96 protein-coding genes (1 of these 96 running past the window's edge) are annotated in these 115,343 nt (G+C 39.5%); 57 read left to right on the plus strand and 39 right to left on the minus strand.

Features of this window, described 5'->3' with window-relative positions:
* Nucleotides 1-104: 104 nt before the first annotated feature.
* Nucleotides 105-9,671, plus strand: coding sequence for a T9SS type B sorting domain-containing protein (locus tag G9H65_RS06735; protein ID WP_205753263.1), 9,567 nt, complete (start codon nt 105-107; stop codon nt 9,669-9,671).
* A 20-nt stretch (nt 9,672-9,691) separates the two neighbouring features.
* Here the strand turns inward: G9H65_RS06735 and G9H65_RS06740 are convergent, their stop codons facing one another.
* Together G9H65_RS06740 and hemA are read right to left on the minus strand one after the other, a co-directional pair.
* Nucleotides 9,692-10,141, minus strand: a complete 450-nt coding sequence (locus G9H65_RS06740; protein ID WP_166374589.1) for a regulatory protein RecX — start codon at nt 10,139-10,141, stop codon at nt 9,692-9,694.
* 6 nt (nt 10,142-10,147) lie between these two features.
* Nucleotides 10,148-11,434: a glutamyl-tRNA reductase gene (hemA, locus tag G9H65_RS06745; RefSeq protein ID WP_166374590.1), complete on the minus strand. Its 1,287-nt coding sequence runs from the start codon at nt 11,432-11,434 to the stop codon at nt 10,148-10,150.
* Nucleotides 11,435-11,538: 104 nt separating this feature from the next.
* Between hemA and G9H65_RS06750 the strand changes: the two genes are divergently transcribed.
* The 7 genes from G9H65_RS06750 to G9H65_RS06780 are packed head-to-tail and all read left to right on the plus strand — an operon-like array spanning nt 11,539 to nt 18,774.
* The gene (locus G9H65_RS06750; RefSeq protein WP_166374591.1) at nt 11,539-12,363 is read left to right on the plus strand and encodes an SDR family oxidoreductase; all 825 of its coding nucleotides are present in this window, start codon (nt 11,539-11,541) and stop codon (nt 12,361-12,363) included.
* A gap of 4 nt (nt 12,364-12,367) precedes the next feature.
* On the plus strand, nt 12,368-13,360 hold the full coding sequence (locus G9H65_RS06755) for a YheT family hydrolase (protein ID WP_166374592.1): 993 nt from the start codon (nt 12,368-12,370) through the stop codon (nt 13,358-13,360).
* On the plus strand, nt 13,353-15,263 hold the full coding sequence (serA, locus tag G9H65_RS06760; RefSeq protein ID WP_166374593.1) for a phosphoglycerate dehydrogenase: 1,911 nt from the start codon (nt 13,353-13,355) through the stop codon (nt 15,261-15,263). The genes G9H65_RS06755 and serA overlap by 8 nt, the downstream gene beginning before the upstream one ends.
* 8 nt (nt 15,264-15,271) lie before the next feature.
* The gene (locus G9H65_RS06765) at nt 15,272-16,354 is read left to right on the plus strand and encodes an aminotransferase class V-fold PLP-dependent enzyme (protein ID WP_166374799.1); all 1,083 of its coding nucleotides are present in this window, start codon (nt 15,272-15,274) and stop codon (nt 16,352-16,354) included.
* A gap of 10 nt (nt 16,355-16,364) precedes the next feature.
* Nucleotides 16,365-17,357, plus strand: coding sequence for a Gfo/Idh/MocA family protein (locus tag G9H65_RS06770; RefSeq protein ID WP_166374594.1), 993 nt, complete (start codon nt 16,365-16,367; stop codon nt 17,355-17,357).
* Nucleotides 17,358-17,359: 2 nt separating this feature from the next.
* On the plus strand, nt 17,360-18,016 hold the full coding sequence (locus tag G9H65_RS06775; RefSeq protein ID WP_166374595.1) for a GDSL-type esterase/lipase family protein: 657 nt from the start codon (nt 17,360-17,362) through the stop codon (nt 18,014-18,016).
* Between the two features lie 11 nt (nt 18,017-18,027).
* Nucleotides 18,028-18,774: an NUDIX hydrolase gene (locus G9H65_RS06780; protein ID WP_166374596.1), complete on the plus strand. Its 747-nt coding sequence runs from the start codon at nt 18,028-18,030 to the stop codon at nt 18,772-18,774.
* Nucleotides 18,775-18,791: 17 nt separating this feature from the next.
* Here G9H65_RS06780 and G9H65_RS06785 read toward each other — a convergent pair whose 3' ends face one another.
* Both G9H65_RS06785 and G9H65_RS06790 read right to left on the minus strand, forming a co-directional pair.
* Complete coding sequence (locus G9H65_RS06785) at nt 18,792-19,733, minus strand: hypothetical protein (RefSeq protein WP_166374597.1); 942 nt, start codon at nt 19,731-19,733, stop codon at nt 18,792-18,794.
* Complete coding sequence (locus G9H65_RS06790; RefSeq protein ID WP_166374800.1) at nt 19,711-20,427, minus strand: YebC/PmpR family DNA-binding transcriptional regulator; 717 nt, start codon at nt 20,425-20,427, stop codon at nt 19,711-19,713. The genes G9H65_RS06785 and G9H65_RS06790 overlap by 23 nt, the downstream gene beginning before the upstream one ends.
* A gap of 182 nt (nt 20,428-20,609) precedes the next feature.
* Between G9H65_RS06790 and G9H65_RS06795 the strand changes: the two genes are divergently transcribed.
* The 9 genes from G9H65_RS06795 (at nt 20,610) to accD (ending at nt 33,573) form a co-directional block, all read left to right on the plus strand.
* A complete protein-coding gene (locus tag G9H65_RS06795; RefSeq protein ID WP_166374598.1) occupies nt 20,610-22,853 on the plus strand; it encodes a DUF5916 domain-containing protein in 2,244 nt (747 codons plus the stop codon).
* 24 nt (nt 22,854-22,877) lie between these two features.
* Nucleotides 22,878-23,384, plus strand: a complete 507-nt coding sequence (locus tag G9H65_RS06800) for a DUF2911 domain-containing protein (RefSeq protein ID WP_166374599.1) — start codon at nt 22,878-22,880, stop codon at nt 23,382-23,384.
* A 139-nt stretch (nt 23,385-23,523) separates the two neighbouring features.
* On the plus strand, nt 23,524-23,889 hold the full coding sequence (locus G9H65_RS06805) for a response regulator (RefSeq protein ID WP_166374600.1): 366 nt from the start codon (nt 23,524-23,526) through the stop codon (nt 23,887-23,889).
* Nucleotides 23,890-23,902: 13 nt separating this feature from the next.
* The gene (locus tag G9H65_RS06810) at nt 23,903-24,664 is read left to right on the plus strand and encodes an MBL fold metallo-hydrolase (RefSeq protein ID WP_166374801.1); all 762 of its coding nucleotides are present in this window, start codon (nt 23,903-23,905) and stop codon (nt 24,662-24,664) included.
* Between the two features lie 2 nt (nt 24,665-24,666).
* The gene (locus G9H65_RS06815; RefSeq protein ID WP_166374601.1) at nt 24,667-25,314 is read left to right on the plus strand and encodes an HAD family hydrolase; all 648 of its coding nucleotides are present in this window, start codon (nt 24,667-24,669) and stop codon (nt 25,312-25,314) included.
* Between the two features lie 141 nt (nt 25,315-25,455).
* Nucleotides 25,456-28,488: a SusC/RagA family TonB-linked outer membrane protein gene (locus G9H65_RS06820; RefSeq protein ID WP_166374602.1), complete on the plus strand. Its 3,033-nt coding sequence runs from the start codon at nt 25,456-25,458 to the stop codon at nt 28,486-28,488.
* Nucleotides 28,489-28,505: 17 nt separating this feature from the next.
* Nucleotides 28,506-29,924, plus strand: coding sequence for a RagB/SusD family nutrient uptake outer membrane protein (locus tag G9H65_RS06825; protein ID WP_166374603.1), 1,419 nt, complete (start codon nt 28,506-28,508; stop codon nt 29,922-29,924).
* 101 nt (nt 29,925-30,025) lie between these two features.
* Nucleotides 30,026-32,653, plus strand: coding sequence for a T9SS type A sorting domain-containing protein (locus G9H65_RS06830; RefSeq protein WP_166374604.1), 2,628 nt, complete (start codon nt 30,026-30,028; stop codon nt 32,651-32,653).
* Nucleotides 32,654-32,727: 74 nt separating this feature from the next.
* Complete coding sequence (gene accD, locus G9H65_RS06835) at nt 32,728-33,573, plus strand: acetyl-CoA carboxylase, carboxyltransferase subunit beta (protein ID WP_166374605.1); 846 nt, start codon at nt 32,728-32,730, stop codon at nt 33,571-33,573.
* A 56-nt stretch (nt 33,574-33,629) separates the two neighbouring features.
* Here accD and G9H65_RS06840 read toward each other — a convergent pair whose 3' ends face one another.
* On the minus strand, nt 33,630-34,445 hold the full coding sequence (locus tag G9H65_RS06840) for a zinc ribbon domain-containing protein (RefSeq protein WP_166374606.1): 816 nt from the start codon (nt 34,443-34,445) through the stop codon (nt 33,630-33,632).
* Nucleotides 34,446-34,485: 40 nt separating this feature from the next.
* On the minus strand, nt 34,486-35,577 hold the full coding sequence (locus tag G9H65_RS06845; RefSeq protein ID WP_166374607.1) for a Nif3-like dinuclear metal center hexameric protein: 1,092 nt from the start codon (nt 35,575-35,577) through the stop codon (nt 34,486-34,488).
* 98 nt (nt 35,578-35,675) lie between these two features.
* Between G9H65_RS06845 and G9H65_RS06850 the strand changes: the two genes are divergently transcribed.
* Complete coding sequence (locus G9H65_RS06850; protein ID WP_166374608.1) at nt 35,676-36,116, plus strand: NUDIX domain-containing protein; 441 nt, start codon at nt 35,676-35,678, stop codon at nt 36,114-36,116.
* On the opposite strand, the gene G9H65_RS06855 is transcribed toward G9H65_RS06850, so the two are convergent.
* On the minus strand, nt 36,091-37,479 hold the full coding sequence (locus G9H65_RS06855) for a sodium:solute symporter family protein (protein WP_166374609.1): 1,389 nt from the start codon (nt 37,477-37,479) through the stop codon (nt 36,091-36,093). The genes G9H65_RS06850 and G9H65_RS06855 overlap by 26 nt on opposite strands.
* A gap of 69 nt (nt 37,480-37,548) precedes the next feature.
* Between G9H65_RS06855 and G9H65_RS06860 the strand changes: the two genes are divergently transcribed.
* Complete coding sequence (locus G9H65_RS06860) at nt 37,549-38,823, plus strand: D-alanyl-D-alanine carboxypeptidase (RefSeq protein ID WP_166374610.1); 1,275 nt, start codon at nt 37,549-37,551, stop codon at nt 38,821-38,823.
* A 29-nt stretch (nt 38,824-38,852) separates the two neighbouring features.
* Here the strand turns inward: G9H65_RS06860 and G9H65_RS06865 are convergent, their stop codons facing one another.
* Nucleotides 38,853-40,088 (minus strand): ROK family protein, encoded by a 1,236-nt coding sequence (locus G9H65_RS06865; protein WP_166374611.1) that lies wholly within the window; start codon nt 40,086-40,088, stop codon nt 38,853-38,855.
* Between the two features lie 594 nt (nt 40,089-40,682).
* Between G9H65_RS06865 and G9H65_RS06870 the strand changes: the two genes are divergently transcribed.
* From G9H65_RS06870 to G9H65_RS06890, 5 genes are all read left to right on the plus strand, one after another.
* Nucleotides 40,683-43,769: a SusC/RagA family TonB-linked outer membrane protein gene (locus tag G9H65_RS06870; RefSeq protein ID WP_166374612.1), complete on the plus strand. Its 3,087-nt coding sequence runs from the start codon at nt 40,683-40,685 to the stop codon at nt 43,767-43,769.
* Between the two features lie 17 nt (nt 43,770-43,786).
* The gene (locus G9H65_RS06875) at nt 43,787-45,391 is read left to right on the plus strand and encodes a SusD/RagB family nutrient-binding outer membrane lipoprotein (RefSeq protein ID WP_166374613.1); all 1,605 of its coding nucleotides are present in this window, start codon (nt 43,787-43,789) and stop codon (nt 45,389-45,391) included.
* Between the two features lie 145 nt (nt 45,392-45,536).
* The gene (locus tag G9H65_RS06880) at nt 45,537-48,857 is read left to right on the plus strand and encodes a VCBS repeat-containing protein (RefSeq protein WP_205753265.1); all 3,321 of its coding nucleotides are present in this window, start codon (nt 45,537-45,539) and stop codon (nt 48,855-48,857) included.
* Nucleotides 48,842-50,182: a vanadium-dependent haloperoxidase gene (locus G9H65_RS06885; protein ID WP_166374614.1), complete on the plus strand. Its 1,341-nt coding sequence runs from the start codon at nt 48,842-48,844 to the stop codon at nt 50,180-50,182. Before G9H65_RS06880 ends, G9H65_RS06885 begins: the two co-directional genes overlap by 16 nt.
* Nucleotides 50,183-50,215: 33 nt before the next feature.
* Nucleotides 50,216-51,664, plus strand: coding sequence for an alpha-L-fucosidase (locus tag G9H65_RS06890; protein WP_166374615.1), 1,449 nt, complete (start codon nt 50,216-50,218; stop codon nt 51,662-51,664).
* Nucleotides 51,665-51,726: 62 nt separating this feature from the next.
* Here G9H65_RS06890 and G9H65_RS06895 read toward each other — a convergent pair whose 3' ends face one another.
* On the minus strand, nt 51,727-53,055 hold the full coding sequence (locus G9H65_RS06895) for an APC family permease (RefSeq protein WP_166374616.1): 1,329 nt from the start codon (nt 53,053-53,055) through the stop codon (nt 51,727-51,729).
* A 53-nt stretch (nt 53,056-53,108) separates the two neighbouring features.
* Here G9H65_RS06895 and G9H65_RS06900 point away from each other — a divergent pair, with 53 nt between their 5' ends.
* Nucleotides 53,109-54,374: an aspartyl protease family protein gene (locus tag G9H65_RS06900; protein WP_166374617.1), complete on the plus strand. Its 1,266-nt coding sequence runs from the start codon at nt 53,109-53,111 to the stop codon at nt 54,372-54,374.
* Here the strand turns inward: G9H65_RS06900 and G9H65_RS06905 are convergent.
* A complete protein-coding gene (locus G9H65_RS06905) occupies nt 54,371-55,489 on the minus strand; it encodes an endonuclease/exonuclease/phosphatase family protein (RefSeq protein WP_166374618.1) in 1,119 nt (372 codons plus the stop codon). The two genes, G9H65_RS06900 and G9H65_RS06905, sit on opposite strands and share 4 nt — an antisense overlap.
* Nucleotides 55,490-55,639: 150 nt before the next feature.
* Here G9H65_RS06905 and rpmB point away from each other — a divergent pair, with 150 nt between their 5' ends.
* On the plus strand, nt 55,640-55,879 hold the full coding sequence (gene rpmB, locus G9H65_RS06910; RefSeq protein WP_109322213.1) for a 50S ribosomal protein L28: 240 nt from the start codon (nt 55,640-55,642) through the stop codon (nt 55,877-55,879).
* A gap of 62 nt (nt 55,880-55,941) precedes the next feature.
* Nucleotides 55,942-57,045 carry a HesA/MoeB/ThiF family protein gene (locus tag G9H65_RS06915; RefSeq protein ID WP_166374619.1) on the plus strand — a complete coding sequence of 368 codons (1,104 nt, stop codon included), beginning with the start codon at nt 55,942-55,944 and terminating at the stop codon, nt 57,043-57,045.
* Here G9H65_RS06915 and rimO read toward each other — a convergent pair.
* Nucleotides 57,042-58,367 carry a 30S ribosomal protein S12 methylthiotransferase RimO gene (gene rimO / locus G9H65_RS06920; protein ID WP_166374620.1) on the minus strand — a complete coding sequence of 442 codons (1,326 nt, stop codon included), beginning with the start codon at nt 58,365-58,367 and terminating at the stop codon, nt 57,042-57,044. The genes G9H65_RS06915 and rimO overlap by 4 nt on opposite strands.
* A gap of 143 nt (nt 58,368-58,510) precedes the next feature.
* On the opposite strand from rimO, the gene G9H65_RS06925 reads away from it, so the two are divergent.
* Both G9H65_RS06925 and G9H65_RS06930 read left to right on the plus strand, forming a co-directional pair.
* Entirely contained in the window at nt 58,511-59,215 is a 705-nt protein-coding gene (locus G9H65_RS06925) for a 3-keto-disaccharide hydrolase (RefSeq protein ID WP_166374621.1), read from the plus strand.
* Between the two features lie 167 nt (nt 59,216-59,382).
* On the plus strand, nt 59,383-60,276 hold the full coding sequence (locus tag G9H65_RS06930; RefSeq protein ID WP_166374622.1) for a carboxypeptidase-like regulatory domain-containing protein: 894 nt from the start codon (nt 59,383-59,385) through the stop codon (nt 60,274-60,276).
* A 554-nt stretch (nt 60,277-60,830) separates the two neighbouring features.
* Here G9H65_RS06930 and G9H65_RS06935 read toward each other — a convergent pair.
* The 7 genes from G9H65_RS06935 to G9H65_RS06965 all read right to left on the minus strand — a co-directional run bounded on the left by G9H65_RS06935 (nt 60,831) and on the right by G9H65_RS06965 (nt 69,498).
* Nucleotides 60,831-62,123: a type II toxin-antitoxin system HipA family toxin gene (locus tag G9H65_RS06935; protein WP_166374623.1), complete on the minus strand. Its 1,293-nt coding sequence runs from the start codon at nt 62,121-62,123 to the stop codon at nt 60,831-60,833.
* Nucleotides 62,117-62,464 carry a helix-turn-helix transcriptional regulator gene (locus tag G9H65_RS06940; RefSeq protein WP_166374624.1) on the minus strand — a complete coding sequence of 116 codons (348 nt, stop codon included), beginning with the start codon at nt 62,462-62,464 and terminating at the stop codon, nt 62,117-62,119. The genes G9H65_RS06935 and G9H65_RS06940 overlap by 7 nt, the downstream gene beginning before the upstream one ends.
* Before the next feature lie 500 nt (nt 62,465-62,964).
* The gene (locus G9H65_RS06945; protein ID WP_166374625.1) at nt 62,965-63,864 is read right to left on the minus strand and encodes an alpha/beta hydrolase family protein; all 900 of its coding nucleotides are present in this window, start codon (nt 63,862-63,864) and stop codon (nt 62,965-62,967) included.
* Between the two features lie 196 nt (nt 63,865-64,060).
* Nucleotides 64,061-64,981, minus strand: a complete 921-nt coding sequence (locus tag G9H65_RS06950; RefSeq protein WP_166374626.1) for a hypothetical protein — start codon at nt 64,979-64,981, stop codon at nt 64,061-64,063.
* Between the two features lie 1,129 nt (nt 64,982-66,110).
* A complete protein-coding gene (locus tag G9H65_RS06955; protein WP_166374627.1) occupies nt 66,111-67,133 on the minus strand; it encodes an SMP-30/gluconolactonase/LRE family protein in 1,023 nt (340 codons plus the stop codon).
* A 57-nt stretch (nt 67,134-67,190) separates the two neighbouring features.
* The gene (locus G9H65_RS06960) at nt 67,191-68,903 is read right to left on the minus strand and encodes a GMC oxidoreductase (RefSeq protein WP_166374628.1); all 1,713 of its coding nucleotides are present in this window, start codon (nt 68,901-68,903) and stop codon (nt 67,191-67,193) included.
* 25 nt (nt 68,904-68,928) lie between these two features.
* Nucleotides 68,929-69,498 carry a gluconate 2-dehydrogenase subunit 3 family protein gene (locus G9H65_RS06965; protein WP_166374803.1) on the minus strand — a complete coding sequence of 190 codons (570 nt, stop codon included), beginning with the start codon at nt 69,496-69,498 and terminating at the stop codon, nt 68,929-68,931.
* A gap of 166 nt (nt 69,499-69,664) precedes the next feature.
* On the opposite strand from G9H65_RS06965, the gene prmC reads away from it, so the two are divergent.
* The 5 genes from prmC (at nt 69,665) to lpcA (ending at nt 73,036) form a co-directional block, all read left to right on the plus strand.
* Nucleotides 69,665-70,519 (plus strand): peptide chain release factor N(5)-glutamine methyltransferase, encoded by an 855-nt coding sequence (prmC, locus tag G9H65_RS06970; protein WP_166374629.1) that lies wholly within the window; start codon nt 69,665-69,667, stop codon nt 70,517-70,519.
* Between the two features lie 130 nt (nt 70,520-70,649).
* Complete coding sequence (locus G9H65_RS06975) at nt 70,650-71,243, plus strand: LemA family protein (protein ID WP_166374630.1); 594 nt, start codon at nt 70,650-70,652, stop codon at nt 71,241-71,243.
* A gap of 2 nt (nt 71,244-71,245) precedes the next feature.
* Entirely contained in the window at nt 71,246-71,671 is a 426-nt protein-coding gene (locus tag G9H65_RS06980; protein WP_166374631.1) for a TPM domain-containing protein, read from the plus strand.
* A 46-nt stretch (nt 71,672-71,717) separates the two neighbouring features.
* Nucleotides 71,718-72,437 carry a TPM domain-containing protein gene (locus tag G9H65_RS06985; protein ID WP_235927475.1) on the plus strand — a complete coding sequence of 240 codons (720 nt, stop codon included), beginning with the start codon at nt 71,718-71,720 and terminating at the stop codon, nt 72,435-72,437.
* A 14-nt stretch (nt 72,438-72,451) separates the two neighbouring features.
* Nucleotides 72,452-73,036, plus strand: coding sequence for a D-sedoheptulose 7-phosphate isomerase (lpcA, locus tag G9H65_RS06990; RefSeq protein ID WP_166374633.1), 585 nt, complete (start codon nt 72,452-72,454; stop codon nt 73,034-73,036).
* A gap of 126 nt (nt 73,037-73,162) precedes the next feature.
* Here the strand turns inward: lpcA and ftsA are convergent, their stop codons facing one another.
* From ftsA to murD, 6 genes are all read right to left on the minus strand, one after another.
* Nucleotides 73,163-74,488 (minus strand): cell division protein FtsA, encoded by a 1,326-nt coding sequence (gene ftsA / locus G9H65_RS06995; RefSeq protein ID WP_166374634.1) that lies wholly within the window; start codon nt 74,486-74,488, stop codon nt 73,163-73,165.
* A 66-nt stretch (nt 74,489-74,554) separates the two neighbouring features.
* Nucleotides 74,555-75,346: a cell division protein FtsQ/DivIB gene (locus tag G9H65_RS07000; protein WP_166374635.1), complete on the minus strand. Its 792-nt coding sequence runs from the start codon at nt 75,344-75,346 to the stop codon at nt 74,555-74,557.
* A gap of 20 nt (nt 75,347-75,366) precedes the next feature.
* Nucleotides 75,367-76,743 carry a UDP-N-acetylmuramate--L-alanine ligase gene (murC, locus tag G9H65_RS07005; protein WP_166374636.1) on the minus strand — a complete coding sequence of 459 codons (1,377 nt, stop codon included), beginning with the start codon at nt 76,741-76,743 and terminating at the stop codon, nt 75,367-75,369.
* Nucleotides 76,733-77,845, minus strand: coding sequence for an undecaprenyldiphospho-muramoylpentapeptide beta-N-acetylglucosaminyltransferase (gene murG / locus G9H65_RS07010; RefSeq protein WP_166374637.1), 1,113 nt, complete (start codon nt 77,843-77,845; stop codon nt 76,733-76,735). The genes murC and murG overlap by 11 nt, the downstream gene beginning before the upstream one ends.
* Nucleotides 77,845-79,020: an FtsW/RodA/SpoVE family cell cycle protein gene (locus tag G9H65_RS07015; RefSeq protein WP_166374638.1), complete on the minus strand. Its 1,176-nt coding sequence runs from the start codon at nt 79,018-79,020 to the stop codon at nt 77,845-77,847. Before G9H65_RS07015 ends, murG begins: the two co-directional genes overlap by 1 nt.
* Complete coding sequence (gene murD, locus G9H65_RS07020; RefSeq protein WP_166374639.1) at nt 79,010-80,344, minus strand: UDP-N-acetylmuramoyl-L-alanine--D-glutamate ligase; 1,335 nt, start codon at nt 80,342-80,344, stop codon at nt 79,010-79,012. The genes G9H65_RS07015 and murD overlap by 11 nt, the downstream gene beginning before the upstream one ends.
* A gap of 198 nt (nt 80,345-80,542) precedes the next feature.
* Between murD and G9H65_RS07025 the strand changes: the two genes are divergently transcribed.
* Nucleotides 80,543-81,460 (plus strand): SDH family Clp fold serine proteinase, encoded by a 918-nt coding sequence (locus G9H65_RS07025; protein ID WP_205753269.1) that lies wholly within the window; start codon nt 80,543-80,545, stop codon nt 81,458-81,460.
* Between the two features lie 255 nt (nt 81,461-81,715).
* Here G9H65_RS07025 and tsf read toward each other — a convergent pair whose 3' ends face one another.
* From tsf to G9H65_RS07080, 11 genes are all read right to left on the minus strand, one after another.
* On the minus strand, nt 81,716-82,549 hold the full coding sequence (tsf, locus tag G9H65_RS07030; RefSeq protein WP_166374640.1) for a translation elongation factor Ts: 834 nt from the start codon (nt 82,547-82,549) through the stop codon (nt 81,716-81,718).
* 13 nt (nt 82,550-82,562) lie between these two features.
* Nucleotides 82,563-83,372 (minus strand): 30S ribosomal protein S2, encoded by an 810-nt coding sequence (gene rpsB / locus G9H65_RS07035; protein ID WP_166374641.1) that lies wholly within the window; start codon nt 83,370-83,372, stop codon nt 82,563-82,565.
* An 81-nt stretch (nt 83,373-83,453) separates the two neighbouring features.
* Nucleotides 83,454-83,843 carry a 30S ribosomal protein S9 gene (rpsI, locus tag G9H65_RS07040; protein ID WP_109322236.1) on the minus strand — a complete coding sequence of 130 codons (390 nt, stop codon included), beginning with the start codon at nt 83,841-83,843 and terminating at the stop codon, nt 83,454-83,456.
* A 39-nt stretch (nt 83,844-83,882) separates the two neighbouring features.
* Entirely contained in the window at nt 83,883-84,326 is a 444-nt protein-coding gene (gene rplM, locus G9H65_RS07045; RefSeq protein WP_109322237.1) for a 50S ribosomal protein L13, read from the minus strand.
* A gap of 227 nt (nt 84,327-84,553) precedes the next feature.
* Entirely contained in the window at nt 84,554-85,897 is a 1,344-nt protein-coding gene (gene accC / locus G9H65_RS07050; RefSeq protein ID WP_166374642.1) for an acetyl-CoA carboxylase biotin carboxylase subunit, read from the minus strand.
* A 48-nt stretch (nt 85,898-85,945) separates the two neighbouring features.
* Nucleotides 85,946-86,404: an acetyl-CoA carboxylase biotin carboxyl carrier protein gene (gene accB, locus G9H65_RS07055; RefSeq protein ID WP_166374643.1), complete on the minus strand. Its 459-nt coding sequence runs from the start codon at nt 86,402-86,404 to the stop codon at nt 85,946-85,948.
* A gap of 67 nt (nt 86,405-86,471) precedes the next feature.
* A complete protein-coding gene (efp, locus tag G9H65_RS07060; RefSeq protein WP_109322240.1) occupies nt 86,472-87,035 on the minus strand; it encodes an elongation factor P in 564 nt (187 codons plus the stop codon).
* 15 nt (nt 87,036-87,050) lie between these two features.
* Nucleotides 87,051-88,052 (minus strand): beta-ketoacyl-ACP synthase III, encoded by a 1,002-nt coding sequence (locus G9H65_RS07065; RefSeq protein ID WP_166374644.1) that lies wholly within the window; start codon nt 88,050-88,052, stop codon nt 87,051-87,053.
* Between the two features lie 23 nt (nt 88,053-88,075).
* A complete protein-coding gene (gene plsX, locus G9H65_RS07070; protein WP_166374645.1) occupies nt 88,076-89,020 on the minus strand; it encodes a phosphate acyltransferase PlsX in 945 nt (314 codons plus the stop codon).
* A 128-nt stretch (nt 89,021-89,148) separates the two neighbouring features.
* Entirely contained in the window at nt 89,149-89,337 is a 189-nt protein-coding gene (gene rpmF, locus G9H65_RS07075; RefSeq protein ID WP_109322243.1) for a 50S ribosomal protein L32, read from the minus strand.
* A 22-nt stretch (nt 89,338-89,359) separates the two neighbouring features.
* Nucleotides 89,360-89,935 (minus strand): YceD family protein, encoded by a 576-nt coding sequence (locus G9H65_RS07080; RefSeq protein WP_166374646.1) that lies wholly within the window; start codon nt 89,933-89,935, stop codon nt 89,360-89,362.
* Nucleotides 89,936-89,997: 62 nt separating this feature from the next.
* Between G9H65_RS07080 and G9H65_RS07085 the strand changes: the two genes are divergently transcribed.
* Both G9H65_RS07085 and G9H65_RS07090 read left to right on the plus strand, forming a co-directional pair.
* Complete coding sequence (locus tag G9H65_RS07085; RefSeq protein ID WP_166374647.1) at nt 89,998-90,633, plus strand: phosphatase PAP2 family protein; 636 nt, start codon at nt 89,998-90,000, stop codon at nt 90,631-90,633.
* Complete coding sequence (locus G9H65_RS07090) at nt 90,611-92,269, plus strand: ArnT family glycosyltransferase (protein ID WP_166374648.1); 1,659 nt, start codon at nt 90,611-90,613, stop codon at nt 92,267-92,269. Before G9H65_RS07085 ends, G9H65_RS07090 begins: the two co-directional genes overlap by 23 nt.
* Here G9H65_RS07090 and G9H65_RS07095 read toward each other — a convergent pair whose 3' ends face one another.
* The gene (locus G9H65_RS07095; protein ID WP_166374649.1) at nt 92,270-92,689 is read right to left on the minus strand and encodes a nucleoside-diphosphate kinase; all 420 of its coding nucleotides are present in this window, start codon (nt 92,687-92,689) and stop codon (nt 92,270-92,272) included.
* A 72-nt stretch (nt 92,690-92,761) separates the two neighbouring features.
* Between G9H65_RS07095 and G9H65_RS07100 the strand changes: the two genes are divergently transcribed.
* From G9H65_RS07100 to G9H65_RS07145, 10 genes are all read left to right on the plus strand, one after another.
* Nucleotides 92,762-93,790, plus strand: coding sequence for a DHH family phosphoesterase (locus G9H65_RS07100; protein WP_166374650.1), 1,029 nt, complete (start codon nt 92,762-92,764; stop codon nt 93,788-93,790).
* A 52-nt stretch (nt 93,791-93,842) separates the two neighbouring features.
* The gene (locus G9H65_RS07105; RefSeq protein ID WP_166374651.1) at nt 93,843-94,706 is read left to right on the plus strand and encodes an FKBP-type peptidyl-prolyl cis-trans isomerase; all 864 of its coding nucleotides are present in this window, start codon (nt 93,843-93,845) and stop codon (nt 94,704-94,706) included.
* A gap of 118 nt (nt 94,707-94,824) precedes the next feature.
* A complete protein-coding gene (locus G9H65_RS07110; protein ID WP_166374652.1) occupies nt 94,825-95,679 on the plus strand; it encodes an FKBP-type peptidyl-prolyl cis-trans isomerase in 855 nt (284 codons plus the stop codon).
* Nucleotides 95,680-95,684: 5 nt separating this feature from the next.
* Nucleotides 95,685-96,581, plus strand: coding sequence for an FKBP-type peptidyl-prolyl cis-trans isomerase (locus G9H65_RS07115; RefSeq protein WP_166374653.1), 897 nt, complete (start codon nt 95,685-95,687; stop codon nt 96,579-96,581).
* Nucleotides 96,582-96,585: 4 nt separating this feature from the next.
* A complete protein-coding gene (gene rdgB, locus G9H65_RS07120) occupies nt 96,586-97,185 on the plus strand; it encodes an RdgB/HAM1 family non-canonical purine NTP pyrophosphatase (RefSeq protein WP_166374654.1) in 600 nt (199 codons plus the stop codon).
* 73 nt (nt 97,186-97,258) lie between these two features.
* On the plus strand, nt 97,259-99,781 hold the full coding sequence (locus G9H65_RS07125; protein WP_166374655.1) for a DUF5686 and carboxypeptidase-like regulatory domain-containing protein: 2,523 nt from the start codon (nt 97,259-97,261) through the stop codon (nt 99,779-99,781).
* A gap of 132 nt (nt 99,782-99,913) precedes the next feature.
* The gene (gene plsY / locus G9H65_RS07130; RefSeq protein WP_166374656.1) at nt 99,914-100,558 is read left to right on the plus strand and encodes a glycerol-3-phosphate 1-O-acyltransferase PlsY; all 645 of its coding nucleotides are present in this window, start codon (nt 99,914-99,916) and stop codon (nt 100,556-100,558) included.
* 54 nt (nt 100,559-100,612) lie between these two features.
* Nucleotides 100,613-101,986: a dipeptidase gene (locus tag G9H65_RS07135; protein WP_166374657.1), complete on the plus strand. Its 1,374-nt coding sequence runs from the start codon at nt 100,613-100,615 to the stop codon at nt 101,984-101,986.
* Entirely contained in the window at nt 101,986-102,813 is an 828-nt protein-coding gene (gene murQ, locus G9H65_RS07140) for an N-acetylmuramic acid 6-phosphate etherase (RefSeq protein WP_166374658.1), read from the plus strand. The genes G9H65_RS07135 and murQ overlap by 1 nt, the downstream gene beginning before the upstream one ends.
* 85 nt (nt 102,814-102,898) lie before the next feature.
* Nucleotides 102,899-103,225: a c-type cytochrome gene (locus G9H65_RS07145; protein WP_166374659.1), complete on the plus strand. Its 327-nt coding sequence runs from the start codon at nt 102,899-102,901 to the stop codon at nt 103,223-103,225.
* A gap of 55 nt (nt 103,226-103,280) precedes the next feature.
* On the opposite strand, the gene G9H65_RS07150 is transcribed toward G9H65_RS07145, so the two are convergent.
* Together G9H65_RS07150 and yihA are read right to left on the minus strand one after the other, a co-directional pair.
* Nucleotides 103,281-103,811: a DUF5606 family protein gene (locus G9H65_RS07150; RefSeq protein WP_166374660.1), complete on the minus strand. Its 531-nt coding sequence runs from the start codon at nt 103,809-103,811 to the stop codon at nt 103,281-103,283.
* Nucleotides 103,812-103,840: 29 nt separating this feature from the next.
* Nucleotides 103,841-104,458 (minus strand): ribosome biogenesis GTP-binding protein YihA/YsxC, encoded by a 618-nt coding sequence (yihA, locus tag G9H65_RS07155; RefSeq protein ID WP_166374661.1) that lies wholly within the window; start codon nt 104,456-104,458, stop codon nt 103,841-103,843.
* A 204-nt stretch (nt 104,459-104,662) separates the two neighbouring features.
* Between yihA and hemE the strand changes: the two genes are divergently transcribed.
* Nucleotides 104,663-105,697: a uroporphyrinogen decarboxylase gene (gene hemE, locus G9H65_RS07160; protein WP_166374662.1), complete on the plus strand. Its 1,035-nt coding sequence runs from the start codon at nt 104,663-104,665 to the stop codon at nt 105,695-105,697.
* 151 nt (nt 105,698-105,848) lie between these two features.
* On the opposite strand, the gene guaB is transcribed toward hemE, so the two are convergent.
* Complete coding sequence (guaB, locus tag G9H65_RS07165; RefSeq protein WP_166374663.1) at nt 105,849-107,318, minus strand: IMP dehydrogenase; 1,470 nt, start codon at nt 107,316-107,318, stop codon at nt 105,849-105,851.
* Nucleotides 107,319-107,513: 195 nt separating this feature from the next.
* On the opposite strand from guaB, the gene G9H65_RS07170 reads away from it, so the two are divergent.
* The 9 genes from G9H65_RS07170 to nuoF all read left to right on the plus strand — a co-directional run.
* Entirely contained in the window at nt 107,514-108,419 is a 906-nt protein-coding gene (locus tag G9H65_RS07170) for an FAD:protein FMN transferase (RefSeq protein WP_166374664.1), read from the plus strand.
* Nucleotides 108,420-108,432: 13 nt separating this feature from the next.
* Nucleotides 108,433-109,395: a formylglycine-generating enzyme family protein gene (locus tag G9H65_RS07175; protein ID WP_166374665.1), complete on the plus strand. Its 963-nt coding sequence runs from the start codon at nt 108,433-108,435 to the stop codon at nt 109,393-109,395.
* A 25-nt stretch (nt 109,396-109,420) separates the two neighbouring features.
* On the plus strand, nt 109,421-110,770 hold the full coding sequence (locus G9H65_RS07180) for a Gfo/Idh/MocA family protein (RefSeq protein WP_166374666.1): 1,350 nt from the start codon (nt 109,421-109,423) through the stop codon (nt 110,768-110,770).
* Between the two features lie 65 nt (nt 110,771-110,835).
* Nucleotides 110,836-111,204, plus strand: coding sequence for an NADH-quinone oxidoreductase subunit A (locus G9H65_RS07185; protein ID WP_166374667.1), 369 nt, complete (start codon nt 110,836-110,838; stop codon nt 111,202-111,204).
* 49 nt (nt 111,205-111,253) lie between these two features.
* Nucleotides 111,254-111,802 (plus strand): NADH-quinone oxidoreductase subunit B, encoded by a 549-nt coding sequence (locus G9H65_RS07190; RefSeq protein ID WP_129026350.1) that lies wholly within the window; start codon nt 111,254-111,256, stop codon nt 111,800-111,802.
* 11 nt (nt 111,803-111,813) lie between these two features.
* Complete coding sequence (locus G9H65_RS07195; protein ID WP_166374668.1) at nt 111,814-112,323, plus strand: NADH-quinone oxidoreductase subunit C; 510 nt, start codon at nt 111,814-111,816, stop codon at nt 112,321-112,323.
* 21 nt (nt 112,324-112,344) lie between these two features.
* The gene (locus G9H65_RS07200) at nt 112,345-113,580 is read left to right on the plus strand and encodes an NADH-quinone oxidoreductase subunit D (protein ID WP_166374669.1); all 1,236 of its coding nucleotides are present in this window, start codon (nt 112,345-112,347) and stop codon (nt 113,578-113,580) included.
* A 3-nt stretch (nt 113,581-113,583) separates the two neighbouring features.
* Complete coding sequence (locus G9H65_RS07205; protein WP_166374670.1) at nt 113,584-114,078, plus strand: NADH-quinone oxidoreductase subunit NuoE family protein; 495 nt, start codon at nt 113,584-113,586, stop codon at nt 114,076-114,078.
* A gap of 6 nt (nt 114,079-114,084) precedes the next feature.
* Nucleotides 114,085-115,343: the 5' portion of an NADH-quinone oxidoreductase subunit NuoF gene (gene nuoF / locus G9H65_RS07210; protein WP_109322268.1), read on the plus strand. 82 nt of this gene lie beyond the right edge of the window; only the first 1,259 of its 1,341 coding nucleotides appear in the window; its start codon is at nt 114,085-114,087; the stop codon falls past the right edge of the window.

The raw sequence follows: 115,343 nt of genomic DNA on the forward strand, positions 1-115,343 counted from the left end.
GAGCAAGTACTACGACTAACCCAATTAGTAAACCGAGTGTCTCTGGAATCGATTTTGGACAGCCTGTTCAGGTTGTATTTACAAACGGAATAGCCCAAGTAGATTTGATTTTATACCAAGTGGAAACTGCGAATATCCAAGTAAGTGATGGTATTATATCAGCTAAATCAGCGTTTTCAATTCAGGTAAAATCTAATGCTGCTACTCATTTTGTTATAAGTGGTCAATCAAGTCAACAAGCTGGAAGCACCCAGACTTTGAGCATAAAAGCGGTAGATACTTATGGGAATGTGGATACAAAATTTCAGGGAGGTTTTTCGGATGTAAATCTTCTTTTCACAGGGGCCAATACTTCTTTAAATCCAGTATTGAATCCTTCAGTTCAAGGTCGATATATAAAAGGGACATTCAATCAAGGTTTAGTCGTTTTGTTTAATCAAGGAGTTGCATCGGTGGATTTGACTTTGTTTAGGGCAGAGCATGCATCCATTGTTGTATCGAGTGGAGTTTTAGTCAGTAGTCCATTAGGGATTCAAGTAAATGCTAGCTCAACTACTCATTTTGTGATTAGTGGAACTGCGACCCAACAAGCTGGAGCAACGCAGACTTTGGGTATAAAAGGTTTAGATGCCTATGGGAATGAGGCTATTGAATATTCAGGAACAAAAACACTGATTTTTTCTGGGGCAAGTACTACAACCAACCAAATAGGTAAACCGAGTGTTTCTGCGGTAGATTTTGGCCAGCCAGTTCAGGTGGTTTTCACGAACGGAATGGCTCAGGTTGATTTGATTTTATACCAAGTGGAAACGGCGAATATCCAGGTAAGTGATGGTAGCATATCAGCCAAATCAGCGTTTTCAATTCAGGTAAAATCTAATGCTGCTACTCATTTTGTTATAAGTGGTCAATCAAGTCAACAAGCTGGAAGCTCCCAGACTTTGAGCATAAAAGCGGTAGATACTTATGGGAATGTGGATACAAAATTTCAGGGAGGTTTTTCGGATGTAAATCTTGTTTTCACAGGGGCCAATACTTCTTTAAATCCAGTATTGAATCCCTTAGTCAAGGGTCGATATGCAATTGGGATATTCAATAAAGGTCTAGCTGTATTGTTTAATAAAGGAGTAGCATCGGTGGATTTGACTTTGTATAAGGCAGAGCAGGCATCCATTGTTGTTTCGAATGGAGTTTTAGTCAGTAGCCCATTAGGGATTCAGGTTAGTGCGGGGCCCCTTCAAAATTTCCGATTATCCTTGCAAAATCAGTTTCAAATAAATCAAGTTGTTGGAGAGAATAATCTATTAACGGCACTGGATGCTTATGGGAATGTAGCTACTAGTTTTGATCCCGCATTAGATCCTATTAAAGTAAGTACAGACCTTCCTGGGATCGTAGTAGGATTGGGGGGAAATTCCCCTTTTGTCATCCATCAAGCCACACAATTGGTCCAAGGGATTGCTAATCTGAAAACACTAGGATTTAACTATTTGGGAGAAGCAGGGGAAGGAAGCTTTACATTTTCAACGGCTTCAGGCATTAAAGTAAAAAGTGCTTTGGTCGTGATATACCCCAATAAACAAAGTAATTATCGCTTTAAAATATCAGGGGAATCTATTCAAGTGGCAGGAAGAAGTCAAGTACTAACTGTGGCTATTCAGGATACTTTAGGAAATGCTTTAAGCACATTTAATGGATTTATGAAAGTGGTATTTTCTGGAGCAAATGGTACTCTTACTCAAAATGCTAGTCCAATTGTCTATAATAATTTGAATTTACCTATTCCATTTGGAACACCAACATCCTTGTATTTTGAACAAGGTGTCGCTCGAGCGCAAGTGTCATTGTATCGGGCAGAATTGGCTAGTATTGGAGCTAGAGAATTAGGAACCAGTGAAATACCTTTGGATCAAGACAAATTAACTATTCAAGTTAAAGCATCGGATTTATATCAATTAGTCCCTGCATTAACGAGTCCCCAATATACCAGGCAAATATTTTCTGGAACAAATACCTTAACCGCTCAGGATGAATATGGCAATATTTGTTTGGAGTTTAATCCAGCGAATAATCCCATTATCCTTTCATTGACAAGCGAAGGCAGTGTTGGATTGAAGAGTTTGGGAGACACGAAAATCTTATCTCGCTCGACAGACTTTATTCAAGGTGTAGCGAATTTAAGTCAGCTGGGCTTTTATTACACAGGCTTAGAGGGGAATAGGAGCTTTGTTTTTACGGCTAAAACAGGAATTACAGCAACTAGTAATCCTGTTCAACTAGTTAAATCTCCCCAATCGGTATTTTTGCATATTTCAGGTAATTCAACCCAAATAGCGGGAGACTCACAATGGTTTCAAATTCAAGCTCTTAATGCCAACAATGAACTGGTAGCCGATTATCAAGGAAATAAATCACTCTTGTTTTTTGGCGCAGGAAATGCAATAGCGAATCAATATGTTCCAATTATTCAAGACACATTAAGTAATACGCAAGGATACTTTGGGAAGCCTATACTTGTCAATTTTACGGGTGGAAAAGCCCGTGTAAAAATAAACTTGTATTTGGCTGAAACCGCTCTTTTAACAACAAGAGAATCCATGAATACGGGCGCCATTGCTGGAGATTCATGGGCAATTCAAGTAAGAGCAAAAAAAGTAGCCCAGATAGTTTCCAACATTAGCGGTCCACAAACCAATGCTCGCCCATTTGTAGGTATAAATACGCTAACGGTTAAAGACGCTTATGGGAATATTTGCCTTGATTTTGATGCATCTAAAACTCCCGTTACGGTATCTAACACAGCCAATGCCCTAATCACCGGATTGGGCTTTGAAAAAGGAAATATATTAAATCAATCAACAGATTTTGTGCATGGAGTAGCCAATTTAACAGCTTTAGGACTGAGCTATTATAGTCCATCGATAGCCTCCAAAAGTGCCAAAAAATGGATCAATTCTGCTAAGCAAGCTCAGAAATTGCAAAATAGTCAAGCAGAACCCTATGCACCTAGTTTTATTTTTTCATTGACTTTTGAATCGAGTTTGATAAGTACCTCAACTAGCAGTATACAGATTGCTGGTCCAGAGGAACGTTTGGTCATTACCGGTTCAAATTTACATTTTTCAGGGAAAAGTCAATTTATCAAAATTCAAGCTAAAGATGCACAGGGTGTTTTAGTAAGAACTTACTCTGGAATCAAAACCTTACATTTTTTAGAATCAGCCGCCACAGGTATTTCAGGTACCATAGCCATTGCTCAGGGAATCCCTTTTGGTAATGATACTCCCATTGAGTTTTTTGAAGGTTCCGCAACCCTTGAAATGATTTTATACAATTTATCAGCAAAGGATACCATTCAGGTTCATGACGGATCCATAGGTAGCGACTTGCCTTCTGATAAATTAGTGACTCAAGTCGTTTTAGGGAATGTCAGTAACCCAAGCAACGGGAATCAATATGAAGTAACGGAAGATATCTATTTCTCATTTGATGCTCGACAAATCCCTGTTTGGACGATCCAAGGCAGATATGTTGTTTTACGAATTGATAAGAGCAAAATCTCGAATGAGCAGTTAGCCGATTCTCAGACCATGGCCAAATTAGTGGAAAGAACGGATGCGCTTTATGAATTTTACAAAAATACGCTAGGCTACGAACCTCCAGGAGGTAACCCCAATTTTGGCTATAAAACCAGTGTGTTTTTTGGCATTCCTTCTTGTGGTTCTGGTTGTGGATTGGTAGGAGCCAAAGGAATTGAAGTCAGTGGTTTTGATCATATATATTTCAATCTAAAAAATAATACCAATGTTAACCGTGATGTAATTTTAGCATATGAATTTGGGCGAAATTTCTTTGATTTTAGCAGTAAAGTTTTATTCCCTTTTACTCCAAATTCCAACGAGAAAAATGGAGGAATGGCGGAGGCCTTTGCCAGTTTATTTACCGCTTATGCCTTTGATCAAATTATTACTGATGCAGATCAAAGACGCTATAATGAGTCGCTCATCAATATTCAGTGGTTTAAGGAGAATTTCATTGGCTATATCAATGATTTGCAAGCTAATCCCTATAATGTTTGGGCAAAATGGGATCGTATCGGATACAATGATTACAATCGAGGAACGGGTACCAATACGGATGATGAACCTGCTTGGAAGTCGGTAGGGCTCCTGCAAGGTATTATTGACACCTTTGGTAAGTCGACCATTTTCCCCAAATTCTTTCTTGAATTAAGAAAAATGCCTCGTGTCAATAGTATTGAAGATGCGCTCAGTAATATCGCACTCGCTACGGCCTCTTGTACCCAAACCAATTTGTTGCCATTTTTTAAAAATGTAGTCAAATTTAACCTAAACGCTTCCGCCGAAGCTACCTTGAATGCTTTGCCCATTCATGCGGATCGACTAATTCGCTATGAAAACTTACTTTGGTTTTTATCTCCTTTTCATACGGTCCGCATTAATATTCGAAGTATCAACTACCTAAATAACCAAAATTGGTATGTGATTAAAAAAGGGAATGTCATCGTTTCATCAAGCCAACATGGGAATAACGAAATTCCTTATTCCATCCTAGGCAATCAAAATGAGGTGAATCTGACCATCGAAATGCAAGATGCCAATCATCAAGTATTGGATTCCTATACCATCACAGTTAAGAAAAGGCATCAAATTAATTTATTCGATTACCCAGAAGATTTACATGCCTTTTATCTAGCAAATCGATCCTCAAAAATTTACCAAGAGTCAGGAAAAGTAGTGATCGAAAACTTAAGTCCTACGCTCTTTGATCATGGGCTTTTGAGACGGGCTTTTAGAATCGTAAAAAATCGTACGATGCGCTTTACGAGCACCATGCAGAGGATAGGCCCCAATTTTAATGCAGGTGTGATTACCAATTATTCCACTTTGGTAACGGGAGGTACTTTTTATGGGACAGGTTCACTCCGACTAGGTTATGATATTGGACAGAATAATACCGCAAGCAATTTTACACTAAATCACTATGCCTATTCTCAAAATATGTTAAAATCGGGAGCAGAATTGAGCGTAGTCAATGTTGGAGTAGAATCCGTCGGTTTCAGTCAAAAGACTTATTTTTCCAATTTGATCTATCAAGATGTGACTGATACCGATGGGGATGGTTTAGTGGATTTTGAAGATAATTGCCCCAGTACCTATAATCCCAATCAATTAGATACGGATAACGATGGCTTAGGAAATGTTTGTGATGATGACCTAGATAATGATGGGAATCCCAATAGCACAGATCCCAATCCTTTGATTGCCTTGGCCAATGATGATGTCATCCAACAAGATTTTAATGCAGGTCCCATATCGCTTAATATTTTAAGTAATGATGATTTTATACCAAGTTCAAATCTAAGTATTACTAAGATTTCAGGTACGGCTTTGGGCAATGTTGCTTTTCAAGCTTCTACAGGCCTCATGACTTATACACCTACGCTGGCAGATGCCGATTCTGTTTCTTTGACTTATCAGGTTTGTTATCTTCCTACGGGAATTTGTGCTACGGCTAAAGTTAACATATTAAATACTTGGCAAGCTTCTAAATTTATTCTTAATGGAAGCGCTAGTCAGGTGGCAGGAACGATTCAAACGGTCACCATTCGCGCTACTACCAAAAATGGAACGATCGTTACGGATTATACAGGAAACAAGCCATTGGTATTTTCTGGAACTAATTCATCCTCTGCACCAACCTATAAATCACGGGTGAATGGAGTTGTTTTTGGAGAAAATACCCCTGTCGATTTTATCAATGGTATTGCCCAAGTGAATCTGTTGATTTACAAATCTGGTTTGGATTCTATTAGTGCTCAGGATGTATATATTCAGACCAAAGGTTCTGATAGATTGGGAGTACAGGTTTCGGCCAAAGCATTTCAAAAGTTGGCCGTACAATTACAAAGTCCACAAGTAAATCAAACACCATTTTACGGGTTCAATACGTTGATAGCCCAAGATGAATATGATAATCCTGTAAGCTCATTTAATGCATCCTTAAATCCGATCACCATCAGTTCTAATCAAGGGGGAGTGATTTCAGGCCTATCGGGAGGAAATCGATTAACGAGTTCCAGCGATTTTCAATTAGGGAGAGCTAATTTAACCCAACTGGGAATAACTTATACGGGTAATATAGGTTCAGATACTTTGATTTTTCAGCCTGTAACAGGTTTGGGAACCAAGGCCAGAATGGAAATTTTGTCGGAACTCATTAAGCCTTCTCAAATACATTTATCGGGCGATTCGATTCAAGTGGCGGGCAGCTCACAATTTCTTACCCTACAAGTTTTGAATGATTTGGGGGAGCTAGTTGATACCTATACTGGGACCAAAAGCTTACTTTTTAGTGGAGCTCAGAACTCGGTCAACCCTGTTCTTTTTCCGCAGGTTCTAGACAATCAATCACAAATCAGAAATTTTGGTTCGGTAACGAATGTGGATTTTGTAGAAGGAATAGCCCAAGTATCCATGAAATTATTCCATGCTTCCTTGGCTCAGATTCAAGTTCAAATTTTGGAAGATACGTTAATTTCGAGTATGCTGCCTGTCATGGTAAAAGCAGGACCTTTGGCCAAGTTTGATTTGCAAATGACTAGCCCTCAAACCACAGAAACGCCATTTGTGGGTGTAAATACATTGAGTGCCTTGGACGCTTATGGGAATCTTATTACTGATTTTAACGCAGCCTTACAGCCTATTCAAGTAACGAGTACTTTACCCGGATTTATCTTTGGCCTTTCCGGTGGAGATCAACTCACTAATTCCAGCGATTTTGTGCAGGGAATAGCGAATTTGAGTGCCTTGAAGATGCTATACTTAGGTGCTGAGGGGAAAGGATTTTTTACCTTCAAAAGCAGTTCGGGTATTCAAATTACCAGTAATCTGATTGAAATGTTGATGGCAGATTTTGATGGAGATGGAATCCCCAATTCTATGGAATGCTATCAAACATTTACGCTGCAAGGGAACTGTCAAGATTTTGATGGTGATGGCTTAGTGAACTCCAGAGATACTGATTCAGATGGTGATGGTATTCCCGATGAACGAGAAAAGAATCGAGATTCAGATGGAGATCGACATGCCGATTATTTAGACCTAGATTCGGATAATGATGGGATATTGGATTCCATTGAAGCAGAATTTGATCCTGATGGAGATGGAATTCCCAATTATTTGGATTTGGATTCAGACAATGATGGCATCATGGATGCATGGGAAGCCAGTAACAATGCCCGCGGGAATCTGGATGATAATTACGATGGCCGTGTGGATAAAAATGGACTATTGCCAGATAACAATGGAAATGGATTGGCGGATTTCTTAGAAACAGGCTTTGGCGGAAAACCAGCTCCTATACCCGATACAGACAATGATACTAAGCCGGATTATGTTGATCTTGATTCCGATAATGATCAAATTTTGGATGCCCAGGAGGGGACTAAGGATATAGATGGGGATAGTTTTCCCAATTACCGTGATTTAGATTCAGATGGGGATTGGTTAGGAGATCAAGATGAGCGAAATGTAGATCATGATTTGGATGGCATTCCAAATTACTTGGATTTGGATTCAGATGACGATGGTATACCAGATGCCTGGGAAGGTAAAAATAAGTGTGCCACGTGTCAACAAATGAAAGACGATTTAGATGATGGATGGGACGACCGTGGGCAATATGTTAGGGTCATAGATACTGATTCTGATGGTACATCGGATTTTTTAGATTTGGATTCAGATAATGATTGTATCCCAGATCGTTTCGAATTGGGAGCCGATGGGGATGGGGATGAAATTCCGAATTTTCGAGATTTGGATTCGGACAATGATGGCATGTTGGATACACAAGAAGCAGGAGATTGTCAACAACCTAGAGATAGTGATTCGGACGGATTATATGACTTTGAAGACCCTGATGCAGATAATGATACCATTCCGGATAGCGTAGAAGTTGGACCAATCCCGACTAATCCAGTGGATACGGATATGGATGGGAAGGCGGATTATTTGGATGTGGATTCGGATAATGATGGAATTCCAGATGCCGTGGAGGCAGGATTAAACCCTAGCAAACCAGTGGATTCGGATGGTGATGGCAAAGCGAATTATCGAGATCTTGACTCAGATAATGACACGATACCTGATTCGGTAGAGGCGGGCATAAACCTGAATAAACCTGTAGATACCGACTTAGACAGTAATGCTGATTATTTAGATTTGGATTCAGACCAAGATGGAATGTCGGATGAATTGGAGGCAGGATTGGACCCCACAAATCCTATCGATAGTGATTTAGATAGTCAAGAGGATTTTCGAGATTTGGATTCCGATAACGATGGCATCCCCGATGCAGTGGAAGCAGGTAATTTCTTGCAGCCTATAGACAGCGATGCTGATGGAAAACCCGATTACCGCGATGTTGACTCTGATAATGATGGTATTTTAGATGCCATAGAAGTTGGTCCTAATTCGAGTAAACCTTTGGATACTGATGGAGACGGACGAGTAGATTATCGAGATACAGATTCTGATAACGATGGTATGTTGGATGGTTTAGAAGCAGGGAAAGATTTAACCAAACCGGTGGATAGTGATGGCGATGGATCTTCGGATTACCGCGATACAGATTCGGATAACGATGGTATTCCTGATGCTCTTGAGGCTGGATCAGACCCCAAAAATCCTTTGGATACAGACAAGGATGGTCAAGAAGATTTTAGAGATTTGGATTCAGATAATGATACGATTCCTGATTCTATTGAAGCGGGGCTTGATGTTGTCATTCCTGTAGATACCGATCAAGATGGCTTAGCCAATTACCGTGATCTGGATTCTGACGGAGATAGTATTCCTGATCGGGTAGAGGCGGGTTCGAATCCATTAAATCCAGTAGATACGGACGGTGATAGTTACCCAGACTATGTAGATCTTGACTCTGATAATGATACGATTCCCGATATGTGGGAAGTTGGTCCAGATGTGAATCACCCTTGGGATACCGACTTAGATGGGAAAGAAGATTTTCGAGATGTGGATTCTGATAATGATGGCATCCCTGATCAAGTGGAAGTCGGGCCTAATGTCCTAATTCCATTAGATTCAGATCAAGATTTGCTTCCTGATTACCGAGATGTGGACTCTGACAACAATGGATTAACGGATACGGTAGAGGCCGGTCCTAATCCATTACAACCCTTGGATACGGATGTAGACGGAATTGCAGATTACCGAGATACAGATGATGACAATGATGATATAATTGACGCCTTAGAAAATGACATCAATTATGGAGGATTACCAGATTGTGACAAAGATGGAATTGATAATCGGGTGGATTCAGGCATTTGCGAGATTTTTGCACCACAGGCTATTTCACCCAATCAAGATGGGTTAAACGATGTGCTTGTCATCCCAGGGATATTTAGGATGCAACCCAATCGATTAGTAATTTATAACCGCTGGGGAGAGGTCGTTTATGAAATGGATAATTATCAGAATAATTGGGGAGGTTTAACGGATAAAACCATAGGAATTTTGACCAACGATGGGCGATTGCCTGATGGGACTTATTATTATATGGTTGATTTCTTTGGAAAGTATCCGAATATTAGAACTTTCGTGTACATCAATCGATTAGCGAAATAAAGAGAATGGATTTGAGTTTTTTAATTAAGCTGCTGAATGTACAGGGAAATTAAATCGGGCTCAAATCCTTTTCTTAGCGCATATTGGTAGCACTTTTGTTTCTTGGACCATTCGTTGGGGTCTTTTACTTGGTTGAATTTTTCAATCAACATGGATTCCAGCCTGGCATCATAAGAGAGTTCTTTTAGCTCTTCCAAGGCTTTTTGAATCAAAGGGGCTTTCACTTGTAATCGTTTAAGCTCAAATTTAATTTTATTTCTGCCCCAAGATTTTTGGTTGAATTTGGATCGAACAAAGAGCTTGGCAAAGCGCTCCTGATTGAGGTAATTGTTGTCTTCCAACCAATCCAAATACGTGGCTTGATCTTCAGGTAAGATAGCAAAGCTTCCCATTTTGACTTGTATTTCCCAAACACAGCGTTCCTGATAGGCACAGTAGCGAGCCAGTTTCTGTAAAACCTCCGATTTCATGGGAAATTATTGGATAGGAGAATTGGAATCAACCTCCTCGTAAGCCTCTAAATTGAACAAATCATTCAAGGCATCTACCATGCTATCTGATTCACCTCGTTTACAGGCAGCTTTCAAATGAATGATGGGTTGTTTGATGATTTTTTGAACCAAGCTAGCCGTAATTTTTTCCAATTTTTCAGCCTCTTGAGGATTAAGACCTTTCAAGTGACGATTGATTTCTTCTTTACGGATTTGCTCTAGCGCATTTTTCAATTTATGGATGGTCGGTGAAACTTCCATTTCTTTTGACCAATCATTGAAACTAATCACGGACTCATCGATGATTCTACGAACATCGGGCACAGATGCCATCCGAATACGCAAGGCTTCATCTGCCCGTTCTTTCAGCGTATCAATGTTATAAAGTAATACGCCTGATATTTTTTCAATACCTTCTTCAATACTTCTAGGAACCGAAAGGTCAATGAAATACTTGAAAGTCAATATAGATAATTTCTTTAATTCTGCTTGTGTGATGATGGGATCTTGATTGCGCACGGAAGAGATAATGATATCTGCCTGTGCAATTTCCTTCCACAAATCTTCGATAGGAGCCACACGGAAAGGTTTATCGTGGGCAATTTTTTCCGCCTTTTCCAAGGTACGGTTCATGATGGTGATTTCTGCGAAATCTTTATCCTCCATGTTTTTACACACATCCAAACCAATTTCCCCTAAACCTAAAATTAACACCTTCGGTTGAGCAATAGCTTGAGATAACTCTTCTGCCAAAGCTACTGTCGCATAAGAAACAGAAGCCGCTCCATCACGGAACGAAGTTTCTTGTGCTACACGTTTATTGGCATAAAAGATGGTATGCATCAAACGGTGCAAATACGGACCTGCTAAATTTAAATCGGCCGATTGCTGATATGCCTTTTTGATTTGATTGGGAATCTGTAAATCACCTACCACTTTGGATTGTAAACCCGTAGCCACCTCAAATAAATGCCTTAAAGATGCCTCCGCGTCAGCTTCATGATGGAAATAAGGCGTGTATTCTTGGGTTTGATGCAAGCCTTTTTCAATCAATAAACTCTTAACTAAATCACTGGAAATATCTTCTGGAGTATTGTAATACACCTCTGTACGATTGCAGGTAGATACAATCAACATTTCTTGTAATCCAAAAAGGTCTTTACATTTAATAGCAAAGGCTCTACTTTCTTCCTCATTTAATGCCACTTGCTCACGAATCGTGAGAGGAGCAGAGCGATGAGATATACTAATAGACTTAAACGGAATTGACATTCGGTGGTTTTGAAAAATAATTAACAAAAGTACAAACCAAAATTTATTTTATATACTGTCTTGACAAGAAAATAGTAAATTAGACAAAGTTTAAATAACACAAGATGGACTTCAGCAACAAGACAGTTTTTATTACCGGTGCGTCACGGGGTATCGGATTTGAGATTGCCAAAAAAATGGCTTCTGTGGGTGCAAACGTAGTTATTGCCGCCAAAACGGCTACACCTCATCCCAAATTACCAGGAACCGTTTTTTCTGCGGCCGAGGAAATTGAGCGTTTAGGTGGTCGAGCCTTGCCTTTGGTCTTAGATATTCGTGATGAAAATCATGTTTTTGAAGCCGTAGAAAAAGCCGTGGAGACCTTCGGAGGGATCGATATCTTAGTGAATAATGCCTCCGCTATCTCATTGACTGGGACCCTTTGGACCGACATGAAGAAGTATGATCTAATGCATCAAGTGAATGCCCGTGGTACCTTTTTGACTTCCAAAGCTTGCTTGCCCCATTTATTGAAGTCGAAAAATCCCCATGTATTAACGCTTTCGCCTCCTCTAAATATAGAAGCCCGTTGGTTTGAAAACCATGTGGCCTATTCCATGGCCAAATTTGGGATGTCGTTGTGTACGCTTGGTATGGCAGCTGAGTTTAAAAATAAAGTCGCTTTCAATTCTCTTTGGCCTAAAACCATCATAGCTACCGCAGCCATTGAATTTGCCGTGGGGAATTCAGATATGTTGGATCGGGCTAGAAAACCTAGTATTATGGCGGACGCCGCCTATGAGATATTTAAGCAAAATCACGTCAGCACCACGGGTCAGTTTTTTATTGATGAAGAGGTTTTACGTGCGGCCAATTACACGGACTTTGATGTCTATAAAGTCAATCCTAGTTTAGGGGACCATGAATTAATTCCTGACTTTTTTATTTAATGCCTTGCCTTTAATTCAATCAGATCCTAGCTACCAGCCTCCTTTTTGGTTACCCGAAGGACATACACAAAGTATGTATACGGCATTATTTCGCAAAATTACCCAACTGATTCCACATCGGGAAAGGTTGATTTTGTCCGATCAGGATTTTGTAGATCTAGATTGGTATGTCGACGGACCTTTGTCAGACAAGCCTTTACTCATTATTTCTCACGGTTTAGAAGGAAGCAGTCAAGCGCAATATGTGAGAGGACTGGTGAAAACCATGATCGCTCGGGGTTTCAATGCCTTGGCCTGGAACTTCCGATCTTGTTCTGGTGAGATGAATACGAAGCTGCGTTTTTACCACAGCGGTGCTACCGATGATTTAGAAGAAGTAATTCAAACCTGTGTTAACCGAGGTGCTACACAGATCTATTTGGCAGGTTTTAGTTTGGGAGGAAATCTCACCTTAAAATGGTTAGGTGAACAGGGGCAAAATCATCCAAATTTGATTCGAAAAGCTGTAGCATTTTCCGTACCTTTGCACCTTTCAAGTAGTAGCCGAAAGTTGGCACGACGAGAAAATGGACTCTACACTCATCGATTTTTACAAACTCTTCTATCTAAAGCAAAAGAAAAAGCCGTGCTATTTCCCACGGCTGTCGATGTGGCTATTCTGAAAAGAATCAAAACATTGAGGGAGTTTGATGATGTAATTACGGGTCCATTGCACGGTTTTAAAGATGCGGAAGACTATTACGAACAAAATAGCTCGCTGTATTTTTTAGATAAAATTCAGGTTCCTACCTTGGTAGTGAATGCCCAAAATGATCCATTTTTATCGCCCGAATGCCTTCCCGCATCTCAGGCATCAAATTGGGAAAATGTCTTTTTGGAATTACCCACTCAAGGTGGGCATTGTGGATTCTATCCTTCAGATTATCGAGGAACCTTGTGGTCGGAACAACGGGCAATGAATTGGTTTTTGAATAAAGAAACGATTAATTATGTCTAATAAACAGTTGGAGCCATTGCACATTGTGATTGATTTTGATAGCACTTTTACCCAAGTTGAAGGGCTAGATGAATTGGCGAATATCGCCTTACAAGGAAACCCGAAACAGAAGGAGATTGTCTCCAAAATTCGGGAAATTACTGAAAAAGGGATGACAGGTTCCTATTCTTTCGCTGATTCATTGCGGGATCGTGTTGCCCTTTTGTCGGCCAACCGTAGCCACGTAGATCAACTAATCACTTTCTTAAAAGGTAAAATTTCTGATTCTTTCAATCGAAATAAAGAGTTTATTCAAGAACATGCGGAGCAAATTCTAATTGTCTCTAGCGGTTTTAAGGATTTCATCGTACCTGTCGTTCAAGAATTAGGCATAGCGGCCGACAATGTTTTTGCCAATACCTTTAATTACGATGCTGAAGGCAATATAACGGGCTATGATCACGATAATTTATTATCGAAGGACCGCGGTAAAGTAAGCCTTTTGCAATCCTTGCAATTAGAAGGAGAAGTTTATGTGATTGGAGATGGGTATACCGACTATGAATTGCGTGAGGCGGGTTTAGCCAATAAGTTTTTTGCCTTTACGGAAAACGTATCTCGCAAAGTGGTGGTGGAGAAAGCTGACCACGTGGTGCCCTCATTAGATGAGTTTTTATATATCAATGGATTGAGCCGCGCTCAGTCTTATCCAAAATCTAGGATTAAAGTTCTCCTTTTGGAAAACGTGCATCCTCATGCAGTACAAGCATTTAAGAAAGAAGGATTCCAAGTAGAATTGCTAAAAGGAGCGTTAGATGAAGCGGAATTGATTGAAAAAATCAAAGACGTGTCTATTCTAGGTTTACGTTCCAAAACCAATTTGACTAAAAAAGTATTAGAACATCCCAATGCCGCTCGCTTAATGTGTGTTGGCGCTTTCTGTATTGGTACAAACCAAATTGATTTATCGGAATGTGAAAATCGGGGTATCGCTGTTTTCAATGCTCCTTATTCCAATACACGCTCTGTAGTGGAATTGTCCATTGGTTTAATGGTAATGCTGACGCGTAATATCTTCGAGAAATCCACACGTATGCATGCTGGTGTTTGGGATAAATCAGCGACAAATTCTTACGAGATTCGTGGAAAGAAATTAGGATTAGTAGGTTACGGAAATATTGGTACTCAAATTTCTGTGATCGCTGAGGCTTTAGGGATGGAAGTGTTTTTCTACGATACCGTAGATAAGTTGGCTTTAGGAAATGCCAAAAAATGTTCGAGTTTGAAAGAATTATTGAACTTGGCAGATTTTGTGAGTTTGCATGTGGATGGAAGAAAGGTGAATAGCAACATCATTGGTGAGCAAGAGTTTTCTTGGATGAAAGACAATGTGATTTTCTTGAATCTCTCAAGAGGTCATGTGGTTGAAATCCCTGCTTTGGTAGAAGCCATTAAGTCAGGTAAAGTATGGGGAGCTGCGATTGACGTGTTCCCTTATGAGCCAAAGACCAACGATGAGGAATTTGTGAATGAGCTACGAGGTTTACCCAATGTTATCCTGACTCCGCACATTGGAGGTTCTACAGAAGAAGCCCAAGCGAATATTGGCGAGTTTGTGCCGGCTAAATTGTTGCAGTTTATGAACAATGGTAGTACTTATGGGTCAGTGAACTTCCCTGAATTACAATTACCTCCATTGGAAAATGCACATCGATTATTGCATATACACCATAACATGCCAGGTATTTTGGCACAAATAAACAATGTGTTTGCTAAATATCAGGTTAATATCATTGGTCAATACCTGAAAACAACGGAAAAAACGGGTTATGTGATTACCGATGTAGCCAAAGAATATTCCGAAGAAATAGTCAATGAATTGAAATTGATTGAGAATACCATTAAGTTTAGAATGCTTTATTAAAATTTATGATGCAGCCCGTATTTTTTACCCCTGGCCCAGCGGCACTTTATCCTACTGTTCAAAAACATTATGAGGAGGCTTTTCGCTTGTCCATTGGTTCTATTTCGCATCGTTCAGCTCAGTTTAGGAAAATTTACCAACATGCCGATGAGCAATTGAGGACTTTATTTAATTTACCTAAGCAAAACAATGCCATACTTTTTACGGGATCAGCAACAGAAATTTGGGAGCGTATTATCATGAATACGGTGGAGCATGAGTGTTTTCACTTAGTGAATGGCTCATTTTCTAAAAAGTTTTTTGATTTTGCTCAAGAACTACATAAATATGCACATGCTGCCCACAAGCCATTTGGTGAAGGTTTTGATGCTTCTGATGTGCAAGTCTCCGAATACGCTGAGTTAATTTGTGCAACTGCCAATGAAACCAGCTCTGGCGTGCAAATGCGATCTCAAGAAATCCATAAACTGAAAAAAGCCAATAAGGATAAGTTCTTGGCGGTGGATATGGTATCTTCTGCACCTTATACCAATCTAGATTTTAATTTAGTGGATACGGCTTTCTTCTCGGTTCAAAAAGCTTTTGGTATGCCTGCTGGTTTAGGGGTATGGATAGCCAATGAGGCCATGTTGGAGAAAGCAGAGCGAATGAAAAAGCACGAAGGGGTGATAGGTACCTACCATTCATTACCCAGCCTTTGGGAAAATTATAAAAAATTTGAAACGCCAGAGACTCCCAATGTCATGAGTATCTATGTATTGGGTAAAGTGGCTGAAGATTTTAATCGTATCGGTGTAGACCAAATCCGCAAGGAAATCGATCGCAAAGCGAAGGCACTCTATGATTTTGCGAAGAAATCAGATCGTTTTGAAGCCTTTGTGGAAAACGAGTCGCATCGTTCTCAAACCGTTGTTGTATTGAATTGCCAAGAGGCAGCCGGGACTGTCATTCAGAAAGTGAAAGATGCCTCTGGAATGATCGTGGGTGCTGGATATGGCAAAATGAAAGAAACACAAATAAGAATTGCTAATTTCCCTGCTGTTTCTAGTGAACAAGTGGAGACATTGATACAAGCCTTGAACGCTATTTAATTAGAAGAAAATGATTAATCCTGGAAATTCCATCCGTTGGGGAATACTCGCCTGCGGAAAAATCGCACGCAAATTTGCTGATGATTTAGCTTTTGTGTCGGATGCCCAACTCACAGCTGTGGCCTCCAGAGATATACATCGTGCAGAAGAATTTGCTTCTCATTATCCTGGTTCAAAGGCCTTTGGCTCTTATGAAGAAATGCTGAGCAGTGGATTGATTGATGTGGTATATGTGGCATCTCCACACGGTTTACATCATGCTCATACCTTGTTGTGCTTAGAGGCTGGAATCCCCGTTTTATGCGAAAAAGCATTTGCGGTAAACGGCCGACAAGTCTCAGAAATGATACAAAAAGCTAAAGAAAAGAACTTGTTTTTAATGGAGGCATTATGGACCAGATTCCATCCATCAGTGGCTAAAGTATTGGAGATCATCGAGTCAGGTAAGATTGGTCAAATTCGCCATGTGGCGGCCGACTTTGGATTTAAAGCGGAATACGATGTAGAGAGTCGTTTATTCAACCCCGTTTTAACGGGTGGGTCTTTGATGGATATTGGAATTTACCCTTTATTTATTTCCAAATTACTCTTAGGACAGCCTAAAACCTTATTAGCTACTGGAACCATGGCACCTACGGGAGTGGATATGAATTGTTCCATCGCAACGAGTTATGAAAGTGGTGCAACGGCAACCTTATTTTCTACGCTAGCAGCACAGACGGACACCACATGCGCTATTTATGGGAGTCAAGGTAAAATATTGATGCATTCACGCTTCCACGAGACCTTTGGTATCACGTTGACTTTAGAAAATGGAGATGTAGAAGAATTTGCTTGTGAACGCAAGGGCTGGGGTTATTCCTATGAAGCCGAAGCAGTGCAGGCGGATTTACGTGCAGGTCGACTAGAAAACAAATGGATGACACATCAGTTTAGTCAAGAGTTAATGGGATTATTAGATAACATTAGAAAACAGATAGGTTTAGTCTATCCTAACGAATAAGCATGAAAAAACAACTTTTGCTGGCTTGCTTTTTACTTATTAGCACCAGCATTTTTGCACAAATCAACAAATTTGAAAAAGAAATAAAGGCCTATGAAGTTCAAGATTCATTGGCTATGCCAGCTAAAAACCTGCGTTTGTTTTTGGGAAGCTCCAGCTTTAGACTCTGGAAAAGTTTTGATCAAGACATGGCAGCCTATCCTTCCATCAACCGTGGTTTTGGTGGTTCTACCTTAGAAGAAGCCTTGTATTACTTCGACCGCATGGTAGTCAAGTACCAACCAGCTTGGGTATTTATGTACGAAGGCGATAATGATTTAGCCAAAGGTCAAAGTCCAGAATTTATCGCCCAAGAATTTGTTGATTTTTCTAGGAGGCTGAGAGAAAAATTGCCAAACACCCAATTGGTGTTTATTGCTGCTAGACCAAGTTTAGCCCGATTAAACATGTTGGAAAAGCAAAAAGAGTTGAATTCCCGAATTCAACAAATTGTTTCCAAAGAGAAAGGACGTTTTTATATCGATATGCAGAGCCCCTTTTTTCGTGCCGATGGCAGTTTAATGGATGATGTGTTTGTGGCAGATCGTTTGCATTTAAATGAAAAGGGATACCTACTATTCGTGAAGCAAATTCATGAGTTTATCCAAAAACATCCCTAAATTATACGTTTATGGCGAAGGAATATTCTGGAGTGAATTGGTTACCTCATATTTCAGTGGATTGTGTGATTTTCGGGTTTCATGAAAATCAACTAAAAGTGCTCCTTTTAAAATTCAAGAATACGGATGTTTGGTCTGTTTCAGGTGGATTTGTGAAATCCAATGAAGATATTGATCAAGCCGCAAGTAGAGTCTTGTTTGAAAGAACAGGTTTAAAAGATATCTACCTGGAGCAGTTTTATACGTTTGGGGATGTCAAAAGAAACCAAGGGGCTATCCAACAACATGCTAAAATTCAAGAGAAAATTGGGGAATCAGGCGTAGATACATCCTTTCTTTCTGATCGCTATATTTCTATTGGGTATTATGCTTTGGTTGATTTCTCTAAAGTCAATGTGAGTTTGGGCCAAATGTCTGATATGTTTTCTTGGAATGATATTCACGAAATTCCTACTATGTTTTTGGATCACCGCGCTATCATCGATAAAGCTTTAGAAAGATTACGCTGGTCTTTGGATCAAAAATTACTGGCCTTTAATCTTCTGGCGGAGACCTTTACTATGTCGGAATTACAACAGGTCTATGAAACTATTTTAGGTAAAAAATTGGTGCGTACTAATTTCCAAAGAAAGATTTTAAGCATGGATATTTTGGTCCGACTAGAGAAGCGTTATCTAGGAGGGGCTCATAAAGCACCGTATTTATACCGATTTGATGCGAAGAAAGCTAAAGCATATCTATCTGAAGTAGAACTATAATTTAGAAATTTAACTAATTATTTAAATCTCTCGTTCCACTTTTCTTGCTCTGAGGCATTGATGCCATGTTGCGTGCCTTCATCGTACATTTTCTGCATGCTGTTCATCCAGCGATAAGCATCTAAAAACCACCATTGTAATTCGCTTTCATACCAAAGTGGTCTTAATTTCTTTTGTTTGATTTGTTCTTTAAACTGATAGGCAGCTTGCTGTGTAATTTTAAAATGGGTAGACTCATGGTCCAATGCCCTATCAGGAAGATTTTCCTTTTTCCACGAATAGGAGCGAAGCATATATACTTTTATTTGTATCGGTAAGTAGAGTATTCCTTGTTCTATTCTGGGTACCGCATGGTACTCAAAGTTGCTAAAAATTTGTGCTGCAAAACGAGACCCCGGATAAGGCTTGGCAGTAAAATCGGTCCAATCTAATTTTTTTTGTCCAAAGAATACCGTGTCCTTATCCATGGCCTTTGGTACATAATCCGGTAAAAATTCCACCCTAACCTCTTGGATTAATTTGGGGTCTTTACCCCAATTGTTCTTCCACCAAATAGCAAATTGCGAACTTAGACTTTGCGAACTTAATTTTGCCATTTCTTCCCAATGCCCTGATTTTGTTTTAAAGCCTTGAGTTTTAAATTGGCTTTTATAAGTATACAATAATTGTGGACCTAAAATAGAATCACGGTTGACATAAATTTCGGCTTGGAACTTGAATGTATCCTTCGACTGGAAGTCGAATTCTTTGAGGAGTATTTGCAGATTAAAATCGGCATACCCTTTAGTTCCTACGAGTTGTTTTTTTAAATAGGACTGAGCGGCGGTGTTCACGCCGCTTAAAGATTGAAATTGATAAGTCGGGACTTGACCCAACAAGCTGCAAGAGGTTAAAAAATAAAAAGCACCTAATGCTAGGTGCTTTTTAAGGCTTGGTTTAGCCCATATTGTGGTAAACATTTTGAACATCATCATCTTCTTCCAAGCGTTCAATTAATTTTTCAACGTCCGCCACTTGTTCATCTGTTAATTCTTTTGTCTCATTCGGAATCCGCTCAAAATCAGCCCCTAACAATTCATACCCTTTTTCTTCAAGGTATTTTTGAATAGCACCAAAAGCCGTAAACTCGCCATATATATTGATTTGATTGGTTTCTGTATCTAAAAACACTTCATCTCCTCCTAAATCAATTAATTCAAACTCCAACTCTTCTAAGTCAATCTCGGGCTTGGAAGCAATTTTAAAAGCTGATTTGCGGGTAAAGATAAAATCCAACATTCCTTGGGTTCCTAAACTACCGCCACATTTGGTAAAAGAAGAGCGAATGTTCGCTACCGTACGATTGATATTATCCGTCGTGGTTTCTACCAAAATAGCAATGCCATGCAGCGCGTATCCTTCGTAAACAATCTCCTTATAATCTTCTTGATCTTTCGAAATAGCTCTTTTAATGGCACGTTCCACGTTGTCTTTCGGCATATTCACTGCCTTCGCATTCTGAATGATGGCTCTTAAGCGCGAATTTCCAGTGGGATCTGCTCCACCAGCTTTCACAGCTATAACAATGTCCTTACCAATTTTTGTAAACGTTTTGGCCATTTGACCCCAGCGTTTAAACTTTCTTGCCTTTCTAAATTCAAAAGCTCTTCCCATAATTCGTTGCGATAATGTAGTACTAGCTACAAAAATAAAACAAGCAAAAGGATTTTTGTCGATTGGATTAAAAAAAACTCTAGAATTATTTCCATGTTCCGCCAGACTTTGCCCCATAAGACCTACCTAGGCTTCCGTTTAATTTGGCTAAATTGCGCTTGATTGATTTACAAAAACCATATATGAAGCAACTTTTCCTCTTATTAGTTACGCTGACAACTTTTTCTTCTCTAGCTCAAACCGCCAAACGAAACGAAATATTTCAAATGCTCATCAAGCCAGCCAAAGGGTCCCTTAAAATGGATGGCAAGCTAGATGAAGCAGCTTGGTTAGAAGCCGCTAAAGTGAGTGATTTTGTGATGTGTAACCCGACAGATACCTTATGTTCTAATGTCCGTACCGACGTTCGCATGACCTATGACGATAAATACTTATACATCTCTGCCGAATGTTTTTTGAAAGATCAATCTCGCTATGTGGTAGAATCACTAAAGCGCGATTTTAGCTTTGGAATAAACGATAACTTTTTGGTCTTTATTGACACCTTTGATGATAAAACCACGGGTTTTTCCTTTGGGGCCAATGCCGCCGGTGCACAGTGGGACGGACAAATGTCGGAAGGAGCCAAAGTTAACTTGAACTGGGATAATAAATGGGAGTCTTCTACCTCCTACAATAAAGAATCTTGGATTTGGGAAGCAGCCATTCCTTTTAAGTCCATTCGTTACAAAAACAACAGTACTCGCTGGGGAATCAATTTCAGTCGATTGGATTTACAAGCCAAGGAGAAATCGGCATGGGCACCTGTACCTAGGCAATTCCCTACGGCCTCATTAGCTTATTCTGGGGTTTTATTATGGGAAACTCCTCCACCAGCTCCCAAGCAAAATATTTCAGTGATTCCTTATGTCTTATCCGGGTTAACTAATAATTATGAAACTCAAGACCCTACGAGCTTTAGAAAACAGATTGGAGGAGATATTAAAGTGGCATTAAGTTCCAGTATGAATATGGACTTAACCATCAATCCAGATTTTTCACAAGTGGATGTGGATCGACAGCAAACCAATTTGGATCGTTTCGAATTATTTTATCCAGAAAAACGCCAGTTCTTCATTGAAAATTCCGATTTGTTTGATGGCTTTGGAACGGAAACCATTCGACCATTTTTCTCTCGTCGGATTGGTTTGGCTTTAAACACCCGAACAGGGATTTATGAACAAACTCCTATTACTTATGGCGCTCGCGTGAGTGGTAAATTAACCAACGACTGGAGAATCGGATTATTGAATGTGCAATCTCAGCGGATCGACGATAAAGGGGTTCCTACACAAAACTATTCCATGGTGGCCTTGCAAAGAAAACTATTTGCTCGTTCCAATATCGGTATATTCATGATCAATAAACAATCCTTCATAGATACGGAATTGCAGCGTCAAAATGGATTCGCTGAATTCAATAGAAACATTGGAGTGGAGTATAATTTGGCCTCATCCAATAATTTTTGGACAGGTAAAATCTTTTATTACCAGTCGATTAGCCCAGATGCCAAAGCCAATAATTTTGCTCATGCTGCTTCTTTAGCATATAAAGACAATAACTGGATCATGAGTTGGAAACATCAATGGGTAGGCGAAAGCTATAATCCTGAAGTGGGCTATGTACCTCGTGTAAATTATACCAATATCAACCCAGAAATAGGGAAAATATATTACCCAAAAAGTAAAATAAGCCCCTTGTTTTATGCCCAAATTCGATTGAATAGCTTAAGTTTTTGGAATAATTCGGGAGGTTTGACAGATAATACAACCTATGTAGCCTTAGAAGGGAGAATGAAAGATCAGTCGAGCTTCTCTGCTTTCCATGGCTACGACTACGTTCGTTTATTATATGATTTCGATCCCACCCGTATGGGAAATGTTCCCATGAAAAAAGGGTCTGAGCACACTTGGAGATCGGTGGGTTTGGGATACATCTCTTCCCCTATTAAATTGTTTACCTACTCCATGACTTCTCGTTTTGGAGGTTATTATGGCAATGGATATAGAACAGGTATTACGGGTGAATTAGGATATCGTTTTCAGCCACATGTCGGGATTTCAGTAGCTTTGGATTACAATGATATTTGGGGAGTAGAAGTACCTGTATTACAAGCAGATGGTAGTACAAAAAAAATCATTTCAGCCTCGGAATTTTGGATTGTTAGACCTAAAGTGGACATTACCTTTACGAACAAGTTATTTTTAACCACCTTCTTTCAGTTGAACCAACAAACCAAGAATATGAACTTAAACGCTCGTTTACAATGGCGTTACAAACCAGCTTCAGACCTGTTTTTGGTATATACGGACAACTATTTACCTGAGAATTTTCATATTAGAAATCGTTCCATAGTATTAAAATTAAATTATTGGCTTAATTTGTAGGTCTAAAAATTAACAAACACTACCATGAAAAAAATTCTTGTTATTCTTTCTTGTATTATAAGTTTTGGAGCCTTGGCACAAAGCCCTGCTTCGCCACCAGCTGTAGCTTCTCAAAAAGTGGGAAATACCCAGGTGTTGATTAAGTACGCTAAACCATCAGTGAAAGGCCGTTTGGTATTTGGTACCAAAGAACAAAAAGCCTTAGTTCCTTACGGAGAGGTTTGGAGAACGGGTGCAAATGAAGCTACGACCATTGAATTTTCAAATGATGTATTAGTTCAAGGTAAGCCATTAGCTAAAGGTGTTTATTCTTTATTATCCATCCCTGGTCCTAGTGAGTGGACAATTATTTTCAATAAAGAGGCAAAAATGTGGGGAGCTTATACATACAAAGCAGACAAAGATGCCTTGCGCGTAACGGCTAAACCAAGTGAGCATGCTAAAACAGAGCAGTTCACCATTGGCGTTTCAGAAACGGGTCAGGTGACCTTGGATTGGGACAAAACATCAGTTTCTTTCTACGTAAAATAGAGAAATTGAATTAAAAAAAAGGCGAACCCAACAGGTTCGCTTTTTTTATGTCAAAAATTCATTTGAATTCCTCAATGCTTTGGTTATTTTTACCCCATTATGGGCATATGCCCCTAAGCCATTTTAACAAGATTGTGTTATGAAAAAAGTATTGATTGCAGAGGATAGTTCGGTCATTCAAAATTTAGCTAGAAAAATATTGGAGTTTCAAAACTTTGAAATTCATGCAGTGAAGAATGGACAACAAGTATTGGACGAATTAGCCAAAGCTGATTTCGATATCATTCTTTTGGATATTAACATGCCCGTAATGGATGGAATGGAATGCGCAAGAGCCGTACGTGCTTTGGGAGATTCTAAATCCAACATCCCGATGATTGCTATCACCGGTAATGCTAGAAATTACAGCATGGAAGATTTCAAAGAAGCAGGATTTAATGACTTTTTAGCTAAACCTTTGAATTTTGATGCACTTGTATCTCAAGTTAAAGCATTAACAGAATAACGGCATGTCGCCGATCTCGGTAGAATTTTTGGGTACGGGTACCTCCCAAGGGATACCTATGATTGCCTGTTCTTGTGAAGTATGTACTTCCTCAGATCAGCATGACCAGCGTTTGCGGGTTTCCATGCACATTCAAACCCAAGGAAAAAGTTTTATCATAGATACAGGCCCCGACTTTCGCCAGCAAATGCTGCGCGCACAGATTAAACATGTCGATGCCGTCATTTATACCCACGAACACAAAGATCATACCGCTGGCATGGATGATTTACGGGGATTCAATTATGTTCAAAAATCCAGTATTCCCTTGTATGCTCAGGTCAATGTCATTGATCAGCTGAAGAGAGAATTTGCCTACGCTTTTGGAGAGAATAAATACCCCGGAGTGCCAGAGATTGAAACTTTTCCTATCAACCAACACGCCTTTGAAATTCAGGGTGTCAAGATTCAACCTATTTTGGTTCGACATTATATGTTGGATGTGCTAGGTTTTCGTTTTGGAGATTTTACCTACATCACTGATGCCAATTATATCTCGGATGAGGAATTGGAAAAAGTGAAAGGTTCCAAGGTGTTCGTCATTAATGCCCTAAAAAAGACATCCCATATTTCCCATTTTACCTTGGATGAGGCTTTGGAAGTGATTGATAAAGTACAACCTGAGCGAGCCTATATCACGCATATTAGCCATCAAATGGGCTTGCATGCCGAAGTTCAAAAAGAATTACCTCCTCATGTATTTTTGGCTTATGACGGCCTACAACTAACAGTATAAAGATGCCTATTACAGCGGTTTTATTGGATATGGACGGAGTCGTGGTAGATAATTTACCCTACCATGTAGATGCCTGGTTACTATTTTGTGAACAACACGGTATTCCATTAACTCGAGAAGTGTTTTACCAAGAGCTGAATGGGATGAATTCCAAAGATACCTTTGAATGGCTATATGGCCGATCTATGTCTCGTGAGGAAATAGAGCATTTTGAAGAAAAAAAGGAAACTATTTACCGAGAGTTTTATGGCGCTCACCGAGTTGCCGCGCCAGGTTTAATCACCTTTTTGGAAGGTTTACAAGAGCAAGGAATACCTTGTGCTTTGGCCACTTCAGCAGGCCAAGGTAATATCGATTTCATTGTGGATGGTTTGGATATCCGTCACTTTTTTCAAGCCATCGTAGGTGGAGCCGAAGTGACAAAGGGAAAACCAGATCCAGAAATTTATTTAAAAGCCGCTGATTTATTGGGAGTACCTTATGCCCACTGCTGGGTGGTAGAAGATTCCCTTCAAGGTATTCAAGCGGGCTTATCGGCCGGCATGCAAGTCGTGGGCATGACCACCTCGCATACCGCTGCAGAATTATCTCATACACAGATTCAAGTTCCTAATTTCGAAGGACTGCTTAGCTTACTACAAGCCAAATAATACACTGTTTATTTTAGATTAATCTAAATTTTCTTTGGTAAGAAAAGGATATTTCCTAATTTTCAAAACCTTTACTTGAGTAAATGGTTATTGTTTACTGTTTCTTGTTTAAAATTTATTATTTCATCAAAAACATCCCTTATGAAAAGAAAATTATTGTTCAGCCTTGGACTGATGCTGTTCTGGATAGTTCCAGTACTAGCCCAAGACCAAGTAATTTCTGGAAAAGTAAGCTCCTCAGAAGATGGAGCAGGCTTGCCAGGTGTGAGTGTTGCTATCAAAGGAAGCTCACGTGGTATTACTACCGGTAGTGATGGTAGTTACCGCCTTTCCGTCCCAGGAAAGAACGCCGTTTTATCCTTCAGCTTTGTTGGCTTTGCCAAACAAGAAGTGGCTGTGGGTAATAAAACCGTCATCAATGTATCTCTTGTGCCAGAATCGTCGAGCCTAGACGAAGTAGTCGTTATCGGTTACGGTACTGCCAAAAAGCAAAATTTAACAGGTGCTCAGGTCAATGTTAGTTCCAAAGCTTTGGAAAACAAACCCGTGGCCAGCTTTGAAAATTTATTGCAAGGTAAAGCAGCCGGTGTTCAAGTAACAGCTCAAAATGGTCGCCCTGGCGCTCCTGCGTTTATACGTATCCGTGGGGAAGGAACCTTGACAGCTGGAGCTCAACCATTGGTGGTAATTGATGGTGTGCCAACAGCCAATAGCGAAGGTTCTATCGGAAGTGTCAATGTACTTAGTTCATTAAACCCAAATGACATTGAAGATATTTCCATTTTAAAGGATGCTTCATCTGCTGCCATTTATGGTTCTCGTGGTGCTAACGGTGTTATTTTGGTTACGACCAAAAAAGGCAAGAAAGGTAATGCTAAAGTGACTCTTTCTACCTCCTATGGTATCAATGAAAAGACTCCTGATAATTTCCAAATGATGAATATGCGTCAAAAATTGGAATATGAAAGAGACTTGGATTATGCCAATGAATACGTAGATGCGGCTGGAATTACCAGTCCAGCTAGTGTAACACAATCCGAATTGGATAAAGTGTGGGCTACCTTGGAATCTAAAAAAACAGATTGGTTCAATACCTTGTTGCGTCGTGGAATGAATCAAGTAACTCGTTTAGGTGTGAGTGGAGCAAGCGACACATTTACCTACAACTTGTCTTTAGAAAATCAGATTAATGAAGGTATCTTCAAATTAGCTTCTGATTTATGGAGAAAGCAAGGTCGTGTGAACGTGGAATTCAAACCAAACAGTTGGGCTAAAATTGGTACCAATGTGAATTTCTCTAACAACAAAACGAATGAGATTCGTGACCGTTACAATGCACAGAATCCAGCTTTTGCTATTTATGCATACAATCCTTATGAGCCTGAGCGTTTAGCTGATGGGACTTTTAACTTAACACACCAAGGTTTCCCTATTTCAGAAGCTTTGGAAAACAACCCTGAAATCCTAACAACTAATACAGGTATCTCTAGTGCTTATGTATCTTTAACTCCTGTGAAAAACTTTGAGTTTAGATCACAAGCTGGAGTAACTTGGGTAGATTATTACCGTGAGTCGTACATCAAGCCGAACTCCATCCTAGATCAATACGTAGGTGACCCGGCAGCACGTGGTTCTAAAACAGATAATGGATACCAGTCATTCAATTATGTGTTTTCAAATACCATCAATTACAATAACACCATCGCTGATAAACACAATGTTCGTGCTTTAGTGGGTGTGGAGTATACCAACGACAACTACCGTTCTTTCTCGTTTGGAACCAAAGGTTTCCCTAATGGAAAAGTTAGCACACAAGACAATGCATCCACTCCAGTATCAGCTACTTCTTTCAAGACGGATTGGTCATTGTTCTCTTTGTTTGGTCGTATTGGATATGATTTCAACCAACGTTATTTCTTAGACGCTTCGATTCGTCGTGATGGTTCTTCTCGCTTTGGAGTGGACAACCGCTATGGATTGTTTGGTTCAGTAAGTGCGGGTTGGGAAATCAGTAAAGAGGCTTTCATGGAAGACTTGACTTTCGTCAACCAATTGAAATTGCGTGCTAGTTATGGTACATCTGGTAATGACCGCATTGGTAACTATACTTCCCTAGGTTTGTATCGTTACTCAAGTTATGGTACTACTTCAGCCACTTTCCCTTCTCAATTGCCTAATTCTAGCTTAACTTGGGAAAAGTCAGCTTCGGCTAACATCGGGATCGACTTTGCTTTGTTGAAAAACAAGTTAACCGGTTCGGTGGATTACTACCAAAAGAAAACGTCCAACTTATTGTTTGATCGTCCAGTTTCTTCTACTACAGGTTTTTCTAGCCGTACTGAAAACGTTGGAGCCGTGGAAAATAGCGGTTTTGAGTTAACGTTGAACTACAAAGTTATTCAAACCAAAGATTTGTATTGGGATATCTCAGCCAACTTTACGAACAACAATAACAAGGTGGTGGAGTTGACAGAAGATAACTTAAACCGTTCAGGTGGAGTTTCTAAGTTGAAAATCGGAGAGCCTATTGACGTGTATTATTTAAACCGTTATGTAGGTGTAAACAAAGAAAACGGTAAGCCTATTTACCTTGATAAAAATGGATCTAATACAGAAACTTGGAGCGCAGGAGATGCCGTTATATTAAGCGGCAAATCTCGTCAAATCAAGTTTTTCGGAGGTTTAGGAACGACAGTAACTTACAAAGGAGTGACTTTGTCTGCGGATGCGGTGTATCAAGGAGGTCATTATGTGATGAACTACAGATGGCAAGACTTGACATCAGATGGAGAGAACGTATACCAAAACCAGGCAGAAGCTGCTTTGAATTATTGGAAAAAAGCAGGAGATGTTAATGTCTTGCCTGATCCACGTCAATTATATCAATCCTTTTCTTCTGATCGCTTCTTGCAAAAAGGAGATTATATCCGTTTACGTAACGTGACTGTGGCTTATAACTTACCAAGCAACTGGGTAAAGAAAGCCAAGATGCAGTCGGTGCGTGTGTATGCACAAGCACAAAACTGGTTCTATTGGACTCCAGAATTTAAAGGAGATCCAGAAGTTGGATTTGGCCAAGCGGAAAGTACAGGTGGTACTGTTCAAGGATTGTTTGCAGCTTATTCTTACCCGCAAACAAGAACAGTCAATGTAGGATTAGATATCACATTTTAATTAGTAGAGACATGAAAATGAAAAAATTCATTCTAGCGATATGCAGTGTTTGCCTAGTGGGACTAGGCTCTTGTGAAAAAGGATTGGAACTGGGACCATATAACTCAGCAACCATCGCACAAGCGTTTGAATCAGATTCTGATTTTGCTAATGCAGTCAGAGGTATGTATGGATCAGCTTTGGGAGGCACTTACTATGGTGGTTCCATGATAAGCTTACCCGATATTTTATCGGACAATGTTATAGTAGCTCGTACGGGTCGTTTATCTAACCTTTCTTTCCATGAGTGGCGTTATACTGCCGATGGAACTTGGGGATTATTCGCTACGGCCTATTCAGGTATTCGTCGTGCCAATGCTATTTTGGAAAACATCGAACGTTTACCAGCTGGAGCTTCCAAAGAAAATTACAAGGCAGAGGCTTTGGCCTTCCGTGCTATGGCTCATTTTGATTTGGTACGTTTGTATGGAAAAGCTTACACGCAAGCATCAGATACTGATTTAGGTGTTCCTTATGTAACGTCTACGGATGCTACCTTGAAGCCAAGTCGTGAATCTGTCAAAACCAATTTCAGTAAAATTGAGACTGATTTGAAAGCAGCGGAGGCAGCCATCGGATCTTCCAATGGTATCTATCGTTTCAATAAAGCGGCGGTTGCAGCCTTATTATCTCGCGTGTATTTATACGAAGGTAAGTGGCAAGAATCAGCGGATGCTGCCACTCGTTCTTTGGCTTTAAGTTCAAACCCTGGTGGTTTAGCTGATTATGCTAGAATTTGGACAGATGCGGTGAATACAGGGGTCTTGTTGAAATTGCAAATCGTTGATAAAGACCGTATTACTCCAGGTGTGGAATACAGTCAAAGCTCTGCTTCAGGCGTTCGTAATGAGTACGTTGTTGATCATTTATTCTTACAGTCATTCAAAGCGAATGATGTCAGAACAGCGGCGTCCTTTCGTTTGACTACCTTCAACGGTCAGCCCTACAATTCCATTGCAAAATGGTTTGGAAGAGCAACAGGAAATGCCAACGTAACGGATTCTAAAGTAATTCGTGTGGCAGAGGTTTGGTTGAACCTAGCAGAATCTTTAGCCAATTTGGGTAAAAATGCAGAAGCTTTAACGGCTTTGAATAATCTTCGTAAAAACCGTTATACTGATTTTGACGCGGGTAATTTTGCAGAAAGTGGAAATGCATTAAAAACAGCTATCGATTTAGAGCGCCGTCTAGAATTTGCATTTGAAGGCCATCGTTTGTTTGATTTGAAGCGTAAAGGAGCTGGGATTTCTCGTTCTTCCCGTGGAGATAAAGCAGACGGAACAGGTACTCCTGCTCGTTTCTTGACTTTAGCCGCTACGGATTATCGTTTGCAATTACCATTACCAAGCAATGAATTGCGCGTTAATTCCAATATTCAACAAAATCCGAATTATTAATCGACGTATTTTGTGTGTTAATCGAAAAAGTCCCCATTTGCGGGACTTTTTTGATTTATATATTAGCAGAACATCTTTATATTTAGGGATAATTACCACTCATGAAGAAAATTGTATACCTCATATTAGGAGTGCTGACTTGCTGGCATGTAAGTTATTCCCAAGATCATAAAATGGAAATGGTTCCAGGCAAAATGATTGAGGAATATACCCCTGAATTCACTAAAATAAAACGGGAGCTTCCAGAAGGCTATACCCAAGAGATGCAAGATTGGGTAAGACAGAAGAACATAGCAAGTAAAAGTACCCAAAATAGAACTTCTGCTAGTGCAGCTAAGTTTACCCTAAGTTTTGAAACGCCTCCTCCAGCAGATGTAAGAGCTATTTTTGAAAAAGCCGCTGAATCTTGGTCTGCCATCTTAAATTCTGATGTTGAAGTCAAGATACTATGTCGCTGGAGAAACTTGGCTTCCAACGTGTTAGGAAGTGCTGGAGCCACAGCTAATGTACGTAACTTCCCAGGTGCAGCTAAAGTAAATACTTTTTATCCGATTGCGCTGGCTGAAAAAATGGCTCATAAAAATCTCAATGGGACAGATTATGATATAGTCGCTAATTTTAATGCGGATTATGCCAACTGGTATAAAGGTTTAGATGGCGTGCCTACCATCAACCAAATCGATTTATATTCGGTTGTCTTGCACGAATTTGGTCACGGGCTTGGATTTATTGGTCAGGTATCGGTGGATAATTCGACAGCCTATTACATCTATCCCGGAATTTTTGATCAATTTATGGTGAATGGTGCAGGAAGCAGTTTGACCGACACACTTTCTTTTAAAAATGATTCTCCAGAGCTAAAAGCACAATTAACTTCAGGCAATTTATTTCTAAGTACCTCCAAGGTATTGGCGGTTAATAATAAAGAAAGAGCCAAGTTGTACGCCCCCACCAGCTACACACAAGGTTCATCCATCTACCACGTAGATGCCTCTAAATACCGCCCTAAGGATCCCAATGCTTTGATGACACCCAGTATTGCTAAAGGTGAAATTACGCGCGAACTAGGAACGATTGTGCCCGCTGCATTCAATGATTTTGGATGGTATTCATCCAGTATTGTTCCCACAGCTGATTTATTTACAGACGCAGAAGATGTAAACAAGGATTATGTATTCAGCGTCAAAGTATATTCGGATACGCTCGTAAAAGATAATTCGTTGAAATTGATGCTTTCTACCGATGGAAATATTCAAAATGCCACATCTCGGTCTTTGACTTTATCGGGGACCACTTATTCTTATACTTTACCTAAAGACACAAAATTAAGAACCATAGCCTATTATTGGGTGGCAGAAGAAGCTAGTGGGAAGAAATTCACTACACCTGCGCAAGCGCCTGTAATATCGGGTACCACTACCTCTAGTTTTTATAAGTTTACCATTGGACAAGATACCGTAAAACCTGTGGCGATCTATTCCAATCCACTTAAATACATATTTTCTAATCAGACTAAAATTACTTTGCCAACCTTACTGGCCAACGATAACATAGGTATCGATACAGTTTATATGGAATACAGCATCGGTTCTGGTGCTGTAGTAAAAATGGGATTTACGCGCTCTACGACAGAGTCTTTTAGTTTTAATGGAGCATTTAACTTTGCGGCTGGCCAGATCAAAGCAGGCGATATCATTAAATATCGGGTGGTGGTTAAAGACAAGGCAAAGCTTGCTAATTATGTTTATTTCCCTGCTACGGGTAATTATGAGTTTGTGGTCTTGACCTCCATGGCTGCGGTGAATAATTATAAAACGGATTTTGAGAGTAAACCTTCAGCAGATTTCTATTTGAAAGGATTTACCATCAATCAGCCAGCGAATTTTACGTCCTTAGGCTTAAATACAGAGCATCCTTATGCCAATGGTTCGGAAGAATCTTATGACAATTCAGGAGGCTCAGATAAGTTTACCAATTACGATGCCATTTTATTGAAGCCCATTATTGTGCGGGCAGATACCGCCAGAATCTTTTTTGATGAAGTCGTTTTGGTGGAACCAGCCGAGACCACTGGGACTTCCTTTTTAAGTACAGATGGTTCAGTCAATCGCTCGTTTTACGATTATGTCATTGTACAGGGTTCCAAAGACGGCGGATTAACTTGGAATAATTTACGGGATGGCTGGGATTCCAATGATTTTACTGAATGGCAAAATGGATGGACTGGTACCAATGTAGATAGAAATGGGAATTCTATTTTGAAGGGTTCAGCTACTCTATATCAAAAAAGAGAAATTGATATTTTGGGTTCAGGCAAATTTAACCCAGGAGATAAAGTATTGTTGCGTTTCCGATTGCATTCGGACGTAGGAGCCTACGGCTGGGGCTGGGCCATTGATAATTTAAATATCCAAGGAGCGCAGGCAGTTACTCCACCTAAATTGGTCTTGGCGGTAGAAAACGGAACGGAAACGAATGGCTTACTTATTCGTCCTAATCCTAGTCAGGGCTTATTCCGGGTGCAATTACCTTTGGAACAAATGGGTCAAACGGTGGAACTTAACATGATTGATCTGCAAGGAAGAGTGATATATCAAGAAAATATAACGGTGGGAGGCTCCATGTTGGATAAGGAAATACAGGCGGGTAATTGGCCAACAGGCACCTATTTATGTGTGGTTAAATCGGCTAAACAACAGTGGGTAAAACGAGTATTTTTGTTGAAATAAATATCAAATAGGGAATTAGTTTTCCATGCCACCTCTTTTTAATTATCTTTGCAGTCCTTTAGAAAAAAGAATATATGTCTTGGTTTACCAGAAAAGATAAGGGAATTCAAACTCCTACCGAATTCAAAAGAGAAGCTCCAGATGGTTTGTGGTATCAATGCCCTTCTTGCAAGAAGGCCATCCATACAAGAGAACATCGTTTATTTGCTTATACTTGTTCCAATTGCAATTACCATGAGAAAATAGGTTCTCAAGATTATTTTGAATTGCTTTTTGATCAAACTCGATATACCGAATTAGATGCCTTAATGAGTTCAGGTGATCCATTGAATTTTGTGGATACCAAAAATTATCCCGATCGAGTAAAAGCCACCGAATTAAAAACCGGACTTAAAGATGCGGTTCGTTCTGCTTATGGTGAGATGAATGGCTTACCTATTACGGTAGCAGCTATGGATTTCAGTTTTATTGGTGGTTCTATGGGTTCTGTGGTGGGAGAGAAGATAGCAAGAGCTATTGATTACTCCTTGGAGCACAAGCAGCCTTTCTTGATGATTTCCCGTTCTGGTGGAGCGCGTATGATGGAAGCGGGTTTTTCTCTGATGCAAATGGCCAAGACTTCGGCTCGTTTAGCTTTATTGGATGAAGCGAAGATTCCTTATATCTCTTTGTTGACAGATCCAACAACAGGTGGGGTAACAGCCTCATTTGCCATGTTAGGTGATTTTAACATTGCAGAACCAGGAGCATTAATTGGTTTTGCAGGACCACGTGTTATTCGTGAAACGATTGGTAAAGATTTACCGAAAGGATTCCAAAGTGCCGACTTCGTTTTGGAGCATGGATTTTTGGATTTTATCGTAGATCGTAAAGACCTAAAAGATAAATTGACTTCTTTGTTGGGCATGTTACAGAAATAACTCCCAATCAATCCTCATAAAAAAAGTCTCCCGAAATTTTTCGGGAGACTTTTTTATTATTCAGCAGCTGGAGCAGCAACAGGAGCGGCAACCGCTGCCTTGCTACGGCTTTTCTTTTCTTTCTCTGGAGGAGGAATAACGTCTTCCACTCCGGCAAAAACACGACCACAGTGCTCGCACACGATGATTTTCTTTTTGTCTTTGATGTCTGTTTGTCTTTGTGGAGGTACAGAACTGAAACATCCACCACAAGCACCACGCTTCACCATCACGACAGCTAAGCCGTTGCGGGCGTTGTCACGTAATTTCTCGTACGACTTAAACAAACGAGGGTCAACTAGTTTCAAAGCCTTTTCGCGATCTTTCATCGCTTTTTGCTCATCTTCTTCACTTTCGTTGATGATAACCTCTAATTCTTTTTGCTTTTGTTCTAAATCCTTTTTGCGTTCAAACAAAGTAGATTCTACGGAAGCGATTTCATCATTTTTATTCAAAACTTTGAAATCAATCTCCTTGATACGCTTATCAGCGATCTCCATTTCTAATCCTTGAAGTTCAATTTCTTTCGAAATAGCTTCAAATTCACGGTTGTTACGCACGTTCATTTGTTGCTCTTTGTACTTCACAATTAACTTGTCAGAATCCTTTTTAGAATTTTTGTAGTTAGAAATTTGCTCTTCAAAAGACGCGATTTCTTGTTGGAATTTTGACAAACGAGTCTCTAAACCCATAATCTCATCCTCTAAATCACGTACTTCTTCGGGTAAATCACCTCTAACTTTCTTGATATTATCTAAGGCTGAATCAATGGTCTGAAGCTTTAATAATGCTTCTAACTTTTGGGCAATCGTAGTTTCGGTAGCTGTAGCCATTATTATTGTTACGTTTGAAAGTGTCTAACTCTCTTTATTCTTATGCATACCTGACCGGATTGGTCAAGGTCTCGCTTTTCAGAACGGCAAAATTACTAAAAATATTTGATAAATAAGTATGGATGGCATCCTTTATCAAAACTTCGGATTCATAATGCCCTATATCACAAAGCATACAGCTATTTTCCCCATCAAAGAACTCGTGATATTTTAAATCACCTGTCAAGAATGCATCCGCTCCCTGACGTTTGGCCTCCGAAATTAAAAAACTTCCTGCTCCACCACATACCGCTACTTTTTTTATGGCTTTATCCAATATAGGAGTATGTCGTATGGCGGAAAGTCCTAGTGTTTTTTTGATATATTGGATAAAATCTTCACCCGACATTGCCTCGTCTAATTCACCTATAAAACCAGCCCCTACCTCATTCCAGCTATTACCTAAAGATTGAATGTAATAGGCAACCTCTTCATAGGGATGTACTTTCTTTAAAGTTTGAAGGATACTAGATTCCAAATAACTAGGGAAAATCATGTCCACTTTTACTTCTTGGACTTCGGTTGGAATGCCTTGTTGGCCTATTACCGGATTTGCCTCGACTGAAGGAGTAAATCTACCGATGCCCTCGGAGCTAAAACTACATCCAGAATATTCCCCGATATTTCCTGTTCCTGCTGCATGAAGCGCGATCCTCACGGCTTCTTGCTGGGCTATAGGAACAAAATAACTAATTTGTTTTAATGCATTTTCAGCCGCTAACAAGACTTTCCCATGGACACCCAATTGTTGGGCTAAATGATAGGAAACTCCTTTGGGTGCATGATCTAAATTGGTGTGAGAAGCATATAAGGCCACAGAATGTTGAATGGCTTTAATGACGGTTCTTTCCACATAATTTTTCCCTGTCAAAGATTTGAGACTTTTGAACACAATGGGATGGTGTGAAATAATCACATTACAGCCTTTTTGGATGGCTTCTTCAATCACTTCTTCAGTACAATCTAAACTGATTAATACCCCTTTTACCTCCATCAAAGGATCACCGACCAGCAATCCAGCATTATCATAGGATTCTTGCCAGGCCAAAGGCGCCCATTGTTCCATACTGCGGCAAACGTCTGCAAGCTTCATATTCTTTTTTTAGTGTAGCAAAGGTAAAATTCTTTCGGGAGCTTTGAAAAAAATGGCTATATTTAAGCAGATAAACCCTATCTATTTGATTTTAATATATGCGATGTAGACCCGCCATAGTGATTATGGAAAATGATCATGTGTTATTAATGCGCTACCAATTTGGTTCAGGAATGGTGTATAATTTTCCGGGAGGCAACCCCGATCCAGGAGAAATTTTCCCCGAAACCATTCGCCGCGAATGTCGTGAAGAATTAGCCGTTGAAGTAGAAGTTGGGAGCATGCTCTTGATGGGAGAAATACCCAGTCAAGAGGAAAGAAAAAGTGCCTTACACATTCTTTTTGAGGGTAAAATTATTTCAGGAATTCCTATGCTACAAGCGCAAGAAACCACAGCCCAAGAAGTTTGTTGGGTTCCCATAGCTCAGCTATCTAGCCTTCATTTATATCCAAACGTTGGGGAGGCATTGCAAGATTTGGTTTTCCTACAAAAGAAAGGAATTTACCTTGGGGCTATTCAACAACCTTGGGTGAGTTAGGCCAAACATAGGTTCCTAGTAATAAGCCTAGTAAACTGGCGGCTAGTCCTGGCCAAATGGAGGGGATTTCAGAGGGGGCAACAAACTGAAAATAGCCCCAAACTCCTAAACCCAATATCATGCTCAGGTGGCTGCCCATGGAACTGGCTTTTTTCCACCATAATCCAGCATTGAGAGGAATGAACAAGGAAACCAATCCAAAAGCGGAGGATTCTCCTACGAGCTCAAATATATTTTGTCGCTTAACGGCCATGTAAATGCAAGATAGGGTGACTAAAACCACAGATAAGCGGATGATGCGAAGCACTTTTTGATCTGATGGATTCCTCATCATGGGTTTAATCAAGTTTTCTCCCAATACCGATGCAGGAGCTAAAATGGCGCCACTAGTGGTGCTCAATAAGGCTGAAAGTAAAGCTCCCAAAAATAAAATTTGCACTCCTGTGGGTGTGAATTTCATGACCAAGTGTGGGATCAAGAGCATGTCGTCCGACAATAAACTAGGATATAAGCTCACCCCTAAAAAGGCAATCAGTAAAGGGAGCATGGCGACACTCAAATACATAATTCCTGCCGAAAAACTAGCTATTCCTGCCACATGGGCGGATTTGGCCGACATCACTCGTTGGAATATATCTTGTTGGGGAATGGAACCTAAACCGATGGTAATCCAAGCAGCTAGATAGCTTAGCCAAGATATGGCATCGTGTTTTTTAGGGGTGAATTTGAAAAAATCAGCTTCTTGATGTTGTATGATGGCTCCTAGGTCAGGCGTTTTTTGGTACAATAGTAATGCTAAAAATGCCAATCCAATAATGAGGATGATGTTGTGTAAAAAGTCGGTAATGGAAATGGACCACATACCGCCTAGCAAGGTATAGGTCATGACTAATAATGCTCCCATGACAATTCCCCATTCTGTACTGATAGGTAACAGCAAGTGCAAGGTTAATCCCAAGGCCACCAACTGGGCTGATATCCAACCAAAATAGGAGGGTACCATCACGATAGCAGAAAGCTTTTCAGAGAAATTGCCAAACCTTTGTCGGAAATAATCACTAAACGTTAAGACCTTGAGTGGATATAATTTACGGGCATAGACTGTACCTACGATGACTAAGCCCAAAGCAGCTCCGAAAGGCTCTTCAATGATGGATAATACACCTCCATGCACAAATTCACGGGGAGCACCTAAAATGGTCTCAGATCCAAACCAGGTAGCAAAGGTGACCATGGTAGCTAAGGCGAAGGGGAGATTTCTTCCTGCCAAAACAAAATCTTGGGTGGTATGTACTTTTTTACTCGCCCACCAGCCTACTGCCAGGTTCAATGCCAAATAAAAAAGAACAAATGCGATTAACATGATGAAAAGAATGAGCTTAAAAATACGTAATTTTCGTGTAAGCTTTCCAACTACCTTAGCCTTAAACCGATGTTTATCAAAAGTCCTGCCTACCTATTCCTTTTCTTGACCTGCCTGTTTTTTACTTCTTGCCAAACAGCCAAAATCAAAAAAGCATATGTACAATCCGGACTGAATCAATTACATACAGGCATTCTCATTCAGGATCAAAATGGAAAGGTGCTATTTTCCCAACAACTGGATCAGTATTTTATGCCAGCATCCAATGCTAAATTACTGACCTTTCTTTTAGCCAAAACTATACTGCCAGATTCAATTCCTGCTTTTGCTTATCAAGAGCATGGTGATAGTTTGTATTTTTGGGGAACGGGTGATCCATCTACCTTACATGTCAAATTAAAGAATAAGGCGATGTTAGATTTTTTACAAGCTTCACAAAAAAACTTGGTCTATGCAGATGATGCTAAACTGGCACTTCCTCAAGGGGCGGGCTGGGCTTGGGATGATTATCAAGATTATTATGCGGCTGAAATTTCTAGCTTGCCGCTGTATGGCAACTTGGTTCAATTTACGAACCAAGGAAATGCTTGGAAGGCCCATCCTTCCTATTTTCAATCGAGCATTCGGATTACTTCCGAGAAAGATGCATCACGAGATAGATTAAGTAATCAATTTTTTCTCCCTGCAACAGATGCCAAAAATGCCCCCAAAAGCATCACCATTCCTTACTTAACTTCGCCAGAACTGACCGCCAGATTGTTGGCTGATACTTTACATAAACCCGTACATTACCGTACGCTCAAACGCGATCCACTTCAGTCGAAATTGGTGTATGCTGGGAAATTGGACAGTTTATTGGTCCCTTTGCTTCATAACAGCGACAATACAATTGGAGAACAATTGGTTTATTTGATGGGCGCTCAAAGAGGCTGGAATGGCCCTACGGCTAACATCATTCACAATTTGTTGCAGGAGCCTGGTTTTGAGTTTTTGAAGGAAATTAAATGGGTGGATGGTTCAGGTTTATCGCGTTATAATTTGTTTCGACCTAAAGATATTATTTTGATATTGAGTCGTTTACGAGAAACGGTGAGTGAATCTCAATGGAAATACCTCTTACCAGAAATAGGAAAGTCAGGCACCTTGAAGTCAATGAAATTAGCCAATCCACAATCTAATGCTTGGGCTAAATCTGGTTCATTTGGAAATACCTATAATTTGTCGGGCTATTACCAAAATGCTCAAGGTAAATGGTATCTATTTACCGTCATGACCAATCTAGCGAATCAATCGGTGAGTGTCAATAAAAAACAAATCTTGGAGTTTTTGAATGTATTGAATTAGGAGAGATATTTTCTAATTAGGTAAAGATCTCAATTATTTTCAGCTAAGGTCTTGTGAATGGCATATGCTTGCAATCCTAGTACCTTGGCCTTTTCACCCAGTTCAGATATTTCTACAGATAGATTTTCTTTGTAATCGGCAAGGCAATATTTGTAGATGGCTTGTTCAATGGGGTTGCTAATGAACTTGCCTGCATGGGCCAATACTCCATGGATGATGATGGTTTTGGGATTTAATAAGTGTACAGCTATTGCCAACACTTTCCCCATTTCATGACCCATGTCTTGTAATAAATCAATGGCCAATTCATCTCCACGGTTGGACGCATCAATGACCATTTCAATGTCTATTTTTTCAAAATCTTCATTTGCCAATAAAGAGACATTCCCTTCTTTGATAAGTTCTTTGATTCTCTTGACTAAATAGGAAGCCTTGGTAACGGTATCCAAGCAACCCACTTTTCCGCAATAGCATAATTCACCTTGAGGTCTTACTTGAATGTGGGCTAGCTCACCAGCAAATCCTGATTCGCCGAGTACTACTTGACCATTGACCAATAAACCAAAACCTACACCATTCCAATCCATATTGACGGTGATCGCGTGTTGTATATTTTGGGCAAGACCAAAATGGTGCTCCCCTAGAGTAATAGCTTTGGTGTCATGAATGACATAGGTAGGAATGTGGAGTGATTTTTCAAGTTCAAAAGGAAGGCTTTTGCCTTTAGAACAAAGATGAGGATAGGTATAATTAATGCCCGTTTTAGGATTGATCAATCCTGGCATGGAAATACTGATAGCTTCTAAGTCCGTTATTTTACAGGCAGCAGCTTGAAGTACGGCCACTATTTCCTGGGTAAGGGATTCAATAATGGGTTTGTTTTCTATAACAACCGAGATAGCTTGACTAAATATTACCTCATTATGTAAGTTCAGTAAATAGGCTTTACTTGAATAGGTGTTCATGTCAATCGCCAATACATACCTGTCGTGGGGATTGAGTCTATATAAAGCAGGCTTGCGACCTAACTGAACTTCCGCGGGCCCGATTTCTACGATCCATTTTTCACTCATTAACTCTTCAATCAAACTAGTTACCGAAGGAACGCTCGTGTGTAAGTGTTTGGTCAATTGAGCTATGGTAAAGCTACCGTGAGTATAAAGATGTTGAAGAAGCTTTCTCTTTAGTTTGTTTTTTTTGAGGTCAACAACGGATTCTTTTTCTACAGGCTCGCTTTCAGAAATTGATTTAAACAAATCTGACATAATTAATAGGTTATATGTTGAATCGAACAGATAGAGACCTAGGTCTTTAACTGGTTTTTTGGTTTAAAGATTAACTAAATATAAACAATTCATGGAAATCTATCATGGAACTGATGAAAATCAACAGGTTAGGCCATGACAATAACTGCCTTGAAAAGGTCAATGTGTTTTATTACGTCAGTAGAAAGAGATGCTTAAATGTAAGGTAATTTTTACAAATTTCTGTTTGGGTATAGTTAAAATTAATATTTGAATAATCCCAACGGCTGTATTTTCTTATATGAGATGCTGATTGATGCATAAATGTCTCCCCCGAGATTTAATCTCAAAAAATCAGGCATTCATCACTTTTTTTAATCAATTATTAAAAAATATTATTAATATAGCGTTGTTATTAATTTTACTGATTAATAATATCTGTGTTAATGATTTTTTTAAATAACATATAGCACGTTCAATTGTTGTTTTTAAACCCTATCCCAATAAATCTATGAAAACAAAGTCTTTTTTAGTTCCACCTTAGCTGGACAAGCGTATTGATTAATGAATGGATTTACATTCTAATAGATTTTTTCACAGAAATAGTTCATAAAAATGAAAGCATGCAAAAATAAGTTTACTCTGATATTTACTGCATTACTTTTTCTTACTTGTCAAGCCGTTTTTGCCCAAACAACAGTTCAAGGAAAAGTAACTGACGACAGCAATGTAGCCTTACCAGGTGTAAGTATTCAAATCAAAGGAACCTCCAAAGGAACAACAACGGATGTTTCGGGTTCTTTTACCATTAGTGTAACCAAAGGAGTTACTTTGGTATTTAGCTCAATAGGTTTTGCAACGAAAGAGGTAATTACTTCTGATAGTCCCATGACCATGGTATTAAGTAGTGATTCACAGTCTTTGGATGAAGTAGTTGTTACAGCCTTAGGTGTTTCAAAGGAAGCCCGAAAAGTAGGTTACGCTGTCACAAAAATTGACGGAGGTTTAATGACGAAGGCAAGGGAAACTAATATGGCTTATTCCTTGGCTGGTCGAGTGGCTGGTTTAAACATTTCTGGAACCAGTGGTGGTCCAGGATCCTCAGCACGTATCTTATTACGTGGGATGGCAAGTTTCACGGCAGCATCTCCTTTGATTGTCATTAACGGTGTACCTATGGATAATACACAGCGTGGTAGTGCAGGAGAATGGGGAGGCGCAGATCAAGGCGATGGTATTTCGAACATCAATCCAGATGATATTGAAGATTTAACCGTGTTAAAAGGAGCTTCAGCTTCTGCTTTGTATGGAGCAAGAGCAGCCAATGGTGTTATTTTAATCACGTCAAAATCTGGTAAAAAAGGAAAAATGTCTGTTGAGTATAACCTAAACGGGGTTGCAGATAAAGCTATTAATTTTACGGATTATCAATATATGTATGGTCAAGGACAAAATGGCTTGAGACCAACATCGGCAACTAGTGCCTTAAACAGTGGAATGCTTAGCTGGGGAGCCAAACTAGATGGAGCTCAAACCATTCAATTTGATGGTAAAAACTATCCTTATTCGGCTGTTACGAATAACATTGAAACCTTTTACAGAACGGGTTCAACTTTGACTAATTCCTTATCTCTTTCCAATGCCACTGATCAAGGAGCTTTCCGTTTATCATTAGCGAATTTGGATAATGAATCAATTTTACGAAATAGTGGATTAGCTCGTAAAACCATCAATTTTACAGGTTCTCAAAAAATGGGAGATAAATTGACAGTTAATTTGATGGTTAATTACATTGATGAATTGGCGAAGAATAAGCCCAATTTATCTGATGGTCCATTGAATGCCAATAATATTCAGTTTTTGGCAACCAGTGTTAACCAAATGGCTTTGCAACCTGGCTATAATGCTAGTTCCCCTTTAGGTGCTGAAATTCAGTACAATGATGATATCTATGTAACGAACCCTTGGTTTGTGGTTAATAGATTCAAAAATAATGTAAGCAGAAAACGTTTAATCACCTCTCTTTCTGGTAAGTATGATTTCACCAAATGGTTGAATGGTACTGTACGATTGGGTTATGATTTGATGAATGACGGAGTTGATAAAATTACTCCAACAGGAACAGCCTATTCCAATGGGTTAAAAGGTGGCTATGATGAATTATCCAAAGCTACCAGTGCGGAACTTAATGCAGATGCATTTTTATCTGCTTCAAAGGATATTACCGAAGACTTTAGTGTAGATGCTTTGTTAGGTGCGGCATTCCGTAATAATAAATATGATCGCATTGGTATTAATGGAGGCCCTTTTGTTATCCCATATTTCTATAGCCCCAATAACGTTTTATCCTTTGGTAGGTCATACAATTATGCCGAAAAGCAGACACATTCAGCCTATTATTCATTGGATATAGCTTTTAGAAGAATTTTGACATTGTCTACCACAGGTCGTTATGATGCATTCTCAACCTTGCCTGTTAATAGCCAAGGAATTTTCACACCTTCCGTTTCATTAAGTGCCGATATTACGGAACTCGTGAAGATGAAGGATTTGAGTTATGGAAAATTGAGAGGTTCATTTGCCGTAGTCTCTGGAGAACCAGTTAATCCTTATAGTACTTCTCAATATTATAGCGTGGGATCAGCTATCCAGGGAATAACGACAGGCTCGTTTAGTTCTACCTTGCCTAATTTGTTTTTAAAGCCATATACATTAACTGAAATAGAGTTTGGAACGGAATTAAAATTCTACCAAAATCGACTAGGGATAGATATTGCCTATTTTGATCGTAAAACTAAAAACGAAATTATCAATGGGTCTTTATCTGATGCGACAGGTTATACGGGTCAATACATTGGAACAGGTTCTACACAAAATTCAGGTTTAGAAGTGATGTTAAGTGGTACCCCAATTCAGGGAGCAGATTTCACATGGAAAACATCCTTGAACTTTACATCGGTAGCCAATAAAATTGTTGATATCACAGGTTCAGGAGCTGAAAATGAGCAATTATCTTTAGGAACTTATCGCCCTCTTAATGCCAATACGGCATTAATCAAAGGAATGCCAGGCCCTCAAATTATGGCCTATGATTTCGTTCGTGATTCCAATGGCAAAACGCTTATTGATGCTTCTGGTATTCCAGTGCAGGCTTCTGCAAGAACAGCTATGGGTTCAGTTCTACCTAAAGTTTACGGAGGTTTTAATAATGAGTTTTCATATAAAGGATTCAACTTTGCCTTCTTAATTGATTATCGTTTCGGCAATAAAGTGCTTTCTGCAACGAATTATTACACGATTTTCCGTGGTTTAAACCAAATGACATTACCAGGACGTGATTCTGGTGTGGTAGCTGATGGAGTGACTACCTCTGGATCGGTAAATGCCGTTTCTGTCCCAGCTCAAATGTATTACCAAAATTTGGCGAGAAGAATTTCTTCACTTAACGTGATGGATGGAAGTTTTATTAAACTACGTCAAATAACGGTTGGCTATACCCTTAGCAAGAAACAGTTAGGAAACTTACCATTCCAGTCTGTCGGTATATCGCTTGTGGCACGTAACCTATTCACCTTGTTGAAATATACAGACAACATTGATCCAGAAGCAGGTTTCTCTTCTTTGATCAATTATGCAGGTATTGAAGGAAATAGTTTACCTACGACGAGAACTTATGGATTTAACTTAAACATTAAATTCTAATCAAAATTTGAAAGAATATGAAAAAATTAATGTTATATATCGGTTTATCGGCACTGCTAGTTCAAGGATGTACTTCCGAATTTGAACAAATCAATACCGATCCCAATGCAACAAGTGCCGCGGTATTTAATCCGAATTATTTGTTGTCTCAATCGCAGTATGAATATGGTAATACGGGATATTCCCAATTATTATTTCATAGTATGTGGTCTCAGTCATTGGCCTCCACTTTCTCATACTATGGAAATGGAGACAAGTACGTAGCATCTGGTAGTTTTCTTGATTATCAAGGTCGTTTATGGGGCGAAAACTATCGTTCTGCCACCTTGGCTTTTGAGATGCAAAATTTAGTAAAAGATAAAGCCGAATTATCTAATTTGTACCAAGTAGGTACTATTATGAAAGTGCTTAACATCGCTAGATTGACGGATAATTATGGAGATGTTCCTTATACCGATGCTTTAAGAGCTAAAGACGGAATTTCACAGCCAAAATATGATACTCAACAAAGTATTTATATCGGAATGCTAACGGAATTAGAAGCTGCGGTTAAAGCTTTGGATGCAAATAAAGGCGGTCCTACCACAGATTTAATGTATGGAGGAGATGTAACTAAGTGGAAAAAGTTTGGAAATTCATTGATGTTACGCTTAGCTATGCGCATGACCAAAGTGGATGAAGCTGCCGCAAAAGCATGGGCTGAAAAAGCATATGCTGGTGGGGTATTTACTTCCATTGCTGACAATGCTAAAGTGTTGACGGATAATAGTACCAACTCAAATAATACGACTGGAGCTTTACGTGTTCCAGATGATTATAGAGAAGTACGTTGGAGTAAAACCTTAATGGATTATTTGAAGGCAAGCAATGACCCTAGAATTTCTGCCATTGCCGAAGTTTCACTTCCTGGCTATGCCAATAACTCGAATCAAGATTTGGCTGGAGATAATTCGGCTGCCATTCAGATTGGTTTACCTAATGGATATGATTTAAATGGTGGAGCTACCGATATTAGTAAGCATCCACAATATCCAGGCGCCTCTGGTTCTGGTTCTGATTTGGCAGGTGTTGGAAAATACTCACGACCAAGAACAGCCATTTATTTAGATCGTAGTGGTGTGAACTTCATTTTAACTTATGGTGAAGTGGAGTTATTATTAGCTGAGGCTAAAGTTCGTGGTTGGAATGTAGGAGCTGTTTCAGCTTCTGAGCATTATGCCAATGGATTTATTGCTTCCATTGCTTCATTGTCTCAATTTAACAGCAATGCAGCCAATGATGCCGCTATCAAAGCTGCTGTAGCAGCAGCACCAGCTTATTTGGCAGCTAATCCACTAACGACAAGTTCCGTAGCTGCATCCTTAAAGCAAATTAATGAGCAAATTTGGTTGTCAACGTCAACCACATTTAATTTCATTGAAACTTGGATTAACTGGAGAAGATCAGGATATCCTGAATTGAAAGCCATCAATTTTGCTAATAATTTTTCTAATGGAACTATTCCAAGAAGGATTCCTTATAAGGCAAGTGAAGCGTCTACTAACCCGACCAATTTAGCGTCGGCAGTGAGTAAACTTGCTGGCGGGAATAATTTTACTTCTCGTACTTGGTGGGACAAATAGTAGCCCATTTACGTAGCAAATATGCTATGTGGATTTAGAAATGTACCTTTTAATAAAGGTGTTTTTTTAGTATAAAGATTGTGATATTACATAACTTCGACTGAATTTTTCGGTCGAAGTTTTTGTAATTAAGCATTTTAAGAACATGAAGGTTTTCCTTTCTTTTATTGGATTTATATGGCTGCTCATTGGGTTGAATAGCTCAATGCTCCATGCCCAAAATCCATTATTTAAAAAATTGGATGCTCAACGAACGGGCATTGGTTTTGCCAATACCATCCAGGAATCAGAAGACTTAAATGTCATGTCGTATGAGTATTTTTTTAATGGGGGAGGTGTAGCTGTTGGGGATCTAAATAATGATGGCTTAGAAGATGTATTTTTTTCGGCCAACATGAAACAAAATAAGCTGTACTTAAATCAAGGAAAGCTGAAATTTAAAGATATTACTCTAAAGTCATGTCCAGGTATAGCAGGGAAAAAGGGAGCATGGAAAACCGGGTTAAGTATGGCAGATGTCAATGGGGATGGTTACTTAGATATTTACCTCTGTTATTCTGGGAAATTAAGTGAGGAATTACGTAGAAATGAATTATATATCAACCTAGGAAAACAGGCGGACGGAGTACCTAGGTTTGTCGAAAAAGCCAAAGAATATGGACTCGATAGTCCTTGTTATAGCACACAAGCCGCTTTTTTGGATTATGATGTAGATGGAGACTTAGACATGTTTCTATTGAATCATAATGTAAAAAAATATGACAATATGGAATTGGCACGCTTGAGAACGGAAATAGATACATTGGCAGGTAATCGTTTGTTTGAAAACAGAAATGGGCATTTTACAGATGTTACGGCCAAGGCAGGAATCCATCAATACCCTTTGACATTTGGACTTGGTGTCGCCATTGCCGATGTCAATATGGATGGCCTAAGCGATATTTATGTTACGAACGATTACAATGAGCCAGACTATTTGTATCTAAATAAAGGAAATGGGACGTTTTTAGAGCAAACCCAACGGAATTTTAGGCACCTTGCTCAGTTTTCCATGGGAGTAGATATTGCCGATTTTAACAATGATGCACTACCCGATGTCCTCACATTGGATATGCTTCCGGAAGATAATCGAAGACAAAAGCTTTTACAGTTACAAGAAAATTATGAGTCCTTTGAATTAATGCAACAGCAAGGACTAAACAAGCAGTATATGCACAATATGTTGCAATTGAATTTAGGAAACGATAAAAGCGGTTTTCCCGTATTTAGTGAAATAGCCAGATTAGCAGGTGTTTCCAATACAGACTGGAGCTGGTGTCCTTTAATCGTGGATTTTGATAATGATGGAAACAAAGATATTTTCATTAGTAATGGCTATTTACGAGATTATACCAATAAGGATTTCTTGAAGTATTGGGGAGATTATAAAATCAAGAAAGCAATAGACCGAGAATCAGTTCAATTGATGGATTTGGTGAAGGCTATGCCATCCACAAAACTGGCGAATTACATCTTTAAAAATGAAGGTAATCTGACTTTCAGTAATCAACAAGTTTCATGGGGTTTAACGGAGCCTACTATTTCCAGTGGTTCTGCTTATGCAGATTTAGATAATGACGGGGATTTGGAATTAATCATCAATAACATTAACCAAGAAGCTTCCATTTACCAGAATCTTAGTACCGAATCAAAAAATCAATCTTACCTTCAATTCGCCTTGCACGACAATAAATCCACGAGAACCATCGTGGGAAGTAAGGTATATGTCTATGCAGGTAAACAACAGCAGTATCAAGAGATTAACCCCTTCAGGGGGTATTTGTCTTGTGAATCAAGTCGCTTGCATTTTGGATTAGGAAAGGTCACTTTAGTTGATTCAGTAAAAATTATTTGGCCTGATAAAAGCGAGCAATGGCTTAAAAATATCCAGTCCAATCAGCTGCTCCACATTTATAAAGCAGGTAGCATGATGGAAAAAGTGTATGCGAATCAAGAAGCCCTTTTAAATAGAGTAGGACCTTTGATTCCTTACCGCCATAGTGCTTACCTAGAAAATGATTTTAAAAGACAGCCATTGATGTTGTCCATGTATTCATCCGTGGGACCGGTATTGGCTAAAGCCGATGTGAATAATGATCAATTGGTTGACCTTTTTGTCAGTGGAGATAAGAATCAAAATGGAAAAATTTGGCTTCAAGTTTCAGATGGGAAATTCTCGCCACTTCCGTTGGAGATTGGTGATGAAAGTACATCAGCTATTTCTGCAGCTCTTTTTTTTGATGCCAATCAGGATGGTTTTCAGGATTTGTATGTGGCGAAAGGAGGATATTCCCTCTTTGAAGCCAATACGCCCAATCTTCAAGATGAATTGTATATCAATGACACCCATGGAAGTTTTTATAAACAAGCACTTCCTGATTTAAGTGCTAGCAGCAAAGGTTTCGTTCGTTCCTGTGATGTGGATTTGGATGGGGATTTAGACCTTTTTGTAGGAGGCCGCGTTGTTCCTGGGAAATACCCTCTTTCCCCTCTATCTTATTTACTTATCAATGATGGCAAGGCACATTTTACGTTAGCTGATATCCCTTTTTCTCAAATAGGCATGTTAAGCGACGCCCTCTGGTATGATATCAATGAAGATAAGAGGCCAGATCTAATCATGACGGGAGAGTTTATGCCAATCAAAGTATTTCTTAATACGGTTCAAGGTTTTCAAGATACAAGTGCTCAGTATTTTAATCAAGGTGACCTTGGGTTTTGGAATACCTTGGCTATAGGAGATTTTAATCAAGATGGTAAACCAGATATTCTGGCTGGGAATTTGGGTACCAATGCCGTGATAAAAGCCAATCAAAAAAATCCAGCAGAACTCTATTTTGCTGATTTTGATATGAATGGATCTATTGATCCCATATTGACTTTTTTCGTTCAATCTAAGGCTTATCCCTATGTTAGTCGAGATGAATTAAATGATCAAATTATACCTATGAGGAGGAAATTTTCATCTTATGCCAATTATGCGGATGCTACCATACAGGATATTTTTACGAAAGAAGCCTTACAATCTGCCACTAAATTAAGTCTAAAAGAGCTACAAACATGTCTTTTTATCAGTCGGCAGAAAGATGATAAAAGCTGGTTTTTTCATAAGCAAATATTGCCTCAAGAGGCCCAAATGGCTCCTGTTACCCAGTTGCTTATCAAGGATTTTGATCAAGATGGCAATTTGGATGCCTTGCTAATGGGTAATAAATCAGATAATCGACTGAAATTAGGCAGTATGGATGCCAATTATGGATTTATGTTTAAAGGTAATGGACAAGGAAAATTGGAATATGTGAATCAACAAAAATCGGGATTGTATATATTGGGAGATGTTAAATCCAACATTGAAATACCCGTTGCAGGCAAAAATTACTTGATAATTGGAGCATTTAATCAACCCTTACAATGGTATCAAGAATGAGAAAAATAGGTAAATATGTTCTGCTGTTTTTGTGTCTTTTCTTACATCAGTTATCCATAGCCACGGTTGTCAAGCCTGCACTGGATTCCTATATCCAGCCTGTAGTCATGTCTACTACGATGGTGATGATTCATGATGTAGTCAATCCTCCTGCAGCAGCTAGATTTTATTCATACATGCTGCTAAGTGCCCAAGTGATAGTCTCACAGGAAGAGAAAGAAATACCGTCTCCGGCTGTCTTATTGAAAAACTTCCCTAAAATAAGTATATCCAAAGGACCAAATGCTCAAATTAAACTAGCGGCACTTTACAGCATACTTGAATCAGGAAGGTTGTTATTGCCTTCAGGATTCCAATTAGAAGCAGATCAAAAAAAATTAGTGGTCAAGTGGAAGAAAGCAGGATTTTCAGCAAAGGAAATTCAAGAATCCATCGAATTAGCTACCCAGGTTTCCAATCAAATAGTGGCTTGGGCAAAAACAGATGGTTACTTTACATTAAGCACCTTACGTAGGTACCGTCCCCTAAAAGACAGAGGGTTTTGGTATCCTACTCCACCAGCTTATATGGAAGCTGTGGAGCCCCATTGGAGTACCATTAAGCCTATGTTCCTGGATAGTGCTAGTCAATTTAAACCTCACCCTCCCGTAACCTATCATGAAGACCCCAGTAGTGAATTTTATCAGTTAGCTAAGGATGTATTTGAAATCAAAAATAAATTAAGCCCAGAGCAAAAGTTGATTGCCGCATTTTGGGATTGTAATCCATTTGCTATAAATACCTCAGGACATATGTCCATTGGTTTTAAAAAAATGAGCCCAGGGGGGCATTGGATGAATATTGCAGGAATAGCATGTCGTAAAAAGCAACTATCATTTGAAAAGACTATTTTTTTGCATGCTTTAGTGGCAACGACCTTAATGGATGCATTTATAAGTTGTTGGGATGAGAAATTTAGAAGTAATCGAATTAGACCAGAAACGGTTATTCAGCGATTATTTGATATACATTGGCAACCTTTGCTACAAACACCTCCTTTCCCGGAATATACCAGTGGGCATAGTGTCATTTCCACAGCAGCAGCAGAAATTCTCACCCATTTTTTGGGAGATTCATTTAGTTATATGGATGACTCAGAAATTTATTTTGATCTAAAACCTCGTTCATTTTCATCTTTCCGGCAGGCCGCAAATGAGGCAGCCATTTCCCGATTGTACGGTGGAATACATTATTTAGATGCCATTGAACAAGGGCAGGTTCAAGGAAGGAATATTGGTAATTTTATCATAGAAAAGATTAAAACAGCTCAAATTAAGACATTTTAATAGGAAGTCAACACGCATTTTTAAAGCGCAATTATGAAAAAAGTTTTTGTTTTAATAGCATTATTATACTGTAGTATGATTCCCTTTGTACAAGCTCAGCAGCATTCCGAACAGAATCATCAGCAGTATATTTGGCCCAAGGATGCCCTTGTCAAAAAGAAATTAGACCAATGGCAAGACAATAAATTCGGTTTATTAATGCACTGGGGAACCTATAGTCAATGGGGCATCGTGGAATCTTGGTCTTTATGCCCTGAAGATGAGGGTTGGTGTGAACGGAAAGGGCCAGCATCAGCTAATTATTTTGAGTATAAAAAGGCCTATGAAAATTTGCAAACAAGCTTTAATCCGATTCAGTTTAACCCGGATAAGTGGGCCCAAGCAGCACAAGATGCTGGGATGAAATACGTGGTTTTTACCACCAAACACCACGATGGTTTTTGCATGTTCGATTCAAAATATACCACCTATAAAGTCACGGATAAGAAATCGCCCTTTTCCAGCAATCCAAAAAGTAATATTGCCAAAGAAGTATTTGAAGCTTTTCGAAAAAAAGATTTTATGGTAGGAGCTTATTTTTCAAAACCTGATTGGAATACTCCTTCTTATTGGTGGCCATATTTCCCTCCGAAAGACCGTAATGTCAATTACAATCCCAAGAAATATCCTCAAAAATGGCAAGAATTCAAGGATTTTACTTATAATCAAATCGAAGAATTAATGACTGAATATGGTAAAATGGATATTCTTTGGCTCGATGGTGGCTGGGTAAGACCATTTTCATCGATAGATACGAGTATCAGCTGGCAAAGAACCATTCCTTATGACCAAGACATCGATATGTCTAGAATTGCAGCTATGGGTCGCAAGAATCAACCAGGATTGCTCGTCGTAGATAGAACAGTAGGAGGAGAGTATGAAAATTATGTAACTCCCGAACAATCCATTCCCGATCATTATATGCCGATACCTTGGGAAACATGTATGACCATGGGTTCTAGTTGGTCTTTTGTACCAAATGACCCCTATAAATCGAGTCGTGAAATCATTCAAACGCTGGTTGATATAGTAGCAAAAAATGGAAACCTACTATTGAATGTAGCACCAGGGCCCGATGGAGAATGGCATGCCGAAGCGTATCAACGAATGAAAGAAATAGGTTACTGGTTAAACATCCATGGGGAATCTATTTATGGTACTAAACCAATTGCACCCTACCGCGAAGGCCAGTGGGCATTTAATAGAAAAGGTCAATCGGTTTATGTTACCTATTTGCCTAAAATGGGAGAGAGTATGCCTTCTCTCATTACAGTGCCCTGGAAAAGCGTAGGAAAGAGTATGCTGGTTCATTTGATCGGAGAATCAACATCTTTATCTTATAAAATAACAGCTTCGGGAATACAAGTTCGTATACCAAATTACATACAAGAGAAATTAACAGATAATCCAGCATGGGTGTTTAAGATAACCCAAACGTTGTAAACTAATTTGATTCGTGAGTTGTAAGGTTTTGCTATACAATTTAATATGAAGAAGCTTTTTAATTATTCTAATCTTTTCGATTCAAACAGACTTCGATACAAAACATAGGTACCTACCACGAAAAGGAGCACGTAGATGCCACTGCTAGGGTTTTGGACCAATGTGCCCGCTAAAAACAGAACGGAAACTACTAACAAAAGGCTAGGAACATAAGGATAAGCCCATGCTTGATATGGTCGGTGCAAGTGGGGTTCCGTATGTCGTAATCTCAACAAGGAAGCGAAACCAGAGATATAACTGGCCACAAAGAAAAAAGTAGCAATATCCGACAGGCGTTCATTCAAAGTTTTGCCTGTCAATAAGAGCAGACAGGACATGCCCACGGTTAAATGTGTAGCAAAACTAGGGCTACCTAAGCTATTGACCTCACTCGCTTTTTTCCAAAAAAGCCCATCGCGACTCATCGAATAGAGCACCCGAGGAGCAAACATCACTTGAGTGTTCAATATGCCAAAAATACTGAGGGCTAAAAATGCGGTAATCCATTGGCCTGTACTACTGCCAAATAGTAACGTGATGGCCTCTGCAGCCGCTAATTTGGAATGCCTAACCTCTTCTAAGGGAAGTACATACAGTATGGCGATGTTGATGAATAGATAAATAGTCGCCACGGAAATGACTCCGATGTACATCGACTTCGGCATGCTTTTTACTGGATCCGCATTTTCTTCCGTGAAATATGCGGCGGTATGCCAGCCATCAAATGCATAGAAAATAGATAATAAGGCTGTCATGATGCCCGACCACAATGGAAGTCCTTTAGGGCTAGCATGGCTTTCATGCCACATGCCCCCAGAACCATATACCAAGCAAAGGACAATAAAACCTAGAAGTGCGATTGCCTTAATTCCTGAGAGCCATTCTTGGGATTTACCTGCCATGACCACACCCCATTGATGGAAAAACCATAAGAGAACCAAAGTGCCTACAGCTACATTATTTTCCTGATGTTCAAAAAAGGGGAATAGTATCCCCACATATTCACTAAATGTATATGTGCCAAAGGCCAAAGCCGTAACTGTACCTAACCAAGAACTAATCCCAACTAAAAATCCAATATATCGCCCAAATGCCCTTTCTGCATATCCATACCAAGCTCCAGCTTTGGGAATGGATAAACTTAGTTCCAACACGGTACTGATGCCCAATAGGGCATAGGCCGCTACCAAGATCCATAGGCCGATAATTAAATACGGATTGGCTAATTGATCTGCAATAGGACCCGGCTTGCGAAGTATTCCCGTTCCCACCGTTCCTCCCAAAGTGACCGCCACTCCGAAGCCCGTACCCAAAACTTTCCAAAGTTGATTTGTTGGCTTATTTTTCGACATAATTGAACAAAAATAGCTTAAATTTAGTTTTCGCAAGGCTTATCTAACAATGAATGAAAAATAGCTTTTTCATTAAGCTGTGTGTTCTATTACTAATTTCTACCGCTCTTTTTGCCCAAAGGCCTAAAGTAGTGAAGGAAGAGTACATCAGTTTCCATTGGAAAAAAACCAAAAAGACTGTTTACATTCCTTTTGATTTGTATTCCAATCTGGTCATTATCCCCATCGTCCTTAATGGCTCTGATACCCTCAAGTTTATTTTGGATACGGGTGTCGGAACGACCATTTTATCCGACCCTGAGGTAGCTAAAAAATTAGGATTGAAATCCGTTCGGAAAATTCAAGTGAATGGAGTCGGAATGGGAGACCCTATTACTGCCAACATAGTGATTGATGTGCGGATGAACATTGGAGAAGCACAAGCGAACCGACAAAGCATCATTTTTTTGGATACCGATGTATTGGATTTATCTAGTTTTGTCGGCACTAAAATTCATGGGATTATTGGTTCTGATTTGTTCAATAATTTAGTGGTGACGATGGATTATTTGAATCGTAAAATTGAACTACGCTATCCAATTAACTATAAATACAGGGCCAGTAAAGGGCTCAAGTTTCCCATCACCCTGCTAGATAACAAACCTTATATTCGTGGTGTAAATTTGACGAATAAGCAAGGCACAACCTCCGATTTATTGTTGTTAGATTCAGGTGCAGGTCATGCATTTTCCATTGAAGGTCAAACGGGTGATACCACCAAATTTCATTTATCTGAATACCAATTTCAACTAGGTAAAGGATTAAATGGAGTCATTTTAGGGCATTTGGGGAGAATTAAACAAGTGGGCTTAGGTCCATGGAAATGGAAGGAGGTGGTTAGTTCTTTTCCTGATTCTTTATCGTATCAAGTAAAGCAAATGCAAGGTATTTCACCTGTTTCAGGAAGTATCGGAGGGGAGTTTTTGAGAAGATTTAAAATTACCTTCCACTATTTAGACAATTATGTAGTATTTAAGCCCATTGCATCTCGATTAAATCGTCCTTTTGAAGAAGGGCTTTCAGGACTTACTTTGGTGTCCATCGCCCCAGAATTCAAGCGCTTTAAAGTAGAGTCGGTTCAAGATGGCTCACCGGCAGACGATGTCGACTTTAAGGCGGGGGATGAAATCTGGATGGTGAATAATCGCAAGGCTACGGAATACCGATTGGATGAGTTGAATCGATTACTTCAAACCAAAGTAGGGGATAAAGTATTGTTTTTGGTCAAAAGGGGAACCGAAATCCATTTGAAAGAAATTACGCTAAAAAGGTTATTCTAGTGCTTTTTTATCACGTAACTAGCCACAATCGGGAAATGGTCCGAATAGGTAATTTTTCTCAACGTAGTGAATTGTAAAATCTCAAATTCCTTGCTGAAAAACTGGTTGTCGATCCGCACCATGTACGGACTACGATTCAAAGTAAAGCCAAATCCACGGCCTGCACTTTCAAAGGCATTGTCCATCCTTTCGCGTAGGGTACCATAGGCCCATCCATAAGGCGTTTCATTTAAATCACCCATAACCAAGACGGGATAGGGGCTTTGCTGAATGATGCGATTGATTTGGCTAATTTCTTCCTTATGACGGATGAAGCCTTTTTTAAGGGAAGCAATGATACCTCGTCCCTCTTTTTTAGCATCTTCGTAATCTTGATCCCGAATTTTTCCAGTGACTTTTCCTACTCGGATTCCCATGGACCAAAGCTGCAAATTGATCACCCGAATGGTATCTTTTCCTTTGACCAAATCCGCAAATAGAAATCCATTGGCCGAGTTTTTAAATTGTTGACCTTCTTGATGAATGATGGGGTACTTGGAAAATATAGCCAAACCCATTTTTTCCCTTGAATCAAAAATCTCTTTTTTTAGAGGTAGTATGGCATAATGGGGATATTGATCCTTCATCATGCTAATACTTTTGTAGGCTGGCCGATCGGCATTGGAATAAAACTCTTGGAAACATTTGATGTCGGCCTCATAATCCCGCATGAATTTTTTCAAATTCTCTACATTTTCTTCGTTGGCCTCGTAGGCATTGGAATACATGCCAAACACATTGTAATTCAATACTTTAATGGGCTTCTCTAGGCTTTCTTTGGGATTGTGAATGGCGATACTTCGCTGGATGAAACTTAGGCCTAAGAGTAAGACAGTAAGGGGCAACAAGGCCCTTTTCGCTCGTTGGAAGATCCAATAAATCAGCGAAACGAAACAGAGTATCTGGGCCACGGGCATACTCATCATGATGAATCCCGCCAGCCAATGATCTATAATTAAGGAATAGCTTAGTAAATAGGTTAATAAGGTGTATAAACACAAGGGTAATGTTCCTAACCAAATGATGGAGGAGATGATTTTTTTAGGAAGAGATTCGGAGGTTTTACGCTTACCCATACTCAAAGATAACGATTGAATGATAATGGGAGAGATATTTTATAAATTTTAGAAAGAGGATTGCAATTTTATAAAATTATGAGTACTTTTGCCATCCGATTTGATAACAAATATAATTCAAGAGCGAGTCTCAAATAAAAAGCAAATATTATGGCAAAGGTTTGTCAATTAACTGGAAAGAGAACAAGAGTAGGAAACAATGTTTCTCACGCAAACAATAAGACAAAACGTAAGTTTTTCCCAAATTTACAAACGAAGAAATTCTTTTTAGAATCTGAAGGTGTTTGGGTACGTATGAAAGTAAGCGCTAAGGCGATTCGTACCATCAATAAGAATGGTTTCGAAAAGACCTTAATTGCTTCTGCACGTAAAGGAACTTTATCTGTATAGATTGTAAAATTTTTACGAAATTAGAGCCTCTTTGAAAATCAAAGAGGCTTTTTTTGTTTCACATGCTTTCATCCGAAGATTACATACGTTACCAAAAACAGCTTAAAATGGCTGATTGGGGAGAAGAGCAGCAGCTTACGCTATCTCGAGCTAAACTCTTGGTCGTGGGTGCTGGTGGACTCGCCAGTGGGGCATTGCCTTATTTGGCAGCAGCCGGTGTTGGACATATGACGATTATTGATGGTGATACGGTGGATTTGTCTAATCTTGGTCGACAAGTCATCTATCAACAAGCAGATTTGGGCGAGTTTAAGGCGAAAAAGGCCGAAGCCTATCTACAAGCCTTAAATCCTAGCATTCAAGTTCTGGGAATAGCACAGAAATTGACGGAAGAAAATGCAGAAAAGCTCATTCAATCCGTGGATTTGGTGATCGATTGTACCGATAATTTCAAAACAAGGTATTTAATTAATGACCACTGTGTAGCCATGGGTAAGCCATTTATCTATGCCGCTATTCATACTTGGGAAGGCCATCTTAGTGTGTGTAATATGCGCATGGCATCAGGTAAAATGAGTCCGACTTACCGTTGTTTTTTTCCTAATGAACCAGGGCCCAATGAAATCCCGACTTGTGATGAAGCTGGCGTATTGGGTTTTTTGCCAGGTATGTTAGGCATCATGCAAGCCAAAGAAGCGATCTTTTGTTTAGCAGGCATGCCATCTCCAGCTCAAGGTGCTTTGATGACTTGGGATGCCCAAGAAATGCGCAGTTACTTTTTTGCTTTAGAAAGAGATCCCCTGGCCGAAGAAAAAATTTTTCCCGTTACCGAAGACAGCAGTGTTGTACGAGAATTAAGTCCCGAGGAGGCCTTTGCCCAATGGCAGGATGGTCAGATCGACTACGTATTGGATGTACGGGAGGAAGATGAATGGGATTTTGCTCGCATCGAAGGGGCAATTCATATTCCTATGAATGAGATTCCATCCAAGCTCTCAAATTTGCCTAAAAGTGCTAGAGGCTTGGTGCTTTGTCACCACGGTATGCGTTCTGCCAACGTAATTGTTTACTTGCAGCAGCAAGCAGGTTTCAAACATGTATTTAACCTAGCTGGTGGCATTGACGCCTGGTCTAGGCGCATCGATCCCGATATTCCTCGTTATTAAGAAACGATGGTTCCGTATAAATCAAATTCTTCAGCACGGTCTATTTTGACCTGAACAAAATCCCCTAATCTAGCATATTGTTCCGCTGGAATCAATACTTCATTATCCACTTCAGGTGAATCAAATTCGGTTCGGCCAACGAAATAACCACTCTCTTTGCGGTCAATCATGACTTTGTAGGTATTTCCTACGCGAGCTTGGTTCAGCTCTTCCGAAATGCCTTGTTGTAAGGCCATGATTTCATCCGAACGCTCTTGTTTCACTTCTTCAGGGACATCATCTTGAACGGAGAAAGCGTGGGTGTTTTCTTCATGACTGTAATTGAAAATACCCAAGCGATCAAAACGCATACGTTCTACGAAGGAATAAGTTTCATCATAATCTGCTTCGGTTTCACCCGGATAACCTGAAATCAAAGTAGTTCTCAAAGCAATGTTAGGTACCGTTCCACGGATGGTTTCAATCAATGCTTCTGTTTTTTCTCGAGTAATACCACGGCGCATACGCTTTAAAACGGCGTCTGAGCCACTTTGAAGGGGCATATCCAAGTACTTACAAATATTCTCTCTTTCTGCCATCGTCTGCAAGATTTCTACGGGAAAACCTGCTGGATAAGCATATTGCAAACGGATCCATTCAATTCCATTGACATCAGAAAGGCGCTCTAATAATTCTTTTAATTTGCGTCCACTTGAGCTTCCAGCCTCTTTGAAGTCCAAACCATAAAAGGTTAAATCTTGGGCAATCAGGATAAGCTCCTTGGTGCCCTTCTTAGCTAAGGAACTAGCCTCTTTGACTAATTCCTCCATGGGACGAGAAACGTGGTTCCCACGCATCAAAGGAATGGCACAGAAAGAGCAAGGGCGGTCGCAACCTTCCGCGATTTTCAAATAGGCATAATGCGCAGGCGTGGTCAACAGACGTTCACCCACTAATTCATGTTTATAATCAGCTTTTAGGGCTTTCAGTAGGCGAGGTAATTCATTCGTACCAAAGAAGGAATCCACCATGGGGATTTCTCTTTCCAAATCATCCTTATAGCGATGAGAAAGGCAGCCTGTCACATAGAGCTTGTCTATTTTACCTGCTTCTTTGGCATCTGCATAGCGAAGAATGGTATCAATGGATTCTTGTTTGGCATTATCAATAAAGCCACAAGTATTAATCACCACGATGTTGGCCTTATCTTTTTTGGCTTCATGTGTCACTTCCAAGCCATTCCCTTTTAATTGGGTAAATAGCACTTCCGAGTCGACTAAGTTTTTGGAACAACCTAGGGTAATGATGTTGATGGAAGGTTTGGCGACAACTTTAGTTTTCATGAAGCATGATTAAATGAACATGCAATTTACGAAGAAAGAACGAAACCTCGATTTTTACCTTTTTTGTGTAATTTTTTCTTTTCGGGATACAAATTTTAGATTCTTTTTATAGTATTGCAGTTCACAAAATCTAAATGTTAATTATGAAGAAATTTATTTTAGCCTGCTCTTTGATGGCCATGGGAATCGTTACCTTGGCTCAGACAGCTAATACATTGACTAGCAAGGAAAAGAAAGAAGGATATCAGTTATTGTTTGACGGAACTACGTTAAAAGGATGGCATGCATATAATAAGCCAGGTACTGTGGGTACATCTTGGTCAGTAACAAATGGAGAGATTGGATTTGATGTGACTAAAAAAGATGGTGGAGATTTAACCACCGATCAGGAGTTTGAAAACTATGATTTTTCGGTAGATTGGAAGATTTCACCTAAAGGAAATAGCGGTATTATTTTCAATGTAACGGAAGATGCTAAATACCATAGTTCATATAATACAGGTCCTGAAATGCAGGTATTGGACAGTGATGGACACCCAGATGGAAAGATTTTCAATCACCGTGCAGGAGATTTGTATGATTTAATTCATTCATCTAAGGAGACAGCGAAGCCAGTAGGCGAGTGGAATACAGCACGTATTGTGAATAACCGTGGTTTATTGCAATTGTATTTAAATGGGGAGAAAGTAGTGGAGACACGCTACGACGATGAGAACTGGAAAAAGATGATTGCTGGTTCAAAATTTAAAAACATGCCGGGTTTTGGTGTGAATATGAAAGGACGTATTTCATTGCAAGACCACGGTAATCCAGTATGGTTTAGAAATATCAAGATTAAGAAATTGTAGGTGAATGTTAATAGATTGATGATAAAGGCCTGAGAGAGATCTCAGGCTTTTTTTGTTTTTGGGGATTATCAATTTGTGATAAGTATTTACTTGGTTTTATTGCTCCAGCGCAAGTATTATTCAAATTGCTTTCATCAATTTTAGGATTTCAAAATGATGTAATACGGATGAACATTTCCACCCAAAGAACATACTTGATGTATGTTGTTTTACTCTTGCTAAGGCTAAGCGCCCATGCTCAGAACCATTCAATCCAATTGCTTAGTCGGGACGATAGCGCTGTTGTACCTTTTGCCTCCATCTTATTTGAACATAAAAAAGTAGGCTTTCATTCAAATGAATTGGGTCAATTTACTTTAAAGTCTAAACAATCCATTGATACCATCACGATTCGTTCCATAGGTTTCCAAGATACCTTGTTGATTGTTAATTATTCGGAAATGAAGGGCGAAATGAAGGTGTTTTTGAAACCGAAAGCATTCCTATTAGCTGAGGTTAAGGTGTTTTCTGATAACAAGCCCTACACCAGTATGAAGCCTATCAAAAAAACAGGACATTCTTTTCAACAAGGTGGAATGGGTTCTCAAAGTGGTTTGTTATTGACAGATCAACGATTGTTTTTTCGTCAGATACAAAAGGCCCACTTTTACATCAGCAATTTAGGGAATAGACATTTTCCATTTCGAATTAGAATATATAGCCTCCAACAAGGAAAACCAGCCCAAGAAATTACGCAGGAAAGTATCATTGTTCATGCCAAACACCGCGGTTGGAATGAGTTTGATTTAAGTCAATATGCCTATTTTGTGCCCGATGGAGGCTGTTTAGTGGCGATGGAATGGTTGAATTTTGAGAATCATTTTGATGATGTAAACCAGCGATTTTATCATGAAAAATACGAAGGTCAGGTATTGGGTTTAGCAGATTACGGCAAGGGTTATTTGGGATTTTCAAAGACAGAATTCAGCTCATGGAATTTTAATGGGGATTATTTACCTCATTTTCAAAAGACTAAAATGAATATGTTTTTGAATCCAATGATTCGCTTGACGGTGAAATAGGGAAAAGCTTGAGAATTCATAAAGCTATTCGACATGTTCTAAATGGTATGTCGAATTGTTAATGAAAAGAATCTTTGATTCGCATTCATCCGAGTAGAAGTTTTTTGTAGTAGAATTGGGTGGGATTGTAAATCCCTTGAATCTGAGGTTCGACATAACATATGTCGAACAGCGGGTTTCTAAATCATAAAAAAAAGACTTAAGAAATCTCCCAAGCCTTTATATGAAGAATACATGAACCACGTAAAATTTGCCATTTACCATTTTATCAACTACCTAGGTCTTTCTTTTTTTTCAAAAAAAGAAAGACCATAGTATGCTATGCTCAATCGAATTGTAGATAAAAGAATCTTCGATTCGCTTTCATCTGTTTATGTTGTAATTGATAGGGATTGTAAATCCCTTGAATCTGTGGTTCGACATAATATATGTCGAACAGCGGATTCGCATTCATTCGTGTAGAGGCTTTTTTTATGGTAGAATTGGGTGGGATTGCAAATCCCTTGAATCTGTTTTCGACATAGCATATGACGAACATCGGGTTGAACTATCTGTTATATACTCCTGAGGATCCCATTTATTTTATCTCGTTGTATGGGATTGACTTGGGCCATTTCAGCAAACTCGTTCCATTTTTTTACCGATTGGTGAATTTGATCAATAATGCCTTTGGCTTGTTTTATGTTCATGGATTTTGCCACAATTTCCAAATCATGTTTCTTTATTTCATCTCTTTTTCCATTGACACGTAGAGCATGTTGGCTCACCCATTGGCTGTCTGGTCGGTAGGCAAAGCAAACATCATAGGCAGGACTTAATTCCCATTGGCTACCTTTTTGCAGTCGGAAAGCAAAGTTTTTGGTATGATCGTCGCAATTTTTGGCCAATACATTCAACACCATACGCCTAAACAGTTGCTCCGCTGCGGGATAAGGTAAACGTAGTTGCCTCATTGTTTGGAAGAGTTGCTCGTAACTAAAGCTGGTGATTTGGTTGAAATCGACATGTTGCATCGCACAAAACGTTTGAATATGATGCTTTTCATTTCCTTCCCCTCGATCAAATCTCTTGGTCATAAAATGAGCTCGTCCATGTTCTTCCAATAATCTGGACTCCATCATGTCCACTCCACAGGCTTTCGCTAGGTAGTAATAAGCCATTTCGATACGACCATAGCCTGTGCTTTCACCAAATTGCACATCACTCACCGTATCGAGTTTAATTAACCAATGCTCAAAACCTGCTGGAGCCATACTTTGGCCTGATTTTACTTGGCCGGTTTTTGGATGATAGGCGATGATGGCCTTGGGTCTCGCCCCTCCAGCGGATGTTCCAATTTTCAGAATATCCATCATGGCTTTTTCCTCATCTTGATTTAAGTTGGTTTCAAAGCCTTCTTTTTTATGGACTAATTTCTTTATAGTTTTCAGTAAACTGTCTATTTCAATATCATTAGCGCCTTTCATGTGGGCGTATTGACTAGGTTCAAATTCCAAAGCCCCCATACCTCTAGCTCCTATAAAACATAGCAACTCGACGGGATTCATGCTGTTTTCTGCTCGCCCGTGCTGAGCAAGCCAACTGTTGATTAATTGATTTCCATAATCATCCGGTAAGACATCCGCCAATAGTCCCGGTAGTCCCTTAAATGTTTTTGAACCTCGTAACTCAGGAAAGGAGAATATGCGACCCTTGCTTGATGCTATGGGCATTTTAATAGGAGATAAATCCCAGTTTTTTTCTAAGAATTTTGGGGTATATTCAAAATCCGCGATTCCTTCCTCTGCATTCCATACCACAGCGCCCACGGTTTCATTCCATATTTTGATGATAGCTGTAGTTACCATGATGAATCGCTTTGAATTGGTTTATTTATGGGACTGCGTGCCCTTTGCTTTTTCTTTTTAGCTAGTTTAGCCAATAGCAATGGACTGATTTTTTCTTTTGTTGAAAATATGTCCAACAAATGCAAAACGTCTAGCGCCCGCATGATTTGAATCAAGGATACCAAAGAAATAGCTTCTCCCTTTTCAATTTGTGTCACGGTCCATCGATTCAATCCCGACTCTAGGGCTAATTGAGCCTGCGTTTTATTGATTTCCAGTCGTTTTTGCTTTAAGTAAGCACCTATGGATTCCACGATGGCTTGATCGCTTTGAGTTGACCAATTTATGTTGGTATTTTCCATCTTAATATTGAATATATGTATATAAAGTTGGTATATGCCAACAAATATAATCATAAATAGATAAAAAAATCCGATGAGTTATTGATTATGTTTGTATAAGCCAACTTTATGATAAATATATTCATATAATGTTGGTTTTTGCTATCAATAAATTGATAATTTTAAGAAACAATAGATAAAAAGGCTTGAGAAATCTCCCAAGCCTATGTAATATGAATTTACAGTAAAATAACGTAGCTATTCGACATGTTCTAAAAAGCATGTCGAATTGTTAATTAAAAGAATCTTCGATTCGCTTTCATCTGTTTTATGTTATAATTGATTTGGATTGTAAATCCCTTGAATCAGTTTTCGACAGAGCATATGTCGAACAGCGGCTATCTTCGATTCACTTTCATCGGTGCAGAAGCTGTTTTAAATTACCATTAATTGGGATTGTTAATCCCTTGAATCAGTTTTCGACATAGCATATATCGAACAGCGGGTTTGCTGGTACCGCATTATTTTGAATCCTTAGCCTTCTTAATGTTTAAGGTTTTCTGTTTTATCCATTGAATAGAAATGTCAAAAGGTGCTGTATCATGGTCAGATACCGTATTGTGCCCCAATCTTGAAAACAAGGTATATTCGAAAGGTTTGCCTTGAACTTTAAACGTATTTAATTGCTCGATGCACAACTTGACGGGAATCTGTATGTCTTTCTCACCAAAAAGCCAAAGTACAGGAATAGAAAGTTTATTTAGAGATATTTTTGGGTCAGTTGCTACGAATTGATATTTGTCTGGGTCATTTTTAGTATGCTCACGAGCATCTTCTTCTGTATGATTTTCCCAAAAGCGATTGTTTCCATTTGTATAAAACTGAAAGCGGAGCTGTTCTAGGGTTGTGATGGTAGGGCAACTAAATAAAACCATAAATGCTACGTGTGAATTTTTGTTGGCAGCCATTGGAATGATCCATCCTGCTTGACTGAAACCAACTAATCCAATGGGCATTTTTTTACCTTTCCAATAGGTACGAAACGTATTTACTGCTGAATTTGCATCGTGAGATAGCAAATTAAGATTAGTGGTGTCAATGTTATTCGTGCCAACGGATGGTCCGACATAGATACCACCGGATTCTCCAACTCCTCGTTTATCATAGGTTAATACGGCAATACCTGCTTTTGCCATTCGTTTTGCGAACTCCATTTCTCTTTTTACTGGGTCAGAACCGTGAACAATGACCACGGCTGCCAATGGATTTTTAGGAATTAAAACTGAGCCAGCAAGCGTGATGCCCTGACTTTCAAACTTGATGTCTTGAATGACAATGTCGGTGGATTGTGAAAATACGGAGAAAGGTAAGCTTATTAATAATATCCCAATAAAGAAGTTTGAGCAAAATTTGATTTTCATGATGAGGTAAAATGAATGGAAATGGAAAGCAGGGATGAGTAATAAATGGGTTCCTAAATTTAATACAAGTGCATTTCAAATTCCGTTTATTCGTCATTCGACACGACCCTGCGGTTTACACCGAATCCGCTACTCCATAGTTGCAATTAAATGCATCATTCATAAACCGTAATATTCAATAGAAGACAAAAGGCTATTAAAACTTTATCCTGTATTCAATATTCGCAATAAAACTTCTTGTCAGACCATCTGGTCGTGCATCTCTTACAATGAAAGGTGCGCCTAGATTGAGTTGAAGGAAATTTTTACTATTTACTTCATAGTCAAAATACACATTGCCATTGAGCGTAAGTCCTTTTGAACCTTTAATTTCTTTTACCACATTCAATTCATCGCTATACTTATCATTAGCTAAGTGATAAATAGGTAATGCACTAGCTGTCAATTTCAGTTTAGAACTTACTTGTATAGGATAGGATATTCTCAATAAAACATCCCCGCTTCTTTGATATTTGTTTGTTGTCTGGAATGACCTCAACATGGAATTAGCGGGAAAATTAGTCGAAATAAATTGATTTTCGTTTTGACTTACAGGTTGTTGGATAGCTGCCACTACTTGTATTTTTTTTAAATCGTAACCTATACCAAAAATTACATCAAATGTTCCCAAACTAGCTTGATAGTCCATCGGAAGTGGAACTTGGGAAGAGGTTTTATTGGCGTTCGACAAAGGTATTTTAGCTCCTAAAGTGAATTTTACTTTATCACTAGCTTGATAATTGGAATTTAAAAAAAAGTCGGATATTCCAAATGTGGATATTCCATTTCCACTTTGTGCAAGTGTAGTTAATTTAGCATCTAGTCCAAAATTCTTGCTCAACTGCCTATTATATTCTACATAATTTCCATAGACAGAAATAGCGTTGTCTCCTTTGCCCACAAAAGCCCCAATTTTAAATTGATTTTTAATGGGCTCTCCTCCATTCGGTTTAAAGCTGTTGATCGTACAAAAGCCAGCATCGCTACAGCCTTGTCCATAAGTATAGTATGACAACAAACACAGGAGGGACCCTGCTAAAATGTATTTCCACTTAGCTATGATTTGATTCTTAGACATATGTTTTTTTGTTATCCTCTGGGTTTGAATGCCTTTTGTCAATAAGCCAAATGGGTTAGATCAAGCTGGCATATTTCATAAAAATAGAATTAAATGTTTGTAATTCAGCGCTTCCAATCAAAACTTAATTTTGGATTAACTTGAAAATTTTTCCAAGGTCATCTTGAATTATATTATTTCAAAAAAAATTCAGCTATTCGACATGTTCTGAAAGGCATGTCGAATTGTAGATAAAAAAGAATCTTCGATTCTCATTCATCAGTATAGATTTTGTTCTATGTTACCATTGATTGGGATTGCAAATCCCTTGAATCTGTGGTTCGACATAACATATGTCGAACAGCGGTATGAATGAAATCATTCAGGCATTCAAAATCTATAAATTATAATTTATAATTCTCTTAGTATGCTATTCGACATGTTCTGAAAGGCATGTCGAATTGTAGATAAAAAAGAATCTTCGATTCTCATTCATCAGTATAGATTTTGTTCTATGTTACCATTGATTGGGATTATAAATCCCTTGAATCTGTGGTTCGACATAACATATGTCGAACAGCGGTATGAATGAAATCATTCAGGCATTCAAAATCTATAAATTATAATTTATAATTCTCTTAGTATGCTATTCGACATTTTCTGAGAGGCATGTCGAATTGTAGATAAAAAAGAATCTTCGATTCTCATTCATCAGTATAGATTTTGTTCTATGTTAGCATTGATTGGGATTATAAATCCCTTGAATCTGTGGTTCGACATAACATATGTCGAACAGCGGTATGAATGAAATCATTCAGGCATTCATAATCTATAAATTATAATTTCCTTAGTATGCTATTCGACATGTTCTAAAAGGCATGTCGAATTGTAGATAAAAAAGAATCTTCGATTCTCATTCATCAGTATAGATTTTGTTCTATGTTACCATTGATTGGGATTGCAAATCCCTTGAATCTGTGGTTCGACATAGCATATGTCGAACAGCGGTTGTGTAGATGCTATTCTATGTTACCATTGATTGGGATTATAAATCCCATGAATCTGTGGTTCGACATAACATATGTCGAACAGCGGTATGAATGAAATCATTCAGGCATTCATAATCTATAAATTATAATTTATAATTCCCTTACCAGCCCATCCCTTTCGTCTTCGTTCTTACTCTCAGTAAATTCATATCGGCTGTGATGAATAGGGTAGAGCCATCCTCACCAAAAGCAACGTTAGCCGTGGCACTGCCCGCTTCTATTCTGCCTAAAAGCTTACCTTCCGGACTAATAATTAGCACCCCACCTGGCCCTGTAGCCCATAAATTACCCGATTTGTCAATTTTAAATCCGTCAGGTGCTCCGCGCCAGCCACTTTTAGCTAATTCCGCACCATCAAAAAAGATTTTACCTTCTCCCAAATTACCGTCTTTGTCGACCGGGAATGCTTTCCAAATTAAACCTTTCGGGTCTGATTGGCCAACATACAAGATTTTCTCATCAGGACTAAAAGCCAAGCCATTCGGACGGGTCATGTCTTTGACTTGCAAGCTCAACTCGCCTTTATTGTTTAATCGATAAACTCCTTGAAAGGGCAATTCTTTGGCTGGTTCATCTTTTCCTCGGCCAGGTAAACCATAAGGTGGATCTGTGAAGTAATAATCCCCTGAACTGTGTTGCACCAAATCATTTGGACTATTCAATTTTTTACCCTCATATATGTGAGCTAAGGTCTTCTTTTTGGCAGGATTGTCCAAAGGCATTTCAGCTATCCTTCTGTCGCCATGTTCACAAGAAACTAAATTTCCTTTTTTGTTGATAATCAACCCATTGGCTCCAGGTTCCTCCGAATATGGGACAGTTCCCGTATAGCCAGACGGTTTTAAAAACACTTCTACTTCTTTGCCAGGAGCCCATTTGTGAATGACATTTTCAGGTACATCTGAAAAGAGTAAATAATTCCCCTTTTTCACCCATACTGGCCCTTCTGACCACGTATAACCAGTACCCAAGATTTCGATGGGCGAACTGATGTCTAGTAATTTGTCTAATGCGGGATCCAATCGATGAATTTTACCAATGGTTGGATAGCTTTTTTCCTGTGCATTCATGCTAAAAAGGCTGCCTGTTAAACAGCAAAAGAGGTAAAAGATGTTTTTTTTCATGGTCTTGTGAAAAAAAATGTGGGCTGGTATGGCCCACATTTCATTGAAAAAATCAACTTATAAATTATGTTTCTTCATTTCCTTCACAGCGAAATCGGCCGCGCGGGCTGTCAATGCCATGTAAGTTAAGGAAGGATTTACGCAAGATGCGGATGTCATAGCTGCTCCGTCTGTGATAAAAACGTTTTTTACTGAATGTACTTGGTTATTGCCATTCAATACCGACGTTTTAGGATCACGACCCATACGTGCCGTTCCCATTTCGTGGATGGCCATACCTGGATAGGAACCATTATCAAAGGCTCTCACGTTTTTCAAGCCAGCGCTTTCCAACATTTCGCGAGCATCTTCCATGATATCTTTACGCATTTTCTTCTCGTTTTCCTTGAATTCGGCGTCAAATACCACGACTGGTAATCCCCACTTATCTTTGGTATTCGCATCTAAATACATCTTGTTTTCATGGTATGGTAAGGTCTCCCCAAAACCACTTAAACCCATCATCCACGGACCTGGTTTTGTCATAGATTCTTTGTAGTCGATACCGAAGTTCAAATCACCTACTCCACGGTTCCAGCCCTGACGAGAACCACTTCCTTGGTATCCAAATCCACGTAAATAATCACGCTTATCGTTACCAATGTTGCGGTAACGAGGAATGTAGATACCATTGGCTCTACGACCGATGTAGTATTTATCTTCATCTCCTTCCCAAACTCCACTAGCGCCAATTTTAAAGTGGTGGTCCATCAAATTATGGCCTAATTCTCCTGAATCATTACCAAAACCGTTCGGGAAACGGCGTGATTTAGAATTCAATAACAAGGCTGTAGTACTTACGGTAGATCCGCAAACAAAGATGATTTTTGCATAATATTCACGCACATCTTTGGTAACAGTATCAATCACACGTACGCCTTTGGCTTTTTGTTTTTGCTCATCATATAGAATTTCCGATACCAATGAATCTGGACGAAGCGTCATTAAACCTGTTTTAGCTGCTGGAGGCAAAGTACAAGATTGAGAGCTGAAGTAGGCACCATATGGACAACCTAAACGGCACTTATTTCGGTATTGACAAGCACTACGTCCGATACCCAATTGCGCTTGTTTCGCTTCAGATAAGTTAGCCACACGACCGATCGTCATGTTACGTCCTGGGAAGTTTTTCTCAATGCGTTTTCTTACTTCTTTTTCTACGCAATACATGTCCATCGGCTTTAAGAATTCCGAATCAGGCAATTGAGGTAAACCCAAGGCTTCTCCTGAAATACCCACGTGTTTTTCCACGTAAGAATACCAAGGCGCAATGTCTTTATATCGAATAGGCCAATCTACCGCAATACCATCTTTTACATTAGCCTCAAAATCGATATCACTTAAACGATAGGTCTGGCGTCCCCACATGATGGACTTTCCTCCTACGATATTAGGACGGAACCAGTCGAAACGTTTTTCTTCTTTATACATGGAGTCGGAATCATTGAACCAATAGGTTTCCGTCATCTCGTTGTATGGATAATCACGCGCTAATTTCGGGTGACTAGCCTTTTGTTCGTTGGTTAATAAACCATTGTATTTAAAGTCCCAAGGATCTTTGTAACTCGGAGTATAACCGGTTACGTGCTCCATTTGACGACCGCGGTCTAGGACTAACACACGCAAACCTTTCTCCGTTAATTCTTTGGCAGCATATCCACCTGATACTCCTGATCCTACAATGATGGCATCGTAGGTTTGATTTTTTATTGAATCTATATTTAAGTTCATCGTTATTCTAGTCTTGACATGAAAATTAAAGAGCCCACGTTTTTTGTCCTGGTGTCATTGGCATACATCCATCAAATTTCCCTGGGATAGAAAGATATTCCAAGGCTTTGGTCGCGCCTATTTCAGAAGTGAAATAACCCGTAGTGGTTAATTCTTTCATCATGAAAAAGAAAGGAGTTGGCGCTTTTTTGCCCCGGTTAGCAGTTCTTTCTGCATCAGATTCCAACATAATACCAGTTAAGGCTTCTTTCTTTTCAACTGCACTGGCTTGAGCAAATGATTTACCTGTTTTGGCCTGACAATTGGCCTCTAATTTGGCTAAACCAGCATAAAAATGTTCTTGGTCTGCTTTGGGGTAACAATCACGTACTACCCGAACAATGAATTTCTCTACGCCAGCGGCTTTGGCTCCAGGTGTACCCGTGCTCGGGATAATGACATCGACCACTTCAGCTAACAAAGACTCTTGTTCAGCAGTAATACGTACAAATGCACCCTGGTTTAACTTTTCTCCACGCAGTCCAGCCATGGCAGGGGCAGAAACAACACCACCCATTAACATGACCACACGCTGTACAGCTTCTCTACGGTTAATGTTCATATTCAAATTAATTTATAAGGATTCAAGGTTATTGCATTGAAATAGTTCAATTTTTTCCATACGGATTTCAAATATATACAATTATAGCAAAAATACTAGTGGGTCTTGGAGGTCATTTCTAAAAAAAATATTACGTAATTTGTGGCTATAATTCATGTATATGCCCATTTTAGCTGCTGATTTAGTACGCCAAGTGAAGTCAGCCATTCAATCCTTATATTTTGTACAAGAAGTAGAAGCAATTGCTTATTTATTGGTGGAAATGAGTACGGGTGCCACACGCATGGATTGTCATCTTGGTAAAGAAGTGGAACAGCCGAAGGATTGGGAACAAGTGTTGGCTAGATTGGCCACACATGAACCTTGGCAATATGTACTCGGGAAAGGCTGGTTTCGAGACCGTATTTTTGGATTAAATCCACATACGTTGATTCCAAGGCCTGAAACGGAGGAATTAGTGGATTTGGTTTTGGGAAAAATAACTCCTAATAAGACCACCTGTAAGGTTTTAGATGTAGGCACTGGCTCAGGTTGCATTGCAATTTCCATAGCATTGGAAGCTCTGCAAGCCCAGGTGTCGGCTTGGGAAATATCTCCTGAAGCCCAAACGCAAGCGATGCAGAATGCAACATCTCTTGGAGCAAAGGTCTCCATCGAATTACAAGATGTATTTCAATGGTCTGCTCGCAGCAATTCTGAAACATGGGATATCATTGTTTCTAATCCTCCTTATGTGATGTTTCAAGAAGCATCTCAAATGGATAAGCATGTGACTGATTTTGAACCGGGTTTAGCTTTGTTTGTTCCGGATGCGAATCCTTTGATTTTTTATCAGGTATTGGAAAGTATGTCTTCCAAGCATCTCAAACAGGATGGATGGATCATGTTAGAGATTAATCAAGCATTGGGTCAGGAAACGAAAGCTCTATTTTCAACTAATCGATGGAAAAACGTGGAATTGAAACAAGATTTTCATGGGAAAGATCGTTTTGTCATTGCCCAGAGGGACATTTAAATAAGGAATCTTACATTTGTCAGGAAAATGGAACATTTATCCTTTAAAAAGCATTTTAATGGAAATTTGCAAAGGACAGATGTTAATTTGTATACCTTTGCAGAGCAAAATTTTTAAAACAATATCAACAATGAACAGAAAACTTTGGATTGCTTTGGGCGTCATTGCTCTTGTGATTTTTTGGGGAGTCGGAGTGCGTAATGGATTAGCTACTAGTGACCAAGAAGTAAAAGGGTCATGGGCTAATGTACAGTCAGCATATCAGCGTCGTGCTGATTTGATTCCTAATTTGGTTAAGACCGTACAAGGGGTTGCGAATTTTGAGAAATCAACCTTGACAGACGTGATTCAAGCACGTGCTAGTGCTACTCAAATGAAATTGGATGCTAAGGATTTGAGTCCTGAGAATATGCAGAAATACCAAGCCGCTCAATCCTCTTTGGGTGGAGCTTTGTCTCGTTTGATGGTGGTTGCTGAAAATTATCCTCAGTTGAAGGCCACAGAGAATTTCTCAGAGTTACAAGCACAGTTGGAAGGAACAGAAAACCGCATTAAAGAAGAAAGAGATCGTTTCAATGAATCGGTTAAATCTTACAATAGCAAAGTAGTTACTTTCCCCAATAATCTAATTGCTTCATTCTCTGGATTTACTGAAAAAGGATTTTTCCAAGCAGAAGCTGGTGCAGAAAAAGCTCCAGAAGTTAATTTTGACGAGAAGAAATAAGGATGCACATTAGCCAGGAACAGCAAGCTGAGATTATTCAAGCCATTAAAGAAGCTGAATTAGGAACTTCTGGTGAAATTCGTGTGCATATTGAGAGTCATTGTGAAGGGCACCCGATCGAACGATCGAAGGTGCTCTTTTTTCAATTAGGTATGAATCAAACCGATTTACAAAATGGGGTTTTGGTTTATCTAGCCATTAAAGATCGTAAATATGCCATTATCGGGGATAAAGGGATAGATGCCCAAGTATCCCCTGAATTTTGGGAAACAATACGCGATGAAATGAGGCCATATTTGGCAAAGAATGAAATAGGAGCAGGATTAGCTTGGGGTGTTCGTCGCATCGGCGAAGTATTAACCAACAGTTTTCCTTACCAAAAAGACGATATCAATGAGCTCACGGATGAGTTGTCCTTTGGGGCTTAAAATTATACGTTTATGTATCTTGGGCTTGGCTTTGTTAAGCCTGTCTATGCCTTTGCTTTGGGCACAATCGGGCATTCCCGAAAAGCCAAGCGGCTATGTGGTCGATTTGTCCAATAAATTAAGTCCAGAAGAAAAACAAAACTTAGAACAGAAATTGAGGGGCTATGCCGATAGCACCTCTACTCAATTGGAAATAGTCATTGTCCCTACAACTGGCAATACCGATCCTTACGATTATGCCATGGAAATTGGAAAATCTTGGGGTGTAGGCCAAGAGGGGAAAAACAATGGTTTAGTCTTATTGATTACATCAGAAACCCGTAAAATTAGGATTGTTACGGGTAGAGGTTTAGAATCTGTCTTACCAGATGCTACTTGTAAACGTATTATCAACCGAATATTGAAGCCTGCATTAAAGCAAGGGGATTATTATGGGGGTATCGATGCGGCCACCACGGAAATGATGCAGCGGGCGAGTGGTACTTTTCAATCGGAAGGGGATGGAGAAAAACAAGATGGAATACCTCTAGTATTCATTATTGTGCTAGTATTTATTATCATCACCATCATTCGGGCCATCAAAAATAGAGGTGGTGGTTCTGGTCCAGGCTCCACTGGCGGTGGCGGGATGTTTTTCCCACCTATTTTCTTAGGAGGTGGACATTCAGGTCGAGGCTTTGGTGGAAATGGAGGCGGAGGCGGTTTTGACTTTGGTGGATTTGGTGGAGGTGATTTTGGTGGAGGAGGAGCAGGAGGAGATTTTTAAAAGAAGAATTTATTATGGTACAACAAATAATACAAAATTCATTGGCAGAATCACAGTCGGTATTAGATCGATTTGTGAATAATCCCAAACAAATACAGGCCATTGAAGCAGCAGCACAAGTATTGGTGGATGCGCTAAAAAATGGACATAAAATTATTTCTTGTGGAAATGGTGGGAGTCATTGTGATGCCATGCATTTTGCTGAAGAACTTTCAGGACGTTACCGTGAAAACCGTCCAGCTTTGGCGGCTATGGCGATTTCAGACCCATCGCACATCACTTGTGTGAGTAATGATTTTGGCTATAACTATGTTTTTTCGCGTTTCATTGAAGGCTTAGGACAGGAGGGCGATGTGTTAGTTGGAATTTCTACCAGTGGTAATTCAGCCAGTATCATCGAGGCTGTTGCTGCCGCAAAACAAAAGGGAATGAAAGTCGTCTTACTAACAGGTAAAGATGGTGGTAAATTAGCTAATTTGGGTGATGCTGAAATACGGGTTGAGCATGAAGGTTTTGCAGACCGTATTCAAGAAATTCACATCAAGGTGATACATATTATGATACAATTGGTGGAGTTTCAAATTTTTGGTCGACAATAGAAAGCATGTTTAATGCATAAAGCCTTAGATAATCCAATCTAAGGCTTTATTTTGTTAAAGAATTTCTCTGTTATCCATAAAAAAGCCCCTGTTGTAACAGAGGCTTTTTGTGGTAGTCAAAAATTTCTAGTATTCTCCTTCAGCTTCATTACTTCCCATAAGGACATCCACTACGCGTGAGAAAATGTTTTTAATACCGGGTTTATCTTTACCGCCTTTTCCTGATTCCCCACTAGACTCTCCAATAGTGGTTGGTTCATAATCTTCCGTAGGAATAGCTTGATCTAATTGTTCATAATATACCTGAACTAAGCCTATCGCCGTTGCGAAGGAAGGATCATGGATTTCTTCAGAAGCTTGTGAATTTTGAACGACCATAGGAACACCGACACGGCATTCTAAGTCTGTTATTTTTTGGAAAAGTTCGGCGATGTCAGGTAATTGTGCAGCACCACCACAAAGTACGATACCACTTTTGAAGGATTGAGGGTCACCAATTTTACTGATTTCAGCTAATATTTTTGCCGCTAATTCTTTCAATCGCTCTTCCACAATGATGGCCAAGTTTTTTACAGATACCGGTGTAGGTTTACGACCTGCAATGCCTGGAATCATGACGACTTCATTGATATCAATCAATTTACTGATAGCAGAGCCAAAGGTGGTTTTTAATGCTTCTGCATTCTCAAGCGAAACATTTAAACCAATTCGGATATCTTCAGTGATGCGATCTCCACCCCAGTTTAACACACTGGCTTGAACCAATACTTTGTTTTGGTACACGCTGATTTCTGTCGTTCCACTTCCTATATCGACTAAAACAACGCCTTCTTCTTTTTCTTCAGGGCTCAAAACTGCCGTAGAAGCGGCAATCGGACTGAAATATACATTTCCCTTTTTGATATGATCAGACTCGGCAGCTACTAAGCATTGTACCAGCAAAGCATATTTATCAGGATTAGCTGTGACTACCATAAAATCGGCTTGGATTTTTTGTCCAATTTGACCTACCGGGTCGGTAGTCGTGGGTAAATTATCAACTTTAAAACCAATTGGAAGAGTGTGCAATAAACATGGATTCTTTTCTAAAACAGGTTTTTTGGCTTCTTCAATCAGTGCATGTATTTCTTGGATGGAAACGGCTTCTCTCGGGTTTTTGCGAATTTTGATGCTCGTATAAGGCTGCACATTAATGTGACTACCAGATAAATTCGAGGAGAAATAATAATCGGTATTTTTACCTTCTAGGGCTCCAGAAATCTTTTTTAAGGCTTCTGCAATGGCTGCAGAGGTTTTATTGATGTTAACAATTTCACCACGTAAAATATGTCCAACTGTATTGGCTTTACCAGAGGCTATGATCTCTAATTTTCCAGAGGCATTTTGTCTGCCAGCTACAGCTCTAACGAAGGAGCTACCAATGTCCAATCCGATGATTAAATCGTTCCGCATAATTTGTTATTGAAGATTACTCAAGCCTACAAGGAAGCCATAAAGGTTTAAAAATAGCTATTTTGCCTAATAATCGCAAATAACCTGATTCTTATATTTTAAGCGTACCCAGCGATACGTATTCCAACCTTTATTCGGGATAATTTTCTTATAAAATAGGGCCAATTTTTTAAATTTTGTGTCAATGTTGATCGGTAATCCAAAGTCGACCCGCGTGATACCCAAGGTAGGAATCATCACCACTCCACCATCTTCGGCTACTTCCAATTGAGATATTTGGGCTCTCCAAAATTCATTACTATTGATGTATTCAAATAGTTCAATCAGATGTTTCCCCTTGACATCACTAAGATTTTTACGGTTCTTCTTAAAAAATGCACCAGAAACCACCAAGATTCTTGGTGTGAAAAGGGGGCTTGTACCAATGAATTTGCCATCTTGAGTAACGTATTGATCGCTCAGATTAGACTCACCTACCGTATTTCTCAGAATCCGGGCAATGGGACTATATTCCTTTACAGAAATGATGATTTTGCCCGAAAAATCATAATGAGCTTCACAAGATTTTACCAAGGGGATACGTTTGACACGCTCTTCCATTTGGTGCAAGGAAATATTTTGTAAGTATTTACTGACATAATACCGAGTTCCTTGTTCGGTGACTACCTGGTTGATGTCCTTTTTCCCAAGAAGTGGTCTTTCATTTTCAGAATCTAGTTTGACAACGATCCCCGTGCATTTGATATCATGATAAGAGAGATCCGAATAAATAACGGCTGCAATCCCCATGCCCAACAAGATGATTAAGCTGATTAATCGTTTGATTAGTGCCCACTTACTTGTGTTGATTAGAGCCATGTAATGTATTTTGTTTTAATTTATTGTAGTGAGCCTTTTAAATCGGATAAAAGTAGGTCAATATCTCCTGCTCCCATCGTTACCAATAATCGAGGTTTTTGCTCTTGAATCGCAAGTTTTAAATCTTCCTTACTTATACATTGTTTCTTTTCTAAGTTAATTAATTCCAATAGTTTTTCAGAACTGACACCTGGAATAGCTAACTCCCTAGCTGGATAAATATCTAGCAAATATAATTCATCTGCCAAAGAAAGGCTTTGTGCAAAATCAGCTAAAAAATCCCTCGTTCTAGAAAATAAGTGGGGTTGGAAAACGGCCACAATTTTTTCATTGGGGTATAAGGCTCTGACTGAATTTAAGCAAGCCGCAATTTCCGTTGGATGATGCGCATAATCATCAATCATGACATGTTCATCCGTCTCCACATGGTACTCAAATCTTCGTTTAACCCCCAAGAAGCTTGCAATTCCCTCTTTGATCTCTTCCCCTGTTAAACCTACTTGCATAGCTAAAGCTGCAGCAGCCAAGGCATTTTCGATGTTATGAAATCCTGGAATGCGCATAGGAATATCCTTGATTTCACCTTCAGGATAAAGCATATCAAAGACCATTCGGTGGTTTTGAATACGGATATTAACTGCCTGGAAATCACCTGATTCTATACCAAAAGTGGCTTTTTTGTGGTTGGAACTTAAATCTAATCCTACTTTTTGAATAAAAAAGCCTTTGTCTTGAATTTGACTGACAAATAATTGAAAGGATTCAAGCACTTGTTCGGAAGCTCCATAAATATCCAAATGGTCGGCATCTGTGGAGGTAACCACCGCCGCATAGGGATGTAAAGTTAAAAATGAACGATCATATTCATCGGCTTCTACCACACAAATAATGTTATCTTTTTCCTTATTTGGAATAAAGTTGGTGCCATAATTTTGTGTAATACCCCCTAGAAAAGCCGTTACATTTTTGTTGGCATGTATCAATAAATGCGTCAATAGGGAAGATGTCGTTGTTTTTCCATGAGTTCCCGCTACGGCTAAAGTAGGGATTTGCTCCGTGATCCAACCTAATATTTCAGATCTTTTATACAAAGGAATACCCAAATCTAGTAGATAGTTTTTCTCTACATGATTCGCTGGAATAGCTGGCGTATAAATGAATAAACTATGGGCTGCATCGGCTAAAATGTTGCTTGGGATGCAGGTAATATCATCGGTATAATGAATTTGCATGCCTTCCTGACTTAAGGTTTTAGTCAGTGGGCTTTCTGTTTTATCGTAACCAGCCACAGGAAAACCATTGTGTAAAAACCAACGGGCTATGGCCGACATACCAATTCCTCCTATACCTAGGAAGTACACATATTTTAAATCTTTCAGTTGAATATTACTTTTCATGCAGGGTCAACAAGGCTAGAATGTTGGTGGCTATATCGTGTGCGGCTGATGGTTTGGCCATGGATTTACTTTGTTTTTCTATTTGAGCCAGGAGCTCTTTGTTTTGAAGGCATGTAATAGCCTCATGAACCAGGGAGTTTTTTGCCTCAACATCTTTGACCAAAATAGCAGCTCCTTCGCTAACTAAACTTTGGGCATTTTGGGTTTGATGGTCCTCTGCCGCACTAGGTAGAGGAACTAAAATACTGGCTTTCCCCACTAAACAGATTTCAGAAACAGACAAGGCTCCGGCTCTAGAAATGACTAAATCTGCGGCCGCATAAGCTAAATCCATTTCATAAATGAAGGCTGAAACATAAGCATGTAGGTCAGTTTGACTTTGAGCAGAAGCTTGCGCTTCTTTCTCAAAGGGAATACCAGTCTGCCAAATGATTTGCACCTGAGAATTGGACAATGTCTCCAGTCCTGCCTGAATAGCCAAATTGATGGTTCTTGCCCCTTGGCTGCCTCCAATGATTAAAATGCATGGCTTGTTGGGCTGTAAACCAAAATGCACCATGGCTTTTTCTTTTTTACCAGCTTGATCAATAAGGTCTTTTCGTACGGGATTACCTAAATATTGGATTTTTTCTTTTGGGAAGAATTTTTCCATGTTGGGGTAGGCCACAAATATGCGCTGAGCTTTGGAAGCTAAAAACTTATTGGTGATACCTGCAAATGAATTTTGTTCTTGGATCACATAGGGAATCCCTTTTATCCAAGCAGCCAATAACATGGGTCCGGAGGCATAGCCACCCACACCTACCGCCATATCAGGTTCAAATTCTTTCAAAATAGCCAAGGCCTTGGTTAGACTTTTGATTAATTTGAAAGGAAACAATACGTTTTTCATCATGTGTTGTCGATTAATCCCCACAATGGGTAAACCCACAATCTTAAAGCCCGCTTTGGGTACTTTTTCCATTTCCATTTTGCCTTCTGCCCCCACAAATAGAAATTCACAACGAGGTACTATTTCTTGTATGGCAGAAGCAATGGCAATGGCTGGATAGATATGTCCGCCAGTACCCCCTCCTGAAATGATGATTCTTTTTGGTTTCACTAAATAATTGTTTTTAAATCTTTGGTTTCTTGTTCTTTATCCCGACTTACGGATAAGATAAGTCCAATACTAATGGCTGTAAATATCAAGGAGGTACCACCGGCAGAAACCATGGGCATGGGTTGCCCTGTCACGGGACCAGCACCAACGGCTACCAGCATGTTGATGAATGCTTGAAATACGATGGAAAAAGTGAGGCCTGCCGACAGTAATCCCCCAAAAGGTTTACCGCTATGCCGTACGGCATTGGCACCTCGGTACATGAGCCAAAGGAAAAAGAGCGGGATGAAAATGGCCACAACAATGCCATACTCTTCTACGATGATCGCATAAACAAAATCCGATTCTGCTTGAGAAAGGAAGTAGCGTTGCTGGCTACGACCAGGGCCTTTAGGACTTAATGCGCCGGTGGCAATGGCATAGTAACTGCGATACAATTGGTAATCCTCATCCTTTTTATCGACGGATTTACCGTCTTTTTTTCCAACACGATTACTAAAGTTGGCAATCCTGGCTTTAACGGTTTTGGCTCTTTGACCTATTTCTAAGGTAACAACTAAACTTGCTAAAATGGCTACTGAGGCTATGATGTAGCCAATTTGCTTCCAAGGTACTCGACCAAAAATCATTAGAATGATACTGGTTAAGAAGATCAAAATGCTGGTGGAGAAGTTCGATAGCATGATGAGAAAGCAAGTGATTCCAATTTTAATTAATAACCAAAGGAAAAACTGCCAATTATAGGCTTCGGGGTTGGATTGGCGTGTGGAGAAATCTTTAGCAAGACTCCCAATCAGACACAATTTAGCCATGTCAGAAGGCATGAAAGAGATGGGTCCTATTTCTAGCCAGCGACTGGCTCCACCTTTACTTTCACCAAAAACAAAGGCAACAAGAATCAAGATCCAAGAGAACAGTAGGGCTACATGGCTGTATTGAGCAAATTTTAGGTAGTTCTGTCGTGAAAACCAGGACATCAAAATGAAAGAAAAAATCAAAATCACCATGGATTTGATGAAACTAAAAATGGGGTCCATGGGATTCATCATCACCATTCTTCCTTTGGCAGAAAACTGAATCAGTAATCCAAAGGCATTTAGGACAAAGACGATGAACCAAATTTGGTAATCACCAGCGAGTTTAGATTTGATGTATTCGGTGATTCTATTTTCCATCGGTGAGTGTTTTTACCATGGCTTTAAATTGATTTCCCCGATCTTCATAGTTTTTGAATAAATCAAAACTTGCACAAGCAGGAGAGAGCAATACTATATCTCCAGCTTGTCCCCACTCCAAACTTTTTTCTACGGCAGCTTGTAAATTGTCGGTTGAAAATAGGGAAGAACAGATGGGGCCAAAATGTTTTACTAATTTTTGATTGTCTGTTCCTAGGCAAATAATACCTTTCACTTTTTCTTTGACCAAATCATCTAAGACCTCATACTCATTGCCCTTATCTACTCCACCGATCAACAAAATAATAGGTTGTTTGAAACTATTTAGCGCATAAAATACGGCATCGACGTTGGTTGCTTTGGAGTCATTGATAAATTGAATACCTTTCCATGAACCACAAGGTTCTAGCCGATGCGGAGCATTTTCAAATGTATGTAAAGCCTGATGTATGGACTCGGCAGAGATGCCAACAGCTTCTGCAGCTAGGATGGCGGCCGACATATTAATGGCATTGTGAGGTCCTTTTAGTGGAGCTTCATTGAGGTCTAATTGGAAATGAGAAGATCCTTTGATTTTATCAGGTCGAATCAGCATGTCGGCTTGCTCATTGTCGAAGCTAATGGTTTTTACCTGAGCTTGATGGGGCATCGAGTTAGCATGTGATTGCCAAACTGGATCATCAGACCAAAAGATGCAAGTAGTTTGCGGTTTGGCATTCTGAAAAATCCGAAATTTTGATTGAATGTAATTTTCGAATTGGTATTCGTAGCGGTCTAAATGATCTGGTGTAATGTTTAATAAAACAGCGACATCTGGGGTAAAATGAAAGCAACGATCTAATTGAAAACTGGAAATCTCCAAGACATAATAATCGTGTTGGTTTTCCATGACTTGTTTGGCAAAACTATGGCCAATATTTCCTGCCAGGCCTACCTGTAAACCCGCTTCTTTCAATAAATGATAAGTTAAAAGCGTGGTAGTCGTTTTTCCATTACTACCTGTGATAGCGATGATTTTAGCTTGGGTATATCGGGAAGCAAATTCAATTTCAGATACTAATGAAATGTTTTTTTGCTTGATTTCTTGGACGATGGGGCTTTTCTCGGGTATGCCTGGGCTGATGATAATCTCTTGAGCATCAAGTATGTTGTTCATGGAATGCGTTCCTTGTTCAAAAGGAATTTGGGCATCCAATAAACTCTGTTGGTATTCGGGTTTTAATTGCCCTTGATCGGATAAAAATACGTCGAAGCCTTTATGTTTGGCCAACAGGGCAGCCCCCACGCCACTTTCACCTCCGCCTAGGACTACGATTTTTGACATTCGCTTAAAAAAGAAAGGAAAATTAAAGATATAAACTAATACAAGTTAGAAAATGTCTTGGACTAATGAAAATGAGAAAAGACTACTATGTATAAAAATTCAATTTAGTTGATATGGACGAAATGATTTGTCAAATCAACTTATTGATTTTTTGATGTTTACTTCGATGGATGATTTGAAATGATCTATTGAAATAGGATGTTTGAAAAAATATTTTTTTTAGATTGTATGAAACCTAATGTTCACAACACAATTAAACTGTTACTCAAGGAAAAGCTATTAGCATTAGAGGAGTTCTTAGAAGCGGATGTATTTTCTTATAATGGACAAATAGTTGATGGCCTTGAAAATTCAATTATGGAATTGATGGAAGACTTAGCTAAGCAAGTGAAAAAAAGAGACCGCTTATGTGTCGTTTTAACAACTCCAGGAGGAAGTGCTATTGCAGTAGAAAGATATGTGAATATTATTAGGCGACATTATCGGAATGTTGATTTTATAATCCCGAGCTATGCCTATAGTGCAGGAACAATATTTTGTATGAGTGGCGATAATATCTTTATGGATTATTTCTCTGTATTAGGGCCAATAGATCCACAAGTTCAAAATAAAGAAGGTAAGTGGGTTGCCGCTTTAGGATATTTGGATAAAGTCAATGAAGCCATAGAAAAATCATCTAGAGGGGCATTAACTGATGCTGAATATTTGATGATTAAAGATTTGGATTTGGCAGAATTAAGGAGTTATGAGCAAGCAAAAGATTTGACCATAGATTTGTTGAAAAAATGGTTAGTAAAATATAAATTTAAAAATTGGGATGTTCATTCCACTTCTCAAAAATGGATGGGCCAAGCTGTAACCTTGGAGCAAAAGGAATTAAGAGCAGAGGAAATAGCCAAAGAACTCAGTAACAATAGTAAATGGAAATCTCATGGTAGACCAATCAATATGGAAGCGTTGTTGGAGCTAAGACTAAAAATAGAAGATTTCTCTGTGGATGTAAAACTGAGAAATTTAATTAGAGATTATTACGATTTATTAACGGATTATATTCAGTCCAATAATTTTCATATTTTTGTTCAAACACGTAATCATTGTAACCGCTATGAAAACTGAAACAAGTATTGTATCACAATTTGAATTATTGACAGAACAGCGAGATGATCAAAAGCTTAGGGCAGCATCTTTTCTCAAGTTGAATGAAGCGAATAAACGTTATTTTCGTTTAATTGAATCAGGCCTAATGCAGAAGAGGGGATATACACTTCTAGGAATAGAAGATGTTCATTTACATAGGATTAAAAAAATTTAAGGCGCAAAAAAAAGACCAGCTACAAGAGCTGGTCTTTTGATATTTCGATAGTTTTGGAATTAAGCCAAAGCCACACGTTTGAAAGTTGAGATAGTCAAACCTTTTTGAGTTTGCTCTAACAACTGACGAATGTTGATCGAAGAATCTTTCACGAATTGTTGGTTCAATAAAGTAGACTCTCTGTAGAATTTCTCCAATTTACCTACGGCAATTTTCTCCAACATCGCTTCAGGCTTACCTTCTTGACGAGCTTGATCTTTTCCGATTTCGATTTCACGTTGAATCGTTTCCGCATCAACACCATCTTTATCTAAAGCTACAGGCTTCATCGCAGTGATTTGCATCGCGATATCTTTTCCTACTTCTGTTACGTCTGTTCCTTCAACACCTTCGAATGCTACTAAAACACCGATTTTGTTATTGGAGTGAATATACGATACAATTTTCTCTGCATCAATGTTTTCATAGGCAGCTAAAGTGATTTTTTCACCAATTTTACCTGTTAATTCAATGATGTGTCCTTCTACTGAACGACCATCAGAAAGAGGTTCAGCTAAAAGAGCAGAAGCACTTGGAGCGTGTGATTTCACAGCAGCTTCTAAAATGCTTTGAGCTAAGTTATTGAAATCGGCAACTTTAGAAACTGGTTCAGTTTCACAAGCAAGTGCGATTAATTTACCATTAGAATGATCGGCTGAAAGAGCTACGAGTACTACTCCCTCGTTGGTTGCGTTTTCAGCACGTTTTGCGGCTACCTTTTGACCAGCTTTGCGAAGAATGTCGATGGCTGCTTCGAAGTCGCCATCGGCTTCCGTCAAAGCTTTTTTGCAATCCATCATTCCGGCGCCAGTCATTTGGCGTAATTTATTAACGTCTGCGGCTGTAATTGACATTTTATGAATATGTTTATTCTTGTTCTGCTTCTTTTTCGTACTTAGCGGCTACTTTAGCTGCTTCTTGTGATTCCTCATCAGCAATACGCTTTGATTCCTCTTCTTCAGCCAAACGAGCGTCGTCTTTATCTTGTTTTCTTTCAGCTAAACCTTCTTCGATGGCTTTACCAATAGCAGCTGTAATAACCGCAATTGACTTGTAAGCATCATCATTAGCAGGGATAGGGAAATCAACTAAATCTGGGTTGGAGTTGGTATCACACATCGCGAAAACAGGGATACCCAATTTTTTTGCTTCTTCAACAGCAATGTGCTCACGCTTAACGTCAACGACAAAAAGAGCAGCTGGAAGACGAGTTAATTCAGTGATACCACCTAATACACGCTTCAATTTCTCTTCTTCACGAGTCATCATTAAACGCTCACGCTTAGCAAGAGTTTTAACGATTACTTCGTCTTTTAACATTTTGTCGATGCTTGACATCTTCTTGATGGACTTACGTACCGTCGCGAAGTTAGTCAACATACCACCTAACCAACGATCGGTTACGTAAGGCATTTTTAATTTTTCTGCTTCAGCAGATACCACTTCTTGAGCTTGCTTTTTAGTAGCAACGAACATGATCTTACGACCAGAACGAACGATAGTACGCATGGCTGCAGTAGCTTCGTCTAAACAAGAAAGAGTTTTATTAAGATCGATGATGTGAATCCCGTTCTTCTCCATGAAGATGTAAGGAGCCATTTTAGGGTCCCACTTACGGGTAAGGTGTCCAAAGTGTACACCTGCATCTAATAATTCATTGTAGCTTAATTGTGCCATTTTTTGAGTTTAAGAATGAGGAAAAATAAAAATGTGGAAAAGGCATCGGCAACAGACAAGCCCTTTCCACGCAATGTGGGATTAACGCTTAGAGAATTGGAATCTCTTACGCGCCTTTCTTCTACCTGGTTTCTTACGTTCTACCATGCGTGGGTCACGCGTTAGGAAACCTTCTTTTTTCAAAGGTGAACGTAATTCCGAGTCTTGCGTTTGCAATGCACGAGAAATAGCTAAGCGTAAAGCTTCAGCTTGTCCTTTGATTCCACCACCATCTACGTTAGCGGTTACATCAAAAGAACCTAATGTGTTGGTTAATGCGAAAGGCTGATTAACGACAATCTGAAGAATTTCAGATGGGAAGTAATCAGTCATCGTACGGCCATTGATTTTAATCTGGCCTTTACCAGGGGTCATTGAAATACGGGCGATTGCCGTCTTTCTTCTACCGATTTTGCTTGTTAATTCTGCCATTTGATTGAGGATTGACCTATTTTTGGGTCATATTGTCCGTTAAAACTTTATTTCTTTTGGTTGTTGAGCTGCATGTGGGTGCTCGGTACCAGCATATACAAATAGGTTAGTGAATAATTCACGTCCTAAACGATTTTTTGGTAACATACCTTTCACCGCAGATTCGATCACACCGCGTGGGTTCTTAACTAACACCTCACGTGGAGTAGCAAAACGCTGTCCACCTGGATATCCTGTGTGACGGATGTACACCTTGTCAGTCATTTTCTTTCCTGTCAAGCGAACTTTCTCCGCATTGATCACAATGACATTATCACCACAATCTACGTGTGGAGTAAATGAAGGCTTGTGCTTGCCACGAATAATTTTTGCGATTTCAGAACATAAACGTCCTAAAACTTGATTTTCAGCATCTACCACCACCCAGTCTTTCTGTACTGTAGCCTTATTGGCGGAGATGGTTTTGTAACTTAAAGTATCCACTATAGTATTGTTTAACTGTTGAATCGTACCATCAAGACCACGGAATTTGTCTTAAGGATTTGATTATGACCTATTTTGCAACTAAACGGGCATTCAATCGAAAAATGGGAGTGCAAATTTAGAAATTCAAAGACTAATATCCAAGCGAGATATCAAAAAATAAAAATATATGTCCAGAAACAAAAAAGGAGGCAGCTGCCTCCTTCCTTGAATGACCTTATTAGCTCTTATAAATTGCTTAAATCAAAAGTATCCATAAAGGCTGTGGTGAATTTACCCGATTGAAAACCAGGGTCATCCATCAATTTAATATGGAATGGAATGGTTGTTTTAATTCCTTCAATGACAAATTCCTGTAAAGCACGTTTCATACGTAATAAGACTTCCTCTCTGCTTTGTCCACTCACAATCACCTTCGCTATCATGGAATCATAATTAGGAGGAATCGTATAGCCAGAGTAAACATGGGAGTCAATACGTACACCATGTCCACCAGGTAAATGCAAATTGGTGATTTTGCCAGGTGATGGACGGAAACCATTGGCTGGATCTTCCGCATTAATTCTGCATTCCAAGGCAAATAATTTCGGGAAATAGTTTTGACCTGTAATTGGTATTCCTGCCGCTACTTTAATCTGTTCTTTGATCAAGTCGAAATCCGTTACTTCTTCTGTAATCGGGTGTTCTACTTGAATACGAGTATTCATTTCCATGAAATAGAAGTCGCCATTTTTATCCACCAAAAACTCGATGGTTCCAGCTCCTTCATATCGAATAGCCGCTGCACCTGCTACTGCGGCAGCTCCCATACGGGTACGCAAGTCGTCAGTTAAAGCTGGTGATGGAGTTTCTTCACATAATTTTTGATGACGGCGCTGGATGGAACAATCACGTTCTGATAAGTGACAAACCGTTCCGAATTTATCTCCAACTACTTGAATTTCAATATGGCGAGGCTCCTCCACGAATTTTTCCATGTACATACCATCGTTTCCGAAGGCCGCAGCCGCTTCCATTTTGGCATCATCCCAAAGTTTGGCAAATTCCGATTCTTCTCGAATGATACGCATACCACGTCCACCACCTCCAGCTGTTGCTTTGATGATAACCGGATATTTGATTTCTTTAGCTAATTCTATTGCTTCTTCAACCGTATCCAATAAACCATCCGAACCTGGAATGACAGGTACACCTGCTTTTTTCATGGTATCTTTGGCGGTAGCTTTATCTCCCATGGAATTGATCATTTCAGCGGAAGCACCGATGAACTTGATTCCATGTTCTTCACAAATACGAGAAAACTCTGCATTTTCTGACAGAAAGCCATATCCAGGGTGAATGGCGTCAGCACCAGTCACTTCTGCTGCTGAGATGATAGCAGGAATACTTAAATAAGATTGCTTACTAGGAGGGGGGCCGATACAAACCGCCTCATCCGCAAAACGTACATGTAAACTATCGCGGTCTGCAGTGGAAAATACAGCCACCGTTTTGATGCCCATCTCCTTGCAGGTACGAATAATACGAAGGGCTATCTCCCCACGATTCGCAATGAGTATTTTTTTAAACATAGTAATTCTTTTTTGGCGCGCTCTTAGATCGTACGATGGGAACGTGTATTATGCTTTTTCTACTAAGAAAAGGGGTTGGTCAAATTCAACAGGTGTGGCATTATCCACTAAAATTTTCACGATTTTACCCGATACTTCTGCATCGATTTCGTTGAATAATTTCATCGCCTCAATCATGCAAACTGTTTTACCAGGTTCAATGCTTGATCCAACTTCTACATAATTACCTTTATCTGGACCAGGTGCTAAATAAATAGTTCCGATCATAGGTGATTTTACTGTATATAAATTGTCTGCTACTGGTGCAGGAGCTGCCGCAGGTGCTGCTGGTGCCGCTGCCGCTGACGCCACAGGTGCAGGTGCGGGAGTATGTACTACTTGTACACTAGGAGCAGCTTCTCCATGTTTTTTAACAGAAACTTTTAATCCTTCCGTTTCGATACTAACCTCTGCTAGAGGTGATTTGGCGATGTAATCCAGTAATCGCTGTATTTCTTTGGTGTCCATTCTTTATAGTATTAGGTTTACCTGCTTGCGCTTATGGTACAAATGTAATAAAAATGAGATAAGCTGTTTATTTTACTCGCTCCGCATATGCGTAAGTACGTGTATCTACTTTGATTACCTCGTCTTGTTCAATAAAAATAGGTACAGTAATCGTAGCGCCTGTCTCTACTGTGGCAGGTTTTTTAGGCGAGTTGGCCGTATCTCCACGAACACCAGGTTCTGTATAAGTTACTTTTAATTCAACGAATGGAGGTAATTCACATGAAATAGCTTCATCATTCTCCGTATTTATTAAAATTTCAACTTCCTGACCTTCTTTCATCAAATCTGCCATCACCACCAAATTGTCGTTTAACAAGATTTGCTCAAAAGATTCATTGTCCATGAAGTTATATCCATATTCATCTTTGTAGATGAATTGAAATTTTCTTCTCTCTACTCGAACCGGGTAAATGCTTACTCCCGAGTTGAAGGTATTATCAATCACTTTACCTGAAGTTAAGGATCTCAGTTTCGTACGAACGAAAGCCGGACCTTTACCTGGTTTTACGTGTAAAAATTCGACAATGGAAAATAAGTCATCGTTGTATTTGATGACCATTCCATTTTTAATGTCTGCTGTAGTTGCCATGTATGTAATGTAAAATTATTTCGGATCGTATGCCCACTTTACATAAGCTGAAGCCCAAGTAAAGCCTCCACCGAAAGCTGCTAAAATTAAATTATCTCCTTTTTTTAATTGGTTTTCGTAATCCCAAAGGCATAAGGGAATGGTGGCTGCCGTGGTATTACCGTAGCGCTGTATATTCAACATCACCTTATCTTCTCCAATATTCATGCGATTGGCCGTAGCATCAATAATACGCTTATTGGCCTGATGAGGTACCAAGAATGCAATATCGTCGCCAGTCAAATGATTTCTTTCCATGATTTCAGCAGAAATATCTGCCATGCGAGTTACTGCAAATTTGAAAACGGATTGACCTTCCTGGCGAATATAATGTAGTTTTTGGTCGATCGTCTCATGCGTTGGAGGGTATGCACTACCTCCTCCTTTTTGCATCAAACTCTCACAACCTTCACCATCTGATTTTAAAATGAAATCTTGAACTCCAGTACCATCTTCGGTAGGTTCCAACATCACTGCACCAGCGCCATCTCCAAAAAGGATGCAGGTAGTACGATCAGCGTAATCTACAATGGCCGACATTTTATCGGCTCCCACGATAATGACTTTCTTATAACGACCTGATTCGATAAAGGCAGTACCTGTTCCTAAGGCATTTAAAAAGCCAGAACAAGCCGCTGCTAAATCGAAAGAAGCTGTTTCGCGAATACCGACTGATTTACAGATCAGATTAGCACATGATGGAAAAAAATAGTCCGGCGTGACGGTAGCACAAATCAGTAAATCTACTTCCTCAGGCTTCGTATTTGTTTTCTTCAAAAGGTCCGTAACAGCTTTGGCTCCCATGTAGGAGGTGCCTAAGCCTTCACCTTTTAGAATTCTACGTTCTTTGATTCCTGTACGACTGGTGATCCATTCGTCGTTAGTTTCTACTAACTTTTCTAATTCTTCGTTGGTCAGCACATAGTCTGGTACATATCCTGCTACTCCGGTAATGGCTGCGTTTATTTTATGGGTCATGTTTCTTTAACCTAAATCTTTTTTTATTTGTTCTCGATGATGCCCTTGATTTTCTCGCAGACTTTCGATTCCACAACGGACTTACACAGTCCAATCATGTTTTTAATGGCAACTGGACTTGATGCACCGTGTGCAATAATCACATTGCCATTGATTCCAATGATAGGACTACCTCCGTACTTTTCGTAATTGGTATTTTCTACAAATTCATTGGTCATCCCTTGGTCTTTCATGATGTTATAAATGGACTCACCCATTTTTAACATGATGTTTCCCGTAAAACCGTCCGTCACAATGACGTCAGCTTTTCCCTTGAAGAAATCTTTTCCTTCAATATTACCGATAAAATTAATGCTATTGTTTGCTTTTAATAAAGCGTGGGTCGCTTGGGCTAAAATAGAACCTTTTTGTTCTTCTTCCCCAATATTGATTAGACCTACGCGAGGAGATTTAATCCCTGTGGTGGCTTCGAAATACACGGAGCCTAACAAGGCAAATTGTTCCAACATTTCTGGTTTACAATCTGCATTGGCACCAATGTCCAACATCATTGCGTATTGACCATTGGTTTGAGGAACATAGCCTGCGATCGCAGGTCTTTGGATGCCTTCAATGGTTTTTACAGAGAACAAAGAACCAACCATCATGGCGCCAGTGTTTCCTGCCGAAGCAAAGACATCGGCTTTGCCCTCTTTTAAAAGACCAAACCCAATTCCGATGGAGGAATTGGGTTTTTGGGATAAAGCTCGAGTAGGGTGTTCACCCATTTCAATCACTTGATCTGCGTGAATGATTTGAATTTGCGTTCCCACGTATTGATGTTCATCCAAAAACGATTGAATGATATCACGCGGACCTACGGCTAGAATTATTTCATTATTGGAAAGACTGGGAAGTGCTAAAAGTATACCCTCTAATACTGCTTTTGGAGCAAAATCTCCACCCATCACGTCGACCGCTATTTTCATCTAATTATGTTTAATTACTAAAGCTTGAGGCAAAAATAGTATTAAATTTAGTCAAAAAATAGCATTTTAACGGGATATTTTCGCTAGTAGCAAAAATAAGTTCTTTTCCTTGATAAAGAGAAATAAGACTAAGAAGAATAACCTTCTACGATCATCTTTCCTTTATAGAATAAGTTTCCTTCGTGAACGTGTGCACGGTGGAATAAATGAGTTTCTCCTGTTTGGCTATCCACAGATAATTGTCTTGGAGTGCTAAAATCGTGAGAACGTCTTTTGTCACGGCGTGTAGTTGAAATCTTTCTTTTAGGATGTGCCATTGTATGTAAATTGAATTAATTTCTAATGATTATCTGTTAATTTTTTTAAAACTGCCCAGCGCGGATCCATACTTTCTTCCTCCGTTTTGGGGATGTCCGCATCTTTCGCAGTGGTATATAAAAATTCATTTTCTGCTGATTCATCTGCTGGTTTTACAAACCGAGGATGTAATTTTTTCATAGGTACTTGTAAAGCTATGAAATCATATAAATCCTGCGATAAATCAAGTTTTGGCTCCTTCCTGTCAATCATAAACAGGTTGTCGCCCAAGTCTTCAAAATGATCTCCGTATTTGTAAATTAACTTTTCCTGAATATCAATGGGGAATTCAAATTCCTCATTAGATCGATCACAAATTAAATTCAAATAGCCTTTGATTTTCATCAAAACCTGAATCATGGTAGCCGATTTAGATAACTCTATTTCCGCCTGAAACTTGCCTTTTTGTACCCATTCCTGCTCAAAAGCCTTTAAAAATTCATCTCCGCCCTCAAAGCTATATCGGTACGATTTATCTTCTAGGGAAATGATGGGTATCTGATAAGCATCCAATACTTTCATTGTCTCTCGGGTAAAAAGGATTGCAAAATTAGTCATTTTTTTGGAAACAGCAAGGGTAAGCTGGAACAATTTGATAAAATCTTACGACCTTTGAATTCATGAATCAACTACCTGCTTCTATCCGTTCATTTATCCGCACATGGCTGTTCTTTGAAGTCCTTGTTTGGATTTACGTCCTTGCTTTTTCTCGCTTTGATCAAATGCGTTGGATTAATGAGTGGCATCAACCTATATTGGATCTCATTTTTCGGTTTTTTACCAGCTTAGCCGAAGTATTCCTGCCTTTGCTTTTTGCTCTTTTTCTATACTTTCAAAATCGTAAATGGGTTTTACCTTATTTGGGATCCTATTTGCTATCCACCTTGATTACCCAAGCCTTAAAGCATTTAGTCTTTGCAGGAAACATGAGACCCTTTGCCTATTTCCGAAATGAAAGTTATGATTGGTACACGGTGCCTGGGGTATTTATCAATGAATTTAATAGTATGCCATCTGGACATACCGCAGCGGCTTGGTTTATGTTTTTCTGGATGGCTTTGGTAGCAAAATCAGCTCGCTGGGGTGTTTTTATGGCCTGCATGGCCGCTGGAGTAGCCCTGTCGCGCGTTTACCTTTTTCAGCATTTCCCCATCGATACGGCCGTCGGGGCAATCATTGGTGTACTTAGCTCTGCCACCCTATATTATTTGACCATCTTTAAAAAATCGGCTCATGAGTCCAATCCTTCTGCGTAAACCTTACCTTTTTTGGTTCATGATTGGTGCCTTGGTGTATATTCCTTTTCTAGGTGCTAGTCATTTATTCGATTGGGATGAAATCAATTTTGCTGAGTCCGCTAGGGAAATGATTAAAACGGGTGACTACCTCAGTGTGCAGATTAATTTTATGCCTTTTTGGGAAAAACCTCCTTTGTTTATATGGCTTCAAGCTTTGAGTTTTCAGTTTTTCGGAACTTTTACCGATACAGCTTGGACTAGCATGGAATTTGCTGCTCGCTTTCCCAATGCTTTGATTGGCATAGCTACACTCCTAACTTTATACAAGATCGGAGCCAAGCATTTTTCACCCAAAATGGGGCATTTATGGGCCTTTTCTTACTTAGCAGCCATTACACCTCATGTGTATGCTAGTTCAGGAATCATCGATCCTTTATTTAATTTATTGATTTTCTTGGGAGTATATTATCTTATCCAATCGTATTGGAAAAATTTTGCCTTCAAAGAACTTCTCATTTCAGCCATTTTTATCGGTTTAGCTTTATTGACCAAAGGCCCAGTAGCACTATTGATTTGGGGATTATGCGCCCTAACTTATGTGGTATTGAATCGAAAGGAGTGGAGCCAACTACTAGCCTGGTTGAAAGCCTTGACTTGGGTGAGCATCATTGCGATTCTTTTCTTCATTTCTTGGTATGGTATCATCGCCTTGAAATTTGGATCAGGGATTATTTCAGACTTTTTTGCCTATCAAATTCGCCTATTGACTACGGGTGATGCAGGTCATGGGCAACCTTTTTATTACCATGCACTCGTTTTGCTTTTTGGATGTTTTCCAATCTCCATTTGGGCCATAAGTCCTTTAATTTCTCGAAAATCGGAAGTTAATCTGTCAACTCCACAAGAGCGAGACCTAAGTGTTTGGTTTCGCATATTATTTTGGGTGGTTTTGATTTTATTCAGTTTGGTGAAAACTAAAATTGTCCATTATTCCTCCATGTGTTGGATTCCATTGAGCTTTTTTTCTGCCCGTGTATTGTGCGATTGGGAAATGGGCTTGGGAACTTGGAAAAAATGGTATAGCATGGGTCTTCTGGTTATTGGCTTACTTTTTTCCTTTATCCTATCTTTAATACCCTATATAGGATCGCATTCTTTTGAATTTATTCCTTTGATTCAAGACAAATTCGTACAAGGAAATTTGCAGGCACCCGTTTATTGGTCAGGTTTTGAAATCTTGATTGGAATAGGCTTTGCTTTGGCTATCATCTATTGGATTGCTCGAAAAGGTGCGGTTTCTCCTAAGCGTATCAATGGATTGATGATTTCAGGGATTGCCATTATTATGTTATACATGGCTTTGGTAGTGCCCAAAATTGAAGGCTATACTCAGGCTACAGTGATTGATTTTTATGAATCTAAAGTAGGTCAAAAGGTGTATATAGAAACCGTTGGTTTCAAGTCATTCGCTCATTTATTGTATTTCCAAAAGCCGGCAGGCTCTCCAGATGGAGAAACACTGATTAAGGTTCAACGCGTGGATAGACCAACCTATTTTGTCATGAAAAACGACGTAGATGATGCGATGAAATACCATCCTCATCTTTCGTTCATGAAAGAGGAGAATGGTTTTCTATTCTATAAACACAAATAACTAGGCTAATTCTTTTTCAGTAAAGAAGAATGCACCTTCAACAGCAGCATTTTCATCTGAATCAGAACCATGGATGGCATTGGATTCCAAAGATCTGGCAAATTGCTTACGAATGGTTCCATCGGCAGCTTGTGCTGGGTTGGTGGCACCAATGAGTTTGCGAAAATCTTCCACGGCATTTTCTTTTTCCAATACCATAGGAATGATGGCACCAGAACACATGTAATCACACAAACTTTGGAAGAAAGGTCGCTCTGCGTGAACGGCATAAAACTTACCTGCTTCTTCACTATTTAATTGTACTTTTTTAAGAGCAATGATTTTAAATCCGGCTGCTTCAATTTGCTGAATGATGGGTCCTGTGAATCCATCAGCGACAGCATCCGGCTTAATCATGGTAAAGGTGCGATTTGTAGGCATAGTAAAATTTTTATTCAAATTTATCTTTAACTTTGCGAACGCCCAAATTTATTATGGCGCTTTATTAATTTTATGTCTTCCATTTCGGCGCTTCACGCACAATTAACCTCTGGTACTAAGGCAGTCATTACGACGCACTTTAATCCTGATTCAGATGCCATCGGTTCATCACTCGCCTTGCAAAATTATTTAAACCAATTGGGTTTAGAAGTAAGTGTCATCGTTCTATCAGCGGTTTCGGTGAACTTAACCTGGATGCCAGGTGCCGAGCAAATTCTGAATTTTGAAAATACCTTGCATAAAGTTCAAATCGAGGCTTTGTTGAAGGAAGCCGCTTTTATTTTTTGTTTGGATTTTTCAGGTATGCAACGTTTGCATGGATTAAGTCACTCCATCAAGGCAGCGCGGGGAATAAAAGTGGTGATTGATCATCATTTGAATCCGGAGGATTTTGCAGATTATTATTACCACCGAACCACGGCCGCATCAACTTGTGAGCTAATTTTTGATTTAATTCAAGAATGGGGAGACGATGCCTGTATCAATGAGGCAATGGGTTCATGCTTGTATTCGGGTATCATGACCGACACGGGGTCATTCCGACATCCGAACACCACGGCTCATGTACATGAAGTAGTAGCCCAGCTCATTCAAAAGGGAGTCAATACCAATGCCATACATCGTAAGATTTTTGATTCAGCTAGTTTAGATCGTTTGCGTTTTTTAGGACATGTCTTAGCGAACCGATTGGATTATTTGCCAGAATATCATTTGTCTTTGATGTGGATCACTGAGGAAGATCAAAAACAATATAATTCGCAAGCTGGAGACACGGAGGGAATTGTAAATTACGGATTACAGATAGCAGGAGCTATTTGGTCCATCTTATTGATTCAGCGGCCAGATGGCATAAAACTGTCTTTTCGTTCCATTGAGCCATTTGCTGTGAATGAATTCGCATCCCAATATTTTGAAGGAGGAGGGCATAAAAATGCTTCCGGGGGTCGATTTTCTTCTAGCTCCATCGAGGGAGCGAAGGAAAAATTGCAAGAAGTGTTACCTTTGTATCTTTCTGAAATAAATCGAGTTAAAAATTTATAAACGAAACAATCTAAAACAATCCATAACAGACTTAGGTCTCAACAAAACAATCATGCGTAAACAACTCATTGGTCTTTTATCCGCAGTCGTATTATTGTCTGCATGTAATCAAAACAAAGTCGAGGTAATCGACGGAGTGAAAATTCAATTTCACAGTCATGACGACAAAGCCAAAAAATTAAAGGATGGAGACATCATTACTTTTGGATTAGTAATTAAAAATTCAACGGATTCTGTTTTACAGGATACATATAAAGAAGGAAAACCGGGAAAAGGTATGATCCAAGCGCCGAATAACGCTCCAGGTTCTTTCAAAGGAACTTTTGAAAATGGTTTGCGTTTATTGGCATTAGGTGACAGTGCAACTATTTTGGTTCCTATTGATAGCTTAACCAAGAACATTCAAGCGCCACTTCCTCCATTCTTGAAGCCAGGTTCTGATTTGAAATACACCGTGAAGGTATTAAAAGTACAATCTCGTGCGGAGTTTGAAAAAGAAATGGAAAAAGAAGCAGCTGTTAATAAGCAAGCTGCGGCTGGAAAATTAGCGCAAGAGCCTAAAGTGATAGCTGACTATGTAGCTAAATCAGGTAAGACATTCCAAAAATCTGCTTCAGGTTTATATTATTCTATCCTGAGCCCAGGTGCTGGAGCTTCGGCTAAAATGGGAGAGACTTGGACTGTAAATTACCGTGGTTCATTCTTAGATGGTAAGGAATTCGATAAAGGAAGTGCTGCTGAAATGCCATTAGGTCAAATGATTCCAGGTTTTAATGAGGCATTGACTTTATTGAAAAAAGGAGGGAAAGGCGTATTTGTGATTCCATCTGCCTTAGGTTATGGAGATCAAGAGCGTGGCCCTATTCCTGCTAACTCGGTATTGGTATTTGAAGTAGAGTTATTGAACAAAAAATAAATTTTAAGGGGATTTCGGTCCCCTTTCTTATTTATTCTATACGAATCTGATAGCATTTTCGTTTAGTATGGAATAAAATGGAGTGAATTAGTGAATGTATATGATGATGGTCAATCGAATGTTTGTTAGAATTAGTGCTTTTTTAGCTTTGACTTTGGGTTTGGGGGCTTGCTTAAGCAATGTGGAATTGGTGGATGAAATTAGAGCCAAAGAAAATCAAGCTCAGATTGCTTCTTATTTTTCTAAACTTGGACAAAGCCCGATTGTCATGGAAAATGGGGCTTATTATGTGGTCACCAAGAGTAATCAAGGAGGCGAATTAGCAACTAAAGGTGATACGCTCTCGGTGCATTATGAATTTGCCAATTTGGTCACGGGTCAAGTTTTGGATAGCACAGATCGCAAGTCAAATGCGCCTTACGTTTACCGTTATGGTTTTACCAATCCAGTATTTAGTCGTTTGATGGCTTTTGTACGTGAAGGTGAAGAAGCTGTCATGGCTTTGCCAGGAACATCTCAAGATTTCCCAGGACTTCCTGCTTATACGCCCATGAAAGTTACCATTAAGTCGTATAAGGTTCGTTCACAAACAGACAATATCAATGAGTTTATTGCTGCAAAAAAATACAATGTGACGGAAACCACAGCCGAAGGATTACGTTTTATTCAGCTCGTGAAAGGAACAGGAGAATTACCAGCTACAGGAAAAGTAGTGAAGATTAAATATACAGGCCGTTTCTTAAACGGCTATGCCTTTGATGGAAATATGTTGAAAACAGATAGTCTTTCCGTAACCATTGGAGGGACACAAACTGTTCAAGGTTTTCAGAAAGGAATAGAAAAAATGCGTTTGGGAGAAAAGGCGATCTTAGTATTTCCTTCTACTTTGGGATATGGACAAGCTGGTTCAGGATCTATTCCAGGTTACACCCCATTGATGTTCGAAGTATATTTAGCCAAAATTAATGAGTAGTTACCATGAATAGAAGTACATTTTACCTAAGTTTAGTTTTCATACTGGCACTGTTTGGATTTTCAAGTTGCAATTTTAATGCCATTGACCAACAAGTTGAAAATAACGAAAGTGATATTCAAAAATACATTACGAATAATAAGTTAAATGCCCAGAAGTCACCTGAAGGCATGTATTATTCCATCTTGTCGGCCGGTACTTCTGGTAAGCAAGCCAATTATACCGACTTAGTCAAGTTTCATTATGTGATGACTTTATTAAATGGTTCCAAAGTAGATTCTACTTCTAGAATCTTAAATCAGCCTAGAGCGTATGTGACAGGAAGCTTTGAAAGTATTTTTTCGCTTCCAATGCGTTACATGAAAGAAGGGGACAAAGGGGTATTTATTTTGCCAGCCAATTTAGCCTTTGGAGGTAGTTCTTATGGAAATGGATTAATTCCCGCCTATTCAGTCATTAAAATAGATATTGAGTTGATTTCCATTCAAACGGAAAATCAGGTGATCGAAGAAATGAAGAAAACCTACAATGTCAATAATCCAGAAGTAACTGCCACTGGTCTGATCTTTCAAAAAACCATTTCCAATCCTACGGGAAAAGCATTGACTCCCGCTCAAACTTATTTGGTCAATTATACGGGTCGCCTCGGCTTTAGCTATTTAAAATTAGATGCTGCAGGTAAGGTTATTTTTGATCCTATTTTTGATTCTCGTGCAGGTGCATCCATGTTAGTGGGTGCTGGACAACTTATTTCAGGTTTTGACGAAGGAATAATGAAATTGAAAATGGGTGAAAAGGCGATTATCATCATACCATCTAAATTAGGATACGGGGCTAATAACCAAGGATCTATTCCTGCCAACTCACCTTTGTGTTTTGAAATAGAGGTTCCTATCCAATAGTTTCATGCTGCCCATTTTGTATCTAGCCACGCAAAATCTCCACAAAGTGGAAGAGATTGAGGCCTTATTGAAAGGACTGTTTGAAGTAAGAACAGTTCAAGATTTAGGACTTAACGAGGAAATTCCAGAAACAGGAAGCACCTTAGCAGAGAATTCCTTGTTGAAAGCTCAATTCATCGCCAATCGCTACCAAGTTACCTGTTTATCGGATGATTCAGGACTGGAAGTGGAGGCTTTAGGCGGTGCTCCAGGCGTTTATTCAGCAAGGTATGCTGGGCAGCCTAAAAATGACCAAAAAAATCTTGATTTACTCTTACACAATTTAAGTTCTGAAAATCATCGGGATGCTCGATTTGTTACTGTTTTGACCTACCATACCAACGGTAAATACACTCAATTTGTGGGTGAAATTAAGGGAAATATCACACATGAAGCCAGAGGTATATCGGGTTTTGGTTATGATCCCGTCTTTCAACCCGAAGACTCGTCAAGAACATTTGCAGAAATGACCTTGGAAGAAAAAAATCAGATGGCTCATCGAGCACGTGCTTTACAAAAATTCAAAAGATTTGTCGACGAAAGCCGAAAATCTCACGACAAATAGTATAATTGTTGCAATCAATCTGTATTTTTGTTTTAGTATCAAATAAGCTTTAACCTTGTTCAACCGTAGATTCATGAATTGGAGTAGTCGTGTATTTTTGGCTCTACTAATTCTTTTGGGGGGTGTACATTGGGCTCAGGCACAATTTGTGATCAAGGGAAGGGTAACGGATGCTTCTAATGGAGACCCAGTTCCTTTCGCTTCGGTTGGATTGGTGGGTCTGAATCTAGGAACTACCACTAATTTTCAAGGAGAATATACTTTTCATTCTAAAGTCTTAACGGATTCTCTTTTTGTGTCCTTTGTAGGGTATAAAAAACGTGTCAAATTCATTGACAAAAAGAAAGCATTTCAGGAGGTAGACTTTCAAATGGATCCTGCGCAAAGGTCTTTGCAGGAGGTTGTTGTGTATTCAGGGGAGAATCCTGCTTTTAAAATATTACGTCAAGTGGTCAAGCAACGCGACATGAATGACCGAAACAAACTGACGGCCTATGAATATGATTCTTATACCAAAATGGAGCTGGATGTGGATAACATTTCGGAGAAATTGAGGAATTCAAAAATCATGAAGCAGATTGAATCTTCCATTAAGAAGTTTGAGAAAGAAGCAGGGGAAGATGGAAAGCCTGTTATCCCAACCTACATCTCTGAATCGATTAGTAAATTTTATTTTCGGGAAGCACCCAAGCGCAAAAAGGAGAAAATTTTAAAAACCAATATTAAAGGTGTTGGTGTTCAGGATGGTGGCTTTATTTCTCAATTGGTAGGTGGAAACTTGATTGCCAATTATAATTTTTATCAAAATTATGTGCCATTTTTTGGGAAAGACTTTGCTAGCCCCATAGGCGATAATTGGAAAGGAAATTATAAATATTTTCTTGGGGATACAGTTAATGTGGATGGTCATGTTTGCTACCAATTGGATTTTGACCCAAAAAATCCACAAGATTTAGTGTTTACGGGTCAAATGTGGATTGATACTACGAGTTTTGCTTTGGTTCAAATTGATGCGGCGATCGATAAGCAAGCCAATTTGAATTTCATTGATAAGATTAAAATATCTCAGGAATTAGAACAAGTAGGAGAAGGAGCTTGGTTACCATCTCGTACTCGTTTTTTGATTGATATAGAAGAACTGACCAAAGGCTCGGCTGGGATGTTGTTGAAGATGTATATTTCCAATAAAGGTTTTGTGGTGAATCAACCTAAACCTTTGGAGTTTTATGATCTTACCTCTGAAGTAGCCGAGGACGCCAAGGAACCTGATCCTGAGTTTTGGAAACATGCTCGCTATGAGCCCTTGAGTCGGCAAGATTTAACGGCTTTTGCTTTGATTGATTCAGTGAAGAATTTACCGATTGTTCGGACCTATGTGGAAATTGCCGAGATCGCGTTAAGTGGTTATAAGAAATTCAATGATATTGAAGTAGGGCCTTACTTGAGCAGTTTTGCCGTTAATCGATTAGAGGGAGCTCGATTTAGGTTGGGCTTTAGAACAAATTCTAACTTTGATAAGCATTGGATTTTACGAGGCAATGTGGGTTTTGGAACTAGGGATTTAGTGCCCAAGTATTCAGTTGAAGTTAATTATCTTTTCTCAAAATCCAAATGGACAATTGCAGGTTTACGGCATTCTTACGATATAGAACGGGTAGGTTTAACACCTGAATTGATTGGCGATAATCGTTTGTTTTATGCTTTTACTCGCTGGGGAGCCTTTTCTGGGGCCTTTTTTAGGAGGGAAAGTGAGGCATTTTTTAGTACAGAAGTGACCAAAGGATTGAGCATCACGGCTCAAATGAATACACGTTCTTTTGATCCATTATTTAGATTTCAGTACCGCTTAAATCCAGAGTTAGGAGATGCATCACGTGTACAAGATTATTATCAAGAGTCTTTTATTACCTTGGAAGCAAGATTTGCTAAAGGAGAGACATTTATCATGAATGGTAATGAACGCATTACCTTGTCTACCAAACGAATACCTGTTGTTACTTTCCGCTATCAGCGAGGATTTAAAGGCTTTTTAGGAGGTGATTTTGATTATGAGCGCTTTACATTGAAAGCCTATCAGACATTTAGATTAGGCACATTTGGCCGGTCAGATTATACTCTTTCTATGGGTTATACGCCATCTAATTTACCAGCACCCTTATTATTTCCACATTTAGGTAATGAGACCTTGTTTTTTGTGAGAAGCGCCTTCTCTACTATGAATTATTTTGAGTTTGTCAGTGATCAATTTATCTCCTTGCAATACAATCATAATTTTGAAGGATTGTTGTTTAATCGAATTCCATTAATCAAGAAATTAAAATGGAGATTTATTGCTAGTGGAAATTTACTTTGGGGTAGTCAAAGAAAGGAAAATAAGGATATCATGAAGGATGTAAATAATCCATTGAAATCAAAGTTTTTAGACATGTATTCCTTTGATTCATTAAACCCCAATATACCTTATGCAGAGGTGGGATATGGGATCGATAATATTTTTAAATTATTTAGGATTCAAGCCTTCCATCGGTTGTCATATATGGAACACGGTTCACCTAAGGCTTTTCGCTTGATGGCTTCGGTTAATTTCTCATTTTAGGCTTTTTTGGTATATTATTAAGATGAAAATTTAAACATTTCAAGAATGTTTTTAATCTTCTTGATTTTGCCTTTTTGCCCCCCTATATTTGGGTTCAGCGCCTTCTGAATTATGGTGACCTTTAATATTATTATGATTTTAATCCTCATTGGACTTTGTTTGTTGAGCTATATTTTGGGCTCAATTCCAACGGCCATTTGGTATGGTGAAGCCTATTATGGGGTGGATATCCGTACCTTAGGAAGTGGTAATGCTGGGGCCACCAATACCTTCCGTGTGTTAGGAAAAAAAGCAGGAAGCATCGTACTATTTGTGGATGCATTTAAAGGGTTTTTAGCGACCTCACTTTCCACTTTTTTATTTTACCTACATTTGATTGATTGGCAAACATGTGTATCCTTAAAAATTGTCTTTGGTTTTTTGGCAGTTTTAGGGCATTTGTTGCCTGTCTTTTGTGATTTTAAAGGAGGAAAAGGCGTGGCTACATTGATGGGAATGGTCTTGGCCTTACATCCTGAAGCAGCTTTGGTAAGTATAGCGGTGTTTTTACTGGTATTTTATCTTTCTAATTACGTTTCCTTAGGATCCATGGTGGCTTCTTTAGTTTTTCCATTCCTCATGGTTTTTAAGGTATTTGGTGATGAATTCCCCATTTTGATTTATTTCGGTTTCATAGTCGCTTTTTTGGTGATCTTTATGCACCGTAAGAATATTGCCCGCATCCTTCAAGGTACAGAAAATCGGATGTATCTAATCCCTCGAAAGAAACAATCCTAAGTCGTTTTTTTTTATCTTTGTGCGTGGATGATTTTGTCCCATTCGCCTTTTGATATGAAAAAAACACAAGCGTATATTCAAGCGAATCAACAACGATTTTTAGATGAATTACTCGATTTATTACGTATTCCGTCCATTTCTGCGGATCCGGCTTATGCAGGTGATGTAAGAAGGGCAGCGGAGTTTATAGCCAATAATTTACGTCAATCTGGTGCTGAGCATGTTCGCTTGGAAGAAACGGCAGGTTTTCCAGTCGTTTATGGAGAGAAGATAATTGATCCCAAGGCACCTACGGTCTTGGTATATGGGCACTATGATGTGCAACCAGCCGATCCTTTGGAATTGTGGGAAAGCCCACCATTTGAGCCAGTTATTAAAGATGAAATTATTTATGCCCGTGGTTCATGCGATGACAAAGGTCAGGTCTTTATGCACGTGAAAGCTTTTGAAGCCATGTTGGCTACTGATAATTTGCCTTGTAATATCAAGTTTATGATTGAAGGCGAAGAAGAGATTGGTTCCAATAATTTGGCCATTTTTGTGGCAAATAATAAGGAATTACTTCAAGCGGATGTCATTTTGATTTCAGATACTGCTATAATAGCGAACGATATTCCTTCTATTGATGTGGGATTGCGAGGTTTAAGTTATTTAGAAGTAACGGTACAGGGTCCTAATCGCGACTTACATTCGGGAGTTTATGGAGGAGCGGTGGCCAATCCCATCAACATTTTGTGTGAGATGATTGCCTCGATGCATGATGAATTTAATCAAATAACCATACCTGGATTTTACGCAGCTGTACAAGAATTAGGTGCTTCCGATAGAGCTGCTATGGCACAGACACCTTTTGATTTAGAAGCCTATCAAAAAGATTTAGGGATAGCTTCAGTACATGGAGAAAAAGGATATTCTACGTTAGAGCGAGCATCCATTCGACCTACTTTGGATGTCAATGGAATTTGGGGAGGTTATATTGGCGAAGGAGCAAAAACGGTATTGCCCTCTTTAGCACATGCCAAGATATCCATGCGTTTGGTCCCAAATCAAAGTTCAGAAAAGATTACTCAATTATTTACGGATCATTTTAAGGCTATTGCACCGAAAGGAGTAAAGGTAACGGTGACTCCGCATCATGGAGGGGAGGCTTATGTGATGCCTACGGATACCATCGCTTACCAAGCGGCTTCTAAAGCCTTAGCGGAAACTTTTGGGAAAGAACCTGTACCTACTAGAGGAGGAGGAAGTATACCAGTCCCTACGGTTTTTGAAAAGGAATTGGGAATCAAGTCGGTCTTGATGGGATTTGGTTTAGATTCGGATGCAATACATTCTCCGAACGAGCATTTTGGTTTGTTTAATTTTTATAAAGGGATAGAAACCATCCCTCACTTTTTCAAGCACTTTTACGCACTTTCTACGAAATAATGACCGAGAATTTAAGTAAGCTAGCAACCGAATCTGATTCCAAGTACTTAGATTTGGACAAACAGTCGGTGGAAACGATACTCCGACAAATCAATGCCGAAGATAAGACTGTACCCTATTCGGTAGAAAAGGTGATTCCACAAATTGAAAAAGTTGTGGAACAGGTCGTAGCTCGCATGGAAAAGGGTGGGCGCTTGTTTTATATTGGTGCTGGAACAAGTGGTCGATTGGGCGTGGTGGATGCTTCTGAGTGCCCACCAACTTATGGAGTTCCCCATGATTGGGTGATTGGATTGATTGCGGGGGGAGATGGAGCTATTCGTAAGGCGGTAGAAAATGCGGAAGATGATGAAAAGCAGGCATGGTTGGATATGAAGGCCTATGATATAGATCAAAACGATGCCGTAATTGGTATTGCAGCCTCAGGTAGAACACCCTATGTCATTGGAGGTTTACGAGATGCTAATGCCCATGGTGCTTTAACGGCCTGTATTGTATGCAATGAAGGAAGTGCCATAGCTCAGGAGGCTCAATATCCGATAGAAGTGATAGTAGGTCCAGAATATGTCACAGGTAGTACACGAATGAAATCAGGTACAGCTCAGAAATTGGTTTTGAACATGATTTCTACGGCGGTGATGATTCGTTTGGGAAGGGTTCGAGGTAATAAAATGGTGGATATGGCGTTAAGTAACCACAAATTGGTATTGCGAGCTATCAGGATGGTGAAAGAAGCCACGGGCGTATCTGAAGATAAAGCATCCGAATTATTGGATCAGCATGGAAGTGTAAGAGCGGCGGTGGATGCATTTCATGCTTCTATTTAATAAAAAAGGCAGAAATATGCGTAGGAGCATATAGAAAATAACGTTTTAATCCCTTATTTTGCGTACAATTAAACATTCAATCAAAATGAAAAAAATATCAAAATTTATTTTGGCTGTAACATTAGGAACATTTGCATTTGGTTTCCAAGCTAATGCCGACGATTTTCCTGCTGATATCAAGCCATTAATGCAAAAATATACTTGCTTTGCTTGCCATAAGGTAGATGCTCGTTTAGTTGGTCCGGCTTACACGGATGTAGCTAAGAAGAAGTATAGCAATGCAAAAATTGTAGAATTAATCGCGAATCCAAAGCCGGAGAACTGGCCAGGTTATCCACCGATGATGGCATTGAAGAATGTGCCAAAGGCGGATGCTATGAAGATTGCTTCTTGGATCAACTCATTGAAATAGGTTAAAAAAAATCCCGATTCGCTCGGGATTCTTTTTTTACTATATAAAAAGCGACTTATTTAGTCGCTTTTGCTTTTTTGGGAGCTTTTGCTACTTTTTCTTCGGTAGCTTCTTTTACTTCTTTTGCTGCTTTAGGAGCTTTTGCTACTTTTTCAGCCTTGGGTTCCTCCACAGCTGTAGCTGTTTGAAACATATCTGGTGTATTGTTGACCAAAATCAAATACCAAGAAAGGATTTTTTTGATATCTGAAGCATATACTCGGTCTGAATCGTAATTGGGAACGATACTCGCTAATAAACCAAACAATTCTGAATCACTAGCTTTTTTAGGTTCAATGTTCAATGTACCTTGACAAACAGAATGAATCAATTGAAATAAGTCACCTAAAGGCAATGTGCTGTCTTGATGATCATCCAGATAAAGGGAAATGTCCTTTAAAACCGAGATACGTGTTTGACCACTAACTACAGACTTTTGCTTTAGAGCATCTAATGTTTCTACAATAACCCCGGTACGTGTGGGTTTCAATACTCTAAATAATCCGCTTTTGCCTGAGATGTGGGCAATTTCATTTAATAATTCCATGTGTGATGTTTAATTCGGTCGCAAAAATATTAAGATTTCCTTGATTTATAGGGAGATGAGTCAATTAATTCCTGAATGCTAGCTAAGATTTCTTCTCTTCCTTGGTGTTTTTCAGCAGAAGTGATGAACATTCTTGGTAAATCCTCCCAAGATTGTAGTAGGAATTCCTGGTAATGCTTGAAATGATCATCTACCTGTTTTTGGGATAATTTATCTGCCTTAGTGAACACAAGGTAAAAAGGAATTTGCTCTTCTGCCATTCTTTCCATGAAAGCAATATCCACGGGTTGAGGCTTTAAACGTAAGTCGACCAGTAAAAACAAACAAGTTAGGCTTTTACGGTTGATTAAGTAATCCAAAATCATTTTTTCGAATTCCTTTCTCTTTTCTTTACTTACTTGGGCGTATCCATAGCCAGGTAAGTCCACTAAGTACCAATTATCGTTAATCAAAAAATGATTAATTAACTGCGTTTTACCGGGCGTTTGAGAGGTTTTGGCCAGTTTTTTATGAAAGGTGATGGAGTTGATCAAAGATGATTTTCCCACATTTGAACGACCAATGAAGGCAAATTCAGGGAATTTGTCGGGTGGACATTTTAAGTAATCGGTATTACTGGTGATAAATTGAGCACTAATTACTTGCATAGGGTACATATTGAAGAACTACAAAGATACGAGGATATTAGTTATTAGGTAGTAGTGTTTAGTTATTAGTGGAGTAGAATGAAAAATGTAGAATTTAATATTGGGATCAACGACTCTCAAACATAAATAAGTTTCTTTTTTCATTTACCATTTACCATTTATCATTTACCATTTCTTCCCTACCTTTGTGGCTTGATTAAAGATATGGAAGTTTTACAAAATGATCGCCTGATAAGGGCTGCAAAAGGATTGCCTGTAGATAGAATCCCGGTATGGGTAATGCGACAAGCAGGAAGGATTTTACCTGAGTACCGAGAGGTGAGAGCAAAAGCTGGTTCCTTCATTGGTTTGGCGACACATCCAGAGTGGGCAGCCGAGGTGACGATTCAGCCTGTAAATCGTTTTGACGTGGATGCTGCCATTATATTTTCTGACATATTGGTTGTTCCAGAAGCCATGGGTTTACCTTATGTCATGGAAGAGCAAAAGGGGCCTATTTTTCCTCAAGTGATTCGCTCACAAGCGGATATAGATGCATTGAAAACGGCAGAACCTGAAGAGGATTTGGCCTATGTATTAGATGCTATTAAAATTGTGAAGCGGGAATTGTCAGGCAAAATTCCTTTAATTGGTTTTGCGGGTGCACCATTTACAATTTTCTGTTATATGGTAGAAGGTAAAGGCTCAAAAACTTTTTCGCAAGCTAAGAAAATGCTTTATGCCGAACCAGCATTGGCTCATGCTTTATTACAAAAGATAACAGACTCGACTATTGCTTATTTGAAAGCTCAAGTAGCAGTTGGTGCTAATTTGATTCAAGTATTTGATTCATGGGCGGGTATTTTATCCCCAGCTCAATATAGTGCTTTTTCTACTCCTTACCTCAAGCAAATTTGTGATGCATTGACAGAAGTTCCTCTTACTTTATTTGCCAAAGGAGCATTCTTTGCTAGAGAAGAAATGGCTCAATTAAACTGTGCCACCATAGGTTTGGATTGGAATATGGATATTCAAGAATCTAGAAAATTGGTTGGGTCTAACAGAACCCTTCAAGGGAATTTGGATCCATGTGCTTTATATGGAGATTTTAAAACGGTGGAAACTGAGACCAAAAAGATGATTGATCAATTCGGTACTCAGCGCTACATTGCTAATTTAGGTCATGGTGTTTATCCCGATATTCACCCAGACAAGGTGAAATGTTTTGTGGATACGGTACATAATTATCCTGTATATTAATTGAATTTGGAATTAACATAAAAAGGCTCAGGGTTTAAACCCTGAGCCTTTTTGATTATCAATATCTTGGACAATATGTCTTAATTTTCATTCGTTTTTGCAACGCTGTCAAGGTTTCAAACCTTGACAGCGTTTAAGCAAAATGGTATTTTTACTTAGCACTATAGTTAGGTGCTTCTTTGGAAATGCTAACGTCATGCGGATGACTTTCTTTTACACCAGCAGAGGTAATTTTGACAAATTTGGCTTGTTGCATGTCTGAAATCGTTCCTGCTCCACAATAGCCCATTCCTGCTTTCAAACCACCCACCATTTGGTATAAAATCTCCGTTACTGAACCCTTAAATGGTACTCGACCAACGATTCCTTCTGGAACTAATTTTTTAATATCATCTTCTGCATCTTGGAAATAACGGTCCTTAGATCCATCTTCCATAGCTTCTAGTGAACCCATTCCTCGGTAAGATTTGAATTTACGTCCTTCCAAAATGATCATTTCACCAGGTGCCTCATCGGTACCTGCTAATAGAGAACCAATCATCACCGTACTAGCTCCACCAGCGATGGCTTTGGCTATATCTCCTGAAAAACGAATACCACCATCGGCAATTAATGGAACATTGTAAGGTTCTAGGGCCTTAGCGGCCTCATAAACGGCTGTTAATTGGGGCATTCCCACACCTGCAATAATACGGGTGGTACAAATACTTCCTGGTCCTACACCTACTTTTACGGCATCGGCTCCTGCTTCTGCCAATGCTTTTGCTGCTTCGCCTGTAGCAATGTTTCCCACAATCACATCCAAGCTAGGGTACGAAGTTTTTACTGCTTTTAAGGCATCAATAACTCCTTTAGAATGCCCATGGGCTGTATCAATACTAATTACGTCTACGCCTACTTGAACCAAGGCTTGCACTCGATCTAATAAATCAGGTGTAACCCCTACGGCGGCCCCAACACGTAAACGCCCCAATGAATCCTTAGAAGCTAAGGGATGGCTTTTACGTTTTAAAATATCTTTATAGGTAATTAATCCAATCAAACGACCTTTCTTATCGATAATAGGTAATTTCTCAATTTTATGCTCTTGTAAAATACTTTCAGCTGCTTCCATGCTGATTCCCTCATTGGCGGTAATCAAGTTTACCTTGGTCATGATTTCATGCACCGGTCTGGCTGTTTCTTTTTGGAAACGTAAATCACGGTTTGTCAATATACCTACCAATATTCCTTGCGTATCAATGACCGGAATACCTCCAATTTTAAACTCCTTCATGATGCGTTGTGCGTCACCTAAAGTTTGAGTGTCATGTAAGGTGATCGGATCAATGATCATTCCCGATTCAGAACGCTTCACTTTACGAACTTGTGCTGCTTGTTGCTGTATGGTCATGTTTTTATGAATGATTCCGATTCCCCCTTCTTGTGCTAAAGCAATGGCTAAATCAGCTTCTGTAACAGTATCCATGGCAGCAGAAACAATCGGGATATTCAAACTGATGTTTTTGGTCAGTCGTGTTTGAGTCTTTACATCGCGAGGTAAGACTTCAGAATAGGCAGGAAGCAACAAGACATCGTCGTAGGTAAGTGCTTCGAAAAGAAATTTGGATGAATCAAGCATGGCAAATAAATTGAATGGGAATTGGATTTATCGGATGAAGGCGAACCGAACCCTTATTTGCCAGACAAAAGTACAGATTTTTTTTGTAATATTTGAATGATGAATAAAAAATCCCTTCTCATCAGCTTCTGCTTCATTTGTTGTGGCTTTTTAAGCCAAGCCCAATGGACCAAATATCGATTCGAAACGTCCCGAATGGGATCCCCCTTTCGTATCATAGTTTCTTGTCAAGATTCCGTTGGTCTTTCACAAACCATACAAAAGGCTCAATCATTAGCCCAAGATTTGGAAATGCAGCTGAGTGATTATCAGGTTAGTTCTGATTTAAGTCAAGTGAACCAACGGGCGGGTTCAGGCCAATTTTACCCCATTCAAGAACCATTTAGAGCCATTTTGAAAGAATCTTTGTGGGCCAAGCAACAAAGTGGAGGAGACCTTACTATTTTCATTGGCAAATTAGTCGCAGCTTGGCGAATTGCCCGCAAGACACAAATTTTGCCTGATCCAGCCATGCTTCAAACATGGGCCAAAGCCATTCAAAGTTCTTGTTTGGAATTTAATGCCGATAGTAGTTCCATTCGATTAACAAATGCTGATTGTCAATTGGATGTGGGTTCAATTGGAAAAGGATTTGTTGCTCAGCGGGTTTTGGATTATTTAGTGAAATCAGGATATCCCTATGCCTTGGTGGATGCTGGTGGGAAAATCAGTGCAAGTCAAGTAAATCCTCAAGGTGATGCGTGGAAAGTAGCATTGGAATTGCCTAATTCAAAAAAAATCTCCACTGATTTGATAGAAATCAAAAACCAGTCGATTGCTAGTTCAGGCAAAACGTACCAACAAGTTGAAATAGCTGGAAAAAATTATTCCCATGTCATCAATCCCAAAACGGGTATAGGTTTAGAGCATGCTCGTTCGGCTACAGCCATAGCACCTGATGGAGCTAGAGCCGATTGGATAGCTACCGCTGCCACCATCATGGAATTGGATGAATTACAAGTGATGCTTAAAAGCTTTCCTCAAGTGCAAGTACTTGTGTGGGAATACCAAAAAGGGGAATTGGAAATATTATTGAATCATGGTATCTTGAAGGTCGATTAGAATTAATGTAAGAATGAATATAAAAATACATGTATTAGTACTTGCCTGCTGTGTAGGGATATGTCAGATTGGGAAAGGGCAAACGTTAAAATCATACCGACAAGTCATTCCTAATTCTACCGTTGCTTTTGATATGCAGGCCATACCTGCTGGAACTTTGGTCATGGGTAGTCCTAATGCTGAACTTGGTAGAAATGCAGATGAAGGGCCTCAACAAAAAATCAACTTGGAGGCTTTTTGGATGGGAAAAACAGAAGTGACCTATGATGAATACCAATTGTTTTTTGAGGAAGATCGAGATCCAGCCCCGAAGCCAGCCAAAGAAGGTCCCGATGCCATTACTCGTCCTAGTCCTCCTTACATCGATTTTACTTTAGGGATGGGAAAAGTAGGAGGTTTTCCTGCCAACTCCATGCAGCATTTTGCAGCCCTCATGTATTGTAAATGGTTATATGCCAAAACCCAGATATTTTACCGTTTGCCAACGGAAGCAGAATGGGAATATGCATGTAAAGCAGGCGGCAAAGGCGCTTATTCTTCTCTGAATACGAATGAGAAAGTAGAGGATTATGCTTGGATTGCGTCTAATTCAGGAGATAAGTACCATTTAGTGGCTCAGAAAAAACCTAATGCATGGGGATTATATGATATGCTGGGGAATGTCCATGAATGGGTATTGGATCACTATGAACCCAGCTATTCCAATAATAAACAAGCGCATCAAGCTATCTTTAAGGATAAATATGCGGATGCCGTAGTAAGAGGCGGTAGCTATCGGGATGAAGCCAACATGGCCCGAAGCGCAAGTCGATTAGCTGCCGACCCTGTTTGGAACCGAAGAGATCCGCAAGAACCTAAGAGCAAATGGTGGAATGCCGATGCCCCTTTCGTGGGTTTCCGTATCATGCGACCAGCAAAGCAACCAAGTCCTGAAGAAGTTCGGGCCTTTTTTGACAAGTATTTAAAAGATTATTAACCTTCAAAATATATACCTAAATAACATGAAAAATTCACGTAGAGAATTCATTGTGCAGTCGAGCCTTGGTGCGGGAGCGTTACTAGCCGCTCCGCTTGTGGCTCAGGCTAGCCCAGGTGTCAGTTTCACTCAAAGTAATGTGGGAGATACCTTAAAAGTAGCCTTGATTGGTTGTGGAGGCAGAGGAACTGGGGCTATTATTCAAGCTTTAAGTACGAAAGAAAATATCCAATTGGTAGCCATGGCTGATGCCTTCAAAGATCGATTGGATGATTGTTATAAGAGTGTCATGAATTCTCGTGCCAAAGATACCTCAGCTAAAGCCGTGCCCGTGAATCAGAAAGTCAATGTACCGGAGGACCATAAATTCGTAGGTTTCGACGGCTACAAACAAGCTATGGCATTAGCTGATGTGGTAATTTTAACGACGCCTCCAGGTTTTCGTCCCTATCACTTTGAAGAGGCAGTTCGCCTAGGAAAACAGATCTTCATGGAAAAACCCGTAGCAACGGATCCTGCCGGTATACAACGGGTGTTAGCCGCTGCGAAAATCGCCAAAGAGAAAAAGTTGAATGTCGTGGTAGGTTTACAACGTCATTATCAAAATTCATACCGTGATTTGATGAAACGGGTGCAAGATGGCCAAATTGGTGATGTGGTTTCGGCCTCATGCTGGTGGAATAATGATGGCGTATGGGTGAAGCCTCGTAAGGAGGGTCAAACAGAAATGGAATACCAAATGAGAAACTGGTATTATTTCAATTGGATTTGTGGAGATCATATCACTGAGCAACATATTCACAATATTGATGTTATCAACTGGGCGAAAAACGGATATCCTGTAAGAGCTAGAGGTACAGGTGGAAGAGAAGTGAGGAAAGGAAAAGAGTACGGAGAAATTTTTGATCACCATATCGTGGAATTTGAATATGCTGATGGAACCATTTTGAATAGTCAATGCCGTCATATTCCAGGTACCTGGACAAAAGTAGATGAGCATTTAGTGGGAACGAAGGGGAAAGTGCTTTTTGATTCAGCCAAAATTTTGGATTTGAAGGGAAATGTGAATTATGCTTTTGATAAAAAAACAAAAGAGAATAATCCATATCAAACCGAGCACGATGAATTGTGGGCCACTGTAGCAGCGGGAGAATACAAATTTGCAGATGCTGAAAATGGGGCCTATTCCACCATGACTTCTATTTTAGGAAGGATGGCTACCTACTCAGGACAGATTATCGAATGGGACAAGGCGATTAACTCAGGGATCAATATTGCACCAAGCCGCTTTGCATGGGATGCAGATATGCCATTGAAGCCAGATGCGAATGGTTTGTACCCAGTAGCTGTGCCAGGAAAAACCAAGTATTTTTAATAAAATAATCTTCAAAATTAGATTTTAGTGAGTAAATTGCCGCTTCAAATTAAGCGAAGTACAAGATGAACTATCAACCTCAAGATTTTTTACCCATTTTCGTTCAGTTAGCAGCGGCTTTGGCATTTATCGTATTGGTCATGGTCTTGACACACTCTTTAGGTCCCAAGCGCCATTCTGCGAAAAAGGATGATTCTTTTGAGTGTGGTATTGAGTCGATTGGAGATGCTCGTACACCTATTTCGGTCAAGTATTTCTTAGTTGCGATATTGTTTGTTTTGTTTGATTTGGAGATTGTATTTATGTACCCTTGGGCAGTAAATTTTAAGCAATTAGCATGGAACGGTTTTTATGAAATGATCGTATTCATGGGCTTATTATTAGCTGGATTTATCTACGTAATTAAAAAAGGTATTTTAACCTGGGAAAAATAAACTTTTAGCTTTTTGCTTGGTTTATTTTTAATAGAAAAGAAGATGATATATGAGTGACGCAAAAATTAATATCGTAGAAGCGCCGGCAGGTTTAGAGGGTCAGGGATTTTTTGCTACCAGTTTAGATTCATTAGTAGGGATGGCTAGAGCGAATTCGCTCTGGCCATTGCCATTTGCTACATCTTGCTGTGGTATTGAATTCATGTCGACGATGGCTTCTCACTACGACATTGGTCGTTTTGGTGCAGAGCGTTTAAGTTTTTCTGCTCGCCAAGCCGATGTGTTGATGGTGATGGGTACGATAGCCAAGAAAATGGCTCCAGTGGTCAAGCAAGTGTATTTGCAAATGGCTGAACCACGTTGGGTTTTGTCTGTGGGAGCTTGTGCTTGCTCTGGAGGTATATTTGATACTTACTCGGTCTTGCAAGGAATTGATCGTGTTATTCCTGTAGATGTGTATGTGCCAGGTTGCCCTCCACGTCCAGAACAGATTTTGGATGGATTTATGCAAATCCAAGAGCTGGCAAAAAATGAGTCTATTCGTCGTAGAAACCAACCAGAGTATAAAGCTTTGTTGGAATCTTATGGTATTGAATAAGTAAATCGAGCATGGAAAACGTGAGTAATCAACAAATTATAGATGCCTTACAGGGGCAATTCGGAGAAGAGGCCATTTATGGTATCGCTGAATCCCATGGAATCTTACAAGTAACTACGGAAGTGGAACACATCGTTCCAATGCTTCATTTTCTATACCAACATCCGGTATTGAAGTTCCAATTTTTGACTGATTTAGGTGGAATTCATTTCCCTGAGGCAAAAGGACAAGAATTGGGAGTCATATACCATTTGCATAGTTTAGAGAATAATGTGCGTTTGTGGATCAAAATTTATGTACCCATTGAAAAGCCTGAAGTTCCTACCGTGACAGGTTTATTTGCTACTGCCAACTGGATGGAGCGCGAAGCCTTTGATTTTTACGGCATTATTTTTGAGGGTCACCCCAATTTGATCCGTATTTTGAACGTAGAGGACATGGATTACCATCCCATGCGTAAGGAATATCCCTTGGAGGATGCCACCCGCGACGATAAAATAGATGAATTATTTGGTAGATAATCTACCTTCAACGAGCGAAACATGTCTGAAGTAGCATTAGTAAATAACCCCAACGTAGGTCTAGATAGGACGCCTAAAAGCGGCCCTTATGTGAACGAGTTGACTACCCTAAATCTAGGGCCTACGCACCCAGCCACGCATGGTATTTTTCAAAATATCTTGACGATGGACGGGGAAACCATTGTGGATGCCGAGCAAACGGTGGGATATATTCACCGTGCATTTGAAAAAATTGCGGAACGACGTCCTTTCTATCAAATTACTACCTTAACTGACCGTATGAATTACTGTTCAGCACCTATCAACAATATGGGCTGGCACATGACGGTAGAAAAATTATTGGGAATTGAAGTTCCTAAACGTGCACAATACATTCGTGTCATCATGATGGAATTGGCTCGTTTGGCGGATCATATTATTTGTAATTCCATTTTAGCGGTCGATACAGGAGCTTTAACGGGTTTCTTGTATGTATACCAGTGGAGAGAGTTTATTTACGAAATTTACGAAGAGCTATGTGGCGCTCGTCTAACGACGAACATGGGTCGTTTTGGTGGCATGGAAAGGGATTTAAGCCCGGTAGCCATGGAGAAAATCAAGAAAATATTGGCGGAATTACCAGCGGCTTTGAAAGAATTCGAGAGCATGGTGGTTCGTAACCGTATTTTCATGGATCGTACACAAAACGTAGGTGCTATTTCAGCGGAGCGTGCGCTGAACTACGGTTTTACAGGTCCTAATTTACGTGCAGCGGGTGTGGATTATGACGTTCGTTCATTAAACCCATATTCGTCTTATGAGGATTTTGATTTTGAAATTCCTGTAGGCACCAAAGGAGATACATACGATCGTTTTTTAGTTCGTGAAGAGGAAATGTGGCAGAGTTTGCGCATCATTCAACAGGCGATGGATAATTTGCCAGAAGGACCTTACCACGCCGATGCGCCGCATTATTATTTACCAGCAAAGCAAGAGGTTTATCGCAACATGGAAGCATTGATTTACCATTTCAAAATTGTGATGGGAGAAATTGATGCACCTGTAGGTGAGGTTTACCACTCGGTAGAAGGGGGTAATGGAGAATTAGGATTCTATTTGGTTTCGGATGGTGGACGTACACCATATCGTTTGAAATTCCGTAGGCCAGGATATATATATTACCAAGCATTCCCAGAGATGATCAAAGGTTCAACTTTATCTGATGCCATTGTGACGATGTCATCGATGAACGTGATTGCAGGAGAGTTAGATACATAATACATGGAAGGTAAGAATAACATAGTTTTCCCGGCAGAAACGCTGGATTTAGTGAAGAAAATCATTGCTCGTTACCCAGAAGGGAAACAGAAATCGGCACTTCTGCCTATTTTGCATTTAGCTCAAGCTGAATGGAAATGGTGTAGTCCAGAAGTAATGGATTATGTAGCTTCATTGTTGTCCATCAAGCCTGTCGAGGTATATGAGGTGGCTAGTTTTTATACCATGTTCCATTTGGAACCGGTAGGAGAACATGTCATTGAGTATTGCCGAACGGGTCCTTGCTGTTTAATGGGTGGAGTAGAAGTATATGACCACTTGAAAAAACGATTGGGTGTGGAAACGGGTGGAACTTCCGCCGATGGAAAGTTCACGGTGAAGGAAGTAGAGTGTTTGGCAGCATGTGGCTGGGGACCTGTATTTCAGATTCGGGAGAAGTTTTACATGCACTTGACCAAGGAGAAGGTAGATCAAATCATTGATGAATTAGGAAAATAAGCGAGGATGAAGATATTAACCGAACATATTGAGGTACCAGGAATAGAGACGATTGATGTTTATCGTAAGCATGGTGGGTACCAAGCGGTAGAAAAAGCATTGAAAAAAATGACTCCCGATGAAGTTACTGAAGAAGTAAAAAAATCGGGTTTGCGTGGTCGTGGAGGAGCAGGTTTCCCTGTAGGAATGAAGTGGTCGTTTTTGGCAAAACCAGAAGGTGTCCCTCGTTATTTGGTATGTAATGCCGATGAATCTGAACCAGGTACTTTCAAGGATCACTATTTGATGTGGAAATCACCTCATACTTTAATCGAAGGTATGATTGTGTCCAGCTTTGCTTTAGGTGCCAATACATCGTATATCTACGTTCGTGGTGAGTTGATGTATGTGATTCATATTTTAGAAAAAGCAATCCAAGAAGCCTATGATAAAGGTTTATTGGGTAAAAATATATTAGGCTCTGGTTACGATTTGGACTTGTTTGTTCAGTCGGGCGGAGGTGCTTACATCTGTGGTGAGGAAACAGCCTTATTGGAGTCCTTGGAAGGTAAACGAGGTAATCCTCGTAATAAACCACCATTTCCCGCTGTAAAAGGATTGTGGCAATGCCCTACCGTGGTAAATAATGTGGAGTCTATTGCCGCTACTTCGTGGATTGTGAATAACGGTGGTGATGCCTATGCTCAGATTGGTGTGGGAAGAAGTACAGGTACTAAATTGATTTCAGCTTCAGGGCATATTCGTAAGCCTGGGGTGTATGAAATTCCATTGGGAATTACAGTAGAAGATTTTATTTATTCCGATGAATGGTGTGGTGGTATTCGTGATGGACATAAGTTAAAGGCAGTGGTAGCGGGAGGTTCTTCGGTGCCTATTCTACCTGCGGAGATGATTTTAACAACCGCAACAGGGGAAAAGCGATTAATGACGTATGAGTCTTTATCAGACGGTGGTTTTGCTACAGGAACCATGTTAGGTTCAGGTGGATTTATCGTGATGGACGAAACGACTTGTATCGTACATAATACCTTGACTTTTGCCCGTTTTTATCACCATGAATCATGTGGACAATGTTCTCCATGTAGAGAAGGTACGGGTTGGATGGATAAAGTCATTAAGCGGATTGAATTAGGCCAAGGACGAAAAGAAGATATTGATTTGTTAGTGGATGTGGCTAAGAAGATTGAAGGAAATACGATTTGTCCATTAGGTGATGCGGCTGCTTGGCCAGTATCAGCAGCAATTCGTCATTTTAGAGATGAGTT

The organism is Aquirufa ecclesiirivi, from assembly GCF_011250515.1.
Lineage (GTDB): Bacteria > Bacteroidota > Bacteroidia > Cytophagales > Spirosomataceae > Aquirufa > Aquirufa ecclesiirivi.

Bases quoted from the DNA above. Each gene is read 5' to 3' on its own strand.
- G9H65_RS06740 (WP_166374589.1), bottom strand. From the start codon at position 10,141: ATGAAATCGGAGGTTTTACAGAAACTGGCTCGCTACTGTGCCTATCAG.
- hemA (WP_166374590.1), bottom strand. From the start codon at position 11,434: ATGTCAATTCCGTTTAAGTCTATTAGTATATCTCATCGCTCTGCTCCT.
- G9H65_RS06750 (WP_166374591.1), top strand. From the start codon at position 11,539: ATGGACTTCAGCAACAAGACAGTTTTTATTACCGGTGCGTCACGGGGT.
- serA (WP_166374593.1), top strand. From the start codon at position 13,353: ATGTCTAATAAACAGTTGGAGCCATTGCACATTGTGATTGATTTTGAT.
- G9H65_RS06765 (WP_166374799.1), top strand. From the start codon at position 15,272: ATGCAGCCCGTATTTTTTACCCCTGGCCCAGCGGCACTTTATCCTACT.
- G9H65_RS06770 (WP_166374594.1), top strand. From the start codon at position 16,365: ATGATTAATCCTGGAAATTCCATCCGTTGGGGAATACTCGCCTGCGGA.
- G9H65_RS06775 (WP_166374595.1), top strand. From the start codon at position 17,360: ATGAAAAAACAACTTTTGCTGGCTTGCTTTTTACTTATTAGCACCAGC.
- G9H65_RS06780 (WP_166374596.1), top strand. From the start codon at position 18,028: ATGGCGAAGGAATATTCTGGAGTGAATTGGTTACCTCATATTTCAGTG.
- G9H65_RS06785 (WP_166374597.1), bottom strand. From the start codon at position 19,733: ATGTTTACCACAATATGGGCTAAACCAAGCCTTAAAAAGCACCTAGCA.
- G9H65_RS06790 (WP_166374800.1), bottom strand. From the start codon at position 20,427: ATGGGAAGAGCTTTTGAATTTAGAAAGGCAAGAAAGTTTAAACGCTGG.
- G9H65_RS06795 (WP_166374598.1), top strand. From the start codon at position 20,610: ATGAAGCAACTTTTCCTCTTATTAGTTACGCTGACAACTTTTTCTTCT.
- G9H65_RS06800 (WP_166374599.1), top strand. From the start codon at position 22,878: ATGAAAAAAATTCTTGTTATTCTTTCTTGTATTATAAGTTTTGGAGCC.
- G9H65_RS06805 (WP_166374600.1), top strand. From the start codon at position 23,524: ATGAAAAAAGTATTGATTGCAGAGGATAGTTCGGTCATTCAAAATTTA.
- G9H65_RS06815 (WP_166374601.1), top strand. From the start codon at position 24,667: ATGCCTATTACAGCGGTTTTATTGGATATGGACGGAGTCGTGGTAGAT.
- G9H65_RS06820 (WP_166374602.1), top strand. From the start codon at position 25,456: ATGAAAAGAAAATTATTGTTCAGCCTTGGACTGATGCTGTTCTGGATA.
- G9H65_RS06825 (WP_166374603.1), top strand. From the start codon at position 28,506: ATGAAAAAATTCATTCTAGCGATATGCAGTGTTTGCCTAGTGGGACTA.
- G9H65_RS06830 (WP_166374604.1), top strand. From the start codon at position 30,026: ATGAAGAAAATTGTATACCTCATATTAGGAGTGCTGACTTGCTGGCAT.
- accD (WP_166374605.1), top strand. From the start codon at position 32,728: ATGTCTTGGTTTACCAGAAAAGATAAGGGAATTCAAACTCCTACCGAA.
- G9H65_RS06840 (WP_166374606.1), bottom strand. From the start codon at position 34,445: ATGGCTACAGCTACCGAAACTACGATTGCCCAAAAGTTAGAAGCATTA.
- G9H65_RS06845 (WP_166374607.1), bottom strand. From the start codon at position 35,577: ATGAAGCTTGCAGACGTTTGCCGCAGTATGGAACAATGGGCGCCTTTG.
- G9H65_RS06850 (WP_166374608.1), top strand. From the start codon at position 35,676: ATGCGATGTAGACCCGCCATAGTGATTATGGAAAATGATCATGTGTTA.
- G9H65_RS06855 (WP_166374609.1), bottom strand. From the start codon at position 37,479: ATGTTAATCGCATTTGTTCTTTTTTATTTGGCATTGAACCTGGCAGTA.
- G9H65_RS06860 (WP_166374610.1), top strand. From the start codon at position 37,549: ATGTTTATCAAAAGTCCTGCCTACCTATTCCTTTTCTTGACCTGCCTG.
- G9H65_RS06865 (WP_166374611.1), bottom strand. From the start codon at position 40,088: ATGTCAGATTTGTTTAAATCAATTTCTGAAAGCGAGCCTGTAGAAAAA.
- G9H65_RS06870 (WP_166374612.1), top strand. From the start codon at position 40,683: ATGAAAGCATGCAAAAATAAGTTTACTCTGATATTTACTGCATTACTT.
- G9H65_RS06875 (WP_166374613.1), top strand. From the start codon at position 43,787: ATGAAAAAATTAATGTTATATATCGGTTTATCGGCACTGCTAGTTCAA.
- G9H65_RS06880 (WP_205753265.1), top strand. From the start codon at position 45,537: ATGAAGGTTTTCCTTTCTTTTATTGGATTTATATGGCTGCTCATTGGG.
- G9H65_RS06885 (WP_166374614.1), top strand. From the start codon at position 48,842: ATGGTATCAAGAATGAGAAAAATAGGTAAATATGTTCTGCTGTTTTTG.
- G9H65_RS06890 (WP_166374615.1), top strand. From the start codon at position 50,216: ATGAAAAAAGTTTTTGTTTTAATAGCATTATTATACTGTAGTATGATT.
- G9H65_RS06895 (WP_166374616.1), bottom strand. From the start codon at position 53,055: ATGTCGAAAAATAAGCCAACAAATCAACTTTGGAAAGTTTTGGGTACG.
- G9H65_RS06900 (WP_166374617.1), top strand. From the start codon at position 53,109: ATGAAAAATAGCTTTTTCATTAAGCTGTGTGTTCTATTACTAATTTCT.
- G9H65_RS06905 (WP_166374618.1), bottom strand. From the start codon at position 55,489: ATGGGTAAGCGTAAAACCTCCGAATCTCTTCCTAAAAAAATCATCTCC.
- rpmB (WP_109322213.1), top strand. From the start codon at position 55,640: ATGGCAAAGGTTTGTCAATTAACTGGAAAGAGAACAAGAGTAGGAAAC.
- G9H65_RS06915 (WP_166374619.1), top strand. From the start codon at position 55,942: ATGCTTTCATCCGAAGATTACATACGTTACCAAAAACAGCTTAAAATG.
- rimO (WP_166374620.1), bottom strand. From the start codon at position 58,367: ATGAAAACTAAAGTTGTCGCCAAACCTTCCATCAACATCATTACCCTA.
- G9H65_RS06925 (WP_166374621.1), top strand. From the start codon at position 58,511: ATGAAGAAATTTATTTTAGCCTGCTCTTTGATGGCCATGGGAATCGTT.
- G9H65_RS06930 (WP_166374622.1), top strand. From the start codon at position 59,383: ATGAACATTTCCACCCAAAGAACATACTTGATGTATGTTGTTTTACTC.
- G9H65_RS06935 (WP_166374623.1), bottom strand. From the start codon at position 62,123: ATGGTAACTACAGCTATCATCAAAATATGGAATGAAACCGTGGGCGCT.
- G9H65_RS06940 (WP_166374624.1), bottom strand. From the start codon at position 62,464: ATGGAAAATACCAACATAAATTGGTCAACTCAAAGCGATCAAGCCATC.
- G9H65_RS06945 (WP_166374625.1), bottom strand. From the start codon at position 63,864: ATGAAAATCAAATTTTGCTCAAACTTCTTTATTGGGATATTATTAATA.
- G9H65_RS06950 (WP_166374626.1), bottom strand. From the start codon at position 64,981: ATGTCTAAGAATCAAATCATAGCTAAGTGGAAATACATTTTAGCAGGG.
- G9H65_RS06955 (WP_166374627.1), bottom strand. From the start codon at position 67,133: ATGAAAAAAAACATCTTTTACCTCTTTTGCTGTTTAACAGGCAGCCTT.
- G9H65_RS06960 (WP_166374628.1), bottom strand. From the start codon at position 68,903: ATGAACTTAAATATAGATTCAATAAAAAATCAAACCTACGATGCCATC.
- prmC (WP_166374629.1), top strand. From the start codon at position 69,665: ATGCCCATTTTAGCTGCTGATTTAGTACGCCAAGTGAAGTCAGCCATT.
- G9H65_RS06975 (WP_166374630.1), top strand. From the start codon at position 70,650: ATGAACAGAAAACTTTGGATTGCTTTGGGCGTCATTGCTCTTGTGATT.
- G9H65_RS06980 (WP_166374631.1), top strand. From the start codon at position 71,246: ATGCACATTAGCCAGGAACAGCAAGCTGAGATTATTCAAGCCATTAAA.
- G9H65_RS06985 (WP_235927475.1), top strand. From the start codon at position 71,718: ATGCCTTTGCTTTGGGCACAATCGGGCATTCCCGAAAAGCCAAGCGGC.
- lpcA (WP_166374633.1), top strand. From the start codon at position 72,452: ATGGTACAACAAATAATACAAAATTCATTGGCAGAATCACAGTCGGTA.
- ftsA (WP_166374634.1), bottom strand. From the start codon at position 74,488: ATGCGGAACGATTTAATCATCGGATTGGACATTGGTAGCTCCTTCGTT.
- G9H65_RS07000 (WP_166374635.1), bottom strand. From the start codon at position 75,346: ATGGCTCTAATCAACACAAGTAAGTGGGCACTAATCAAACGATTAATC.
- murC (WP_166374636.1), bottom strand. From the start codon at position 76,743: ATGAAAAGTAATATTCAACTGAAAGATTTAAAATATGTGTACTTCCTA.
- G9H65_RS07015 (WP_166374638.1), bottom strand. From the start codon at position 79,020: ATGGAAAATAGAATCACCGAATACATCAAATCTAAACTCGCTGGTGAT.
- murD (WP_166374639.1), bottom strand. From the start codon at position 80,344: ATGTCAAAAATCGTAGTCCTAGGCGGAGGTGAAAGTGGCGTGGGGGCT.
- G9H65_RS07025 (WP_205753269.1), top strand. From the start codon at position 80,543: ATGTTTGAAAAAATATTTTTTTTAGATTGTATGAAACCTAATGTTCAC.
- tsf (WP_166374640.1), bottom strand. From the start codon at position 82,549: ATGTCAATTACAGCCGCAGACGTTAATAAATTACGCCAAATGACTGGC.
- rpsB (WP_166374641.1), bottom strand. From the start codon at position 83,372: ATGGCACAATTAAGCTACAATGAATTATTAGATGCAGGTGTACACTTT.
- rpsI (WP_109322236.1), bottom strand. From the start codon at position 83,843: ATGGCAGAATTAACAAGCAAAATCGGTAGAAGAAAGACGGCAATCGCC.
- accC (WP_166374642.1), bottom strand. From the start codon at position 85,897: ATGTTTAAAAAAATACTCATTGCGAATCGTGGGGAGATAGCCCTTCGT.
- accB (WP_166374643.1), bottom strand. From the start codon at position 86,404: ATGGACACCAAAGAAATACAGCGATTACTGGATTACATCGCCAAATCA.
- efp (WP_109322240.1), bottom strand. From the start codon at position 87,035: ATGGCAACTACAGCAGACATTAAAAATGGAATGGTCATCAAATACAAC.
- G9H65_RS07065 (WP_166374644.1), bottom strand. From the start codon at position 88,052: ATGACCCATAAAATAAACGCAGCCATTACCGGAGTAGCAGGATATGTA.
- plsX (WP_166374645.1), bottom strand. From the start codon at position 89,020: ATGAAAATAGCGGTCGACGTGATGGGTGGAGATTTTGCTCCAAAAGCA.
- rpmF (WP_109322243.1), bottom strand. From the start codon at position 89,337: ATGGCACATCCTAAAAGAAAGATTTCAACTACACGCCGTGACAAAAGA.
- G9H65_RS07080 (WP_166374646.1), bottom strand. From the start codon at position 89,935: ATGACTAATTTTGCAATCCTTTTTACCCGAGAGACAATGAAAGTATTG.
- G9H65_RS07085 (WP_166374647.1), top strand. From the start codon at position 89,998: ATGAATCAACTACCTGCTTCTATCCGTTCATTTATCCGCACATGGCTG.
- G9H65_RS07090 (WP_166374648.1), top strand. From the start codon at position 90,611: ATGAGTCCAATCCTTCTGCGTAAACCTTACCTTTTTTGGTTCATGATT.
- G9H65_RS07095 (WP_166374649.1), bottom strand. From the start codon at position 92,689: ATGCCTACAAATCGCACCTTTACCATGATTAAGCCGGATGCTGTCGCT.
- G9H65_RS07100 (WP_166374650.1), top strand. From the start codon at position 92,762: ATGTCTTCCATTTCGGCGCTTCACGCACAATTAACCTCTGGTACTAAG.
- G9H65_RS07105 (WP_166374651.1), top strand. From the start codon at position 93,843: ATGCGTAAACAACTCATTGGTCTTTTATCCGCAGTCGTATTATTGTCT.
- G9H65_RS07110 (WP_166374652.1), top strand. From the start codon at position 94,825: ATGTTTGTTAGAATTAGTGCTTTTTTAGCTTTGACTTTGGGTTTGGGG.
- G9H65_RS07115 (WP_166374653.1), top strand. From the start codon at position 95,685: ATGAATAGAAGTACATTTTACCTAAGTTTAGTTTTCATACTGGCACTG.
- rdgB (WP_166374654.1), top strand. From the start codon at position 96,586: ATGCTGCCCATTTTGTATCTAGCCACGCAAAATCTCCACAAAGTGGAA.
- G9H65_RS07125 (WP_166374655.1), top strand. From the start codon at position 97,259: ATGAATTGGAGTAGTCGTGTATTTTTGGCTCTACTAATTCTTTTGGGG.
- plsY (WP_166374656.1), top strand. From the start codon at position 99,914: ATGATTTTAATCCTCATTGGACTTTGTTTGTTGAGCTATATTTTGGGC.
- G9H65_RS07135 (WP_166374657.1), top strand. From the start codon at position 100,613: ATGAAAAAAACACAAGCGTATATTCAAGCGAATCAACAACGATTTTTA.
- murQ (WP_166374658.1), top strand. From the start codon at position 101,986: ATGACCGAGAATTTAAGTAAGCTAGCAACCGAATCTGATTCCAAGTAC.
- G9H65_RS07145 (WP_166374659.1), top strand. From the start codon at position 102,899: ATGAAAAAAATATCAAAATTTATTTTGGCTGTAACATTAGGAACATTT.
- G9H65_RS07150 (WP_166374660.1), bottom strand. From the start codon at position 103,811: ATGGAATTATTAAATGAAATTGCCCACATCTCAGGCAAAAGCGGATTA.
- yihA (WP_166374661.1), bottom strand. From the start codon at position 104,458: ATGCAAGTAATTAGTGCTCAATTTATCACCAGTAATACCGATTACTTA.
- hemE (WP_166374662.1), top strand. From the start codon at position 104,663: ATGGAAGTTTTACAAAATGATCGCCTGATAAGGGCTGCAAAAGGATTG.
- guaB (WP_166374663.1), bottom strand. From the start codon at position 107,318: ATGCTTGATTCATCCAAATTTCTTTTCGAAGCACTTACCTACGACGAT.
- G9H65_RS07170 (WP_166374664.1), top strand. From the start codon at position 107,514: ATGGGATCCCCCTTTCGTATCATAGTTTCTTGTCAAGATTCCGTTGGT.
- G9H65_RS07175 (WP_166374665.1), top strand. From the start codon at position 108,433: ATGAATATAAAAATACATGTATTAGTACTTGCCTGCTGTGTAGGGATA.
- G9H65_RS07180 (WP_166374666.1), top strand. From the start codon at position 109,421: ATGAAAAATTCACGTAGAGAATTCATTGTGCAGTCGAGCCTTGGTGCG.
- G9H65_RS07185 (WP_166374667.1), top strand. From the start codon at position 110,836: ATGAACTATCAACCTCAAGATTTTTTACCCATTTTCGTTCAGTTAGCA.
- G9H65_RS07190 (WP_129026350.1), top strand. From the start codon at position 111,254: ATGAGTGACGCAAAAATTAATATCGTAGAAGCGCCGGCAGGTTTAGAG.
- G9H65_RS07195 (WP_166374668.1), top strand. From the start codon at position 111,814: ATGGAAAACGTGAGTAATCAACAAATTATAGATGCCTTACAGGGGCAA.
- G9H65_RS07200 (WP_166374669.1), top strand. From the start codon at position 112,345: ATGTCTGAAGTAGCATTAGTAAATAACCCCAACGTAGGTCTAGATAGG.
- G9H65_RS07205 (WP_166374670.1), top strand. From the start codon at position 113,584: ATGGAAGGTAAGAATAACATAGTTTTCCCGGCAGAAACGCTGGATTTA.